Here is a 115,343-nt window from a genome sequence, read left to right as displayed (position 1 = left end):
CATGAAGTAGGGCGTCAGCACCGACAGTGCCGAGACGCCGCCGACGGCCTGCACCATGCGAGCCGTCTTGATGCAGTCGCGGGTGGTGATTTCGCTGGCGCCGGCGTAGATCGGTACGCGAGAGTCGACGTGCTCGACGGTGACCTCGACGACGCGCTGCTTCTGGGCGTCGCTCAGGCCGTAGATCTCTCCGCTGCTGCCGAGGACGAAGATTCCGTGCACGCCGTTGTTGATGGTGAAGTCGAGAACGTCGCGCAGCGCCTGCTCGAGCAGGTCACCGTTTTCGTCGAGCGGGGTGACGAGCGCTGGGATGACTCCATGGGGTCTAAACATCATTGTTAATCCTCTCGAGGACATATCCCTCGTCTTGGTTGGCTACAGATGTAGACACTAGCTGCATCTGTGAACAAAGTCTACGATGGGGCCGTGCGGGGGCACCGGGTCTAAAGTCCCAAAGCCGGTCAAACCGCCCGGGCAGTGCGGCAGGATGGGAGCGGGTGTTCAATCCGAGTTTCTGCAGGAGTTGGTTATGGATAGCGAACTGGTCGTCGACATGGATGACGCTGACGCGCTCGGTATTCGGGAGGTCAAATCGGCTGCCCGCACCACCGACCTGCTCGACTACCTGGCCACCAAGGGCGGCGAGCCGACCCGGCTGAGGGAGATCGCCACCGCGCTGGGGGCTCCGCGCAGCAGCACATACGCGCTCCTGCGCACGCTGGTCAACCGGCAGTGGGTGAAAACGGATATCTCCGGCAACTTCTACAGCCTGGGCATCCGGGCGCTGCTGGTCGGCACGTCGTTCCTCGACGCCGACCCCTACGTGCGCGTGGTCGTTCCCGAACTCGCCCGCCTGGCCGAGCAGTTGGACGAGACCGTGCACATGGCGCGACTGGACGGCACCAATGTGGTGTACCTCGCGACCCAGGAGTCCCATCAGTACCTCAGGGTCAACTCCAGGGTGGGCCGCCGCCTGCCGGCCCACGCAACGTCTCTGGGCAAGGCGATCCTGGCCGAACAACCGGATCCGGTCCTTCCCCCGGCGCTGACGGCGCTGACCCCGCGCACCATCGTCGACCGCGCTCAGTTGCTCACGGAGTTGGGAACCGTGCGCGAGCGCGGCTTCGCCATCGACGACGAGGAGAACACCCTGGGCCTGCGCTGCTTCGGGGTTGCGCTGCGCTACAGCACCCCTGTGACCGACGCGATCAGCTGCTCGGTGCCGCTGGCCCGGTTGACCCCGGCCAGGGCGGAGGAGATCACCCAGGCGCTCACGCTGGCGCGACGCCACATCGAGGCGTCGGCGCCCGCCCAGGCCGGCTACTGAGCCCGTCCGCGTGACGGGGCCACTGCGGCCGGGCTTTTATTGGCGGGCTCCCCGCCGGGAGCGTGCAGGTGCCGTCGGTGTTCCGGCGGGGCGCTGCCCACCGGGGTGCCGGCCGCGCTGAACCTGAAGGGCGAACGCCGCCTCGGGCAGCTCGCCGTCGTTGGCGAGGTCGATGACGTGTTGCCTGAACAGCTCCGCCGAGGCCAGGAGGGTCCGGTCCGCGGGCCAGGCCAACCCGATCTCCCGCGTGGCGAGAGCGTCGTCAATCTCGATGTAGCGCACCGGCCCGGATTCTGCGTCGGCGAAGCCCTGGCCGGACGAGGGCAGAATCGCCACGCCCAGGCCCGCCGCCACGAATCCGCGCAGGGACGGCAGGTCGTCGCCCTCGAACCCGATGGACGGTTCGAATCCGGCGGCGCGGCAGAGTTGCTCGGACTGCTGGCGCAGCAGCGAGCTGGACCGCAGCATCAGGAACGACTCCTCCGCGAGTTCGCTTAAGCAGATGTGGGTGCGCTCGTTCAGCGGATGGTCGGCGGCGACGGCCAGGCGGAGGGGCTCATCCATCAGCCGCTGCCGATGGGCGCGGGTTCCGAGCGGGCGCGCCGCGGACACGACGAGGTCGGCCTCGCCGGTGGCGAGGATGGTCGCGACGACGTCGTCCTGTACCTGGAGGAGCGTGAAGGTGACGCCGGGGTGCTTCGCCCGGAAGCTGCTGACCAGGCGCGGCACCAGCCAGGTCGCCAGCGAACGCTGGAAGGCGAGCTGCACGGTGCCGGTCTCGGGGTCGACGGCCTGGGCCGCCGCGGCCAGGGCGTCGTCGAGTCTGTGCAGCATGTCGTCGACGTGTCGCTTGAATGCCGCGCCGGCCGCGGTGAGGCGCAAGGCCCGCCCGCTCTTGTGCAGCAGGGGAACACCGACCTGTTCCTCCAGCCGCGCGAGCGCCCGGGAAATACCCGGCTGGCTGACCCCCTCGAGCAGGCTGACCTCCGTCAGAGTGACTCCATCGCCGACGAGCTGGAACCATCTGAGGGTGCGTGTATTCACACCTATGACGATATTGCATGGGAAATGCGTCTTTTTGATATTGGACGCATGAGTGCGGTTGTGAAAGATTGGGGACATGACAACTTCAGCGATCACCACCCGCCTGGCTTTCTCCCCCCAGCCGCGCTTTCGGCGTGCGCTGGTTCGTGCCCTGAGCGCCTACGCGGCGCGCTGGGAAGAACACTTCATCATCATCGAAGACACCGAGCCGATGAACCGCATCGTGCCGACAGTGCGTCCCACCATCTGGTAGCTGCGCAGCACGGATGCCCGGATTCGGCAGGAGTACTGCTCCCGTCGCGTCGTGCCGAGGGGCAAAAAGCGCAATTCTGGTTTAATTTCTGACCTAGTTGCTGCATTTTGCCCCCGTTCTGGGGTAACTTGACGTACCGGGGGTCGGGCGGCGTCGTCAACGCACCATCAGCGCCCCTCGATCGCAGGCAGGCACCCGATGGTTCAGACTCCTCTCCACCGCTCACTGTTCAGGGTCTCGGCCGGAATCGGCCTCACCTCGGTGCTCGTCTTCGGTGCGACCTCGTCGGCCATGGCCGCCGTCACCACCGACGGGCCGATCAACCTCGGCACCGCCACCAGCTACGGAGTGTTGGGCGCCAGCGCCGTGACCAACACCGGCCCGACTGTCGTCGACGGCGACCTCGGGGTGTCTCCTGGCACCTCGATCACCGGATTCGGGGCCGCGCCCAACGGCACCGTGACCGGCACCGTGCACCAGACGGATGCCGCGGCGGGCGAGGCGCAGCGCGACACCACGACCGCGTACAACGTGGCCGCGGCGCTCGAGCCTACTCAGACCGGCATCACCGAGCTGGCCGGGCTGTCGCTCAGCCCGGGGGTCTACAACGGTGGCGCGCTCATCCTCTCCAACAACGGCGCCCTCACCCTCGCCGGCAGTGCCGACTCAGTGTGGGTGTTCCAGGCCGCTTCCACCCTGACCATCGGGTCGGCCACCCGCATCACCATCACCGGCGGCGCGAGCTCGTGCAACGTGTTCTGGCAGGTCGGCAGCTCCGCCACCATCGGCACCGGCGCCCAGTTCGAAGGCACAGTGCTGGCGCAGGCGTCGATCACCGCGACCACCGGCGCCACCGTCGCCGGCCGGCTCCTGGCCCGCACCGCCGCGGTCACTCTCGACACCAACCGCATCACCGCTCCCACCGGATGCGCCGCCCCCGGCACGCCGGTCGGGACGACGGCCCCGACCATCACGTCCGGAGCTGCGCCCACCGCGACCGTCGGCACCCCGTACTCGCACACCGTGACCGCGGACGGCACCCCCAAGCCGGCCTTCACCGTGACCACGGGCGCACTGCCCGCCGGACTCGCCCTCGACGAGACCACCGGCGTCATCTCCGGCACCCCCACCACCGCCGGCTCCAGCAGCTTCACGATCTCGGCGCGGAACGGCACCGCCCCCGACGCGACGGCCGACTATACGGTAGCCACCGAGCCGCAGGCTGTGGCACCGACGCCAACGACCCCCACTGTCCCGGTCGTCCCTGCCGGGGACGGCGGAACCGGTGGTGGCGGAACCGGCGGCGGCGGCGGTGCCGGCGGCGGCGGTGCCGGCGGCGGCACCGGCGCAGCGGGTGAGTTGGCCGCCACCGGCGCGCCCGGCGCACCGATGGTCGGGCTGGCCGCCCTGCTGGTCGCGGCCGGGGCCGCACTGGTGACGATGGTCGGCATCCGTCGCCGGGCCGGCGTGCAGCGGTAGCACCACGAACGGTGGGCCTCGCGAGGCCCGCCGTGCCCGCCGCCGGGCGATCGAGCACGCAACCGTGATCTCCGCCGGGCGACGGGGAGAGCCGCAGTGTGCTTCGATGGGTACCTGCGGATGTTCACCGTTCATTTCGGATGCTCGCGGACCCACTCGAAAGGTCCCCATGAGCATCAGAGATCCCGACCTCGCCGACGACGGCCCGGTCGCCGCTGTCGCCGCCGTCGCGACGGTCGCCGCCGTATCCAACGGCGTCGTCGATGCGTTCTACCTGCTGCAGAACGCCGAGGCGCTCTACCAGACCCGGTTGCGCGACCGACTGCGGCTGCGCTCCAACGAGCTCTGCGCCATGCAGTACATCTACCGACTCGAGACTCTCGGGCAGGACGTGCGGGCGCTGGATGTGACCCGCAACCTCGGCGTGACAAGCGGCGCCACGTCGGTGATCCTCTCTCACCTGGTGGAGCGCGGCTACCTCACCCGAACGATCAATCCCAAAGACGGCCGCGGCAAGCTCCTGCACCTCAGCGACGAGGCCGCGACCGCGGTCAGCCACGCCCTGGACGACAGCCGGTCCGACCTCAGCCAGATTGTGTCCGGACTGACCATCCGGGACTCGGAACGCGTCGTCGACCTGCTCGCCGCGGTGACCAAGTCGATCGAGAGCAGCGGTCACCCCGAGCCGTAGGCGCTCGGTACCCGCTGCCGGCCGCCGACGGGCGTTGGCGGCGGGTCGGCCCGGCGTACTAGCCTCGCAGGATGATCTCCCTCGACCCCCGGCCCGCCGGCGCTCTGGCGCTCCCGCTCTCCCCGCTCACCCTCGGCACCTCCGGCTGGTCGCCGCGGAGCACGGTCGACAACGACGCCACGGCAGCGCTCGCCGCCGACTGGGCTGCCGGTCGGCTCGGCACCAACGTCATCGACTCATCCAACATCTACGGCGATTCGCACTCCGAAGAGGTGATCGGGCGAGCCCTGGCCGGCACCGTCGGTGCGGGCCTGATCGTGCAGACCAAGCTCGACCGTGACCTGGCCACCAACGACTTCTCGGCAAGCCAGATGGAGCGATCCCTCCAGCAGTCCCTGGACCGGCTGGGCCTTCCCCGCGTCGACGTGCTCTTTCTGCACGATCCGGAGAACGTCGGCTTCGAGAGTGTGATGCGGCCGGGCGGCGCCGTGGACGCCCTCGTCGCGATGCGGGATCGCGGTGTGGCGGGGGCCATCGGCATCTCGGGCGGGCCGGTCTCGATGATGCGCCAATTCGTGGACACCGGCATCTTCGACGTGCTGATCAACCACAACCGCTTCACGCTGGTCGACCGGTCCGCGACGAGCCTCTACCAGGCGGCCCGTGACCGACGGATGATCGTGCAGAACGCAGCCCCGTTCGGCGCCGGCATCCTCACCGGCGACCCGCGTTTCGCCGGAACCTACGCCTACGGGCCGATCCGGCCGCAAACCCAGACCGCCGTCGACGCCGCCAGCCGGATCGCGGCAGAGGCCGGGATCCCGCTCGCCGCGCTGGCCCTGCAATTCAGCCTGCGGCATCCACTCATCGACACCACAGTGGTGGGGCTGCGCACCCGGGAGCGCTTCGATGAGACCGTCGCGCACGCCCAGATCCACGTGCCGGATGCCGTCTGGGCCGAGCTGGACGCGATCGCGCCGTCATCCGACATCGGCGTCGACGCCGCCTGAGCTCGGCGCGCGGGTCAGGCGCCGGTGGGCGTGTGGCGCGCCACCCGCAGAGCGGCGTGTGCCCCGCATAGCTCCGCCGGACCCGCATGGCGGCGTGTGCCCCGCATAGCGGCGTGTGCCCCGCATAGCTCGGCGCGCGGGTCAGGCGCCGGTGGGCGTGTGGCGCGCCACCCGCAGAGCGGCGCCGCACCCGCATAGCTCCGCCGCACTCGCGCAGCTCCGCCTCGAGCACACCACCCGATGCCACCCGCCCGGATGCCATCCGACCGGATGCCATCCGACCGGATGCCACCCGGCCGGATGCCACCCCACCGGACGCCACCCCACCGGGCGCACAAAACCCCGGCCAGGAGGACCTGGCCGGGGCGGATGGTGCTGGTGGAGCGGGTTGAGGCTGTGGTGCCTAGCGGGCGCCGAGCAGGTGCTCGAGGGCCAGCTGCTGCAGGCGAACGAAGCCGAAGCCCTTGCCGCCGAAGTACTCCTCGGGGGCGAAGTCCTCGTAGGCGCTCTTGTCGGCGAGGAAGTCGTCGTAGCTCTCGCCGGCGGCCAGGGTGGTCTCGCTCAGTTCCGGCACGCGCGACGCGGCCAGCTGCTCCTGCACCTCGGGGTCGGCGCGGAAGGCCGCGGCACGCTCCTTGAGCAGCAGGTAGGTGCGCATGTTCGCGGCTGCGGAGTCCCAGACACCCGTGATGTCCTCGGTGCGGCTCGGCTTGTAGTCGAAGTGACGGGGGCCGTCGTAGGACGGGCCGCCGTTCGGGCCGCCGTTTTCGAGCAGGTCCACGAGCGAGAACGCGTTCTGCAGGTCGCCGTGCCCGAAGACCAGGTCCTGGTCGTACTTGATGCCGCGCTGGCCGTTGAGGTCGATGTGGAACAGCTTGCCCTGGTAGAGCGCCTGGGCGATGCCGGCGGTGAAGTTGAGCCCGGCCATCTGCTCGTGGCCCACCTCGGGGTTGACGCCGACCAGTTCGGGGCGCTCGAGGGTGGTGATGAACGCCATGGCGTGACCGACCGTGGGCAGCAGGATGTCGCCGCGCGGTTCGTTGGGCTTGGGCTCGATGGCGAAGCGGATGTCGTAGCCCTTGTCGGTGACGTAGTCGCCGAGCAGGTTGACGGCCTCGCGGTAGCGGTCGAGGGCCGAGCGGATGTCCTTGGCGGCGTCGTACTCGGCGCCCTCGCGGCCGCCCCACATCACGAAGGTCTTGGCACCGAGCTCGGCGGCGAGGTCGAGGTTGCGCATCACCTTGCGGAGGGCGAACCGGCGTACGGCGCGGTCGTTCGAGGTGAAGCCGCCGTCCTTGAACACCGGGGCACTGAAGAGGTTGGTGGTGATCATCGGCACGATGACGCCGGTGTCGGCGAGAACCTGCTTGAGGCGGTCGATCTCCGTCTGGCGGGCGGCATCCGTGGAGCCGAAGGCGAAGAGGTCGTCGTCATGGAAGGTCAGGCCGTATGCGCCGAGTTCGGCGAGCTTGGTGACGGCTTCGACGGTGTCGAGGTGCGGACGGGTCGGTCCGCCGAACGGGTCGGACCCGTTGTAGCCGATGGTCCAGAGGCCGAACGAGAACTTGTCGGCGGGGGTGGGGATAAGGGACATGAATAGTGCTCCGATTCAGCTTCGTTGGCGATTTGTTGCAATTACCAACATATTACACGAGACGACCCGGTTCGTACAGTTGGGGATTGGCGGCGGTGCAAAACACCCGGCCACAACTTATTGCCGCAACCGTCGTCCTGGCCGCTCCGCACGGCGTCGGCGGCGGGAGCGGTTTCGACGTTTTGCCCCACAAATTCGTTGAATTCACCGGTTTGCCGAGATGACGACCCCCCGAACGCGGCCATTTCGGAATTGCCACTTGCGAAACCGTTCCAGGCTGAGATAAGTTCTGTCCGTCAACAAAGGCCGCATTTGTGCGGTGGGTCAATCACAGCGATGTCCCGTTACAAGGAGGTAACCCTGACGCGCGCTCGCCCACTGCGGGGAGAGCGGGTGACAAGTTTTCCTCCTCTGGCAGTCCACCGGCTTACCGGGGACTGCGGTGACTGGCAGCTCTCAGAGAGGAAAGCTCCAAAAATGTCCAAGACCAAGAAAATTCTCGCCCTCGCGGCCGCAGGCGTCTTCGCCCTGTCGCTCGCGTCCTGCGCCAGCGACAGCGGATCGACCGGAGGCGGCGAGGCAGCCGCCGGCGGCGACTGCAACGTCGGTGTGTCCATGCCCACCCGTTCCCTGGAACGCTGGATCAACGACGGCGAGCAGCTCAAGTCGCTGCTCGAGGAGGCCGGCTGCACCGTCGACCTGCAGTACGCCGACAACAAGACCGACCAGCAGATCAGCCAGATCCAGAACCAGGTCGCCGGCGGATCGAACATCCTCGTCGTGGCCGCAGTCGACGGACAGGTGCTCGCACCGGTTCTCGCCGAGGCCAAGAAGCAGGACGCCACCGTCATCGCCTACGACCGCCTGATCAACGGCACCCCGGATGTCGACTACTACGCGACGTTCGACAACTACAAGGTGGGCCAGCTCCAGGGCGAGTTCATCGAGACCCAGCTCGACCTGGCCAACGCGACCGGGCCGATCTCGATCGAACCGTTCGCCGGCAGCCCCGACGACAACAACGCCAAGTTCTTCTTCTCCGGCGCCTGGGACGTTCTGCTTCCCTACGTGGAGAGCGGCGTCCTCGTTGTTCCGAGTGGCCAGTCGCCCGCGTCCAACGACGACTGGGCCTCGATCGGCATCCAGGGCTGGGCCAGCGACAAGGCGCAGTCCGAAATGGACAACCGCCTGTCGTCCTTCTACACCGGCGGCGACAAGGTCGACGTGGTGCTCTCCCCGAACGACAGCCTGGCCATCGGCATCGAGGCCTCGCTGAAGTCAGCCGGATACGCACCCGGCGCCGACTACCCGCTGATCACCGGACAGGACGCCGACAAGGCCAACGTCAAGGCGATCCTCGACGGCGAGCAGTCCATGACGGTCTGGAAGGACACCCGCACGCTCGGCAAGCAGGTATTCGACATGATCCAGGAGATCGTTGCCGGCGACGAGGTCACCGTGAACGACACGAAGACCTACGACAACGGCGAGAAGGTCGTCCCGTCGTTCCTGCTCGACCCCGAGGTCGTTGTCAAGGACGATGTGCAGACCAAGCTCATCGACTCCGGCTTCATCAAGGCAGCGGACGTCGGACTCTAACGAGCCGTTCTCAGTCGGCCTGCTCGTCCGGAGCAGGCCGGTCGCTTAGACGGGCACCCGGGAAACCGGGTGCCCGGTCCACCCAGCAAAACAGGAGAGCGCAGTGGAGCATTCGATCATCCTCAGGATGAACAACATCGTGAAGGACTTCAACGGGGTGAAGGCCCTCGACGGGGTATCCCTCGAGGTCACGAGGGGGCAGGTGCACGGCATCTGCGGGGAGAACGGCGCGGGCAAGTCCACGCTGATGAAGGTTCTCAGCGGGGTCTACCCGGTCGGCAGTTTCGACGGCAGCATCGAGTTCGAGAACCACGAGGTGGCCTACAAGACCATCAACGACAGCGAGCACGACGGCATCGTCATCATCCACCAGGAACTCGCGCTGAGCCCGTACCTGTCGATCGCCGAGAACATCTTCCTCGGCAATGAGAACGCCACCCGCGGGGTGATCGACTGGAACAAGACCAACCGCGACGCCGCACTGCTCCTGGCCAGGGTCGGCCTCGACGAGAACCCGGCCACGAAGATCCTCGAACTCGGTGTGGGCAAGCAGCAGCTCGTCGAGATCGCCAAGGCGCTGTCCAAGCGGGTCAAGTTGCTCATCCTGGACGAGCCCACCGCCGCCCTGAACGATGAGGACTCCACCCACCTGCTGGGCCTGATCGACCATCTGCGCACGCAGGGCATCACCTGCATCATCATCTCCCACAAGCTCAAGGAGATTAAGCGCATCGCCGACACCGTCACGGTGATCCGGGACGGCAAGACCATCGAGACCATCGACATGAACGGTCCGGATGCCACCGAGGCGCACATCATCCGCGCCATGGTCGGCCGCGACCTGAACAACCTCTTCCCGCCGCGGGAGCCCGCAATCGGCAAGGAGGTGCTGCGCGTGGAGAACTGGACGGTGCACCACCCCGTCGACGTGGCCCGCAAGGTCGTCGACGGCGCATCCTTCACCGTCAAGGCCGGCGAGATCGTCGGTTTCGCCGGGCTCATGGGCGCCGGCCGCACCGAACTGGCGATGAGCCTGTTCGGCCACTCCTATGGCACCAACATCTCCGGCACCGTCTTCAAAGACGACAAAGAGATCCAGATGCGCACCGTGGGGGAGGCGATCGAGCACGGCTTCGCCTACGCCACCGAGGACCGCAAACGCTACGGCCTCAACCTGATCGGCGACATCACGGTGAACGTCTCGGCCGCGGCGTTGGCCAAGCTGGCCAAGTACGGCGTGATCGACAAGCACCGGGAGTACAAGGTCGCCGACTCCTACCGGCAGAAGATGAACATCAAGGCCCCGTCGGTCGCGTCGATCACCGGCAAGCTCTCCGGCGGCAACCAGCAGAAGGTCGTGCTGTCGAAGTGGATCTTCTCCGGCCCCGACGTGCTCATCCTCGACGAACCCACCCGCGGCATCGACGTGGGCGCCAAGTATGAAATCTACGGAATCATCAACGAACTCGCGGCTCAGGGCAAGGCGGTCATCGTGATCTCCTCCGAACTGCCCGAGCTGATCGGCATCTGCGATCGCATCTACGCGATCTCGGAAGGAAAACTCACCGGTGAGGTCGCCAAGGCCGACGCCTCGCAGGAAACCCTCATGCACTACATGACCGCAGGAAAGGACTGAGCGCGATGACCATCACCACGCCAGCGAGCAAAGCGCCCACCGAACCCCCCGTGAGGCGTCGCATCCCCAAGCTCTCGATCAACCTTCGCCAGTACGGCATCGTGGCGGCCCTCGCCGTGATCGTCATCCTGTTCCAGATCCTCACCGACGGGCGTCTCCTGCTGCCCGGCAACGTGAACAACCTCATCCAGCAGAACGCGTACGTGCTGATCCTCGCGATCGGCATGGTCATCGTGATCATCGCCGGTCACATCGACCTGTCGGTGGGATCGGTCGTGGCCATGGTGGGCGCCGTCGCGGCGATCAGCATGAACAACTGGGGCCTGCCCTGGTGGGGCGCGGTCATCGTGTCACTGCTGGTCGGCGCCCTGGTCGGCGCCTGGCAGGGCTACTGGGTGGCCTTCGTGGGCATCCCGGCGTTCATCGTCACCCTGGCCGGCATGCTCATCTTCCGCGGCCTCACCCTGGTGCTGCTCACCGGCGGCACCATCAGCGGCCTGCCGGCCGAGTTCACCGCCATCGGCGCCGGTTGGCTGCCCTCGTACCTGGGCGAACTGGGCGGGCGCGACGTGCTCACCCTGGCCCTGGGCGTGCTGACCGCCGTGGCCCTGATCGTCTTCCAGCTGCGCACCCGGGCCACCCTGTCCAGGCTCGACCTGCCGCGCGAGCCGATCGCGTCGATGTGGACCAAGAACGGCATCGCCGCGATCGCGATCATCTGGTTCGCCTGGCTGCTCAGCGACTACAGCGGCACCCCGATCATCCTGATCGTGCTCGCCGCGCTCATCCTGATCTACAACTTCGTGCTCAACCGCACGGTGTTCGGCCGCCACGTCTACGCCATGGGTGGCAACCTCTTCGCCGCCGTGATGAGCGGCGTGAAGACCAAGTGGGTCAACTTCTACATCTTTGTGAACATGGGTGTGCTGGCCGGTCTGGCCGGTGTGGTCTCGACCGCTCGCGCCGGTGGTGCTGTGGCCTCGGCCGGGCAGAACTACGAGCTCGACGCGATCGCGGCCGTCTTCATCGGTGGCGCGGCCGTGCAGGGTGGCGTCGGCACCGTCGTCGGCGCCGTGGTCGGTGGCCTGGTGATGGGCGTGCTCAACATGGGCCTGTCGATCCTCTCGGTGGATGCCGCCTGGCAGATGACGATCAAGGGGCTGGTGCTCCTGCTCGCCGTGGCGTTTGATATCTTCAACAAGCGGCGCGCTGGAGGACGATAACACTGACGCCCCCGACGAATCGTCGGGCACCGCACCCGAGAGGACCGTGACCCACCCGTGAGCCAAGCGCCACCCACCCTGGGGGTTCGGGGCGGCACCAGCAATGACCAGCTGCGCAGGTACAACCTGTCGATGGTCATGACGATGCTGCACCACGCCGGCGGCTGTTCCCGGGCCGACCTCACCAAGCAGACCGGGCTGAACCGGTCGACGATCGCGGCCCTCGTGGCCGAGCTCGTCGACCTGGGGATGGCCTTCGAGGTGGAGCCGGAGAACGTGGTGGGCCGAGTGGGCCGGCCCAGCCCCCAGGTGGTGCCCAACCCGGGGTTGGCCGCGATCGCGGTGAACCCCGACGTCGACGCCATCACCGTGGGGCTCGTGGGCCTGGGTGGCGAGGTGATTCGGCGCATCCGGTTCGACACCACCCGGGTGCCCACGGTGGCGGAGGCCATCAATGCGATCAAGGCCATCGTCGACGGCATGCGCGGTGAGATCGACCAGAGCTACAGCATCACCGGCGTGGGCCTGGCGGTGCCGGCCCTGGTGAACTCGGAGGACGGCAGGGTGCTGCTGGCCCCGCACCTGGGCTGGCGCGACGCCGACCTGGCCCGCGACCTGGCCCGGGTGCTGGAGTACCCGGTCTTCGCCGGCAACGACGCCAGCCTCGGCGCGATCGCCGAGAGCATGTTCGGCGCCGCCCGCGGCATCGACGACCTCGTCTACCTCAATGGCAGCGCCAGCGGCATCGGCGGCGGCCTGATCATCGGCGGCTCGCCGTTACGCGGCACCAGCGGTTATGCGGGGGAGCTGGGCCACACCCTGGTGAACAGCGCCGGGGTGCGCTGCCACTGCGGCCGGATCGGCTGTCTCGAGACCGAGGTGAGCATGGCCCGCCTGCTGGCGGTGCTGAAGCTGCCCCGCGCCGACCAGGACGATCTCGACATTGCGCTCGGCGTCTCCCGCGATCCGGCCGTACTGGCCGAGGTGCGCCGCCAGATCGAGCTGCTCTCCGAGGCCATCTCCAACTTCGTGAACCTGTTCGACCCCGAGATGGTGGTGCTCGGCGGGTTCCTCGGTTCACTGCTGTCGGTGGGCCGGGAGCAGCTCACCGCCGCGATGATCGTGCGCTCGATGAGCAGCATCGGCCACACCGTGGCCATCGAACGGGCGAGCCTCGGCTCGCGCCTGCTGATGGTGGGCGCCGCCGAGCTGGCCTTCGCCGACATGCTGGATGACCCGGCCGGTTTCGTGCGCGGCCGCGCCGCCCACCGCTAGCCGCCCGCCCCCACCCTGCCCCTGCCCACAACTGTTCCCGACACGGAGACCTGCGGCCGGCGCACCGGCGCAAGTGTGCGATTCGGCACCAGCTGGTGGGCACGCCGCCCGGACGCCCAGCCGATTTGTCGTCAATCACCACAAATCAGTTGCGGAAGTGAGGATACCTGTCGTAAGCTCCCTGCAGGCCAGTCGAAACGTTTAGCTTCGACGGCACCCGGGGGACATGCCCGAGAGCCAGGCCCCGACACCGACCGACGCACCAACCGACAATCCCGACCGACGATGGAGTCCCGATGGCCAACATTCACGACGTGGCACGCGTCGCTGGAGTGTCGATCAGCACGGTCTCCTATGCCCTCAGCGGCAAGCGCTCGATCGCGGCATCCACCAAGCAACGCATCGACAAGGCCGTTCTCGAACTCGACTACCGGGCCAACGCCGGAGCGCGGATGCTCAAGGGCGCCCGCACCCAGATCCTGGCGCTGAGCGCCCCGCTGCACGCCGGCACCCACGCCCCCGCGCACATGGCCTTCGTGCTCGCGGTGGTCACGGCCGCCCGCACGTACGACTACGACGTGCTCCTGCTCACCCAGGACGAGGCCACCAGCGGCCTCCGCAGGGTCGCGCGCAGCTCGCTCGTCGATGGCATCGTGCTGCTGGACGTCTCCACCGCAGACCCTCGCACCGACCTGGTGCGGGTGCTCGGCCTGCCCGCCACGGTGATCGGCATCCCCAACGACACCGACGGGCTCACCTGCGTCGACCTCGACTTCGAAGAGGCCGCTGTGCTGGCGGTGCGCCGCCTGGTCGACCTCGGTCACCGCGAGATCGGCCTGATCGGTCAGGCGCCGCTGGTGTACGAGCGCGGCTCGAACTTCCCGCCCCGCTTCCGGGACGCGTTCCTGGCCGAGGCCGCCCGCCTGGGCGCAACCGTGGCGTTCACCCCCGCGCCCGAGGAATCGGCCGGCGTCAGGGCCGCCTTCGAGGGCCTGACCGCCTCCCTCCCCGCCATGACCGGTCTGGTGCTGCACTGCAACGAGCCCGTCCAGTCCATGGTGCTCGAGCTGCTCAGCCAGCGCGGCATCAGCGTGCCGAACGACCTCTCGGTCATTTCGGCCTGCTCCAGTTTCGCCACCGACCACCTCAACCCGCCGCTCGACGTGATCCCGCTGCCCGCTGACCAATCCTGCACTCGCGCAATCGAGCTCACGATGGCCCAGCTGGCCGGCGGCGCCGAGCCCCACGTCGAGTTCATCGAACCGACGTACGTCGAGCTCGGCTCGACCTCCGCCCGCCCCCGCCCCTAGTCGCCCCCGAAAGGTCAGTTTTTTCGCATCCGCACCATCGAAACGTTTCGATTCTGACTCGCTTCACCCCCCCCCGCAGTACACAGCCCGATCAATCCCTACAAGGAAGTAGAACAGTGAAGAAAACCAAGAGAACCCTCGCCGGTGTCGCCGTCCTCGGTGTCAGCGCCCTCCTGCTCAGCGGATGCTCGGCCGGCGCCTCCGAGGCCGACGCCAACACCCTCAAGCTCTGGCACTTCGAGAGCGAGACCAGCGCGATGGGTATCGCCTGGGAGGAAGCCATCAAGGTCTTCGAAGAAGAGACCGGAGCCACCGTGGAATTCGAAGAGAAGAGCTTCGAGCAGATCCGCTCCACCGCCAGCCAGGTGCTCAACTCCGACGAAGCCCCCGACATCCTCGAATACAACAAGGGCAACGCCACCGCCGGCCTGCTCGCCAGCCAGGGCCTGCTCACCGACCTCGACGAGGCCGTGGACGAATTCGGCTGGGACGACGCCCTCGCCCCGTCGCTGCAGACCACCGCGCGTTACGACGAAGACGGCATCATGGGCTCCGGGCCGTTCTACGGTGTGCCCAACTACGGCGAGTTCGTGGAGATGTACTACAACAAGGACATGTTCGCGGCCGCAGGCCTCGAGGTGCCCACCACGGTTGCCGAGCTGGAGACCGTCATGAAGGCGTTCACCGACCAGGGCATCACCCCGCTGGCCGAATCGGCCGCGGAGTACCCGCTCGGCCAGCTCTGGTACCAGCTCGCCCTCACCAAGGCTGACCGCAGCTTCGTCGACGACTACCAGCTCTACACCGGCGACGTCGACTGGAGCGGCCCCGAGCTGAGCTACGCGACCGAGACCGTGAAGGACTGGACCGACGCCGGCTACATCTCCACCGACGCCACCGGCTTCAAGGCAGAGGATGCCGGCACCGCGTTCATCAACGGCACTTACCCGATCTTCTACTCGGGTTCCTGGTGGCACAACCGCTTCACCACCGAGGCCACCGGCTTCGAGTGGGGCACCTTCCTCTTCCCCGAGGCCGAGATGTCGCCAGGCTCGGCCGGCAACATGTGGGTCGTTCCGGAGAAGGCCGCCAACAAGGAGCTCGCCTACGAGTTCATCGACATCACGATGCGCCCCGAGATCCAGGCCCTGATCGGCAACAACGGCGGCATCCCCGTCGCCGCCGAGACCGCCGACATCACCGACCCGAAGAGCCAGGAACTGATCGGCAACTTCAACATCCTCACCGAACGGGACGGCATCGCGTTCTACCCGGACTGGCCCACCGCCACGTTCTACGACGAACTGAACGCCGGCCTGCAGGAACTCATCAACGGCACCAAGTCACCCGCTGACGTCAACGAACAGCTGGGCGGTCAGTACCAGTCCGGCGTCGACGACATCGTCGGCTAACACCGCCGGATTCACCCAGCACGACTCGCAGTATCCGGCCAGGGGCCCTCTGCGGCCCCTGGCCCCCACTCGCAGAGAAGGAAATCGCATGACGAAAGCATCTGTAGCCGATGCGCCCGTTGTCGCTCGGAAGACCGGCGGCACACCGCCCGCCAGGCTGAGCCTCATCCCGGGAAGCAACCCCAGAACCTTCTGGATCTACCTCGTGCCCGGCCTCGCGCTGCTCACGCTCATCATCGTCGTTCCGCTGATCTGGAACATCTATCTCACCTTCACCGACTACCGGGGCATCAAGCCGCCGGAGTGGGTGGGCCTGGAGAACTGGGTCAAGCTGGCCGGCGACACCACCTTCTGGACCTCGTTCAGCAACTCGATCGCCATGATCGTCGCCATGGTGGTTGTGCCCACCCTGCTCGGTCTCGTGCTCGCCGCCATGCTGTTCGACCTGATCGGCAAGAAGTTCGGCGGCAAGATCGCCAGCTTCCTGCGCGCCACCTACTACCTGCCGCAGATCCTGCCCGGCGTGGTCGCCGCCATCGTGATCGGCTGGATCCTGCGCCCGCAGAACGGCGCCCTCAACCAGGTGCTCGAAGGCGTCGGCCTGGGCGGCCTCGCCCAGAACTGGCTCGGCAACCCCGACACCGCCCTGCCCAGCATCATGGTCATCATGATCTGGGTGCAGCTCGGCTACCCGATCGTGATCTTCATGGCCGCGCTGCAACGCGTGGACCCCGAACTCTACGAGGCCGCCGAACTCGACGGCGCCAACTGGATCCAGCGCTTCCGCGCCATCACGGTTAGCATCATCCGGCCCGAGATCTTCGTGGTCACCCTCACCTGCACGATCGCCGCCCTCAAGGTCTTCGGCCCGATCTACACGCTCACCGGCGGCGGCCCCGGCACCTCCACCATCGTGCCGGCCTACTACGCGTACAGCGAGTTCTTCCAGTCCCAGCAGGTGGGCTACGGCGCCACCATCGCCACCGCACTCACCATCGTCATCGCCGCCGTCTCTGTCGTCTTCCTCATGGCCCAGACCCGACTCGAGCGCCAGGAAGAGGAACGCTAATGACCACCACCATCCTCGACGAGGCAGCCCAGGCTCCCGTCACCGGCGCTCCGGCCCGCCAGCCCAGAAAGCGACGCAGCAGCACCACCCGCAAGACCCTCGGCGACTGGATGATCCTCGTGGTCGCCATCCTGATCGGCCTGCTCATCGCCGTGCCGTTCTTCCTCATCCTGATCAACTCGTTCAAGTCGCCCGCCGACTACAACACGGCCGGCCCGCTGACCCTGCCCACCGACCTGTACTTCGATGGCATGATCAACTTCTGGCAGCGCGTGGACTTCCCGGAGAAGCTGTGGAACAGCTTCTTCATCTCCAGCGTCGTCGCCGTCCTGGCCGTGCTGATCTCGCTGCTGAACGCGTTCGCGCTCGGCATCGGCCGGGTGCGCGGACGCACCTGGATCGTGCTGCTGATCCTGCTGGCCAACATGCTGCCGCAGGAAGTGCTGCTCTACCCGCTCTACTTCATGTTCAAGAGCGTGGGGCTGTACGACAACCAGTGGGCCGTGATCATCATCTTCGTGGTCATCCAGAGCGCCTTCGGCACCTACCTGCTCGCCAGCGTGCTCGGCACCTTCCCCAAGGAGATCCTCGAGGCGGCGTCGCTGGACGGCGCGAACAAGTGGACGATGCTCTGGCGCGTGGTGTACCCGATCACCAAACCCACCCTGAGCGTGCTGGTGATCTTCTTCTTCATCTGGACCTGGAACGAGTTCCTCATCCCGCTGACCTTCCTGGTCAGCAACGCGAGCCAGACCGTCCCGGTCTCCATCGCGGTGCTGCAGGGCGACCGGCTGATGGACGTCACCACCACGAGCGCCTCGGCGCTGCTGGGCCTTCTGCCCACCCTGATCTTCTTCCTCATCTTCCAACGCACCCTCACCAGGGGCATCACCGCAGGAGCAGTCAAGTAGATATGAAATTCACCGATGGTTTCTGGCACACCCGTCCCGGCGTCACCGCGTTCTACGCGCAAGAGGCCTACGACGTCGAACAGGTGGGCACCGCCCTGCGGGTCTCCGCCCCGACGAAGGTGATCGAACGCCGCGGCGACGTGCTCAACCGGGCGATGCTCACCGTCACCCTCACCTCCCCGCTGGAGGGCATCATCAAGGTGCGCGTCGAACAGCACACCGGCACCGCCACCGGCCCGGGCTTCGAGCTCGTCGGCGCAGAACCGGATGCCGGCGACATCGTGATCGACGCCACCGGCGGCACCCTCACGTCCGGCCCGCTCACCGCCCGCGTGGCGCTGGGCGCCCCGTTCAACCTGAGCTTCGAGGCAGACGGCACGACCCTCACCGAGAGCGGCCACAAGTCGATCGGGCACATGCAGCTCGCGCCGGGCGCGCCGATCTCGGCCGAACCGACCGGGGTGTCCGGCGTCACCAGCACCGGCCTCGCCCCGGCTGCCAGCTACACGCACGCCCAGCTCTCCCTCGGCGTCGGCGAACTGGTCTACGGCCTCGGCGAGCGCTTCGGCCCGCTGATCAAGAACGGCCAGACCATCGACATCTGGAACGCCGACGGCGGCACCTCCAGCGAGCAGTCCTACAAGAATGTGCCGTTCTACCTCACCAACCGCGGCTACGGCGTGCTGGTCAACCACCCGGAGCACGTCTCCTACGAGGTCGGCACCGAATCCGTCGAACGGGTGCAGTTCTCCGTGGCCGGCCCGGCCATCGAATACCTCGTGATCTACGGCCCCACCCCCAAGGACGTGCTCGAGCGCTACACCCGGCTCACCGGCCGCCCCGCCCGGGTGCCGGCCTGGTCCTACGGGCTGTGGCTGTCGACCTCCTTCACCACCCAGTACGACGAGGCCACCGTCAACAGCTTCATCGACGGTATGGCCGAGCGCGACCTGCCGCTCTCCGTCTTCCACTTCGACTGCTTCTGGATGCGCGAATTCAACTGGACCGACTTCGAGTGGGACCCCCGGGTGTTCCCGGACCCCGAGGGCATGCTCGCCAGGCTGCACGAGAAGAACCTGCACGTGAGCGCCTGGATCAACCCGTACATCGCCCAGCGCGCCGGCATCTTCGCCGAGGCCGCCGCCGCCGGCTACCTGGTGAAGAAGGCCAACGGCGACGTCTGGCAGTGGGACTTCTGGCAGGCCGGCATGGCCCTGGTCGACTTCACCAACCCCGCCGCCGTCACCTGGTTCCAAGACAAGCTGCGCGGCCTCTTCGCGCAGGGCGTCGACGCCATCAAGACCGACTTCGGCGAGCGCATCCCCACGGACGTGGTGTGGCACGACGGTTCGTCGCCCGAGGTCATGCACAACCTGTACACCCAGCTCTACAACAAGGCCGTCTTCGAGGTGCTGCAGGAACACCGCGGCGAGGGCGACGCGGTGCTGTTCGCCCGTTCCGCCACCGTCGGCGGGCAGATGCAGCCGGTGCACTGGGGCGGAGACAACTCCTCCAGCTACGAGTCGATGGCCGAGACCCTGCGCGGCGGGCTCTCGCTGGCGTTTTCCGGCTTCGGCTACTGGAGCCACGACATCGGCGGCTTCGAGGGCATGCCGGACCCGGCCGTCTTCAAACGCTGGTTGGCCTTTGGGTTGCTCTCCAGCCACTCCAGGCTGCACGGCTCCACCAGCTACCGGGTGCCGTGGCTCTTCGACGACGGCCGGGAAGAGCCCGGCCAGAGCGCCGTCGACGTCACGCGGGTGTTCACCAAGCTCAAGCTCACGCTGATGCCCTACCTCTACCAGGTGGGCCTCGAGGCGCACGAGGTGGGCGCCCCGTTCATGCGGCCCATGCAGCTCGAGTTCCCGCAGGACCCCGCCGTGGACTACCTCGACCGGCAGTACATGCTCGGCGCCGACCTGCTCGTTGCCCCGGTGTTCAGCGAATCCGGCGACGTGCAGTACTACCTGCCGACCGGCACCTGGACGAACTACCTGACCGACGAGGTCGTCACGGGGCCCGTCTGGCGCCGGGAGACCCACGCCTTCGACAGCATCCCGCTGTGGGTGCGCGGGGGAGCGGTGCTGGCCACCGGAGCCAGGGACGACAGGCCCGACTACGACTACACCGACCAGCCCCTCATCACGGTCTACCCCGGCGAGCGCACCGGCACCCGCACCGTTACGGTGGCCAATCCCCTCGACGGCAGCCACATCACCGTCACCATCACAGTCTCGAACGACGACACCGTGCTCACCAGCGATTCGGATGCCCCCTTCCGGGCCCGCCTCGCCGGCGGCGAGATCGTCGCCTCCACCGACCGAAAGGCCACAGTCTGATGACTTCCAGCTCCACCGTTCCCCCCACCACCGCACCCAACGCAGCCACCGCCGGTTCGCCCGACTACCGCGACGCCGGGCTCGTCTTCCCGGAGTCGTTCCTGTTCGGCTCCGCCACTGCCAGCTACCAGATCGAGGGCGCCTTCGACGAGGACGGCCGCGGCCCCTCGATCTGGGACACCTTCAGCCACACCCCCGGCAAGGTCTGGAACGGCGACACCGGCGACGTGGCCTCCGGTCACTATCACCGACTCGAGCAGGACCTGGACATGATGGTGTCGCTGGGCCTGCAGGCGTACAGGTTCTCCATCGCCTGGTCGCGCATCCAGCCCACCGGCCGGGGACCGGCCAACCCGAAGGGGCTCGAGTTCTACGGGCGCCTGATCGACGGGTTGATCGCCCGCGGCATCCGCCCCATCGTCACGCTCTACCACTGGGACCTGCCGCAGGCGCTCGAGGACGAGGGCGGCTGGACCAACCGGGCCACCGCCTACGCGTTCGCGGACTACGCGACGATCCTGGGCGCCGCGTTCGGCGACCGGGTCGACACCTGGACCACGCTGAACGAACCCTGGTGCTCCGCCTACCTCGGCTACGGCTCCGGCGCCCACGCGCCCGGCCGCACCGACGGCGCCGAGGCGCTCACCGCCGTGCACCACCTCAACCTGGCCCACGGCCTGGCCATCCTGGCGCTGAAGCCCCTGGTCACCAACGACCCCGATTTCTCGATCACCCTCAACCTGCACGTGCTGCGCGGCGAGGGTGAGAGCGGTCCGGAGGCCGTGCGGCAGATCGACGCGCTGGCCAACCGGGCGTTCCTCGGCCCGCTGCTCACCGGCGCCTACCCGGCCGACCTGCTGGAGGACACCGCGGGCATCACGGACTGGGCGTTCATCCTGCCCGGCGACACCGCGATCATCAACCAGCCCCTGGACGTGCTCGGGGTCAACTACTACTCCACCACCCTGGTGCGGATGTGGGACGGCGAGACGCCCAGGCAGAACGACGACGGCCACAAGGACGTCGGCGGTTCGCCCTGGCCAGGTGCCGACAGGGTGGAGTTCCTCGGCCAGCCCGGCCCGTACACCGAGATGGGTTGGAACATCGACCCGTCCGGTCTGGAAGACCTGCTCGTCGCCCTGCACGAGGAGTACCCGGACCAGCCGCTCATGGTCACCGAGAACGGGGCGGCGTTCGCCGACACCGTGGTGCAGACCGAGGACGGCCCCCGGGTGCACGACACCGAGCGCACCGACTACCTGCGCCGGCACTTCACCGCCGCGCACCGGGCGATGGCCCGCGGGGTGGACCTCCGCGGCTACCAGGTGTGGTCGCTGATGGACAACTTCGAGTGGGGCTACGGCTACTCCAAGCGCTTCGGCATCGTGCACGTGGACTACGACACCCTGGTGCGCACCCCCAAGGACAGCGCCCGCTGGTACGCAGAGCTCGTGGCCACCCGCACCCTCCCGGCCGCCTAGCGCCGGCCCCTCCGAAACCGCAGTACAGGAACAGGAACACCTTGCAGCAGCAGCAGCAGCACAGTTTTGTCTACGGCGGCGACTACAACCCCGAGCAGTGGCCCGAAGCGGTCTGGGCGGAGGACGTGCGCCTCATGCGGGAGGCGCACGTCAACCGGGTCACCGTGGGGGTGTTCTCCTGGTCGTCGCTCGAACCCGAGGAGGGCCGGTACGACTTCGGCTGGCTCGACCGGGTGATGGACCTGATGCACGCCAACGGGATCGGGGTGGTGCTCGCCACCCCCACCGCGTCGCCGCCGCCGTGGTTCACCTTCGCCCACCCCGAGGCGCTGCCGGTGACGGCGGACGGCGTGCGCCTCGTGCACGGCAGCCGGGACACCTACAGCCCGGCCGCCCCGGCCTACCGGGACGCCGCCCGGCGGATCGCCGGCGCGCTCGCCGAACGGTACGGCCGGCATCCGGCGCTCACCATGTGGCACGTGCACAACGAATACGGCACGGTGTCCTACGGACCGGAAACCGACCGGGCATTCAGGGTGTGGCTGGCCGATCGTTACGGCGACGTGGCCACCCTCAACAACACCTGGAACAGCGCCTTCTGGTCGCAGAGCTACTCCACCTTCGAGCACATCCTCGCCCCGCAGGCCACCCAGTACCTGCCGAACCCCGCCCACCTGCTCGACTTCAAGAGGTTCAGCGCCGACACCCTCCGCGACGCCCTGCGCGAGCAGGTGCAGGTGGTGCGGGCGGCCAGCCCGGGCGTACCGGTCACGACCAACTTCATGCTGCCCAGCTGGAACCACTACGACCAGTGGGACTTCGCGGCCGAGATCGACGAGGTGTCGATCGACCACTATCCCAGTGCCCGCGACATCGAGGGGGAGACCCACGTGGCGTTCGGCGCCGACCTGGCCCGCTCGTTCAACCAGGGTCGCCCCTGGGTGCTGATGGAGCAGGCCACCAGCCTCATCTACGACTACGCCGCCGCGCGCCTGTTCGCCAAGGAGCCCGGCCGGCTCGCCCGCAACACCCTGCAGTACCTCGCGCGCGGCTCCACCGGCTCCCTGTTCTTCCAGTGGCGGTCGCCGCGGGTCGGCGCCGAGTTCTTCCACTCGCCGATGGTGCCGCACGTGGGGGAGGACTCCAGGGTCTTCCGCGAGATCGTGGCCCTCGGCCACACCCTCACCTCGTTGGCCGAGATCGCCGAGCCGCCCGCCGGCGGCCGCAGGGTCAACGACACCAGGGTGGCGATCGTCTGGGACGCCACGGCCTGGTGGGCCTCCGAGACCCGCGCGATGCCCTCCAACGACCTCGCCTTCCTGCCCGCCGTGCGCGCTGTGCACCGAGCGCTCTGGTGGCAGGGCATCAATGCCGACGTTGTCAGCCTGGAACAGGACCTTTCCGGCTACGACCTCGTGCTGGTGCCGAACAAGATCGCCGCCTCCGACGCCGAGGCCGCGGCCCTGCGCGCCTTCGTCGACGCCGGCGGGCACGCGGCGATCTGGTTCTTCTCCGGCAGCACCGACGAGAACCTCAACGTGCGCCCCGGCGGGTTCAGCGGCGCCTTCGCCCCGCTGGCCGGCATCCGGGTCGAAGAACACCACCCGCTGGCCGCAGACGAGAGCATCGAGCTCTCCGACGGCTCGAGGGCGGATGCCTGGGCCGAAGACCTGCAGGTCACCGGCGCCGAGGTGCTGGCCACCTTCACCCATGCCCCGCTGGCCGGACGACCCGCGATCACCCGCAACCGGGTCGGCGCCGGCACCGTGCACTACCTGGCCACCCGGCTCGATGCCGCGGCTCTCGGCGGGCACCTCGCCCGCATCGTCGCCGCGGCCGGGGTCACGCCCGACCATCCGCAGGCCGGTGACGGCGTCGAAATCGTGCGCCGTTATTCGGGCCCCCGCAGCTACCTCTTCGTCTTCAACCACGGCGAGCGTCCCCGCACGGTCAGCCTGAACGGCTACGACCTGCTCACCGACGAGCACCTCTCCGGCGACATCGAGCTGGCCCCGGCCGCCTCAATGGTGCTCCGTGAGAGTGCCCTGCCGGCTTCCCCGCCTCGCCCCTGATTCGCCCCCGGCCGAGCCGGTTCGCAGCTGAACCGCATCGGCGCCAGCCACACCCCCGTGGCGCACCCAGAAAGGATGCCAACGATGGCACTCACCCGCTCACTGCGAAGCTTCGGCTCCGCCGTCGCCCTCACGGCAGCGTCCGCGCTGCTGCTGGCCGGCTGCTCCACCTCCGCCGGCACCGATTCCGGCCCCGTCACCCTCGAGTTCTGGGGCTGGGCACCCGGCCTGGAAACCGCCGTGGACACCTGGAACGACGCCAACCCCGACATCCAGGTCGAGTTCTTCCGGATGACCGGCGACGACGGCGCCAAGATCCCGCCGGCCATCGACGCCGGCACCGCCCCGGATGCCGTGCAGATGTCGGTGCACTCGCTGCCCGGCCACATCATCAACAACCGGCTGATCGACATCGCCGACTACACCGATGACCTCGGCGACAAGTTCACCGAGAGCTCCTGGAGCGGCGTGGAGTTCAACGACGGCGTCTACGCCATCCCGCAGGACTCCGGGCCCACCGGACTGATGTACCGCTCCGACCTTTTCGCCCAGTACAACCTCACCGTGCCCACCACCTGGGACGAGTACCTCGAAACCGCCCGCGCCCTCAAGGCCGCCAACCCCGACGTCTACATCGGCCAGTTCTCGCCGAACGAGATCGGCCTCTGGACCGAGCAGGTCTGGCAGAACGAGGGCACCTTCAACACCATCGACGACGACGCCTGGACCGTGGAGGTCAACAACGACCAGAGCCAGGACGTCGCCGCGATCTGGCAGACCCTCGTCGACGAGCAGCTCGTCAAGGTTGTCGACATGTGGACCCCGGAGTACTGGGCCGAGGTGAACGCGGGCACCATCGCGAGCATCAACTACGCCGCCTGGTTCCCGGCCCTGCTAGCCGAGAACGCCGCCGACCTGACCGGCAAGTGGTCCGTCGCACCGTCGCCCACCTTCGCGGGCAGCGACGCCGCCGGTGAAACCGGTGGCAGCGTCGACGTGGTTCCCACCGGAACCGAGAACGTTCAGCAGGCCGTGGAGTTCCTGACCTGGCTGAACAGCTCGGATGAATCCCTCGACATCCTGATCAAGGAGGGCGGCTTGTTCCCGACCGCGGTGGCCGGTCTCGACAATCCCGCCATGCTGACCGAGCAGGAATTCTTCGGTGGCCAGGTCATCAACGAGGTGTTCATCGCCGCGGCCAAGAACGTGCCGAGCAGCTGGGTCGACGGTCCCAACTACGACATCACCCAGGACGCCCTGAAAGACGAGTTCGCCAAGGTGGGCACCGGCGCGCAGACGTTCGCCGAGGCCCTGGACGCGGTGCAGGCGCTGACCGTGGCCAACCTCGAGGACAGCGGTCTGAGCGTCAAATGACCTCCCCGACCCTGGCGCCCCAGCGCGCCACCCCAGCAGCTCCCCACCGGCGCGGCATCCGCGCCGGCGGGGGGATGCGGGTGGCCCCGTACGTCTTCCTCGCCCCGTTCATGCTCTCGTTCGTCGTCTTCATGATCCTGCCGATCGTGGTGGCGCTGTACACGAGCTTCTTCCAGGTCAAGCGCAGCGGGCTCGGCTTCGGCGGTGACAACGAGTCGATGTTCGTCGGCTTCGACAACTACGTGCAGGCCTTCGCCAACTCGGCCTTCATGGACAGCTTCGGCCGGGTGCTGCTCTTCGGCATCGTGCAGGTGCCGATCATGCTGGCGCTGTCGCTGCTGCTCGCGCTCCTGTTCGACTCCGCCGTGGTCAAGGCCAAGCGGTTCTTCCAGCTCGCGGTGTTCCTGCCGTACGCGGTGCCCTCCGTGGTGGCCGCCCTGATCTGGGGTTTCCTCTACCAGCCCAGGGTCAGCCCGATCGTGGAGGGTCTGGCAGACCTCGGCGTCTCGGTGGACTTCCTCGGTCCGGGCACCGTGCTCTGGTCGATCGCCAACGTGGCGGTCTGGTCGGTCACCGGCGTCAACATGATCATCCTGTTCTCCGCCCTGCAGACTGTTCCGCGCGAAATGTACGAGGCCGCCCGCCTCGACGGCGCCAGCGAATTGCGGATGGCGCTGCAGATCAAGCTCCCGATGATCTACCCGGCCCTGCTGCTCACCACGCTGTTCTCCATCATCGGCACCCTGCAGCTGTTCAACGAGCCGATGACCATGCGCTCGGTCACCTCGAACATCTCGGGCAGCTACACCCCGAACATGGCGATCTTCTCGGCCACCACCCTCGGCGGCAACATCAACCTCGGCTCGGCGATGGCCATCATCCTGGGCCTGGCAACCTTCGTGCTCTCGATCGTGGTGTCGGTCATGACCAACCGAAAGAAAGGGAAGGCATGATGACCCAGGCCACAGTCCCACCAGCCGGCACAGTCCCACCAGCTGGCACAGTCCCGTCCCCGCCGCCGCCCGTTCGGGAGACCCGGTCCCGGCGGGCCGCCCAAAAGGCCGGCTCCTCCCGGCCCTCGGTGCTGGCCGAGGGTGAACGCCCCAGCCGCGGCGCGCGTATCGCCGCCTGGATCTTCATGGGCGCCATCACCCTGTACTTCCTGGTGCCGGTGTACTGGCTGATCGTGGCCTCCACCAAGAGCACCGCCGAACTCTTCAGCACGCCGGGGTTCACCTTCGCCAACATCAACCTGGTCGCGAACCTGGTGGACCTCAGTAGCTACAACGGCGGGATCTTCTGGCGGTGGATGGGCAACTCGATGATCTACTCGGGGCTCGGCTCGATCGCGATGACCTTCATCTGCCTGATCTCCGGGTACGCGCTCGCCATGTACAGGTTCAAGGGCCGCACCCTGGTGCTCGGCGCGGTGCTCGGCAGCATGCTGATCCCGCAGACCGTGCTGGCCCAGCCCACCTACCTGCTGCTGGTCGAGCTCGGACTGAACAACACCATCTGGGGCATCCTGCTGCCCAGCCTGGCCTACCCGTTCGGTGTGCTGCTCGCCTTCGTGTTCGCCCAGTCAGCGGTTCCGATGGAACTGCTGGAGGCGGCCAGGCTCGACGGGGCCAGCGAGTGGCGGGCGTTCTTCTCGATCGCCCTCAAGCTGCTCAGCCCCGGCGGGGTCACCATCCTGCTGTTCGCGTTCATCGGCAGCTGGAACAACTTCATGCTGCCGCTGCTGGTGCTCAGCGACGCCAGGCTGCAACCGGTCACCGTGGGGTTGTCCGGCTGGAGCCAGGCATCCATCACCATCCCCGGCCTGCAGACCCTCGTGGTCATCGGTTCCCTGGTGTCGATCATCCCGATCATCGTGGTGTTCGTCTCGCTGCAGCGCTACTGGAAGACCGGCCTGGCCGCCGGCGGGGTGCGGTTCTAGGAAATGAGCAGACTGCACTACGTCACGGCGAGCGACGGCTGGCTCGACGCGTTGCCGCTCGGCAACGGGCGCATCGGGGCCATGGTCGAAGCCACCGACCGGAGCACCGTGGTGCACCTGAACGACGAGACCGCCTGGTCGGGGTCGGTCGCGAGCGAACACCACGCCGGTCGGGTGGATGCGGCCACCGCCGCATCCGCCCTGGCCGCGGCGCGCGACCTGATCGAGCGCGGCCGCCCGGTCGACGCGGAACGGGAACTGACCGCGCTCAGCGCTGACTACAGCCAGGCCTACCTGCCCTTCGGCCGGCTGCAGATCAGCCTGCCGGCCGGCCACACCGTCACCGAGCGCTGGCTGGACCTGGCCCGCGCCACCCACCACATCCGCGGCGCCGGCGTCGAACAGACCAGCTTTGTGAGCGCCGCCGACGGGGTGCTCGTGCACAGGCTGGCGGCCACCGGGGCCGCGCGCCTGGACGTCACGGTCGGCCTGAGCACGCCGTTGCGCGAACTGTCCAGAACTTTCGACGACAACGGCCTGACGCTGCGGCTGCGACTGCCGGCGGATGTTGCGCCAGGCCATCGCCCCGACCGGGCCGCCGTGCTGTGGGAAGCCGACGGCATCGACCCGGTCGAGGGCGCGCTGACGGTGTCGCTCCGGCACGACGGACGGCTGGAGCAGACCCCCGACGGTGCGCTGCGGGTGGTCGACGCGAGCGAGGTCGTCGTGCTCGTGGCCACCGACACCACCTTCGCGGGCGTGGGCCGGGCACCGGCGGGAACCGCCGCTGCCGCCGCCGCGCGCTGCCGCGCCCGGATCGACGGCCTCGCGCCGCTGTCGGTGACCGAACTGGCCGCCAGGCACGAGCGTGACTACGGCGCCCTCTACGACAGGGTGACCCTGCACCTGCCCGGGCCGCCCGACCGGGCCGGTCTGCCCACGCCCGAACGCCTGAGGCAGGCCGCCGCAGCCGGGGTCCCCGCCGCCGGGTTCGACCCCGGGCTGGTGGGGGTGCTCTTCGACTACGGCCGGTACCTGCTCATCGCCTCGTCCAGGCCCGGCGGCCTGCCGGCCACCCTGCAGGGACTCTGGAACGAGTCGATGCGGCCGCCGTGGAGCAGCAACTACACCCTGAACATCAACACCGAGATGAACTACTGGGCGGCCCAGCCCGTGCAACTCGGCGAAACCGCGCTGCCGCTGCTAAACCTCGTCGAGGGCCTGGCCGCCCGCGGCGCCGAGACCGCGGGCCGGCTCTACGGCTGCCGCGGCTGGGTCGCCCACCACAACACCGACGCCTGGGCGTTCAGCTCGCCCGTGACCGGTGACGCCTCCTGGGCCCAGTGGCCGATGGCCGGCCCGTGGTTGGTGCGGCAACTCGACGAGCCCCGCCGCTTCGGCACCGCCGACGCCGACTACCTGGCCCGGCTGTGGCCAATCGCGGCCGGATGCGCGCGCTTCTGCCTCGACTTCGCCATCGACCTGCCGGGCGGTCGGCTGGGCACCCGCCCCTCGACGTCGCCGGAGAACCTGTACCGCCGGGGCGACGCCAGCGTCGCCGTCGGCACCGCCTCGGGCATGGACCGCACCCTGTTGCGCGAGCTGTTCAATCTGTTGCCCGCGCTCGCCGCCGAGTCCGGGCACCCGCACGACCCGATCCTGGCCGAGGCGGCAGCCGCCCTCGCCCGGATCGACGGCGTGCGCGTCGACACCACCGGCCGGGTCGCCGAATGGGGCCTCGACGAGGTGGAGGACGACCCGCAGCATCGGCACCTCTCCCACCTCGTCGGCCTGTATCCCGGCGACGGGCTGCCCGAGCACCAGCACGACGCGGTCCGGGCCACCCTCGACCGGCGCGGCGACGATTCCACGGGCTGGTCCCTGGTCTGGAAGCTCTGCCTGCGCGCCAGGCTCGGCCAGGCCGACAAGGTGGGCGACCTGCTCGGCTACGTGCTTCGGCCGGCCAACGCCGAGTCCGGCCCGCACGCCGGCGGCCTCTATCCCAACTTCTTCGCGGCGCATCCGCCGTTTCAGATCGACGGGAACCTGGGCTTCGTCGCGGCGCTCGCCGAGTGCCTCGTGCAATCCCACACCGACGTCATCGACCTGCTGCCGGCGCTGCCGCCGGGGCTGGAGCGCGGCGGGGTGACCGGCCTGGCGGTGCGCGGCGGTCTGCTGGTCGACCTCGACTGGGCCGACGGTGCGCTCGTGACCGCGGTGTTCACCGCGCGGCCCGGTGTGAACGCCGGCACCCGCCTGGTGCGCGTGGCGCGGCCGGGCCAGGCGGCGACCATCGTCGAGATCCGCGTGGAGCCGGGCCGGCCCACCCGCGTGGACCAGCCCGGCCACTGACCATCCCGCGAGAGCGGCCGTGTGGTTGCTTCAGCGCTGCCGAAGCGACCGTTTGACCACTTTCGCGAGATGGCGGCCGGGAAATGGTGGCAGGGACGTGGTGGCCGGGACGTGGTGGTCGGGAAATGGTGGTGGGGACGTGGTGCCGGCCGCGTCGCCGTGACATCTCGCGAAAGCGGTCGCGTGGTTGCTTCAGCGCTGCTGAGGTGACCGTTTGGCCGCTTTCGCGAGATGGTGGCCGCTAAAGGGTGCTCGTGAAAGGGCGCTCGTGAAGGGGTGCTCGTGAAAGGGTGGCGCAGATGGTGGCCGCGGAATGCTGGCGGTAGGTGGTGCCCAGGGCGTCGCCCTCCCATCTCGCGAAAGCGGTCGCGTGGTTGCTTCAGCGGTGCCGAAGTGACCGTTTGGCCGCTTTCGCGAGATGGTGACCGCGGATGGTTGCCGCGGGTGGTGGTCGGGAGGTTAGGCCGGCGGGGTCGCAGCCGTCGTGACCTGCTGGGCGACCGCGTTGGCCGGCGCTGCGTGCGCCGGCGCTGCGGAGGCCGGCGCTACGTTGGCCGGCGCTGCGGATGCCGGCGCTGCGGATGCGGGGGCGACGGATGCGGGGGCGGCAGTCGTGGCCGCGGGGGTGGCGGGCGGGTCGACCGGGGCGTCGCCGGAGGGCGACAGCTCGGTCTTCAGGATCTTCATCGATTGCCCCAGGCTGCGCGCCAGGGTGGGCAGCTTGGGTGCGCCGAAGAGGAGGAGAACGACGAAGAGGATGATGAGGAAATGCCATCCGGTCAAGTTGCTGAGCATGGTGTCCTGTCTGGTCGGTGCTGCCGGGGGATGGGAAAGAACTTAGGCGGTGCCGCCGAGGAAGGCCAGCTGCACGTTCCGGGACAGCGTCACCCGGAGGTCGGTGGGGAGACGTGGGCCATCGGTCGCGGCCAGCGGAACGGCCGTGCTGGTCCAGTCCGAGGCGATGACCTCGGCTGAGCCGAGCGGCGACCAGACGCCGTCGAGGCGCCCCTCGACACTGACCCGTCCGGTGCCGCGGGCCTCAACCCGAAGCTCGTCGGCCAGGCCGGCGACGTCCAGGTAGACCAGTCGGGCCGTGCGGGCGACGGCGGCCACGGCCACGGCGGTGCCGCTGCGCGGAGTATGCGCCACCAGCTCGCTCTGCACGGTGGCGCTCTGCTCGGTGCCGTCGAAGCTGTCGGCGGTAAAGCCCGCGCGAGCATCCCGCGGGGCCACGGTGACCCCGTCGATGTGCACGAGCAGCCGGTGGTCGATGGCTTCGGCCGAGCGGCCTACCAGAATCTCGTAGTCGCCGGTCTCCACGACCAGGCGACCGGTGGTCACGTCCCACACGGCGAACGCCGCGGGGTCGACGGTCAGCGTCAGCTCCCTGGTCGCACCGGAGGCCACGGTGACCCGATCGAAGCCGGCCAGCCGGCGGCGCGGAAACTGCAGCCGGTGCGTGGGCGCCGCCACGTACAGCTGCACGGTCTGCACCGCGGCGCCGGCACCGGCCGGACCGACCCCGGCCGCGACGGTGACCGTGACGGTGACGGGCGCCGCCAGGCCGGCCTCGACCGACCAGTCCGCGTGCGCCGCGGACAGCACGGCGACCGGGAGGGTGCTCGGCGTGTAGCCCAGCCCGTGCCCGAACGCGAAGTCGGGCCGCGCCGGCGAGTAGAGGTAGGTGCTGCGGCTGGTGATGATGTCGTAGTCCAGCACGTCGGCGAGGTCGGCCTCGCCGGCCCACCAGGTCTGGGCGAGCCGCCCGCTGGGTTCCATAGCGCCGGTGAGCACATCCGCCAGACCGTGGCCCAGCTGTTCTCCGGCGTGCGAGGACCACACGATGGCGGGCGCCGACTCGAGCGCCGCTCCGAGGGCGAACGGATACGACGAGACGACCAGCAGCACGATGTCGGCGTTGGCGTCGGCGGCGGCGCTGACCAGTTCGGCCTGGTGGGCAGGCAGGGCCAGCGCCGGGCGGTCCTCGGTCTCGCGACCACCCAGGTGCGGGTCGTTGCCCACGGTCACGATGACGGTGTCGGCCGCTGCCGCGACGGTGGCCGCGTGGGCGAGCCCGGAGCGCAGGACCCGCAGGCCGAACCTGTCGGCGGTGGCCTCGGTGGCCGGCGCGGCCAGGATCGATCCGTTGCCGAGATCCGCGTGCAACCACAGGCCGGAGCCTCGGTGCTGCAGGGAGACGCTGCCGTCGTCGTGGCGCACGAGGCGCAGGGCTTCCTGCGCCACCCAGCCGCCCACCCGGGTGGCCGTGTCTTCGAGGTAGCCCTGCGCGCCGCGGGTCACCAGCCGGTCGCTGGCGACGCTGCGCAGGGTGACATGGCCGTGGCCCCACTCGGTGAGTTCGAAACTCTGCGCGTCGCCGACGGTGTCGCTCGCGGCGTGCAGACGCCCGCCGTGCGGCCCGCCCGAGGTGAGGTAGCGCCCGGTGCGGGGGTCGCGGAGGGCGATGATGTCGGAGCCGCTGGCGGTACTGACGGATCCGCCGGTGGCCCCCAACGCGGCGGCGAGGCCGTCGGTGAGGCTCACCGGGGCGATCAGGCTGCCGCTGTACCAGTCGGTGAGCACCCGGTCGGCGAGCGGGCCGAGCACAGCCACCCGGGTCGCCGGCGGCAGGGGGAGCAGCGGCCGGGCCCCGGTGTTCTTCAGCAGCACGGTGCCCGCGGCGGCGGCTTCCCTGGCCAGGTCGATGTGAGCGGGCGACCCGATCACGTCGGCCGTGATCGCGGCGTACGGATGCGGTTCGGTGTCGAACTCGCCGGTACGCGCGCGGGCCGTGAGCAGGCGCAGCACCGCGCCATCCACCTGGTCGATGGTGATGAGCCCCTCGGCGAGGGCCTGTCGCATGGCGGAGATCGTGGGCTCGGCGTTGGTGTCGTTGTCGGTGAAGCTGTCGACGCCGGCGGCCAGGGCGGCCGCGTGGGCGGGCACCGGTCCGTCGAAGTACTCCTCGGAGCCGAACAGGTTGGTGGGTGCGGCCGCGTCGCTCACGATGAGCAGCTGGGCACTGTCGGCGACCCAGGTGCGCAGGTGCGCCTCGACGAGGTCGGAGACGTGGGCCGGGCGGCCGTTCACCAGGTTGTAGGAGAGCATGGCGGCGCCGGCGGCGCCCTCTTCGATGGCCGGGCGGTAGGCCGGCAGCTCGTACTCGTGCAGCACCCGCTGACGCAGCTGCGAATTGGTCGTGGAGCGGTCGACCTCGTTGTTGTAGCCGAGGAAGTGCTTGAGGGTGGGCACCGTGCGCCAGCGCACCGGGTCGTTCCCGCGCAGACCCCAGGAGTAGGCGCAGCCCATCCGGCCGGTCAGCCAGGAGTCCTCTGAGTAGCCCTCCTCGTTGCGGCCCCAGAGCGGATGGCGCAGCGGGTTGACCACGGGCGCCCACACGTTCAGGCTCACCTCGGGGGAGACGGCGTGCTTGCCGCGCACCTCGATGCCCACGGCCTCGCCGACCCGGCGGATCAGGTCGAGGTCCCAGCTGGCGGCGAGCCCGACGGTCTGCGGGAACTGGGTGGCCTCACCCAGCCAGGACAAACCGTGCAGGGCCTCGGTGCCGGTGTGGAAGGCGGCGAGCCCCAACCGCTCGATGGCGGGGTTGGCCTGATGCAGCAGGCTGAGCTTCTCCTCGACCGTGAGCTGGTCGAGCAGGCGGAGTGCCGTTGCGGCGTCGGTGCCGTGCGTCATCAAGATCTTCCTGGTTGAGTGCCCTCGAAGCGTTTCGATAGTTATCGCGAAAACATGTCGATGGGCCGAGTCTAGGTCACAATGTGCCATTTGTGGTTGCCTCCGCGTAATTCAGCCCTGTACACTCCCGATTGTCGAAGCGCTTCCGCAGGGAGCCGGACTCGGGGGCGCATCTTGCTGCTCTCGGCCTCGGCAAGAGTCGCAACTTACGAAGAAGTGAGGCAGCAATGAGCATCCAAACGGCCAGTTCTGATCTGAGAGCATTCGCCAAGAAGCCGCTGAACCGGAGGTCCTTCCTGGGCTTCGTAGGTGCGGGAGCGGCCACAGCCGCCCTGGCCGGGTGCAGCACGGGAACAGCCAGCACCTCGGGCGGACTGTTCAGCGCCGAAGACATCGCCGGCGTCATCCCGAACTACTACCCGGTGGACTTCGCCGTCCCCGACCTGGTCAGCGTGGAAGGCTCCACCGCCGGCTACCTCAAGCTCCCGACGGTGCTGCGCAAGTCCGTCGCGAAGGTGCCGGGTTCCGGCGGGTCGTACACGGCCCTCACCCCGGCCTGGTGGACCATTCCCAGCTCGGACAACTCCTACTTCAAGGCCGTGAACAAGGAACTGGGCACGACGATCAAATTCCAGGTCTCCGACGGCAACACCTACGGAGAAAAGATCCAGGCGGTGCTCGCCTCGCCGAACAACGTGCCGGACATGGTCGTCATCCCGTCCTGGAACCTGCCGCCCAAGTTCGACCAGGCGGTCACCTCGCTGTTCGCCGACCTCAGCCCGTACCTCGCCGGCGACAAGGTGAAGGACTACCCGAACCTGGCCAACATCCCCACGGACTCGTGGAAGTTCTCGGTCTTCCAGGGCAAGCTCTTCGGACTCCCGTACCCGGGTGAGGTCATCCAGAACGCGTTCTTCTACCGCAAGGACATCTTCGACGAACTCGGCCTGCCGCTGCCCACCGACGCGGAGAGCTTCATCGAGATCCTCACCGAGGCCACCGACACCTCCAAGAACCGTTGGGGCTCCGACGACCTGTGGAACGCCGGCCAGATCATGTTCGGTGTGCCGGACAAGTGGACCGTTATCGACGGCAAGCTGGTGCACAAGTTCGAGACCGACCAGTACCGCGAGGCGCTGGACTGGCTGACCCGCCTGTTCAAGTCCGGTGCGGTGCATCCGGATGCCATGGCCGGCAACGACCAGCAGGCCAACAGCCGTTACGAGGCCGGGAACACCCTGGTCAAGAGCGACGGCGTGGGCGGCTGGGCCGAATCGCTCGCCAGGGTGCTGCCGTCCAACCCGGCCTACAACACCCAGGCCATGGACTTCTTCGCCGCCGACGGCGGAGACCCCACCCTGTACAAGGGCAGTCCCACCAACATCTTCAGCTTCATCAACAAGAAGGCCGACGAGAAGGCCATCAAGGAGATGCTGGCCGTGGCCGACTTCATCGCGGCGCCGTTCGGCACCGCGGAGTACCAGCTGCTCAACTCAGGCGTGGAGGGCACCCACTACGACCTCGACGCCAACGGCGCCCCGGTGCTGAACGCCAAGGGCCAGGCCGAGGTCACCTCCACCTACTCGTTCCTGGTGCACCCGCCGGTGGTGCAGGCTCACGTGGAGTACCCGCAGTTCGTCACCGACTACTGCAACTGGAGCGCCCGGATGAGCGCCTTCGCGGCCGACCCCGTGCTCTACGGTGTGCAGATTCAGGAACCGGCCAAGTTCGGGTCGTTGTCCAAGCCGTTCGACGACCTCAAGGCCGACGTGGCCAACGGGCGCAAGGACCTTTCCGCCCTGGACGACGCCATCGCCACCTGGAAGTCCTCCGGCGGCAACGACCTGCGCAAGTTCTACCAGAAGTACCTGGACGCGTAGGCCGGACCGATGACCGTACTGGACGAGCGGCGCCCCACCCCGGAGGCGCCGCCCGCAGACCCCGCCACCCTGAAAGCCGCCGCGGTGCGCAAGCGCCAGAAACGGCGTGCCCTGTTCCGCCGCGACCGCACCCTCCTGCTCATGGTGCTGCCGGCGCTCCTGCTCACGGCGCTGTTCGCCTACGTACCCATCGTGGGCAACGCGATCGCCTTTCAGGACTACTCGCCCTACGTGGGAGCGTTCGAGAACCCCTGGGTCGGCTTCGCCAACTTCGAGCGGGTGCTGGCCGACGAGGCCTTCTGGTCGGCGGTGCGCAACACGCTCACCATCACCGCGTTCCAGCTGGTGTTCTTCTTCCCGGTGCCGATCATGCTGGCGATCCTGCTGCAGGGGCTGCTCAGCCCGCGCGTGCGGTCGCTGTTCCAGTCGATCGTCTACCTGCCGCACTTCCTGTCCTGGGTGATCGTGATCTCGATCTTCCAGCAGATCCTCGGCGGGGCGGGGCTGCTCAACCAGTTCCTGCGCGACAACGGCATCGAAGCGGTCAACCTGATGACCCAGCCGGACACCTTCCTGATCCTGGTCACCTCCCAGGCGCTCTGGAAGGACGCCGGCTGGGGGATCATCGTGTTCCTCGCCGCGCTCAGCGCCATCGACCCGAGCCAGTACGAGGCCGCGGCGATGGATGGTGCCGGCCGACGCAAGCGGATGTGGCACATCACGCTGCCGGCCCTGCGGCCGATCATCATCCTGCTGCTCATCCTGCGCCTCGGTGACTCCCTCACCGTGGGCTTCGAGCAGTTGCTGCTGCAACGCGACGCGGTCGGAGCCGGTGCCGCCGAGGTGCTGGACACCTTCGTGTACTACTCGGGGATCCAAAACGGGGACTGGAGTTACGCCGCCGCCGCGGGACTGATCAAGGGCGTGATCAGCGTGATCCTTGTGCTCGGCGCCAATAAGCTCGCGCACCTATTCGGAGAAGCCGGGGTCTACCAGAAATCATGACAATCACCACCAGACCACGCGCCCTCGCGCGCTCCCGCCCGCACCGGGTCACCCGGCCCACCTGGGAGGAGCCCCGCGCTCCCCTCGAGGCCGGCGCCCGCGCCATCGTGCTCTTCGTCATGGCGGCCCTGATCGTCGTTCCGCTCTACATCGTCGTTCTCACCAGCTTCTCCACTCAGGCCACCATCACGGCGGCCGGCGGCATGGTGATCGTGCCGGGCGAGCTCACCTTCTCCGCCTACGAGCAGATCCTCTCCGGCGGCGTGGTCACCCGCGCCGTGCTGGTCAGTGTCGGCATCACCGGCGTGGGCACCGCCATCAGCCTGGTGGTGTCGGTGATGGCCGCCTACGGTCTCTCCAGGCCCGGCTCATTCGCCCACCGGCCGATCCTGTTCTTCCTGCTGATCACCATGTTCTTCGGTGCCGGCATGATCCCCAGCTACCTGCTGGTGAGCAACCTCGGCCTGATCAACTCCTACTGGTCGCTCATTTTGCCCAGTTGCATCAGCGTGTTCAACATCTTCCTGATGCGGGGCTTCTTCATGGGGATCGACCAGTCGATTCTCGACAGCGCCCGCATCGACGGGGCCGGCGACTGGCGCATCCTCACCAAGATGGTGCTGCCGATGTCGCGCTCGGTGATCACGGTGATCGGCCTGTTCTACGGGGTCGGCTACTGGAACGCGTTCTTCAACGCCACCCTGTACATCAACGACAGCGAGAAGCTGCCGCTGCAGGTGATCCTGCGCTCCTACGTTCTGCAGGGGGTGTCGGTGCCCGGCCAGGTGAGTGTGGGCAGCGGTGAGGTGGCCACGCTGGCCGTGCAGATGGCCGTCGTGATCATCGCACTCGTTCCGGTGCTGATCATCTACCCGTTCCTGCAGAAGCACATCAGTTCGGGGGTCATGATCGGCGCCGTCAAGGGCTGAGCGGCGACCCGGGAGCGCCCGGAGCTGGCAGGTCCGGGCGCTGGGTATTCTTAGCTCATCACGTACCGACGGCTCCACCTTAGGCATCAGAGGACGCATGGCAACTATTAACGACGTGGCACGTCTTGCCGGCGTCTCGATCAGTACGGTCTCCTATACCCTCAGCGGCAACCGTTCGATTGCTGAATCCACCCGGAACCGGGTGGTCAGCGCCATCCAGGAGCTCGGCTACCGGCCCAATGCGGGGGCCAGGATGCTCGCCGGCACCCGCACCCGCATCTTCGCGCTGACCGCTCCGGTGCGGGCAGACACCCAATCCGGCGTGCTGATGTCATTCGTGCTCGCGGTGGCCACGGCCGCACGCAAGATCGACTACGACGTGCTGCTGCTCACGGCCGACGAGGCCTCCACCGGGCTCGAACGGGTCACCTCGAGCAGGCTCGCCGACGGCATCATCGCCCTCGACGTGTCACTCGACGACGAGCGGATGCCGCTGCTGCGCGCGCTGAACATCCCCGCCACCGTCATCGGAGTGCCGGCCGACACCGACGGACTGGTCTGCGTCGACCTGGACTTCGAGGGCGCCGCGAGCCTGGCCGTCTCCAGGCTCGCCGACCTCGGCCACCGTTCGATCGGGCTGCTCGGACTGCCGCGCAGCACCTACGCCTGGGGCGCGAACTACCCGCTCCGGTTCCGTGACGGTTTTCTGGCGGCGGCGGCGGAACGCAACGTCGCCACCGCGTTCGTGATGCCGGCCACCGACATGGACAGCATCCGGCGCAGCATCGACGAACTCTTCGCCAGCCTGCCGAACATGACGGCGCTGGTCATGCACGCCGGCGAATCGGTGCAGACCACAGTGCTGGAAATCCTCGCCTCCCGGGGCCTCTCGATTCCCGGTCAGCTGTCGGTGATCTCGGCCTGCGCGGTCTTCGACACCTCGGAGTTCAGCCCGCCGCTCGATGAGATCCCCCTGTCTGCGGAGGACTCCGGAGTGCGCGCGGTGGAGCTGACCATCCGCCAGATCAACGGCGACCGCACCCCACACATCGACCTGCTGCCGGCGCGTTATGTCGAGCGGGGTTCGACCGGCCCCGCCCCCGTCCGCGGGGTCTTAGCGGGGGTCTAGCCAGGAGTGCTCGGGGGAGTAGCCGAGCAGACGGCGGGCCTTGTCGATGGCGAGCAACGTGTCGGTTCCGTCGACCGCGCGGGTGAGCTGCACGCCGGGGAACACCTCGGCGGCCAGCTCGGCGCTGTCCCGGCGCATCACGGTGTCGGCGGCGGCGATGATGTACCGCTCGAACCCGGGCGGCGCGGTCTGCAGCGCCTTGAGCACGGCCTGGGCGCCGTCGCGGCCGTCGATGTAGCCCCAGAGGTTCCACTTGCGCAGCGTCGCATCCGCCTGGAACGCCTCGAACCCGTCGTAATCCTCGGGATCCATCACGTTCGAGAATCGCAACGCGGTGATCGAGAGCAGCGGATCCCAGCGCACCAGCTCGATCGCCATCGTCTCCTCGAGGTGCTTCACCAGCGAATAGGTGCTCTCCGGCCGGGCCGGGTACTCCTCGTCGACGGGGATGTATGGCGGGTCGGTGTCGAAGGGCAGGCCGAGCACGGTCTCGCTCGACGCGTAGACGATACGGCGGATGCCCGTGCGCCGGGCCGCCTGGAACACGTTGTAGCTGGCGAGCATGTTGTTGTGGAAGGTGGCCACATCGGGCACGATTCCCGGCGCCGGGATCGCGCCCAGGTGCACCACCGCGTCGAAGCCGCTGGTCTGGTCGTCGACGCCGGCGAAGGCGTCGATCACCTGGCCGTAGTCGGTGAGGTCGATGCGCAGGAAGCCGGGGCCGCGAGCGCCGTCGCGGTCGAGGTTGAGCACCTCGTGGCCCTCGGCGCGCAGCCGGGCGAGCACTGTCTTGCCGAGCTTGCCGCTGCCGCCGGTGAGCGCGATTCTCAGGGTGGGGGATTCCATGGACATCCTTGTCTGCGTGGTTCGGGTCGATTTGTGGCGTTGAGCAACGTATCACGGCCGGTCTGCGGCCCAGCCGGGTACTCTGGGGAGAAATCATCGGATTGCCAGGCGTCAGCCGGTCAGTGGGCAGCCAGACCCAGGGCATCAGCCAGACGGAGGAACCGTGCAGGGCAGTAGCCATGACGACGTGCGCAGACACAACCTGTCTGTGGTGTTGCGACTCGTGCACCGCAGCGGGGCGGCATCGCGCTCGCAGCTCACCAGGCTCACCGGGCTGAACCGCTCCACCATCGCCGCCCTCGTCTCCGAGCTGGTCGAGCGGGGACTGGTCGTGGAGAGCGAACCGAGCTCCACCAATCAGGTCGGCCGGCCCAGCCCCATCGTCAGCGTCAGCGAGCAGGTCGTGGCGCTCGCCGTGAACCCTGAGATCGACGCGGTCACCATCGGCATCGTCGGCCTCGACGGCCAGGTGCACCGCCGGGTGCGGTACCCCACCGATCAGTCGCCGAGTGTGCTCGAGGCCGTCAACATCGCCGGCGCCGTGATCGGCGGCATGCGCGGAGAACTCGAGTCCAAGTTCAAGGTCGTGGGCATCGGCGTGGCCGTGCCGGGACTGGTGCGCGCCCACGATGGGCTCGTGCGCCACGCGCCGCACCTGGGCTGGATCGACGAACCTCTCGCCGAGATGCTCGAGGCTGCCACCGGCTACCCGGTGCTCGCCGCCAACGACGCCAGCCTCGGCGCGATGGCCGAGCGGTTCTTCGGTGCGGGCAAGGGCATCACCGACCTCATCTACCTCAATGGCGGCGCGAGCGGCATCGGTGGCGGCATGATCGTGGGCGGGGCGCCGGCCGGTGGCATCGGCGGGTACGCGGGCGAGTTCGGGCACATGCGGGTCAGCGACAGCGACAGGGTCGACTCCGCGGGCCTCCGCGGCACCCTCGAGGCCGAGGTCACCCGGCGCGAGCTACTCGAGGCGCTCGGCCTGGCCGGTGCGGATGCCGACGAGCTCGAACAGGCGTTGCTGGCGTCCACGTCAGATCAGGTGCGCGCCGAGGTCAACCGGCAGATCGACCACCTCGCGGTGGCGCTGGCCGGGGCGATCAACATCCTCAATCCGCAGCTGGTGGTGCTCGGCGGGTTCCTCGCCGCGCTGCTCGCGGTGGATGCCGACAGGTTGCGGTCAGCGGTCGCGTCACACTCGTTGGGCGCCGCGTTCGGCACCGTGCGGCTGAGCGCCGCCGAACTCGGCTCCAACCTGCTCATGATCGGCGCCGCGGAGCTGGCCTTCGAGGGCCTGCTCGACGACCCGGCCGGGCTGCCGGCCCTGTCGGAGGCGGCTCCCGCCGGGTCGGGAACAACTCAGCCCTGAGCGGAGCCCGGCACCGGCTCCGCCCCCGGGGTCAGGGTGGGCGTGAGTGAGCCCGGCACCCGCAGGAAGTTCGTGATGATCGCTCGGGCGTCGTTGGCGCGCTGCACGAGCTGCACCTCGCTCCGCGGATGCACTCCGGCCAGCGGCACCGTGCGTACCCCGGCCGGCAGGTTCAGGGCGGCGCTGGCCGGGGCGATGCTCACGCCGAGGCCCGCTCCCACCAGGTGCAGGATCGTCACCCAGGAGGAGGCCTCCTGCACCACCCGGGGCTCGTAGCCGGCCTGGCGGCACGGCTCGAGATTGCGCAGGTACGCCTGCTCGCCCGCGGCGCGGGGATAGAAGACGAAATCGTCGTCGCGCAGCATCCCGGCCTCGAGGACCGTGAGGCCGGCCGCCGGGTGATCGTTCGGCACGACAGCGACGAAGGGCTCGGTGGCGAGCGTGGTCAGCGTGATCGCCGGGTGCGGCTCGGAGTCGCGCACCACCCCCATGTCGATCTCCCTGGCGAGCAGCCTGTCCAGAATCAGCGACGTGTAACCCTCGTGCAGCTGCACGTGCACCGCCGGGTACAGCGCCCGGAAGGCGCGGATGCGCTCCGTGATGCCCAGCGGAATCGCCGAGGTGATGAAGCCGATGTCGAACCGGCCCTGTTCTCCGCGCCCGATGCGGGCGGCCTCGTCGACGTCGGACGCGGCCTGGTCCAGCAGCCGGCGGCTGCGCTCGAGGAACGCCGTGCCGGCCTCGGTGAGCAGCACCCGGCGCGACGTGCGGTCGAACAGCGGCGTGCCGATGAGCTCCTCGAGCCGTCGGATCTGCTGCGAGAGCGGCGGCTGGGCCATGTGCAGGCGTTCGGCCGCCCGGCCGAAGTGCAGCTCCTCCGCCACGGCGACGAAGTAGCGCAGGTGCCTCAGTTCCAGGTGTGCGGCCATACCCCAAGGTTACCAAGACCTATCGGGTCTTGATCCAGTACCAACGGATATTGGACGTCTGAATCAGACGCTCGCAGAATGGGAGCACAGCACGAAGGAGCCCGCCATGTCCCACACCCCCGCCGCCCCGACGAACACCGCCCCAACGAACACCGCCCCGACCAACCCCGCCCTGGTCATCGAGGAGATGAGCTCCGCCGAGGACGCCCGGGCGTTCCGGGAGCTCAATGAGGAGTGGATCAGCCTGCTCTTCACGCTGGAGGACGCCGACCGGGTGTTGCTCAACGACCCCGCCGGCCGCATCCAGGGCCGCGGCGGCGTCGTGCTGATCGCCCGGCTGGGCGAGGAGCGGGTGGGCTGCGTCGCGGTGGTGCCGGCGGGCGACGGCGTCTTCGAGCTGTCCAAGATGGCGGTCAGTCCGGCCCTCCGCGGCCACGGGATGGGCCGGCGCATCATCGGGGCAGCCATCGACGCGGCCCGGCGGCTTGGTGCGGCCTCGCTGTTCCTGGGCAGCAGCACCAAACTGCCCGCTGCCGTGCACCTCTACGAATCGGTGGGCTTCACGCATGTGCCGGCCGAGCGGATCGGCCCGATGCCCTACGAGCGGGCCGACGTCTTCATGGAGCTCGTGCTCTAGCGCGGCCGACGGGTCGACCGGCCGGTCGACTACCGGGGCGGAAAATGCAGAAATCCCCGGATCCGCGCAATCTTTGCCGCGATGCCACGGCGGGGGAATAGAACCGACCGTCGCACGCTTTTTGCAGATGGGTATTCACCCACACTCCACACCGCACGACCCCGACCGAGGACTCTTTCACGTGACTACTGCCGTCATCCCCGTCATTACCGAGGCGCAACTGCACTCGACCGCCCGGCACCCCGGTGACGCCCTGTCCCGCGGGCAGCGCGTGGTCTACATCATCATCCTCGGCGCGCTGACGGCCCTCGGACCGTTCACCATCGACCTGTACCTGCCGGCGTTCCCCACCCTCGAGAGTGAACTCGGAGTCTCGGCCGCCGCCATCCAGCTCACCCTCACCGGCACCATGATCGGCTTCGGCTTCGGCCAGCTGATCGTGGGTCCGTGGAGCGACAAGGTGGGCCGCCGGCTGCCGCTGCTGCTCGCCACCGGCTTCCACGTGCTGGCCTGTGTGGGCGCGGCACTGTCCAGTGACATCGTCACGCTCGGTATCTTCCGGGTGCTGCAGGGCTTCGGCGCCGCAGCCGGCGCCGTCGTGGCCATGGCCATGGTGCGCGACCTGTTCGGTGGCAAGCCGCTGGTGAAGATGCTCTCCCGCCTGGCCCTGGTCAGCGGCCTCGCGCCGGTGCTGGCGCCGGTCATCGGCTCGCAGCTGCTGCTCGTGATGCCGTGGCGCGGCATCTTCTGGGTGCTCGCCGGTTACGGCGTGGTCGTCATGGTGGCCGTCGCCATCTGGATCGTCGAGACCCTGCCCAAGGAACGCCGCACCGTGCCCGGCCACTCCAGCCTGGCCCAGCGCTACAAGGCCGTGCTCAGCGACCGCACCTTCGTGGGCGTGCTCATCATCGGCGCGATGACCTTCACCGGCCTGTTCTCCTACCTCTCCTCGTCGCCGTTCCTGTTCCAGCAGGTCTACGAATTCAGCGCCCAGCAGTACGGCGTGCTCTTCGCGGTCAACTCCCTCGGCATCGTCGTGGGCGTGCAGGCCAGCTCCCGCCTGATGCACCGCTACAACGTGGGCCCGCAGAACATCCTGATCGTGGCCACAGCGGTACTCGTGGTCATGTCGGCGGCCATCTTCACCCTCGACCTGCTCGGCGCCGGGCTGTGGGGCACCCTGATTCCGCTCTGGTTCTTCATCGCAGGCTGCGGCTTCACCTTCCCCACCGTGCAGGTCATCGCCCTGAACGCGCACGGCAGCGAGGCCGGTACCGCCGCCTCGCTCCTCGGCGCGGCCAACTTCGGCATCGCCGGCCTGATCTCCCCGATCGTGGGCGTGCTCGGCGTCGGCACCGCCGTGCCGATGGCCTCGGTGATGGGCGTCGCCGCGATCGTCTCCATCCTCAGCCTCTGGCTGATCGTGCGGCCGCGCACGGTTGAGGCGCTCACGCACTGACCGAACCGGCGCCGACCGTCGCATCCGTGCGCGTCTCTATGGAAGAATCTCGAACGTGACCGATACTGCGCCGACCGGCCTGACCGCTCCCTCGGCCGGGGCGGTGGACGTTCTCGTGCGCAACTGCGTTACCGTCGCCGGAGATCCAAGCCTGCCCCCGATCATCTTCGGCCCCGGCTACGGCACCAGCCAGAACATGTGGCGTCTGGTGGCACCGCAGTTCGTCGACGCGCGGCGCGTGGTGATGTTCGACCACGTCGGCTCCGGCGACTCGGATGTGTCGGCGTACGACCGGCGCAAGTACGACACGCTGCGCGGCTACGCGGCCGACCTGCTCGAGATCGTGCGCTCCCTCGACCTGCACGATGTGGTGTTCGTGGGCCACTCGGTCAGTGCCATGATCGGGGCGCTGGCCGCGATCGAGGAGCCGGAACGGTTCGCCAAGCTGATCATGCTGAGCCCGTCCCCGCGGTACCTGAACGATGACGGCTATGTGGGCGGGTTCGAGCGCGCCGACGTGGATGCGCTGCTGGACGCCCTCGAGGTGGACCACGTGAGCTGGGCCGCCCAGATGGCGCCGGCGCTGATGCAGAACGCGGAACGCCCAGAGCTGGCCGTCGAACTGGCCGAGAGCATGGCGCGCACCACCACCAAGGTCGCCCAGCACTTCGCCAGGGTCACCTTCCTCTCCGACATGCGCCGGTACCTCAAGCACATCAGCACGCCCACGCTGATCCTGCAGACCTCCGACGACCTGATCGCCCCGCTCGAGGTGGGCGAATACCTGCACGAGCACATCGCGGGCAGCGAACTCGTGGTGCTCGGTGCGGCCGGGCACTACGCGCACCTCTCTGACCCGGCCGAAATCGAGCAGCAGATCCGGCGCTGCCTGTGACGCTGGAGGACGTCTCCCGAGCGCTCTTCCAGCACGCACCGGCCGGGTTGCTCGCGATGTCGACCGACGGCGTCATCCGCTCCGCGAACGACACCTTCTGCGACTGGGCGGGCTACCCGCACGACGACGTCGTCGGTCGCTACTTCCCGTCGCTGCTGTCGCGGGGCAGCAAGCTGATCTTCTCCACCCGGTTCATGCCGCTGCTGCAGACGCAGCGCACCCTCAACGAGATGATGCTCACCCTCTCGACCAGCACCGGCGGCACCCGGGACGTGCTGGTCAGTTCTGTGCTGCACGACGCCGGTGCCGAGCCCGTGATCTACGCGGCAGTTCTGGACGCCGGTGTGCGGCTCAAGTACGAGCGCGACCTGCTCGACGCCCGCCGCACGGCCGAGACCGCTGTGGCGCGGGTGCGCATCCTGCAGGAGGCCGCGGCCGGCCTGGCCCCGGCCACCACCCTGGCGGCGTTCGGGCGGGCGCTGCGGGTGTCGGCCGAGACGGCCACGGATGCCGCGTTCGTGTCGGTCATCGTCGTCAACCCCGGCGGCCGACTGGACCTGGTCTCGGGCACCCGGCCTCTCGCCGACACTGTGGCGCTGGCCGACCTGCTGCCCGTTCAGCAGTGCCTGGCCGAGGGCCGTCCGGTCCTCTGCCGCACCGCCGCCGACATCGTGGCCGCCTTCCCGGCCCTGGCCGCCGGGTTCGACCTGGAGGGCATCGAGGCGCTCTGCATCATCCCGGTGATCGAAGACGGCACCGTCTCCGGAGCCATCGCCTGTTGGTTCCAGCGAGAGCGGGAACTCGACGAGAACCTGCTCGACCTGCTCGCGGCTCTGGCCACGCAGGCGGCGCCGGTGCTGGAACGCATCCACCTACAACGCCAGATCGAACACCAGTCGCTGCACGATTCGCTCACCGGGCTGCCCAACCGGATATCGATGCAGCAGCGGCTGCGGCAGTTGCTCGCCGAGGCGGACCGGCACGGCGGGACCGTGGCGGTGCTGTTCCTCGACCTGGACGGGTTCAAGGCGATCAACGACACCTTCGGTCACGAGGCCGGCGACCAGGTGCTGCAGCAGGTGGCCGGCCGGCTGGCGCACACCCTGCGTGTGGGCGACACCGCGAGCCGGTTCGGCGGTGACGAGTTCGTAATCACCTGTGACGGTGTCGACGAAGAAACTGTGCTGGAGGTGGCCCGGCGCATCCGGGAGGCGGTGAAGCAACCGCTCGAGGGCCTCGCCCGGGGATCGAGTGTGTCGGCCAGCATCGGCATCAGCGTGTTCACCCCCAGCGGCGGTCGCATCACCCCGGAGGCGCTCGTGGCCCTGGCCGATGAAGCGATGCTCGCCTCGAAACGTGCCGGCAAGGGCCGCGACACCCTCGTCGTAGCCTGACCGCGCCCCGCGCCCCGCCCCACCAACTCGAGCGCCCCCGCCCCGCCCCCGCCCCGCCCCTCATGACTGGCCCACTTTTGCTAGTGGCGGGGGCTGTCGCACTAGCAAAAATGGGCCAGTCTTCCCTGGCCGGCAGCCGGTCGGTGTCGCTCGTTCTTGGGTGGCCCACTTTTGCTAGTGGCGGGGGCTGTCGCACTAGCAAAAATGGGCCAGTCAGGTGGGCGGCGGGATTGTTGGCTCGGATGCGGTGGGACGGGGCCCGCGGGTCAACTCCCGGTGCCTGGCGGAGCGATCTAGCATGGGTTGATGGACCCATCGCGCCAGCCCGACAGTGAGCCCACCGAAACCGTGCGGCCGCAGACCGCACCCGACCATGCCGAGACCGCGGCGGATGCGCCCTCCCGCCGCATCGCCCGCCGTTGGCCGTTGATCAGCGGCGCGGTCGCCGTCGTCCTCGCCTTCCTGCTCGGCGCCCTGATCCTCACCCGCGGTGCCGGCCGCCCGATCGAGGCCGACGCGGAGTGGATGGAGGAGATCCTCGAGCACCGCTCCCCGGTCTGGGAGGTCCCAGCGCTTGTGATGAACTTCCTGGGGGCCGGCATCGCCGGTGTCATCGTGATCCCGCTCGTGATCGTGGTGACCCTGCTCGTGCTCAGGCGCCCGTGGGCGGCGCTGTACTTCGTGATCGCCACCGTCGTCAGCGCCGGTCTGGTGCAGCTGCTCAAGACCCTGTTCGGCCGGGCGCGCCCCGAAGACATGCTGATCACGTCGGACTTTGGCTCATTCCCTTCGGGGCATGTAGCGAATGCGGCCACCATGGCCGTTGCCCTCGGAATCATCTTCCCGTGGGTGTGGGTGTGGATCGCCGGCGCCGTGTACACGGTGGCGATGATGGTCAGCCGCACCTATCTCGGTGCGCACTGGCTCACCGACACCATCGGCGGTCTGATGCTTGGAGCAGGCGTCGCCGTCGTGCTGTGGGCGCCGCTGGCGGCCAAGCTCGACGGGGAGAACACCATCGCCAGACGGCGGGCGGCCAGGCCTCGCCCGCCGACACGCGGCTAGTTCCGACGACCTACCGGGCGCGGCGGAACAGGACCCACGTGTGGCCGCGTCGCCATGCCCGTCCACTCGACGTTCCAGTGACCGTACCCACCCGGTGCGGATGTTGCCTACGGTACTGACATTCGCGGCGGCCGCACGCTAGCGTCAGGTCATGAGAATTCTCCTCGTAGGTGCCGGCGGCGTCGGAGACGCGTTCGCGAAGATCATTGCCCGCCGTTCGTTCTATGAGCACGTGGTGGTGAGCGACTACGACCTGGGACGGGCCCAACGCACCATCGCGGCGATCGAGGCCCGGCACGGCGCCGAGACCGCGGAGAGGTTCACGGCGGCGCAGATCGACGCATCCGACCCGGATGTCGTGGCGCGCGTGGCGCGCGAGCACGGGGTCAGCCATGTGATGAACGCCGTGGAGCCCAAGTTCGTGCAGAGCATCTTCGCCGGGGCGCTCGCCGCGGACGCGGACTATTTGGACATGGCGATGAGCCTGAGCGAGCCGCATCCGACGGACCCGCACACCGAGACCGGCATCAAGCTCGGCGACGACCAGTTCGAGCAGGCCGCCGACTGGGAGACCAGTGGGCGCCTCGCCCTGGTGGGCATGGGTGTGGAGCCCGGGCTCAGCGACGTGTTCGCCCGGTATGCCTCCGATCACCTGTTCAGCGAGATCGACGAGCTCGGCACCCGGGATGGCGCCAACCTGGTTGTGCGCGACGAGGCCGGCAACGAGATCTTCGCGCCGTCATTCAGCATCTGGACCACCATCGAGGAGTGCCTGAACCCGCCGGTGATTTTCGAGAAGGACCGCGGCTGGTACACGACGCCGCCGTTCAGCGAGCCCGAGGTCTTCGACTTTCCCGAGGGCATCGGCCCGGTGGAGTGCGTGAACGTGGAGCACGAAGAGGTTCTGCTGATGCCGCGCTGGCTGGATGCGAAGCGGGTCACCTTCAAGTACGGGCTCGGCGAGGAGTTCATCGGTGTGCTGCGTACTCTGCACCTGCTCGGCCTCGACAGTGTGAACCCCGTGCGGGTGCGCACCGCGGACGGCCCCGCGATGGTGGCTCCGCGCGATGTGGTCGCCGCGAGCCTGCCCGACCCGGCCACCATCGGCCCCCGCATGACCGGCAAGACCTGCGCCGGGGTCTGGGTGACCGGCACCGGCACGGATGGCGCGCCGCGGGAGGTCTACCTCTATCACGTGAGCGACAACGAGTGGACGATGGCCGAGTACGACGCCCAGTGCGTGGTCTGGCAGACCGCGCTCAACCCCGCGATCGCCCTCGAGCTGCTCGCGACCGGCGTGTGGACCGGCACCGGCGTGCTCGGCCCGGAGGCCTTCGATGCGAAGCCCTACCTCGACCTGATGAGCGCCCCCGAACCGGCCGGCTACGGCCAGCCCTGGGGCCTGGACGAACGCACTCCCACCGTCTGACCGCCTGGACCGACCGACCGACCGACCGACCGACCGGCCCGACTCGACGGGCATGCGCCGACGGGCCCGACCCAACAGAGGAGTACCCGTAACCCTCAGACCCTCAGATCGAACGAGGCCCGGGTGGCTGCCGGCGCTGCTCGAGCGCGGCGGGACTCTTGCCGCGCAGCTCGATGAGGGTCTGGCCCGGGTTGACGGATGCCGGTGGCCGCAGCCAGTAGCGGCCACGGTTCTCGAAGATCTGCCAGCCCTGATTGTGCAGCATCCGGTGGTGCGCGCTGCAGAGCAGAATGCCCAGCCGGATATCGGTCGCCCCCTGGTCGCGCAGCCACTCTTCCAAGTGATGGGCTTCGGTGCGGGAGGGAGGCTTGTCACAATCGCCCCACCGGCACCCTCCGTCGCGGGCGGCCAGAGCAGTGCGTTGCGCCGGGGTGAACAACCGCTCCTCCCGGCCGAGGTTCAGCGGTTGACCGTGGGCATCGAAGGTGACCTCCACGGTGCCGGAGGTGCAGATCACCCGATCGATGGTCTCGCGGGAGACCGGTGCGGGGTTGCCTTCGATGTAGCCGTGCCCGGTGCCGTCCGGCACCGGCACCAGAATGTCGGTGGGCGCGGGTTCCGATGTCACGGAATCGGCGGTGGAGCCGGGTGCGGTGGCCAACAGTCGCACGGCCGGGATGCGTCCGCCGAGCAAATGGTTCGGGTTCACCTCGGAGCCTGCCTTGATCAGGTCGACGAAGGTGTCGGCCGCGATCTGCTCGGTGGTGCGCGGGTCGTCCCGCATGGCCCGGGCCCAAGCGGCGCGGTCCGGGTCGACGAAACGCACTCCGCCGCGGCGAGGCCCGGTGAGGCTGTCGTAGACGGCCTGAATGAACTCGCCCTGTTCCGGCGGAAACAGCCCGTGGACGTGCACCTGTCCGGAGCCGGTCTTCCAGACCCGGAGGTACCTGTCGTCCCGGGCCTTCTTCTCGCGCCTGGCGATGCCGGCCTCGTCGAGGCTGTCGCGCATGCGGCGCGACCGCTTGAGTAGTTGGTCGACGTTCATCGTGCGCGCTTCGCCCAGAAGCGTGGCCACGGCGTCGGTGAGGACATCGCCGGTCACGACGGAATCGACATCCCCGAGGCCGGTGCGAATCGCGTGTGCCGCAGCCACCGACAGCGTGCCGCTGTTCACGGCCGCGGATACCGGGGAGTGCCAGGGCACCTCGACGGGGAGCTCGAAGGCACAGCCGCCGAGTGCTACCCCACCGAACAAGCCGGTGTCCGGCCCGTCCTCACCCTCCGCGCCGCCGCTCCCGTCGAGGAGCCGTTCGGCGGCCTCCGCTTCGGCGTCTGCTTTCGCGGTCTCCGCGGCCTCGGCCTCGCCGAGCATCCGGCCCACGTCAACGAGCTTGAGGGCGTCGGTGCGGGTCGACCCGGTCATGGTCTGGATCAGTTCGTCGGGCGAGGTGAATCCCTGCTGCGCGGCCAGTCCCTGCTGGCCCAGCTCCGGCCGGGAACGGTGCGCGAGCGTCTTCGCCATCCACACTGATCGGGTTTCGACCAGGCCCCGCAGGCGGGCGAGATCGCGCTGTCCGGCGAGAAGTGCGGCGTCGGTGAGGGCGTCGTAGTCGGCGCTGCACGCGCCCAGATTCTCCACTGCCTCGACCGCGGCGGTGAGGGAACCAGCCGACCGAGCGCGCTCGGGCGAGCCGCCGGGAGTGGATACGTCTACGAAGGTGGACATGCAGTGAGAGTATCCCGATTTCGAAGTCTTGTGTGAGTGAATCTCAGGTTGTGGATTACTTCCTTGCCGGCCCTCGTCGATGCTCCCGGCGCCGGCTGCCCGATCGGTGGCGCTGCTAGGGTGAACGCCTGCGGTCGTCCTCCCGGCGGCCCATCAAATGGGGGATTTGAGAACACTATGTTGACTCCGCAAGCGGCCATCAAGTCGGTCTTTCGCAACTACGCCACCCTGGCGGGGCGGGCACCGCGCAGCGAGTTCTGGTGGTTCGCCCTGGCCCAAGTCGTGCTCTTCTTCGCGATTTCCCTGCTCGGCGCTGCCGGCGCCGGCAGCTCGCCTGAACCCGACACGGTGCCCGTGTCGGTGGGCGTCGCCACCGGTCTCCTTCTCGCCCTGGGACTCGGCCTGGCGATCCCGAACATCACCCTCTACGTGCGTCGCCTGCACGACGCCGACTTCTCCGGCTGGATGTACTTCCTCGCCTGCATCCCGTACGCCGGCATCCTCGTCGTCATCGTCTTCGCGCTGCTGCCCAGCCAGCCTGCCGGCGCTCGCTTCGATGCTGCCCCCAATCCCGGCCCCGGCACGCCGGCCTACACGCCGACCCAGACTCTCTCCTGACGCCGGCCGACAGCACCGAAGGCACCCAAATGACAATCCTGCAGAAGGCCGTCACCCCGCAGTTGAGCCACGCCTATCTCACCGCCGGGTGGGACCGGGTCTCCGGTTTCGTGGTCACGGCCGCCGACGCCGCATTCGCCACCACGCCCGCCCATCTCTTCGACGTGCACGCCCTGGGCTTTCCGGGGTCGCCGTTCTCACCTGACGACCCCTACGTCGACGTGATCCGCTTTCCGGCCCGGGCCACGATGCGGTTGGAGAACGCGATCGGCGGCATCGACCAGGCCACGCGAGAGCGCACCGGCGGGCCGTTCGTGGACCGGCCGCCGTTCACCGGCACGGGCTTCGCTGCGGTGGCCGGGCACATCGTGCCGGTCTGGTGGATGCGGCACACCCGGCTCGCCCCCGGCACCCGACTCGTGAGGATGTTCGCCGACGGCACCTCCACCGAGCTCGCCGTGTTCGCCAACATCGCCGACGGCTGGATGGTGGACGGCGCCTCCGTGGGTCGCTCGACCCCGTTTTCGCGCTACATCGGCACCCTGGCCGAGTTCAACGGTGTGCACCTCACCGCCGACGTGATCGACCAGGGCCGCCGGATCGTGCTGGCGACGCACTCCCAGCCCACCGACGAGCGGTTCGTGCGCACGGGTCGGGGTATGTGGAAATACGAGATCCCGTTCGACGAGGCGCAGGGCGTGATCGAGCTGGACATGGAGGGCAACTGGAACGGTCTGAACCTGCGGATCGTAGACGAGTTCCTCGACAAGGACGGCACCAAACTGTTCCGCGGCTCCTACCTCGACCACAACGCCGACCTCGCCGAGGGGCTGCGTCTGGCCAAGGTGGATGCCGGGGTCTACGAAATCACGGTGCCCGCCGCCAGCGTGCTCGACATCCGCACCTCCACGCTCACCCAGTCGAACTGGGCCGAGTAGCGGCGCCTTCAGTTCGCGAGTTGTGCCGAAATGCCCCTTGCGGGACCCCGATGGGGGAGTCCGCAGCAAGTCGGCGCAGGCGCCCGCACCGAGATGCCGCAAAGTGCCCCTTCGGGGGTGTCGAAGGGGCATCTTGCGGCAAGTCGTCCGCACCCACCGCGGCCTGCGCCGGAAGCGCCGGTGCGGCGGGTGAGCTCGCCTTAGAATCGCTGGCCTAGCGGCCCGCACAGCTCGCACCCGACCGGCGACGCTAGAGTCGCCCCATGGATGACTACGACGACTACGACGGCCGCCCGGTGGGGTTCATGGGCAAGATGCGCGGCGGCCTCAAGGGCATCACCTGGGTGCTGATCCTGTCGCTGATCGCCATCACCGTCGGTGCCACGTCGCTCTTGTTTCTCTTCCAGTAGGCCGGCGCAAGCTGCGCCCGGTACCCTGAACGAGGGGGTGCAAGGCCTCTGTCGGCCTGCGCCGACTCATTGGAGCCGACGAAAGAGACCCCATGTTGACACCCGCCGCCGCAATCGCGTCCGTCTTCCGCAAGTACACCGATTTCACCGGCCGGGCGCCGCGCAGCGAATACTGGTGGTTCGCCCTGCTGATCTGGATTATCGTCGTGATGCTCAGCGTGCTGCCGTTGATCCCCACCGGAACCAATATGTACGGCGACCCCGCGCACAACCTTGAGATCGTTCCGATGCTGCTCGGACCCATCGTGTTCATCGGCGTGCTGCTGCCCAGCCTGGCGGTACTCGTGCGCCGGCTGCACGACGCCAACTTCTCCGGCTGGTTCGCCTTCCTGGGCCTGATCCCATTCGTGGGGGCCGTCATCCTGCTGGTCTTCACGCTGATGCCCAGCAACCCCGCCGGCGCCCGGTTCGACGTGACCCGGCAGGCGAAGGCGCCCGGCCTCTCCTTCCAGGGGTCCGGCCTGCGCTGACCGCGACGCTCGACTGCGGCCGCGGGCGCCGCGATTCGCGGCCAATGCCGGCGGTGTTCGCCACTGTCCCCGGTCCGATGCGCGATGATCGCAGTATCGAAGTCGACACGAAAGTGGTGCGCGCATGATCAACGGGGACGTCTCCTTCTGGTGGAACCAGATCGGCCGGCCCACCCCGCGCCCGCCGCTGCCCGGCTCCACTCGCGCCGACGTGTGCATCGTCGGCGCCGGCTACACGGGCCTGTGGGCGGCCTACTACCTCAAGAAGGCCGCCCCGCAGCTGCGCGTCGTGATCCTCGAGCAACGGTTCGCCGGATACGGCGCCTCCGGCCGGAACGGCGGCTGGCTCACCAACTCGGTCACCGGCGGGCGGGAGCAGTACCTGCGAAGCCACGGCAGGGAGTCGGCCGCAGGCTTCCAGGCCGCGATGAACCACACGGTCGACGAGGTGATCAGGGTCGCCGCGCTCGAGGGCATCGACGCCGACATCGTCAAGGGCGGCGAGTTCACCGTGGCCTACGACCGGCCGCAGCAGCAGCGCCTCGAGGCCGCGGTGCGGGCCGAGAACGAGTGGCCGCACACGGATGTCGAGTTCCTCTCCGCCGCCGACGCCACCGCGCGCATCAACGTGGCCGGCTCGACCGGCGCCATGTGGCACCCGCATTGCGCGCGCATCCAGCCGGCCAAGCTCGTGGCGGGCCTCACCCGCGCGGTGCTGGAGCTGGGTGTGGAGATCTACGACGACACCAGGGTGACCGAGATCACCCCGCACGCCGCGCTCACGCCGCACGGCACCGTGGAGGCCGAGTTCATCGTGCGGGCCACCGAGGGCTTCACCGCCGGGCTGGTCGGGTTGCACAGGGCCTGGCTGCCGATGAACTCGTCGCTGATCGTGACCGAGCCGCTCGACGCCGCAACCTGGGCCGGCATCGGCTGGGCGGACCGGGCCACCCTGGGCGACATGGCGCACGCCTACATGTACGCCCAGCGCACCGCGGATGACCGCATCGCGATCGGCGGCCGCGGGGTGCCGTACAGGTTCGGCTCGCGCACCGACTCCGACGGCCACACCCCGGCCGGCACGGTTCAGGCCCTCGCGGGCATCCTGCACAGGTTCTTCCCCGGCACCGCGGATGCGCCACTCGAGCACGCCTGGAGCGGCGTGCTGGGTGTGCCCCGCGACTGGGCCGCCACCGTGGGCCTCGACCCGCGCACCGGTCTGGCCTGGGCGGGCGGCTACGTGGGCACCGGCGTGGCCACCACCAACCTGGCCGGCCGCACGCTCACCGACCTCATCCTGGGCCGGCAGAGTGCGCTGACCGTGCTGCCCTGGGTGAACCACCGGGTGCGCAACTGGGAGCCGGAGCCGCTGCGCTGGCTGGCCGTGACCGCGCTGTACCAGGCCTACACGCGCGCCGACCGGGCCGAGCTCAGCCGCCGCAGCGGCACCTCACCCCTGGCCACCTTCGCCGACAAGGTCTCCGGCCGCGGCCACTAGACGGGCCCGCGCATCCGCCTGCGCGCCCGTCGGCACCGGCCTCTCGATTCGCATGCCGTCCTGTGGTGTACTCGTGGCATGGGTGTTGACGAGCAGGTCGTGGCCGAGGCGTACCGCCTTGCCGCTCTCGCCGCGGCATCGGCCGCGGTGTCGGTGCGCACGGCCGAACCGCGCGACCTTGCCCACGTCATCGGGCTCTTCGAACGCACCTGGGGCCTGGGGCGCAGCCCCGACCGGGCGATGCTGCTGGCGCTCGATTTCGCGGGCAACACCGTGCTGCTGGCCACCCAGAACGGCAAGCCGGTCGGGGCGACGCTGGGGTTCCTGGGCTGGACCGGCGGAATCCACCTGCATTCCCACATGGCCGCGGTGGTGCCCTGGCACCGGGGTGGCGGGGTGGGCTACGCCCTCAAGCTGTTTCAGCGGGCGCTCTGCCTCGAGCAGGGCATCACCGAGATGCGCTGGACCTTCGATCCCCTGATCCGCCGCAACGCGCACTTCAACCTGCTCAAGCTCGGCGCCGAGATCACCGGTTTCCTGCCCGACTTCTACGGCCGGCTCGACGACGTGATCTCGGGCAGCGACCGCAGCGACAGGTTCGAGGTGCGCTGGAGCCTGACCTCCCCGCGAGTGCTGCGGGCGCTCGCCGGGCAACCGGCCCCGGCCTGGCACGCGCTGGAGCTCTGGCCGCTCGACGTGGACTTCGAGCAGCTCCGGGCCGACGATCCGGTCGGGGCCGCTCGCCGCCGGGAGGAATCCAGGCTGGTCTTCACCAAGGCGTTCGGGCGTGCTCTGCGGCCGGAGTTGAACGCGGACAACGACTACGTCTTCACCGACGAACCGATCGAGCGCGCTGCCGGCCTCGCGGATGCTGCCGGGCCCGCGGATGCTGCCCGCCCCGCGGATGCTGCCGGGCCCGCCGATGCGGCCGGCCCGGCGGCCGGCTGATCGGCGCTATCGGCCCAGATCGGCGCCGGGCTCGGGGTTTTGCGGTGCCCGGCCGGTGATCCGGCGTTCGAACCAGTACAGCAGCTCGGGCCGTAGCCGGTTGAGCTCGGTGAGGGTCATCGGATCCGGCACCCGCACCACGGGGGCGCCCAGCTCGTCTGCGACGGTATCCATCGCGCCGCGCGAGTAGAACTGTCCGCGCATCCGCACCAGGAGACCACCGTCTGCGCCGGTCACGAACAACTGCGGATGCGTGTCGATGGCACCGCTCTGGTACAGCTCGAGCACCACGACGCTGGCGACCTGATCGACCGAGAAGCTGGTCACCTGGCCGAAGAAGCCCCGCTCCGAGATGCCGGTGTCGTCGACCCAGACGCAGGTGCGCAGAAACCCGACGATGCCCACCGTGGCCGCGAGAATCACCAGCAGCATCACCACGAGCACCGGAACCCACTCGCCGCGGGGAATGGTGAGCCAAAAGAGCACAGCGAAAACCGGCGCAAAGAAGGCCAGAATCGACAGGGTCGACTGGCGCAGCAAATGCCCGTGCGGTCGCAACACCTGCGCACGCAGAGCAGTGCCCGTGATTTTGCCCACCCTCATGTCCCCCTGACCCGGTGTACTACAGAGTATGCCCCATGCCGGTACCCCCCAGTAGACACCGTTTGGGGGGTATGGCCCGATAGAACAGGCCGAGGAAATTCGCACGCTCGGGGCCATCCGGGCGTCGTAGAGTGACTAGGTGAACTCGCGGGCGACGACAGGACCGGGCCTGGTCCGGCCGAAATTCCGCCTGCACCCCGCTCAGGCGGTAGCCCTGGGCTTTGCCATCACCATCCTGATCGGTACCGGACTACTCTCGTTTCCGATCGCCAAGGTCGGCCCCGGGGGCGCGTCGTTCGCCGAAGCCATCTTCACCGCCACCTCCGCGGTCTGCGTGACCGGGCTCACCGTGGTCGACACGGCCACCTATTGGACCCCGTTCGGCCAGGTTGTGATTCTGCTCCTCATTCAGGTCGGCGGTTTCGGCGTGATGACCTTCGCGTCGGTGATCGGGCTGGCCGTGGTGCGACGGTTGTCGCTGCGCTCCCGCGTCACAGCCGCATCCGAAGTGCGCAGTGTGGGCCTGGAAGACGTGAAGGGTCTGGTGCTCGGGGTCGTCACCATCTCGTTGGTGGTGGAGGGCGTCGTGGCAGTGCTGCTCAGCCTGCGTTTTCTGTTCGGATACGGCGAGCCGCTCGGCCGGGCGATCTGGTTCGGGGTGTTCCACTCGGTGTCGTCGTTCAACAATGCCGGCTTCGCGCTGTTCAGCGACAACCTGATCACCTACGCGGTCGACCCGTTCATCTGCCTGCCGATCGCGGCCGCGGTGATCCTCGGCGGGCTGGGCTTCCCGGTGATCGTGCAGTTGCGGAAGCACTTGCGCTCGCCGCTGCTGTGGAGCATGAACACCCGCATCGTGCTCGCCGGCACGATCACCCTGCTGGTGGCCGGCACCGTGTACATCACCGCCGTCGAGTGGTCCAACCCGGCCACGCTGGGCCCGCTGGACTGGCCGGCGAAGGTCCTGGTCGGCTTCTTCCAGTCGGTGCAGACCCGCACCGCCGGGTTCAACAGTGTCGACATCGGGGCGATGGACTCCGCGAGCCTGCTCGGGATGGACGTGCTGATGTTCATCGGAGGCGGCCCGGCCGGCACCGCCGGCGGTATCAAGATCACCACCTTCGCGGTGCTCTACTTCATCCTCCTCGCCGAGATCCGCGGCGACGGGGTGGTGAACGTGTTCGGCAAAAGGCTCTCGCGGGCGGTGCACCGGCAGGCAATCTCGGTGGTGCTGCTGGCCGTGTTCGTCGTCATGGCATCCACGGCCATCCTGATGGTGCTCACCGACCTCACCCTTGATGTGCTGCTGTTCGAGACGATCTCCGCATTCGGCACCGTCGGGCTGTCCACGGGCATCACGGCCGGGCTGCCGCCGGCCGGGCAGGTCATCCTGATTCTGCTGATGTTCATCGGCAGGCTTGGACCGATCACCTTCGCATCCGCCCTCGCCTTGCGGGAGCACCCGGTAGCCTACGAACTCCCGAAGGAAAGGCCCATCATTGGCTAAGTTCAGGTCGTCGTCGTATTCGCTGTTCGGCCAGCGCCAACCCGCCAGGATGGCCGAGGAGGCCTCCGTGGTGGTCATCGGCCTCGGCCGGTTCGGCAGCGCCCTCGCCCTGGAACTCATGGAGAGCGGCACCGAGGTGCTCGGCATCGACGGCGACGAGGAAATCGTGCAGGCGCACAACCGGCTGCTCACCCACGTGGTGCGGGCCGACTCCACAAAGGAGGAGACCCTTCGGCAACTGTCTGTGCCGGAGTTCAGCAGCGTTGTGGTCGCCATCGGCGGCGACATCCAGGCCAATATCCTCACGGCGTCGTTACTGATCAAACTGGGGATCCCCAATATCTGGGCCAAGGCTGTGAGCGAACCGCACGGCGAAATCCTGCGCCAGTTGGGCGTCAAGCACGTGATCTATCCCGAGAAGGACATGGGCCGGCGCGTCGCGCACCTGGTGCGCGGGGTGATGCAGGACTACATCGACATCGGCGAGAACTTCGCGCTGGTGAAGACCGCCCCGCCCAGGGAGATCCTGGACAAGCCGTTGAGCCTGACCAAGGTGCGAACGGTGCACGGGGTCACGGTCACCGCATTCCACCGGGCCGGCCAGGGCTGGAGCTACGCCACCATGGAGACCGTGATTCTCGAGGGTGACATCATCCTGGTCGCCGGCCAGACCGAGCGCGTCGAATCGTTCAGCCGGTTGCCGTGAATGGCGCTGTCGAGTTCCTTGCCGGCGCAGAGCTGGGCACGCGCGTCGTGGTGCGCACGCGCATTCCCGGCGGCTACACGGATGCGCTCGGCTACCTGCGCTCCTGCGACACCACGCACTGCACGGTGGAAACCAAGCGCGGCACGCTGCAGCTCGCGCTCGCCGAGGTCGTCGCCGCCAAAGAGGTGCCGCCGCCTCCGCCGCCCCGCCCCCGCCGCCACGTCGGCGACGAGCCCCGCCCGTAACTGTTCCCCGAGCAAACATCTGCGGCCGGTGTGCCGGACGCCAAAGTCCGCTCGGGTAACACTTGGCTGCGGATGCGCCGCGCGTCGAAACCGTCGGGACCCCGCGACGTGCCCGCGGTACGTTCCCACTCGGTGGTCGGGCTTGTCGAGACCCCGCGGCGTGCCCGTGCCAGTCCACCGCCCCACCTCGCCAGCCCGTCGCGCGGCTCAGCCGGGCGGCAGGGACTCGGCCCGGTGCCGCAACGCCGCGCGCAGCCTCTCGTCGCCGGCCAGGTCTACGGCGCGGGCGAACGCGGCACGGGCATCCGTCAGCCGGCCGGCCTCGGCCGCCAGATGCGCCCGCGTGGCCCAGAACGGCTGGAACCCGGCGGCGTTGGGCTGCTCCCGGGCCACCTCATCGAGCGCGCCGAGCCCGGCACCCGGCCCGTCGACCTCGCCGATCACCGCGGCCAACGCCACCCGGGCGCCCACGGTGGGGGAGTACCGCACCAGGGCGGTGTGCAGGGTCTTCAGCGCCGCCCAGTTCGTCACCCCCGACCGCGCGCGGTCGCAGTGCACCGACTGGATGGCCGCCTCGAGCTGAAACCTGCCGAGCCGGCCCAGCGGCTGGGCGCGGCGCAGGTAGCGCTCCCCGCGCCCGATGAGTGCGGCGTCCCAGAGCGCCGGATCCTGGTCGTAGAGGGCGACGAGCTCGCCGTCGGCCGTCGTGCGCGCACGCAGCCGGGCGATCGAGAGGGCCAGCAGCGCGGCGAGGCCGAGCACCTCCGGCTCGTCGGGCAGCAGGGAGGCGAGAGTCTCGGCCAGGTACAGCGCCTCGCCGGCCAGCGAGTCCGGCGTGTGCCGGGCATCCGGGTCTGCGGTCGACCAGTCGATCGCGTAGGCGCCGTAGACGGCCTCGAGCACGGCGGGCAGCCGCAGCGGCAGATCGCGCAGCGACGGCAGCACGAACGGGATGCGTGTGGTGCGGATACGCCGCTTGGCCCGCACCAGCCGTTGCGCCATGACCTGCTCGGGCACCGCGTAGGCGGCCGCGATGGCTGCCGCAGACAGGCCGAGCACGGTCTGCAGCATCAGCGGGGTGCGGATGCCCGCATCGATCGCCGGGTGCGCGCACACGCACAGCAGCTCGATCCGCTTGTCGGGGATCGCATCGGCGTCGAGGGCCTCGAGCGCGTCGAGTCCCACAGTGCGGGTGTCTCGGGGCGCCCGGTCGTCGGCGGCCGCGTCCGTCCGCCCGCTCTCCGCCGCGCTGTCGCCTGCACTGTCGCCGAGGGGTGCGCGCAGCCGCACTGCGGCCGACTTCCACAGGTCCTTCAGCCGATTGCGCGCCACGGTGAGCAACCATCCTTCCGGGTTGGCCGGCACGCCGTCACGCGGCCAGGTGGTGAGGGCGCGTTCGAACGCATCCGCGAGCGCATCCTCGGCGGCGGGGATGTCGCCGGTGGGCGCGGCGAGCACGGCGAGCAGGCGCCCGTACGAGGCGCGGGCGGTGAGCTCCGCCCGCGCCCGCGCGGTCAGGCTGTCTGGAGGCGCCATTCGCCGTCGGTGAAGACGATCGCCGACGGTCGCACCTCGATCGCGCCGTACTGGGCGGCGGGGCACTTGCCGGCCCAGTCGATGGCGGCGTCGAGGTCGGGCACCTCGATCACGAAGGTGCCGTTGAGGCGCTCCTTGGTGTCGGCGAACGGGCCATCCTGAATCTGGAGGGCGCCATCGCGCAGCGACACCGTTGTCGACGCGGCGACGGGCTGCAGAATGTCGGCCGATACCAGCACTCCGGCCGCATCCAGCGCCTTGCCGTAGGCGTCGAAGGCCGCCCGGCCCCATTCCATGTCTTCTTCGGAGATCCCGGCGTCGCCGGACTCCTGGCTGATGACGAGTAGTGAATATTGCATGAGCTGTCCTTTCACGCGTGATTGATACTGACACTCCTATGACGACCGGGCCAGCCCGAAATCGACACCGCGGCCCCACAACTGTTGCCGGTGCGGACAATTGCACCCGGCGCACCGGCACCAATAGTCCGCTTCGGCAACAGTTGGAGCCGGCTCGGCGTGCACGAGCGAGACCGCGGCGGTACTGCGGATGCCCAGGGTCGCGGCGCGGATGCGCCTCGCGTTGGGCCGTGCGAGCCATCCGGCCGCGCAACTGTTGCCGGTGCGGACAATTGCACCCGGCGCACCGGCACCATTAGTCCGCTTCGGCAACAGTTGCTGCCGGGGACCGTGGCGGGCGACTCAGGCGGGCGGCCCCGCCGCGGGCGACGCAGCAGCAGCCGCAGCAGCCGACGCAGCCGCCGGCGGCGCGTCGTGCCCGACCCGGCCCACCAGCAGCAGCCCGCCGACAGTGAGCAGCGCCGAGAGCGCGAACGAGGCCGTGTAGGTGGCCGTGCCGCCCAGCGGGGCGAAGGCCACGAACACCACGGCCGTGGCCGCGAGGGCCAGCGCGGAGCCGATGGAGTCGGCGATCAGCAGCGCCGAGGAGTTGAAGCCGGTCTGTTCCGGGGCCGACAAGCGCAGCACCCGGCCGCTCTGCCGGGGCACCAGGGTGCCCATGCCGGCTCCGGCGACCGCCCAGCCGAGAATGGCGATCAGCGGCGACAGCGCCAGCGCGCTGGTGAGGGCGGATGCGGCGATCGCGATCAACAGCAACACGGTGCCGAGCAGCATGCTGCCGCGGTCGCTGAGCGCCGTGGCATAGCGCCCCTGAAGCCACGAGGCCAGCGCCCAGGTGATGCCGGCGCCGGTGAGCGCCAGCCCCGACAGCGCGGGGGAGAGCCCGTACTCGCCGGTCAGCAGCGCCGGCAGGTACACCTCGGTGGAGAGAAACGCCCCCGACACCAGACCGCGGATGCTCATCACCACCGGCAGGCCCCGGCGCCCACTGAGCGTGCCGACGGGCAGCAGCGGCCGCAGCGCCACCCCGGCCAGCACGAACGCGGCCGCGGTGCCGACCCACAGCAGCGCGCCGGGCAACTGCGCGGCCAGCGACGCGCAGAGCACCGCAGCCGCCGCGCCTAGCGACCACAGCGTGCGCGAGATGCGCCACGGCTCCCGAGCCCCAGCCACCCGTTCGGCCTCGGAGGCCGCGATCATCGCCAGCCCGGGCCGCAGCATCCCCATCGCGGCCACCACCAGCACCACGACACCGAGGAACACCCACCGCCAACTGGTGTACTCGGCCACCACACCGGCGATGAACGGCCCGATCAGCGACGGCACCACCCAGGCGCCGGCGAAGGCGCCGAAGATCGCCGGATGCATCCGCTGCGGGTAGACCCGGGCAACGACCACATACAGCGACACGCTCAGCGCACCGCCGCCGAGCCCGTGCACCAGCCGGCCCACGATCAACGCGGGCATGGATGCGGCGGTGCCGGCGATCACCAGGCCCACCACGAAAAGCACCACGGCGGTGAGCACAACGGGCACCGGCCCCGAGCGGTCTGCCCAGTTGCCCGCGGCCACCATGCCCACCACGCCCACGGCCAGCGGACCGGAGAACGCCAGCGCGTACAGCGCGTCGCCGTCGAGCGCGGCGCTGATGGTGGGCATCACTGTGGTCACGGCCAGCGCCTCGAAGGCGGCGAGGAAGATCAGCGCGAGGATGCCGACGGTCACCCAGATGTACTCGCGGCCGAAGATGGAGGCCGGGCGGGGTAGGGTCGCGGGGGCAGAGGGCACGAGAGTGATCGTAGAACCTCTACCGCCCTTGAGGTCAACCCGCCCGGCCCGCAACAACTGTTGCCCGTGCGGACAATTGCACCCGGCGCACCGGGACCATTTGTCCGCTTCGGCAACAGTTGGGCGTTAAAGACGAAACGCCCGCTGAAAAGGCGGGCGTTTCACTTGCGGAGAATGGGGGATTCGAACCCCCGAGGGCTTTCACCCAACACGCTTTCCAAGCGTGCGCCATAGGCCACTAGGCGAATTCTCCTGAGCCGGTCGATTCGTGAAGACAACGACCAGGGAAAATCTTACCTGCTTCTGAGGCACCCGAGTGACACGTCTCGTCACAGCCGGGTTTGGGCACGGGGCCTGGACGCCCTAAACTGGCAACGGCTCCTCGCGTGGCGCTATCTCAGCCAACTCCCCCAGGACGGAAACGTAGCAAGGGTAACTGGGCTCTGGTGGGTGCGCGAGGAGTTTTACTTTGCCCGAAAGCGCGCGAGCACACTCACAAAAACGCGCGCAAACACGCACGCGCAAACACAAGCGCACAAGAGTCATTGCACAAGAGTTCTTGTGTATCTACACTCGGAGCATGCCCCCTCCTGACGCCCGGCCCGCACACCCCGCCACCGTCTCGGTCACCAGCGCCAAGCAGATGCGCGCCCTCGCGCACCCGCTGCGCCTGCGCATCCTCGGCGAGCTGCGCATCGACGGCCCCCGCACCGTGGGGGCTCTGGCCGACCTCGTCGACGAGGCCCCTGGCACCCTCAGCTACCACCTGGGCAAACTCGCCGAATTCGGTTTTGTTCAGGAGGCGCCCGAGCTGGCCGCCGACCGCCGTGAGCACTGGTGGCGGGCCGCGCACGACGCCACCCGCATCACACCGAGCCCCGCGGATGCCCCCGCCGACGAGCGCCTGGCATCCGCGGCCATGCTGCACCAGGTGGCCGATGTCTACGCGGCCGCGCTGCACGCCTCGGTCGACGCCCAGCAGGTGCAGCCCCGCGAGTGGGTCGACGCGGCGACCGGCGGCGACACCGTGGCCTATCTCACCGTGGCCCAGCTCTCCGAGGCCAGCGCCGAACTCGACGCCGTGCTGCAGAAATGGCACGCCGCAGGCGATCGCGGCCGGCCGGGAGCCGAGGCCGTGCAGTTCATCGTGCACGCGAGCCGGCGCGCGTGAGCGGCGGGGAGGGTCTCCGGGTCTCGACAAGCCCGACCAACGAGGGGGCCACAACGACGCGCTCGACCACCGGGATCTCGACGAGCCCGACCAACGGGATGGTCCCGACGGGGCCGTCCGCCTCCGTGCCGCAGCCAACTGCTCCCCGCCACCCGATGCTGGCCCTGATCACCCTGCTCGCCGGCCACGGCCTCTCCCTGCTCGGCAACGCGATCACCGTCGTCGTCGTTCCGCTCTACGTGCTGCACGAGACCGGCTCGGTGCTCGCCACCGGGGTTGCCGGCGTCTTCGCGACCGTGCCGGTGATCGTCGGGGGAGCCCTCGGCGGCGTCCTGGTCGACCGCATCGGTTTCCGCACCGCAGCCATCGTGGCCGACCTCGCCAGCGGCCTGACCATGCTTCTCATCCCGGTGCTCGCCGCCACCACCGGCCTGCCGTTCCCGGTGCTGCTCGCCCTGGTCTTCCTCAGCGGCCTGCTCGACACCCCCGGCAGCACCGCCAAGTCGGCGCTCGTGCCCGACCTGGCCGACACCGCCGGCATCAGCGTCGCCAGGGCCAGCGGCATCCACTCTGCGGTGTCGCGCAGCGCCGCCATGATCGGCGCCTCGGTCGCCGCCGTCTGCGTGATCTGGCTCGGACCGCTGAACGCTCTGCTCATCGACGCGGCCACCTTCGCCGCGTCCGCCCTGCTGCTCTGGCTGGGTGTGCCCAGGCACGCGGATGCCGGCCCCGCGGCCGCGCAGACCGCCGCCGACGCCGTGCTGCCCACCGGGTGGCGCGGCTATGGGGCCGACTTCGCCGCCGGCATCCGGTTTCTCGCCGAGCGCCCGCTGTTGCGCAACCTGGTGCTGATGATCGTGGTCACCAACTGCTTCGACGCTGCGGGCATCACGGTGCTGATGCCCGCATACGCCAGCACCGTCGGCGCGGACGGCGCGGTCTTCGGCCTCATGGTGGCCGTCTTCTCGCTCGGCGCGCTCACCGGCGCCGCGCTGTTCACCTGGCTGGGCCAGCGGCTGCCCCGCCGCCCGGTGCTCGTGGTCTCGTTCCTGCTCGCCGGCGCCCCGCCCTACCTCGCCATGGCCGCCGCGGTGCCGGTGCCGGTGCTGCTGGGGGTGCTGGCCCTCGCCGGCCTGGCCGCCGGGTCGATCAACCCGCTGATCACCACGGTGCTCTACGAGCGGGTGCCGCGGGCGCTGCGGGCCCGGGTGCTCGGCGCGATGACCACCGGGGTCTCTCTGGGTCTGCCGTTGGGCGCCCTCGGTGCGGGCATCGCCGTGTCGGCGGCCGGTCTGGTGCCTGTTCTGCTGGTTGTCGGGGCCGTCTACGCCCTCGTCACGCTCGCCCCGCTCACGGGGGGATCGTGGCGAAACCTCGAACCGGAAAGCCTAGCCCTGTCGCCGGCTGGGCACAGGGACTAACGTCCCTCTTCCCCCCGAAATGGCGCTCCTAGACTTGAACGGCGCAACTGCCGCCCCCAAACCCTGGAGATAGTCATGGCTGACTCGTCCGTACTCACCGCCTCATTCACCTGGCCCAGCCGCCTTCCGCACGCGTTGAGCGCCGAAGCTCTCGCCAGCGTCGACGCGTGGTGGCGGGCCGCCAACTATCTCTCGGTCGGGCAGATCTATCTGCTCGACAACCCGCTGCTGCGGGAGCCTCTGGAGAAGGCGCACATCAAGCCGCGCCTGCTCGGCCACTGGGGCACCACGCCAGGGCTCAACTTCCTCTACGCGCACCTGAACCGGGTCATCCGCGAACGCGAGATCAGCACCCTCTACATCACCGGCCCCGGCCACGGCGGGCCCGGCATGGTCGCCAACGCCTACCTCGACGGCACCTACTCCGAGATCTACTCGGGCATCGACCAGTCCGAAGACGGCATCAAGGGCCTGTTCCGCCAGTTCTCCTTCCCCGGCGGCATCCCCAGCCACGCCTCGCCCGAGACCCCCGGTTCCATCCACGAGGGCGGCGAGCTCGGCTACGCGCTCAGCCACGCCTACGGCGCCGCGTTCGACAACCCCAACCTGCTCGTGGCCGCCGTCGTCGGCGACGGCGAGGCCGAGACCGGCCCGCTGGCCACCAGCTGGCACTCCAACAAGTTCGTCGACCCGCTGCAGGATGGCGTCGTGCTGCCGATCCTGCACCTCAACGGGTACAAGATCGCCAACCCCACCATCCTCGCCCGCATCCCCGAGAGCGAACTGCTCGAACTGATGCGCGGCTACGGCCACAACCCGCACATCGTCTCCGGCGGCTTCGACGGCGAAGACCCCCTCGCCGTGCACCAGCGCATGGCGCAGACCATGGACGAGGTGCTCAACGAGATCGCCGCGATCAAGCGCGCCGCCCTGGCCGGCGACACCAACCGGCCGCGCTGGCCGATGATCATCCTGCGCACCCCCAAGGGCTGGACCTGCCCGCCCGTCATCGACGGCGTGCAGGTGGAAGACTCCTGGCGTTCGCACCAGGTGCCGCTCGTCAACGCCCGCGACACCCAGTCGCACACCGACGTACTCGAGTCCTGGCTCAAGTCCTACCGGCCGGAGGAGCTCTTCGACGAGGCCGGCGCCCCCGCCGCCAACATCACCGCCCTCGCCCCGCACGGCGACCTGCGCATGAGCGCCAACCCGGTCGCCAACGGCGGGCTGCTCCGCCGCGACCTCAAGCTGCCCAACTTCCGCGAGTACGCGGTGGATGTGCCCAGTCCCGGCGCCACCGTCGATGAGGCCACCAAGGTGCTCGGCATCTGGATGGCCGACGTCATCCGCGAGAACCCCGACAACTTCCGCATCTTCGGGCCCGACGAGACAGCATCCAACCGGCTCGCCCCCTCGGTCTACGCCGCCACCGACAAGCAGTGGAACGCCGAGTTCGTTCCCGGCGACACCAACCTCGCCCGTGCCGGCCGGGTGATGGAGATGCTCAGCGAGCACCAGTGCCAGGGCTGGCTCGAGGGCTACCTGCTCACCGGCCGCCACGGCGTCTTCAACTGCTACGAAGCGTTCATCCACATCATCGACTCGATGTTCAACCAGCACGCCAAGTGGCTCAAGGTCACCCGCGAGATCCCGTGGCGCCGCTCCATCTCCAGCCTGAACTACCTGCTCTCCTCACACGTCTGGCGTCAGGACCACAACGGTTTCAGCCACCAGGACCCCGGCTTCATCGACCACGTCGTGAACAAGAGCGCCGACGTCGTGCGGGTCTACCTGCCGTTCGACGCCAACACGCTGCTGTCGATCTACGACCACTGCCTGCGCAGCGTCGACTACGTCAACGTCGTCGTCGCCGGCAAGCAGCCCGCACCGAACTGGCTCACCATGGACCAGGCCGTCGCGCACTGCGAGCGGGGCCTGGGCATCTTCGAGTGGGCCGGCACCGAGGTGCCCGGCACCGAACCCGACGTGGTGCTCGCCGCCGCCGGCGAGGTGCCCACCCTCGAGGTGCTCGCCGCCGCCGCCATCCTGCGTGAGGCCATGCCCGACCTCAGCGTGCGCGTGGTCAACGTGGTCGACCTGATGCGCCTGCAGAGCGAAGACGACCACCCGCACGGTCTCAGCGACCGGGAGTTCGACGCCTACTTCACCGCCAACAAGCCGATTGTCTTCGCCTACCACGGGTACCCGTGGCTCATCCACCGCCTCACTTACAAGCGCCATGGCCACGGCAACCTGCACGCTCGCGGGTATAAGGAGAACGGAACGACGACGACGCCGTTCGATATGGTCATGCTCAACGACCTCGACCGGTACCACCTGGTGATGGATGTCATCGACCGGGTGCCCGGACTCGGAGCCCGTGCCGGACTGCTTCGCCAGCAGATGCAGGATGCCCGCCTGCGTGCCCGGCAGTACACCCGCGATCACGGGGAAGACATTCCCGAGGTGACCGACTGGGTATGGGCTGGGAACGATGCCGCAGCAGCCGCTGTGCGCGCGCTAGACACTACCGGCGGGGATAACGTATAACCGTGGCTCGAAGCATTTACATCACCTCCGCCGAGGGAAATACCGGCAAATCTACTATCGCACTCGGCGTTCTCGACACCCTGTTGCACTCCATCGAGCGGGTGGGCGTCTTCCGTCCCATCGCTCGGTCCAAGCACAAGCCCGACTATGTGCTCGAACTCCTGCTCAATCACCTGCAGGCGCGCAAGCCCGTCGGCGACCACCCGGTCGCGCAGCCGGCGCTCAGCTACGACGAGTGCGTCGGCGTCACCTACGACGACGTGCACGCCGACCCGGATGCCGCGCTCGCGCGCATCGTGGCCCGCTACAAGGCCGTCGAAGCGCAGTGCGACGCCGTCGTGGTCATCGGCAGCGACTTCACCGACGTGGGCAGCCCCACCGAACTGGCGTACAACGCCCGCATCGCCGCGAACCTCGGCGTTCCGGTGCTGCTCGTGCTCGCCGGCCGGGTGGCGTTCGGCCAGGGCGAGGGGCTCAACCAGAGCGACCAGCTCGGCCAGAGCCAGCCGCGCACCAGCGACGACATCCGCCAGCTCACCGATGTGGCCCTCACCGAGCTCGCCTCCGAGCACGTGTCGCTGCTCGGTGTCGTGGTCAACCGCGCCGACCCCGCCAACCTCAACGGCCTCATCGCCGCGGTGCGCGAGGGTGTCGACAACACTCCCGAGGCGTCGGATGCCCTGCACGCCGCCGTTGTGCCCGTCTGGGCCATCCCCGAAGACGCGTTCCTCGTGGCCCCGAGCATGAAGACCATCCTCGAAGCCACCCACGGCACCCTGGTGCAGGGTGACCCCGAGCTGCTCTCCCGCGAGGCGCTCAGCGTGGTCGTGGCCGCCATGTCGATGGTCAACGTGCTGCCGCACCTCACCGAGGGCTCAGTCGTCGTCATCCCCAGCGACCGCCCCGAGGTGCTGCTCGCCGCCCTGATGGCCAACTCCTCGGCCACCTTCCCGTCGCTGGCCGGCATCGTGCTCGTCGGCGGGTTCGACCTGCCCGAGTCGATCGCCCAGCTCATGCAGGGCCTGGCCCCGTCGGTGCCGATCATCCGCACCAGCCTGGCCTCGTACGAAGCGGCCCTGCGCATCACCCACACCCGCGGCCGCCTGGCCGCGGACTCGCAGCGCAAGCACGACACCGCCCTGGCGCTGTTCGAGCAGCACGTTGACGGTGCCGCGCTGCTCGACCGGCTCAAGGTGAGCCGCGCCGACGTGGTGACCCCGCTGATGTTCGAGTACACCCTGCTCGAGCGTGCCCGCCAGAACCGCATGCGCATCGTGCTGCCCGAGGGCGACGACGACCGGGTCCTCCGCGCCGCCGCCACCCTGCTGGCCCGCGACGTGGCCGACCTGATCATCCTCGGCGAAGAGTTCGAGGTGCGCTCGCGCGCCATCGGCCTGGGCCTGGACATCGCCCGCGCCACCGTGGTCAGCCCGTTCGACGACGTGCTGCGCATGCAGTTCGCCGAGGAATACGCACGCCTGCGCGCCCACAAGGGTGTCACCATCGACCAGGCCCGCGACGTCGTCACCGACGTCTCGTACTTCGGCACGATGATGGTGCAGCTGGGCCTGGCCGACGGCATGGTCTCCGGCGCCTCGCACACCACCGCGCACACCATCCGCCCGAGCTTCGAGATCATCAAGACCCGCCCCGGCGTGTCCGTGGTCTCCAGCGTGTTCCTGATGGCCCTGGCCGACCGGGTGCTCGTCTACGGCGACTGTGCGGTCAACCCCGACCCCACCGCCGCGCAGCTCGCCGACATCGCCATCTCGGCGTCGGAGACGGCCATCGAGTTCGGCATCGAGCCGCGCATCGCCATGCTGTCGTACTCCACCGGTGTCTCCGGCAACGGCGCGGATGTCGAGAAGGTGCGGGAGGCCACCGCGATCGTTCGCGAACGCCGCCCCGACCTCGCCGTCGAAGGTCCGATCCAGTACGACGCCGCAGCGGATGCCGCCGTGGCCGCCGCCAAGATGCCGGACTCCGCCGTCGCGGGCAAGGCGAACGTGTTCATCTTCCCCGACCTCAACACCGGCAACAACACCTACAAGGCGGTGCAGCGCAGCGCTGGCGCCGTGGCGATCGGCCCCGTCCTGCAGGGCCTGCGCAAACCCATCAACGACCTTTCCAGAGGAGCACTCGTGCAGGACATCGTGAACACCGTGGCGATCACCGCCATCCAGGCCGCATCGCTCGCAGCGGTGGTGGCAGCCGTATGACCGCCATCCTCGTCATCAACTCAGGTTCGTCGTCGTTCAAGTACCAGCTGATCGACATCGACACCGAAACCGAACTGGCCGGCGGACTCGTCGAGCGCATCGGTGACGGCGTGGGTCACGCCCGCCACACCAACGCGGCAGCCGGCACGGGCAAGCAGGAGCAGAACCTGCCGATCCCCGACCACACCGCTGGCTTCGAGGTGATGATCGCGGCGTTCGCCGAGCACGGTCCGCAGCTCTCCGACGCCAACCTCATCGCCGTGGGCCACCGCGTCGTGCAGGGTGGAGCCATCTTCACCGGCCCCACCGTGATCGACGACGCCGTGCAGCAGCAGATCAGCGACCTCGCCGACCTCGCCCCGCTGCACAACCCGGCACACGTGCAGGCCATCGTCGCGGCCCGCATGAACTTCCCCGACGTGCCGCACGTGGCCGTCTTCGACACCTCGTTCCACCTCACCATGCCGCCGGCCGCGTACACCTACGCGATCGACCCGGCCCTCGCCGCGGAGCACAGCATCCGTCGCTACGGCTTCCACGGCACCTCGCACAAGTTCGTCTCAGAGGCCGCAGCCGAGTTCCTCGGTCGCCCGCTGGAAGAGCTGAAGACCATCGTGCTGCACCTCGGCAACGGGGCGTCCGCGACCGCCGTCGACGGCGGCAAGTCCATCGACACCTCGATGGGCCTCACCCCGCTGCAGGGCCTCGTCATGGGCACCCGCTCTGGCGACATCGACCCCGCGGTGCTGTTCCACCTGCACCGCAAGGCCGGCCTGTCGATCGACGACCTCGACACCCTGCTCAACAAGAAGAGCGGCATGCTCGCCCTCACCGGCAACGGTGACATGCGCGACGTCGAAGATGCCGCCGTGGCCGGCGACGCCGTGGCCCAGGCCGCGCTCGACGTCTACTACCACCGCATCCGGGGCTACGTGGGCAACTACATCGCCCAGCTCGGCGGCCTCGACGTCATCGTCTTCACCGCCGGTGTCGGCGAGAACTCCGGCATCATCCGCGAGGGCGCCCTGCGCGGCCTCGAGGGCCTCGGCATCGAGATCGACCCGGCCAGGAACGACCCGTTCTCCCGCGTCGCTCGCGTCGTGTCGACGGATGCCTCGCGCGTCACCGTGCTCGTCATCCCCACCAACGAGGAGCTCGAGATCGCCCGCGAAACCCGCGCCGTCATCTAACTCCCCGCATCACCGACCCGCCTTCGATCCCGGTCGAAGGCGGGTCTTGTGCACCCCCGCCGCCCCGCCCTGCCCCGCCGACTGCCCGCCCCCCTGACGGCCCGCCCCGCCGTGACTGGCCCGAATTTGCTAGTGCGGAGGCTCGCCCGACTAGCAAAAATGGGCCACTCATCGCCGGCGCTTGGGTGACTGGCCCGAATTTGCTAGTGCGGAGGCTCGCCCGACTAGCAAAAGTGGGCCACCCATCGGGGTGGTGTCTGCGGCTTTGCGGCGGGTGGATGGCGCGCCCCGCGACCGCCGCCCCGCCCCGCCCCCGTGACTGCCCGCCCCGCCGTGACTGGCCCGTATTTGCTAGTGCGGAGGCGCGCCCGACTAGCAAAAATGGGCCACTCATCGCAGGCGCTTGGGTGACTGGCCCGAATTTGCTAGTGCGGAGGCTCGCCCGACTAGCAAAAATGGGCCACCCATCGGGGTGGTGTCTGCGGCTGTGCAGCGAGTGGATGGCGCGCCCCGCGACCGCCCATCACTCTGCGGTAGTCTTCCCGCGTGCGCACTATCCTCAACCTGATCTGGCTCGTTCTCTCCGGCTTCTGGCTCTTCCTGGGCTATGTCGCCGCCGGCGTGGTGCTCTGCATCCTGATCATCACGATCCCGTGGGGCATCGCGTCGTTCCGCATCGGCCTCTACGCGCTCTGGCCGTTCGGTCGCACGGTCGTCGACAAGCCCTCCAGCGGAGCGTTCTCGTTCCTCGGCAACGTCATCTGGGTGATCCTCGCCGGCTGGTGGCTGGCCCTCGCCCACATCGTCTCGGGCATCGCCCTGTGCATCACCATCATCGGCATCCCGCTGGGCATCGCCGACTTCAAGATGGTGCCCATCTCCCTCGCCCCGCTGGGCAAGGAGATCGTGCCCACCGGCGGCGAATTCGACCAAGCCGTGGCCCGCGGCTGACCGCACCCCCGTAGCGAGCGGCGTTAGGCGCAACGCCGGTTGCCCAAATCGATCCATCGACCTACCATCGCGGAGTCAGCCTGTCGGGGCCGGTAAGCGTTCCGGTCGCAGCACTTCGCACCGGCTACGCGCCGCGCTCCGTCAGAAACCGTCCCAGTCATATCTGACCAACCATGATGAGGAGTACGCACATGTCGTCACGAAACACTTTGGTTCGAAGCCTGCACGATGTCGGTTTGGCCACCTGGTTCGGCGGGTCGCTCATGGGCGCGGTGGGGCTCAACGGTGCCGCCGCCTCCGTCAGATCCGCCCGCGAACGGCTCACTGTGTCCAGCGTGGGGTGGAAGCGCTGGGCTCCCGTGCAGTGGGTTGCCATCGCCGCGCACGGCGTCGGCGGCGTGGGCCTGATCGTCGGCAATGCAGGGAGGCTGGCCACTCAGCCCGAAGGGCGAGTGAATACCGGGGTCAAGCTGGGCCTCACCCTGGTCGCCGTCGGGGCCACCGTGTACTCGGGAGTGCTGGGCATGAAGATGGCAGCGCGCGCCGAAGAAGCCGTCGAGGGCACTACAGAGCCCGCGGACGAAACCTCCGACGAGTTGGCGTCAGCGCAGACCCAACAACGCGTCCTGCAGTGGGTCACCCCAGCCGTCACGCTGATTCTGATCGTGCTCGGCGCCCAGCAGGGCGAACAGCAACGGCCCGTCCACGACACCTGGCTCCGACGGATCACCCACCGCTGACCGATTCACCACCCTACGAAGGAGAACCACGTGAGCAACCCAAGCAACTCTCCAGCCGCAACCCCGGGTTCCGACCCGGTCAAGCCCGACGAAGTCGATCCGGAAACTGGCACCGACCCCGACGGAAACCCCGTCGAGAACCCGTCGGGCTGACCAGCCTCCTCGTTGGCCGTGCCCGACAGCGCGGCCAACGAGCAGACAGTGGAACCGGTTCCGGCTACATTGCAGATCTAACCCGTCATATCGAGTCCAGCAGGAGGACGCATGAGCGACGAGGCAGCCCTGCGCCGGGCAAAGCGCCCGCGATCGATCCTGGCCGGCCCATACGGCCACCCCATCCACGCGATCATGGTCACCATTCCTATCGGGACCTGGACCGCAGCCCTGGTCTTCGACATCGTCGGATTCTTCGCGGATGACCGCGCAACGTTCACCCGAGGGGCACTGTGGCTAATCGGTATCGGCGTTGTCGGCGCGCTGCTGGCAGCGACAGTCGGACTGTTCGACCTGAGCACGCTCGAGAAGGGCACTCGCGCACGGCGGCTCGCCTGTTCCATCTGGCTTGCAACGCCGGCGCGATCGTGTTGTTCGCCGTCAGCCTCGTGGTGCGCGTGGGCGCAGACCGCTCAGAAGTCAGCGTGCCCGGTTTCGTCCTGGCTGTTCTCGCATACCTGCTCATCGGCGTCTCCGGCATTCTGGGCGGAGAGCTGGTCTACCGTTACGGGGTGCGCGTGGCGGATGAGAGCACCCAGATCACCGCGTTCCGACAGTGAGCGGGCGCACAACAGCGAAGCGGATGGCGCGCAACGCCAACTGACCCGACGCGGCGGCCGGACCGGTTCAGTCCGGTGGTTCGGTATCGCCGAACGGAGGCAGGTTGATGTCTTCCTTGTTGACCTCAACGTCTCCCGGATCGTCTGGGCCTCCCGTGCCCGGAGCCACCTTGACCTGGTCAGCGGCGTCAGAGTCGATCGTGGATGGTACCGGGTCACCCTGCTTGGCTTGGGTCTCAGCTTCGCTAGCCGGACTGTAACTCGTGTCCTTGCGAGTCTGATCGTTGTCGTTGGACGACTTCATTTCGGCTACTCCTCACGCAGTGTCGATCAATGGCGGATACGTTACGCCGAGGCGGTCACTTTTGCACCCCTTGACGCGTACCCGGAGCATCGATTGACGCCACAGTCTGAGTGCGCGGGCTCAGCAGAAGCGTGCCGCACCGGTAGGTACCGGCCCCTGTGCACAACGCGGCCGGTTGAGTACGCTTGGCGCATGAATCGCGACCTTGACGCCGAAATCCAACCGGCCGAATCCGCGGCGACCGGCAACCTGAAGCGCGATATCACCGGAAAGATGCTCTTCCTCTTCATTCTGGGAGACGTGCTCGGGGCCGGAATCTACGCGCTGGTGGGGCAGATTGCGGGAGAGGTGGGCGGCGTCACCTGGGTGCCGATGCTCGTGGCTCTGGGACTTGCCCTGCTGACGGCGGCGTCCTACGCCGAACTTGTCACCAAATACCCTCTGGCCGGTGGTTCGGCGGTGTTTGCGGAACGTGCCTACAAACGGCCGATGGTGTCGTTTCTGGTCGGATTCTGCATGCTCTCGGCTGGAGTCGTCAGCGCCGCCGGACTCTCCCTCGCTTTCGCGGGAGAGTACCTGCGCACCTTCATCGACATTCCCCCGGTGCTGGGTGCGGTGATTTTTCTCGCGCTCATCGGAGCCCTGAACGCTCGCGGCATCAAGGAGTCAGTGCGCGCAAACCTCGTGATGACCATGATCGAGACAACCGGGCTTCTCATCGTCGTCGTAGCGGTCGGCGTGCTGCTCACGAACGGCGGCGGCGACGTCAGCCGGGCTGCCCAGTTCGACCAGGGCGGCAGTCCCGTCGTCGCAATTTTCGGGGCGGCCCTGCTCGCGTTCTATTCGTTTGTCGGATTCGAGACCAGTGCCAACGTGATCGAAGAGGTGAGGCATCCGTCACGGGTGTATCCGAGGGCACTGTTCGCCGCGTTGATCACGGCGGGCGTGCTGTACGTCCTGGTGGGCACGGCCGCGTCCATCGCGGTGCCGGCCGACGAACTCGCGGAATCAAGCGGACCGCTGCTGACCGTCATCCAGGCCACAGGCGTGGCCGTGCCCGATTGGCTGTTCAGTGCCATCGCGCTCATTGCAGTGGCTAACGGGGCCCTGCTGACCATGATCATGTCCAGCCGTCTGACCTATGGAATGGGGACCCAGGGTCTGCTGCCCCCGGTGTTCAGCCGAGTGCTCCCCGGCAGGGGCACCCCCTGGGTCGCAATCCTTGCCACAACACTCCTTGCCATGCTGCTCACCGTCACGGGCTCGATCGCCACATTGGCCGAGACAGTGGTCCTGTTGCTGTTGATCGTGTTCCTCAGCACGAACATCGCCGTCTTGGTGCTCCGCAGCGAACGGGTACAGCATCGCCACTTCCGCGCGTGGACAGCGCTGCCCGTACTCGGGGCCCTCTCCTGTGTCGTGCTGTTCACCCAGCTCAGCGCGGAGGTATGGCTGCGCGGCGGGATCATCATCGCCGCCGGTGCAGCGATCTACGCGCTCGACACACTGGCCCGGCGCCGCACGCGGACATCAGCCTGATGTGGGAGAACAGGCGGGAGGAACTGGAAGCTCAGATAGCCGAGCTGGCCCGACGGATCGGGCAGCTTGCCTCTGCGGACCGTCTGACCGTCGTCGTGGCGGAGTCCCTCACCTCCGGTCGGATCGCGCAGGCGCTGGGGGCAGCACCGGCCTCCTCCGGCTGGTTCGGCGGGGGCGTGATCGCGTACCAGAACAACACGAAATTCCGTCTGCTTGGCGTTCACCCCGGGCCGGTCATCTCGGGCGAATGCGCAGAGCAGATGGCCAAGGGAGTGCTGGAGAGGGTCGGAGCGGACGTGAGCGTGTCGGTGACCGGTGTCGGTGGTCCGGGACCCGAAGAGGGGTTTCCGGCCGGTTCGGTCTTCATCAGCGTCGGTTCGCGGTGCACCGTGCGCACCTTTCCCCACACGTTTTCAGGTTCGCCCGAGGAGGTCGTCTCTCTCACCACCCTGCAGGCGCTGACTCACCTCAAGGATGTTCTCCTGGAGAAGGACGCCTGACCCCGCGTTGATCCCCGCCGGAACCGGATGGTTGACGAGCCGGCCCACGCACCACGTGGAGCCTGTCCGGCGTGGCTCACCTGCGTGACTTCCCGCCTCTCACGGAGTCAGGACCACCTTGATGCACCCCTTCTCCTTCTTCTGGAAGAGCTCGTACATCTCCGGGGCCCGCTCCAGCGGCACCCGGTGGGTCACCAGGTCTTCGACGCCCAACGGATCGGCCGGGTCCTCGACCAGCGGCACCAGGTCGTCGAGCCAGTGCTGCACATTGCACTGACCCATCCGGATGCTGACCTGCTTGTCGAAGAGCGACTTCATCGGGGTGGGGTCGGCCTCGCCGGCGTAGACACCGCTCAACGACACCGTGCCCCCACGGCGCACCGCGTCGAAGGCGAGATGCATGGCGTTCAGCCGATCAATGCCCCCGGTGTTCATCACCTTCTGGGCCACGGCATCGGGCAGCAACCCCACCGCGGCCTGGGCGAAACTGGCGCCGGGGGAGCCATGAGCCTCCAGCCCCACGGCGTCCACGATGGAGTCCGGACCGCGGCCGTCGGTGCGGGCACGCAACTGTTCGAGCACATCCTCGGTGAGGTCCAGGGCTTCCACGCCGTAGCGTTCGGCCATCAGCCGGCGCTCGGGAACGGGGTCGACCGCGACCACCCGGTAGCCCAAGTGCCGACCGATCCGGCTCGTGAACTGGCCGACCGGACCGAGCCCGAGCACTCCCAGCACCCCGTCCTCCGGCAGGTTCGCGTAGGCGACGCCCTGCCACGCGGTGGGCAGGATGTCACTGAGGAACAGGTACCGCTCGTCGGGCAGGTCGTGACCCACCTTGCGGGCGTTGAAGTCGGCCAGCGGCACGCGCAGGCGTTCAGCCTGACCACCCGGCACCGAGCCGTAGAGCTCGGTGTACCCGTAGAGCGACGCCCCGCTGTCGTGCGCACGGTTCTGCGTGGTTTCGCACTGGGTCGTCAGCCCGCGCACGCACATGAAACACTCGCCGCACGCGATCACGAAGGGGATCACCACCCGGTCACCGGGCCGCAGGTACTGCACCGCGGCGCCCACCTCCTCGACGACGCCCATCGATTCGTGGCCGAGAATGTCGCCGGGCTTCAGAAACGGCCCGAAGACCTCATACAGGTGCAGATCGGAACCGCAGATGGCCGTCGAGGTGATGCGGATGACGATGTCGGTCGGTTTCTCGATGACCGGGTCGGGTACCTCGTCCACGGAGACGTGCCGTTTGCCCTGCCAGGTGAGCGCTTTCACTTGGCCGCCACCGGGCCGTAGGAGACGTCGACCTCGGCCATTTCCATGGCGGCGGTGGCCTGGATCAGCTCGATCAGCGCCTTGTCGAGGCCGGGGGAGAACTCCTCCATCCGCTCGGGCGCGATCACCGACGGCACCCCCTCGGGCGCCTGTTCGTCGGCGACCAGGTTCGTGCCGTCTTTCGATGGGGACATGCCCTGGAAGATCTTGCCTGCTTCCGACTGCCCGGCCAGGTCGAAGGTGTATTGCTTGCTGTGCAGACCCAGGTCGAGCAGCTTCTTCACCTCGGGAAACTTCTCGGCGTTGGTCTTGGGGATCGGCAGCAGGGTGTTCCAGTGCACACCGAGGGTCTCCAGAGCCTTGGCGTAAGCGTTCTCGTGGGCCTGGTCTCGCACGATCAGGTAGGAGATCGTTGACCGGGCGGTCTTGTTCTGGGTCATCTCGTAGATGCGGCACTTCTGCAGCCGACCGGTGGACTCCAACATCAGGTTGTAGAGCAGGTCGAGCACGAGGTTGCCGGAGTTGTACACGTAGCTGCCGCTCCACGGGTTGCCCACGGCGTCCACCGGCAGCGCGCCCTGCGCTCCGACCAGGTAGTGGTGGATGTTGCTGTGGTCGAGGGCGATCTCCAGCGGAATGGCCCCGCCGGAGCCCGCCTTGTCGAGCGGGTCGGTGACCTTGCCGTTGTATCGCGGCGAGCCATCCAGCAGCCGGGAGATGGTGGTGCCGATGAGTTCGACGTGGCTGATCTCCTCGGTGCCGATGCCCTGAATGAGGTCGCGGTAGGGCTTGGCCGCCGGCCCGCGGAAGTTCATCGACTGGAACAGGTACTGCATCATGGTGCGCATCTCACCGAACTGGCCGCCGAGGCCCTCCTGGAGCGCGTTGGCCGCGGCCGGATCCGGTTCGTCCTGAGCAATGTCGTGGATGAGTCGCTGCACGTGGAAGTACATGGGCAATTCCCTTCGTTGATGGGCAAACCAGCGCAGACCGGTGCGGTCGCGCGGTGACAATACGGTGGTGCGGTGCGTCAGCGCTTTGTGTCGAGGCGGTCGGCGGCGTCAGTGCGAATCCGCCGGCCGTCGGCGATGTCCGCCCGTTCCTTGTCGGCGGCCTTGTCGCTCTTGCGGGTGTCCCGCGGCGGCAGCTGGATGTCTTCCTCTGCCGCGATGCCGGCCTGCAGCTGGCGGCCGCGCTCCAGCTCGGCGTCGAACTCGGCACCGAACAGCAGCGCGAGGTTCGCGATCCAGAGCCAGAGCAGGAACACCACCACACCGGCCAGCGACCCGTAGGTGCGGTCGTAGTTGGAGAAGTTGGTGATGTAGAGCCCGAACAGGAACGAGGCAATCACCAGGGTGATCAGCGCGAGCAGCGCGCCCAGGCTGATCCAGCGAAACTTGGGCTGCTTGGCGTTCGGGGTGGCGTAGTAGAGGATCGCGATGATCAGCACCGCGGCCAGGGCCAGGATCGGCCACTTCGCGATGGACCAGACGACCTGCACGGTCTCGCCGAGGCCGAGGGCGCTACCCACGGCATCCGTGACGGGGCCGGACACGATCAGGATCACGAGCATGATCATGATCAGGAGGATGGTGACGATCGTCACGAACAGCTGCATCGGGCGCAGCTTCCAGAACGGCCGGCCCTCTTCGATTTCGTAGATCCGGTTCATGGCCCGGCTGAACGCGCCGACGTAGCCGGATGCCGACCAGATGGCAAGCACGATACCGAAAATCAGGGCGAACCCGGCGGACGGCGACGAGCTGAACTGCTCGAGCGGTTCGCGCAGCACATCGGCCGTGCCGCCGGGAGCCACCTGGTTGACGAGGTTGAGAATGGTGTCGACGGACCGCTCGCCCTGGCCGAAAACGCCCAGCAGCGAGATCAACGCGATCAGCGCCGGGAACAGCGCCAGCACGGCGTAGTAGGTCAGCGCCGCCGCGATATCGGTGCACTGGTCGGCGGTGAACTCGCGCAGAGTCTTCTTCAGCGCGTACTTCCACGACGGTTTGCTCACCTCGCCCGGCGAATCCGGCTTGCGGGGATCGTCGGGCGAGGGCGCGGTGGCGTCCTTCTCACTGGTGTCGTTGCGGGCCACCGGAACATCTCCTCGTTCTCGTTGTGTGGATGGTGCAGGCGCCGCAGCTAGACGGTGCCCTGGCCGGCGTGCTTGGCCGTGTCACGCACCTCGTCGGCGGACGACGTGGTTTCGGACTTCACGGTGTCGGCGGCATCCGTCGCGGTGCCCTTGACGGCGTCGGCGGCGTCGGCGAGGGGCTGCTTGAGGTTCTCGCCCACGTCCTTGGCGGCGTCCTTCACCTCGCTCAGCAGCGGTTCCGCGGCCTCCTTCACGTTGGCCGCAACCTTCTTCTCGACAGTGCTGGCGGGCAGCAGCGACGACGCCAGCCAGCCGACACCGAACGCGATCAGGCCCACCGCAAGCGGGTTGCCCTTGACCTGGGAGGCCGCGTTGTGAGCGCTGCCCGACACGCCGCCGGCCGCGCCGCCGATGGAGTCGCCGACGTCTGAAGCTGTGCCCATGACCTTGTCCTTCGCAGAGTTGAAAACGCCTTTGACCTTGTCTTTCTGGCGGTCCATGATCTTGCCTGGCGTGACCTTGTCGGCCAGTGCATCCACGTCGGCGCCGAGACCCCGACGGGTCTCTTCGATTTGGCTCCGCAGAACCTCGGGATCAGTGCTTGATGCGTCATAGGTGCTCATCGGTTTTCCTCGTTTCGTTTCAATGCGTCAGGAATCTGCTTCAGGGTGTCGACGGTCTCGGGCGCGCCCTTGATGGCCTTCATTTCCTTGCGGCCGAGCACAAAGAGCACGGCGGCAACAATGCCCCAGACAACGGCGACGATCACGGCCGCCCAGGCGATGTCGATGACGTGTCCGAGTCCCCACCACGCGGCGAAGGACAGGAAGAGCACGGTGAGGTGGCCGGCATAGCCGGCCCCGCCGAGCATCCCCGCTCCCTTGCCGGCGCGGGTGGCAGACTGCCTGACCTCGGCCTTGGCCAGTTCGACCTCCTGGCGCATCAGCACCGAGACATCGCGGGTGACCTCGCTCAGCAGGTCGCCGAGTGAGGTGTCTGCCGCCTTGCGTTCGGACGGAGTGGGCACGTCACTCATTGCGGTTCTCCGTGTACTGCGGGTACTCCGCCGCCAGCGGAGTGCCGACGCCGGAGGTGGTGGTCGGCGTGGTGGGGGTCTCGAAGGGGGTGTCGATTCCGGTGGTGGCCCCCACGCCGTAGTCGGTGCCGACGCCGGTGGGCGCGGCGGGGGTGCCGGTTCCGTTCGAGCCGGTGTCGGAGGAGTCCTTGGCCTCGGCGATGACCGAGCGGGTCAGCCGGCCGGCGACCACGCCCGCGACGGCGGCGATTGCGATGAACATGCCGGGCCTGCGGCGGGCGTAACCTTTGACCTCGTTGAGGAGGGCACCCGGGTCGCGCTGGTCCAGCCAATCGGCGATCCCAGCGGCGCGCGATGCGGCCTGGTGTGCGAGGTCGCTGGCCACGCCCTGGGTGTCAGACTTGTCGGCCATTGAACCGAGTTCGTCGCCGAGGGTGCGGATGCCCGAAGCGACCCGCTTCTGCTGCGCGGCCGCTTGGTCGGCGAGTTCGCCCTGCGTCTGGCGGTAGAGGTCCTTGGCTTGCTGCCTGGTCTCGCTCCCGACCTTGCGCAGCTCGTCCTTGGCGACGCCGGCGACGTGCTGGCCGGCGGCGACCGAAGTGTCCTTCACTTCGGCGGCGCGTTCCTTGGCATCGGGACCGCTGTCGGACGCCGCGTTGGTGCCGAGATTGGGCGTTCCCGGTGTGGATGCTGGATAGGTGTTCGACATGACTCTCCTTGAGAAATCGATGTGGGTGAGACGCCGGCTCTCGACGTCTGTGCCGTGATGCCAATATTTTGTGATGGCCACAGCCCGATTTCAAGCAGTCTGAGAGAACCCGCGCAGATTGTTTTTTTCCGTGACGATTCAGGATTTTCGCCGTCTATTAAGACCAGGCAGGTGTTGCTCCGGTGCCGCTGGAGGGGGTAGCGGTGGTCCCAAATGGGGGGTATTTTGCGGCGCCGGTTGTGAGCAGAAAAGTTCACCGAACGGCGTGACATCGTGTCGGTTTCCTTCGTCTACGAGGTAGGCCCGGATATGAATCCGACGTGCAGCCCGGCTGCACCGCGGTCGTTCCCGGCACCATAGTTCGAAGGAGAACCTCATGACGTCAGCGCAGAACGAACCAGTGCAGAACCCGCGCGTGCAGAGCCCGAACCCCACTCCCGGCGGCACCGAACCCGTCGCCCGTGCGGCCACCAGCGGCAACACCGTGCGCGAAGATGTCGTCGCGAGGGAGAAGAACCAGTTCGGCGGAATGCAGTTTTTCACCGCGTTCTTCGGCTGGCTCACCGCCACAGGGGCGGCGGTGCTGCTCACCGCGCTTGTCGCCGGCGCCGGCGCTGCCGTCGGGCTCGGCAGCCAGGCCGACCCGGAACAGACCACTCAAGCCGCGGCCGAGAACGCGGCGACGGTCGGCCTGATCGGCGCGATCGCCCTGGGCGTGGTCGTGTTCGTCGCGTATTTCTGCGGCGGCTATGTGGCCGGCCGGATGGCCCGGTTCAGCGGTGCCAAGCAGGGCATCGCCGTGTGGCTCTGGGCATTGATCGTCGCCGTGGTGCTGGCTATCGTGGGCGCCATAGCGGGCAGCCAGTTCAACGTCCTCGCCGACCTGAACAGCTTCCCCCGCATTCCCATCAACGAGGGCGACCTCGCCCTGGGAAGCATTATCACGGCCATCGCGATTGCCGTCGTCAGCCTCGGCGGCGCGATCTTGGGCGGTCTCGCGGGAATGCGCTACCACCGCAAGGTCGACAAGGCCGGGCTCGGCCGTTAGCACAAAGATTGCCGAGCACCCTCGCAACAGCATCATCTTCAATTCGATCCACCGTGCCACCATCGCCGGGCAGCTCGTCCGGCGTGCGAAGTAGGAAGAGAGAAATGACAATGATCAACACCAACAACATCGATTCCCTCATCGGTGCCAACGTCGTCGACACCGAAGGCCGCAAGGTCGGCACCGTCGGCCAGGTGTACCTGGACTCGTCCACCAACCAGCCCAGCTGGGTCACGGTCAAGACCGGGCTGTTCGGAACCAGCGAGTCCTTTGCGCCGCTCGACAACGCCGATTGGACCGGAGGCGAACTCCGCATCGGCTTCGCGAAGGATCACGTGAAGGATGCCCCCCGCATCGACACCGACGGCTCGCTGGACAGCGCCGATGAAGACGCGCTCTACAGGTATTACGGCCTCAGCGGATCCACCGTCGGCCAGGGCACCGGCAACACCGGAACCTACGACGACACCCGCACGGATGCCACCGTGGGCGACCGCCGCACCGAGGGATACGACACCTCAGGGCCCACCACCGACGACGCGATGACCCGCTCCGAGGAGCAGCTGCGCGTTGGTAAGGAGCAGGTGTCCGCCGGTCGTGCCCGACTGCGCAAGCACGTGGTGACAGAAAACCAGACCGTCACCGTGCCGGTGAGCCGTGAGGAGGTCACCCTCGAGCGTGAACCCATCACCGACGCCAACCGCGCGGCCGCCACCTCCGGCCCCGACCTCAGCGACGAGGAGCACGAAGTGCAGCTCACCGAGGAGCGCGTGGTGGTGGACAAGGAAACGGTCCCGGTGGAACGGGTTCGCCTGGGCACCGAAACCGTGACCGAAGACCAGCGGGTCTCCGAAGACGTGCGCAAGGAAGAGATCGACTACGACGAGTCGGAGATCGACCGCAAGCGCCGCCGCGACCGCGACGACACCGTCTAAGACCGACACCACCCGCCGGGCCCCGGGGACGCACGACCCCGGGGCCCGGCGTCGGTCGGGTCACGGCACGAAATCCGTGGTCAGCACGACCGAGTCAAGCCCGAGGCGTCTCACCGCCGACCGCCACCACCCCGAGGAGAACCCTATGAGCACCCAGAGCGAAGACCCCACGACCAAGTACCACTCCGAGGGCTTTCCCAAGCAGGAGCAGAACCAGCCCGGTCTCACCGGCGCCACCGACCCCCGCCCCGACCACGGCGAAGACACCTACCAGGGCAGCGGCAAGCTCACCGGCAAGCGCGCCCTGATCACCGGCGGCGACTCGGGCATTGGTCGCGCGGTCGCGATCGCCTACGCCAGGGAGGGCGCCGATGTCGCCATCTCCTATCTGCCGGAGGAGCAGGAAGACGCCGAAGACACCGCAGCGCTGGTGCGCGCCGCGGGCCGCACCGCGCTGTTGCTGCCCGGCGACATCAGCGAGGAGGGGCACTGCATCTCCCTGGTGAACCAGACCGTCACCGAGCTGGGCGGGCTGGACATCCTGGTGTTGAACGCGGCCTACCAGGAGAACCGCGACGGCCTGGAGAACCTCTCCACCCGGGAGTTCGACAGGGTCTTCAAGACCAACCTCTACGCCACGCTCTGGATCGCGCGGGCGGCAATTCCGCACCTGGCTCCCGGCTCGTCGATCATCTCCACCTCGTCGATCCAGGCGTCGAGCCCGTCGCCGCAGCTCATCGACTACGCGATGACCAAGGCCGCCCTGGTGGCGTTCACCCAGGCGCTTGCACAGCAACTCGGTTCCACCGGGGTGCGGGTCAACGCCGTGGCGCCGGGCCCGATCTGGACCCCGCTGATCCCGGCGACGTCGTGGCCCGACAAGCTGCCCACCTTCGGCCAGGACACCCCGTTGGGCCGCGCCGGCCAGCCCGCCGAGCTGGCGTCGGCCTACGTGTTCCTCGCCTCGCCAGAGGCGTCGTACATCTCGGGCGCTGTCGTGCCCGTCACCGGCGGCCGTGGCTTCTGACCCGCAGCCCCCGCAGAGAGAGCGCACCGGCGGGGGCGCCACCTCGGTGCTGCTGGTGCGGCACGGGGAGAGCGCGGCGAACGTGGCGGCGACGGCGGCGGAGGTCGCCGGTGCCGAGATGATCGACATGCCGCTGCGCGACGCGGACGTTCCCCTCACCGACACCGGAACCGACCAGGCTCTCGCGATCCGGCACTGGCTGGATGCGCGCCCGGCCGCGGAGTACCCGGACTCGGTGTGGGTGTCGCCCTACCTGCGGGCGGCGGAGACCGCCCGCATCGCCCTCGGCGGCAGGCCGAACGGCATCCGTCGGGTGCACGACGAACGGCTGCGCGACCGCGAACTCGGCGTGCTCGACCTGCTCACCACCCGCGGTGTGCAGGCGCGGTTGCCGGGCGAAGCGGCCCGCCGCGAGCGACTGGGCAGGTTCTATTACCGGCCGCCTGGTGGCGAATCCTGGGCGGATGTGGCCCTGCGGCTGCGCTCCTTCCTCACCGAGCTCGACGCCGACAGCGTCGGTCCGTCGGCCCTGGTGGTGTCGCACGACGCGGTGATCCTGCTGCTCCGCATGGTGGGGGAGGGGCTCACCGAATCCGAGACCCTGCACCTGGCCCAGACCGAGCCCCTGCTGAACGCGTCGATCACCACGCTGGTGCGTGAGGGCCGGGGTTCGCCCTGGCGGGTGCGCACCTACAACGACGTCTCGCACCTGGTCGTGGCCGGTGCCACGGTCACCGCGCACACCTCGGCGGAGGATGCCGATGTCTCGCCGGACTGACCAGCCGACCACCCTGACGCCCGCCGTGCTGCGGGATTGGCCGTTGCCCGCCGGTGCCCAGTCCAAGTACGCCAGAGGCCAGATCCTGGTGATCGGCGGCGCCCGCAAGGCGCCTGGCGGGGCCCTGCTCGCCGGAACCGCGGCGTTGCGGGTGGGCGCCGGTCGGCTCACCCTGGGCGTGGGCGAGTCGGTGGCCGTGCCCTTGGCGGTGGCGGTGCCGGAGGCCGGCGTGGTGGGCCTGTCCGAAACCCCCGCCGGCGCCGTGCGGGGCGGTGACCTGGGCAGGGTGGCCGGCGAACTCGACGCCGCCGACGCCGTGGTGCTGGGCAGCGGGCTCGACGACGCCGACGAGGCCCGCGGCATGGTGGCGCTGCTGCCCCACGTGCTGGGCAGCTCCACGGCGCTGCTGCTCGACGCGTTCGCGCTCGGTGCGCTGGCGGGGCTGGGCGCTGATTTTCGCCCCGCCACCGAGCTCGTTCTCACGCCCAACCTGACCGAGGCCGGCCTGCTTCTCGGTCACGACATCGAGAACCACGAAGCCGACATCGAGCGCATCGCCGTGCGGTTCCGAGCCACGGTGAGCTGCCAGGGCGTCATTGCGGCGCCGACCGGACAGCGCTGGCTGGTGGGCACCGGTCAGGGCGGCCTGGGCATGTCGGGCAGCGGAGATGTGCTGGCCGGAGCCATCGGCGGCCTGCTCGCCAGGGGCGCCCCGCCGGAGCAGGCCGCGTGTTGGGGCACCTACCTGCACGCCGCCGCGGGAGACCGGCTGAACGCCCGGGTGGGGCCGACCGGGTATCTCGCCCGGGAACTGCTGCCGGAGCTGCCCGCCCTGCTGGCCGAGCTCGGGCAGCAGGCCTGAGCGGCCGGGACCCGGCACGGCAGCCGGCCCTGGTTAGCTCGGTGGCGGCGCGGTGCTGGCGCGCAGCACCAGGTGCGTGGGCACGATGGTGGTGCCGGGCACGGATGCGCCGGGGGAGTCGATCTGGCGCAGCAGCTTCTCGATGCAGAGCCGCCCCACCTGGCCGAAGTCCTGGTGCACGGTGGTCAGCGGAGGCCAGAAGGCATCCGCCTCGCGCATGTCGTCGAAGCCCACCACGCTGCAGGAGGCGGGCACCGACCGGCCGGCTTCGTGCATGGCGCGCATCACGCCGAGGGCCATCTGGTCGTTCGAGGCGAAGATCGCCGTCACGGCCGGGTCCGCGGCGAGCCGTCTGCCGTGCTCGTAGCCGCTCTGCGCGTTCCAGTCGCCTTCCAGCACCGGCGGCACGAGCGCGCCGGCCGCCTTGAGGGTCGCGCGCCACGAGGCGGTGCGGCGTCCGGCCGAAAACGACGACTCCGGCCCGGCGATGTGCCAGACCGTCTTGTGGCCGAGGTCGAGCAGGTGCTGGGTGGCCAGCCGGGCGCCCTCGGTCTGGTCGGTGTCCACCACGGTGTAGCGGGCGCCGGCGTCGGAGTCGACGATCACCACGGGCAACCCGGTCGGCACCGTCACATCGATCCGGTCCAGGATGTGCGCTTCCATGATGATCACGATGCCGTCGACGGCCTGCTCGGCCAACCGGTTCACCGCGCCGGCCACGGCGCCCTGGGTGGGCAGCGCCACCGGAATCAGGGTGATCGAGTAGCCGGCCTCGGCCGCGGCGGTGGCCACGGCGTCGAGAGTGCGCATGTTGCCGAAGCTCGACAGGGTGAACATGATCACGCCGATGGTGCTGAACCGGCCCGACTTCAGCGCGCGGGCGGCGCTGTTGGGCCGGTAGCCGATCTCGTCCATGGCGGCGAGCACGCGGTCGCGGGTGTCGGTGTCCACGTTGCTGCGCCCGTTCACCACCCGCGAAACGGTCTGGGAAGAGACGCCGGCCAGCGCGGCGACATCCGCCATCGAGGGCAGCCGCTGCACGACGCGGGTCGAAACTGCACCGGACGTGCCGGGTGCCGTGGCGGATGCGCCGGGAACGGCCGTCTCGCCGCCTGCCGGGCTGATCGTTGCCACGTGCCCTCCCGGGTCAAAAAAAGTTTCAGGATGTTTACGTAAACATGCTAGCGTGCTTACACGTCATGTTTACGTAAACATGATCGGCGGGTTCCACCATCCGTCGCACCACCCTATCGAGCCAGAGAAGCAGGCATGACGACGCTGTCAACACTCCCCCCTAGTGGCCAGACACGGAGAGGTGCGGTTGTGCGCCCCCGCAAGCCGCAGACGCAGAAGCGCGACTGGACCGGCTGGAAGTTCGTGGGCCCGTTCATGATCGTTTTCGCCCTCGTGCTCATCGCCCCGGTGCTCTACTCGATCTACCTCTCCTTCTTCAAGGACCAGCTGGTCGGCGGCAACTCCTTCGTCGGGTTCGAGAACTACGGCCAGGCGCTCACCGATCCCAAGTTCTGGGAATCCATGGGCCGGGTCACCCTGTTCTTCGTCGTGCAGGTGCCCATCATGCTCGGCATCGCCCTCTTCGCCGCGCTCGCGATCGACAGCGCCCGCCTGCACCTGTCCAGCTTCTTCCGCATCGCGATCTTCCTGCCATACGCGGTTCCCGCCGTGGTCGCCACCCTCATGTGGGGCTTCATGTACGGCACCAAGTTCGGCCTGGTCGGCAACCTCAACGAGTTCTTCGCCATCGCCATCCCCAACCCGCTGGGCAGCACCTGGGTGCTCGCCGCGATCGGCAACATCGTCACCTGGGAATTCATCGGCTACAACATGATCCTGTTCTATGCCGCCCTGCGGGTGATCCCCACCGACCTCTACGAGGCCGCGTCGCTCGACGGCGCCGGCGCGTTCCGCATCATCCGCAGCATCAAGATGCCCGCGCTGCGCCCGGCCATCGTGATCGGCGGCATCTTCAGCGTGATCGGCAGCTTCCAGCTGTTCAACGAGCCGAGCATCCTGCAGTCGCTGGCGCCCAACACCATCTCCACCTACTTCTCGCCGAACATGTACGCCTACAACCTGTCGTTCTCGGGTCAGCAGTACAACTACTCGGCCACCATCGCGATCATCGTCGGCCTCATCACCGCCGTCATCGCCTACATCGTGCAGAACTCCGGATCCAGGAAGGAGGCCTGAGATGTCGACCACTGACCAGACCCAAGTGAGCAACAAGGCCGACAAGGCGCCGCGGATGTCCCGCTACACCAGCGAGAAGAAGGCCGGCAAGTCCAACCAGGGCCTGCACACCAAGAAGTCCATCATCCTCACCGTGATCATGGGCGCCCTGCTGATCTACAGCCTGCTGCCCCTGTTCTGGCTGTTCGTGAACTCCACCAAGACCCAGGCCGAGCTGCTCAACTCGTTCGGCCTCTGGTTCTCGGGCGACTTCGCCCTCTGGGACAACATCGTCGCCACGCTCAGCTACAACGACGGCGTCTTCGTGCGCTGGTTCGCCAACACGGTGCTCTACGTGGTCGTCGGCGCCGGCGGCGCCACCTTCCTCGCGGCGCTCGGCGGCTACGGCCTGGCCAAGTTCAACTTCCCCGGCAAGAAGGCCGTCTTCGCCGTCGTCCTCGGCGCCGTCGCCATCCCCGGCACGGCCCTCGCGGTGCCGACCTTCCTCATGTTCAGTCAGATGGGCCTCACCAACACCCCGTGGGCGGTCATCCTGCCCTCCCTGATCAGCCCGTTCGGCCTGTACCTGATCTGGACCTACGCCATGGACGCGGTGCCCACCGAGGTGCTCGAGGCCGCGCGAATGGATGGTTCGGGCGAGTTCCGCACCTTCTTCACCATCTCGCTCAAGCTGCTGGCCCCCGGCCTCGTCACGGTGCTCCTGTTCACGCTCGTGGCCACCTGGAACAACTACTTCCTGCCCCTGATCATGCTCAGCGAACCCACCTGGTACCCGCTGACCGTGGGCCTGAAGCAGTGGAACATGCAGGCCCAGACCGTGGGCGGCGACGTCATCTACAACCTCGTCATCACCGGGTCGCTGCTCACGATCGTTCCGATCGTCGTCGCGTTCCTCTTCCTGCAGCGCTACTGGCAGTCCGGCCTCGCCGCCGGCTCCGTCAAGGCGTAGCCCCTCGAACCGATCCATCCAGCCTTACCCGCACGACCGCACGACCCGCACGACAACCCGCACCATCCTTCATTCGCAGCACCGAACATCCGTTTACAAGGAAGTGAAAGGCACATCATGAAAGCAGCACACAGCCCCAAGCGCCTGCGCCGCACCGCGCTCGTCGTAGCCAGCGGACTGGCCCTCGGCCTGTCCCTGGCCGCCTGCTCGTCGACCGGCGGAGGCGGAGCCGAGAGCGGCACCGCCGACGACATCGAGGCCGCCCTGCAGGAAGAAACCACCCTCACCGTCTGGGCCTGGGCCCCGGCCGTTGAAGAGATCGCCACCGCGTTCGAGAAGAAGTACCCCAAGGTCACGGTCGACGTGGTCAACGCCGGCACCGGCAACGACCAGTACATCAAGCTGCAGAACGCGATCAAGGCCAAATCCGGCGCCCCCGACGTGGCCCAGATCGAGTACTACGCGCTGCCCCAGTTCGCCCTCTCCGACGCCCTCGTCGACCTCACCGACTTCGGCCTGGACTCGCTCGAAGACCAGTACACCGCCAGCACCTGGGGTTCGGTGAACCTCGACGGCGGCGTCTACGCCCTCCCGCAGGACTCCGGCCCCATGGCCATGTTCTACAACAAGGCCGTCTTCGACCAGTACGGCCTCACCGTGCCCACCACCTGGGACGAGTACATCGCCACGGCCGAGCAGCTGCACGCGGCCAACCCGAACGCGTACATCACCAACGACACCGGCGACGCCGGCTTCGCCACCAGCATGATCTGGCAGGCCGGCGGCCAGCCGTTCACCACCACCGACTCCACCGACGTGAAGATCAACCTGCAGGACGAGGGCTCGAAGAAGTTCGCCGACACCTGGAACCAGCTCGTTGAGAAGGACCTCATTGCCCCGACCTCCAGCTGGAGCGACGAGTGGTACCGCGGCCTGGGCGACGGCACCATCGCCACGCTCAACATCGGCGCCTGGATGCCCGGCAACCTCGAGTCCGGCGTGCCGGAAGCATCCGGCGACTGGCGGGTAGCCCCGCTGCCCGTCTACGAGGCCGGCGACACCGCCAGCGCCGAGAACGGCGGCGGCGGCGACGCCGTGCTCGCCCAGAGCAAGAACAAGCTCGCCGCGGCAGGCTTCGTCGAGTTCATGAACGCCGGTGAAGGCGCCCAGATCTCCATCGACGCCGGCGGCTTCCCGTCCACCGTCGCCGACCTCGAGTCCGACGAATTCCTCGGCTACGAGAGCGAGTACTTCGGCGGCCAGAAGATCAACGAGGTTCTCGTGCAGTCCGCCAGCGACGTCGTCAAGGGCTGGAGCTACCTGCCGTTCCAGGTCTACTCGAACAGCATCTTCTCCGACACCGTCGGCCAGTCCTACGCCAACAAGTCCGACCTGAACGCGGGCCTGACCGACTGGCAGAAGGCCATCGCTGCCTACGGCAACGAGCAGGGCTTCACGGTCACCGAGTAACCCACGCAGTCAGCGGAGGGTGGGCCAGTCCAACCGGGTGGCCCACCCTTCGCGCATCATCAGCCTTCAACCAGAGGACCTCTTCGTGTTCCACGCCCGGCTCAGCATCACCCGCGACGACGTGATCGCCCCCGTCTCGGCGCGTCTCTTCGGCTCCTTCGTCGAGCACATGGGCCGCTCCGTCTACACAGGCATCTACGAGCCCGGCCACCCCACCGCCACAGCGGATGGCTTCCGCCAAGACGTGCTCGACCTCGTGCGTGAACTGAACCCCAGCCTGATCCGCTACCCGGGCGGCAACTTCGTGTCGGGTTTCCGCTGGGAAGACAGCGTCGGGCCCCGCTCGGAGCGCCCCACCCGCCTGGACCTGGCCTGGCATTCCGTGGAGACCAACGAGGTGGGCCTGCACGAATTCGCCGACTGGGCGGATGCGGCCCAGGTCGAGGTCATGCAGGCCGTCAACCTCGGCACCCGCGGCATCGCCGCCGCCGCTGCCCTGCTCGAATACTCCAACCACCCCGGCGGCACCGCGCTCAGCGACCAGCGCCAGGCCAACGGGCGCACCGAACCGTTCGGCATCCGCGTCTGGTGCCTCGGCAACGAGATGGACGGCCCCTGGCAGATCGGCCACAAGACCGCCGACGAGTACGGCCGCCTCGCCGCCGAGACCGCCCGGGTGATGAAGTGGGTCGACCCCACCATCGAACTCGTCGTGGCCGGCAGCTCCAACGCCGAGATGCCCACCTTCGGCAGCTGGGAACGCACGGTGCTCGAGCACACGATTGAGCTCGTCGACCACATCTCGTTGCACGCCTACTACGAAGAGAAGCCCGGCGACCTGGGCAGCTTCCTCGCCTCGGGTGTGGCCCTGGACCGGTTCATCGGCGACGTGGCGCAGATCATCGACGAGGTCACCGTGGACCTCGGCCTCGACAAGCAGATCGGCATCAGCGTCGACGAGTGGAACGTCTGGTACCAGACCCGGTTCAACGAGGCCGGCAAAGAGCCGCTGTTCACCGGCGACTGGAACAGCCGTCCGCGCCTGATCGAAGACGAGTACAACGTGAGCGACGCCGTCGTCGTCGGCTCCCTGCTGATCTCCCTGCTCCGCAACAGCGACAGGGTCACCATGGCCAACCTCGCCCAGCTCGTGAACGTGATCGCGCCGATCCGCTCCGAACCGGGCGGCCCCGCCTGGCGCCAGACCACCTTCTTCCCCTTCGCCCGCACCGCCACCGCCGCCCGCGGCGAGGTGTTGGCCGCCACCATCCACTCAGACACCTACGAGACGGCAGCCCACGGCACCGTCGACCTCGTGGATGCCGCCGTCACCGCTACCGACGAGGAGATCGTCTTGTTCCTGGTCAACCGCTCCACTTCCGACCCGCTCACCCTCGAGGTGGACCTGGCCGGCGCCCCCGCCGGCTCCGTGCTCTCGGCCGAGAGCCTGCACGCGCCCCAGGGCGGTGACAGGTTCTCGACCAACGCCGTCGACCATCAGCACACGGTGCAGCCGGCGCCGCTCACGGAGGTGACGCTGACCGACGACGGCACCGCCGCCACCATCGTGCTGCCCGCCCTGTCCTGGTCCATCGTTCGCCTCTCCGCCCGGGCCGCAGCATGAGCGCCCCTGCGTCCACCGTTACGAGCACGACCGACGCGACCACCGAACCGCGCTGGGTGCGCTGGCCCGAGGCGCACACCCTCGCCGACGGCACCGAGAGCCTGCCCGCCGGCGCCGCCCGCATCGGCTACGGCGCCGACTACAACCCCGAACAGTGGCCCGAAGAGGTCTGGGCCGACGACATGCGGCTCATGCGCGAGGCCGGCGTCAACATCGTCAGCATCGGCATCTTCTCCTGGGCGCTGCTGCAGCCCACCCCCGACAGCTGGGACTTCGGCTGGCTGGACCGCGCCATCGACCTGCTGCACGCCAACGGCATCGCCGTGGACCTCGCCACCGCCACCGCCAGCCCGCCGCCGTGGCTCACCGAGGCGCACCCCGAGGTACTGCCGGTGAACCGGCAGGGTGAGACCATCTGGCCCGGCGGCCGCCAGCAGTGGCGCCCCACCTCACCCATCTTCCGCCGCTACGCCCTGGCGCTGGTGGAGAAGATGGCCACGCGCTACGCCGACCACCCCGCGCTGTCGATGTGGCACATCAGCAACGAGCTCGGCTGCCACAACGTCTACGACTTCTCCGACGACGCCGGGCGCGCCTTCCGCGACTGGCTCGAGGCCCGCTACGGCTCGCTCACCGAACTCAACCGGGCCTGGGGCACCGCGTTCTGGTCGCAGAACTACTCCACCTGGAACCAGATCCTGCCGCCGCGGCTGGCCGCGACGCATCCCAACCCCACCCAGCAGCTGGACTTCGCCAGGTTCTCCAGCGACGCCCTCAAGAACTACCTCGTCGCCGAGCGGGAGATCCTGCGCCAGGCGACCCCCGACGTGCCGATCACCACCAACTTCATGGTGATGGGCGAGACCCGCGGCATGGACTACGCCGACTGGGCCGGCGAGATCGACCTGGTCTCCAACGACCACTACCTGCTCGTGGCCGACCCGCAGGCCTTCGAGGAACTCTCCTTCTCCGCCAACCTCACCGGCCAGATCGCCGGCCGGGCGCCGTGGTTCCTGATGGAGCACTCCACCAGCGCCGTCAACTGGCAGCCGGTGAACCAGGCCAAGAGCCCCGGTCAGCTGCGCCGCGACAGCCTCACTCACCTCGCCCACGGCGCCGACGCGATCTGCTTCTTCCAGTGGCGCCAGTCCTTGGCCGGCGCCGAGAAGTTCCACTCCGCGATGCTCCCGCACGCCGGAGAGGACAGCACGGTGTTCCGGAGCGTCGCCAGATTCGGCCGCGAACTCGGCACCCTCGCCGAGGTCGCCGGCAGCCGCACCGCACAGGCCCGCATCGGCATCCTCTTCGACTGGGACTCCTGGTGGGCCTCCGAGCTCGACTCGCACCCCACCGAACTGCTGCGCTACAAGGCCGAGGCCATGGCCTGGTACACCGCCGCGCTCGCGAACGGCCTGCAGGCCGACATCGTGCCCGCCCGTTCGGTGCTGTCCGGGCCCGGCCTGGCCGGCTACGACGTGGTCATCGCGCCGATGCTCTACGTGGTGCCGCAGCCGTTGGCGGATGCCCTGGCCGACTTCGCCCGCACCGGCGGCCACCTGGTGGTCGGCGTGTTCTCCGGCATCGCCGACGCCGACGACCACATCCACCCCGGTGGCTACCCCGGTGCCTTCCGCGAGCTGCTCGGGGTGCGCGCCCAGGAGTTCGGCGGTCTGCTGGCCGGCCAGCGGGTGAAGCTCTCCGGCGACCTGCCGGCCGGCTCCACCGGCACGCTGCTCACCCACGACGTCACCGTGGCCGCCGACGTCGAGGTGCTCGCCCGCTTCGTGGACGGCCCGTTCCCCGGCGTGCCCGCCGTCACCAGCCGCATCGTGTCGGCCGACGCCGGTACTGCTGCCGACTCCGGTCGTGCGGGCCGGGCCAGCTTCGTGGCCACCGTGCTCGACCCCGACGCCCTCACGGCGCTGGTGGGCCGGTTCGCCGCGGCCGCCGAAATCGTCTCCCCGCTGCCGGATGCCGTGCACGGCATCGTGCAGCTCGCCGTGCGCCACACCGACACCACGGAGTACCTCTTCTATATCAACCACTCCGGCCACGCGGTCACGGTGGACCTCGGCAAGGCCGACGGCACCCTCGTGGCCGTCGACCTCGGCGGCAGCACCCTCGCCGCCGACTCCCTCACCCTGCCGGCCACCGGCGTCGCCGTGCTCAGCCGCACCCGAACGGAGGCCTGATCATGGGCGACGTCACGACCGGCCACGAGACGCCCGGCACCTTCGCGATCGGCGACGAGGACTTTCTCCTGAATGGTGAGCCGTTCCGGGTGCTCGCCGGGGCCATCCACTACTTCAGGGTGCACCCGGATCACTGGGCCGACCGCATCCACAAGGCCAGGCTGATGGGCCTGAACACCATCGAAACCTACGTGGCCTGGAACGCGCACTCGCCCAAGCGCGGCTCGTTCGACACCGCGGGGCAGCTCGACCTGGCCCGGTTTCTCGACCTGATCGCCGCCGAGGGCATGTACGCCATCGTGCGGCCCGGGCCGTACATCTGCGCCGAGTGGGACAACGGGGGACTGCCCGGGTGGCTGTTCGCCGACCCCGCCGTGGGGGTGCGGCGCAACGAACCGCTCTACATGGCGGCGGTCATCGAGTACTTCGAGCAGCTGCTGCCGATCGTGGCGTCCAGGCAGATCGACCGCGGCGGCCCGGTCATCCTGGTGCAGATCGAGAACGAATACGGCGCATACAGCGACGACAAGGAGTACCTGCGCGAGCTCGTGCGGCTCAACCGGGCCGGCGGCATCACGGTGCCGCTCACCACCATCGACCAGCCCACCGACCAGATGCTCGAAGACGGCAGCCTGCCCGAGCTGCACAAGACCGGCTCGTTCGGCTCCCGCGCCACCGACCGCCTGGCGGTGCTCCGCCGGCACCAGCCCACGGGGCCGCTGATGTGCGCCGAGTTCTGGAACGGCTGGTTCGACCACTGGGGCGCGCACCACCACACCACCTCCGCCGCAGACAGCGCCCGCGAGCTCGACGATCTGCTCGCCACCGGCGCCAGCGTGTCGCTGTACATGTTCACCGGCGGCACCAACTTCGGCTTCACCAACGGCGCCAACGACAAGGGCGTCTACCAGCCCACCGTCACCTCCTACGACTACGACGCCCCGCTCTCCGAGAGCGGCGAGGTCACGGCCAAGTACCTCGCCTTCCGCGAGGTGCTCGCCCGCTACGCGCCGGCGACCGCCGCGCTGGTTTCCGGCTCGGTGGTGCCCGCCGCGGTCGTGAAGCCTGCCGCGCTCCCGGCCCTGCCCGCGGCCGCCGAGCCCGCCCCGGTCTTCGAGGTCGCGCTCGACGAATCGGTGTCGCTCTGGCACGCGCTGCCCGAACTGGCCGACGTCACCGCGGCCGCCACCGACCACCTGCCCAGCATGGATGCCCTCGGCCAGTACACCGGGTTCGCCCTGTACCGCAGCCGGCTCGCCCCGGGCGCCCGGGTGCTCTCCGTCGGCGAGGTGCGCGACCGCGCCCAGGTCTTCGTCGACGGCACCCCGGTGGGTGTGCTGCAGCGCGATCATCACGACCGCTCGATCAGCCTGCCGCCGGGGGAGCGCCTCGACCTGCTCGTGGAGGACCAGGGCCGCGTCAACTACGGCCCCCGCATCGGTGAGGACAAGGGCCTGATCGGCCCGGCCACCCTCGACGGCGCAAACCTCGCCGGCTGGCAGGTGCTCACCCTCGACGTGGATGCCTTCGCGCGCTCGGGCAGCGCGCTATACACCCGGAACCAGGCCCACCACGCGGCCGACGTGCTGGCGCTGAGCCCCAACGAGCCGCGTACCGGTGTGGACCTCGACCTCGACGTGGATCTCGACCTCGCCCGGAACCTCACGACCACGCCCACCCTCACCGCCACGGCGGTCGGCGCCCGGTACCCGATCTCGGAAACGACATCCAACGGAAGCTCGGGTGCCCGCGCGCCGTATCTTGCGCCAGCCCCGCTGGACCTGGCCGCGGCGGTCAGCGAGTCGCTCAGCGGTCCGGCGTTCGCGCGCGGCAGCTTCACCGCCGAGCCCGGGGTGGACCTGTTCCTCAGCACCGCCGGGTGGGGCAAGGGGCAGGCCTGGATCAACGGGTTCAACCTCGGCCGGTTCTGGGACCGCGGCCCGCAGACCACCCTTTACGTGCCCGGCCCCGTGCTCGGCGCGGTCAACGAGCTGGTCATCCTCTGCCTGCACGGCACCGAGGCCACCCGCGCCCACTTCGTGGCCCGCCCCGACCTGGGCCACACCGACTTCTAGCAGTCCCATCCCGTCCCGTCCCGTCCCGTCCCGTCCCGTCCCGTCCCATCCCGCGAGAGCGGGGAAGCGGTTGCTTCGCGAGGGTTGAGGCGACCACATGACCGCTTTCGTGGCCGTGTGGTTCGTGGCGCCGTGACCTCCATTCCGCGAAAGCGGGGAAGTGGTTGCATCGCGAGGGTTGAGGCAACCACATGACCGCTTTCGTGGCCGGTGACTGCCCGCGCGCCTCGGCAACTGTAAAGGTTGCTTTCCACACGGGTGGAAAGTAACCTTTACTGGTTCCTAACCAGGTCAGGAGTTCGCTATGAAGGTCCGGTTCCCCTACGTCGCCTACATCGTCGTGTTCGTCGTCATCAGCGGAGCGGTGGGCCGGCTCGGCGGCGTGGCGCGAGAGGCGGATGCGGCGCCCTGGGTGAGCTTTGGGCTCACGGTTCTGCAGTTCCTCCTGATCGTGGGCGGCGGCCTGGGTATCAACTTGCTCCGCAGGCGCATCGAGCGGCGGGAGCGCACCGCGGCCCCCGACAGCCTCGAGCGCCAGGCGGCTGTTCAGGCCCAGGCCAAAGCCTTCATCGACCTGCTGATCCTCACCCTCGCGGTGGGATGCCTGCTCGTCGTCTTTCCGACCCAGACCAATCCCGGCTGGGTGCTGATCGGCCTGGTCGTGGTGCTCGTCGCCGACTTCTGGGTGCGCTACGCGGTAATCACGAGGTCCGCCGCGAAGGCCACAGTGTGAGGAACGACGTCGAGGTGCTTCGGCGCGAACGGAGCTGGTCGCAGGAGGCCCTGGCCATCCGCGTCGGGGTATCCAGGCAAACCGTCAATGCCATCGAGGCGGGCCGGTTCAATCCCAGCCTTCCGCTGGCGCTCCGGCTGGCCCGACTCTTCGAGAAGCCCGTGGAGGCGATCTTCTTCGACGACGACTCCAGCCGCGTCGATCCCTGACCGACGCCGGCAATTGTTCCCCAAACGGACTTCTGCACCCGGTGTGCCGGGTGCAAATGTCCGATTCGGGCACAGTTGCACCGCGGCACCCGTCGCACCCGCGGCACCCGCCGCACCCGCCGCACCCGTCGCACCCGTCGCACCCGTCGCGCCCGCGGCACCCGCCGCACCGGCGCGCAGCGGCGCGACTCGGCACGGACGCGCAGAAGGGGCAGGCCGCGCATCGCGCGACCTGCCCCCGTGGCTTCCTCTGCCGGTGTGAGCCCTAGCTGCGACGCACCCGTCGCGTGACCAGAACCGCGCCGCCGAGCATCAGCGCCACCGCCAGCGAGAGCAGCAGCCCCAGCGGGAGATCGACACCGGTGTTCGAGAGCTGCCCGGTTGTCGACCCGGCCGCATCGGGGTCGGCCACCACGGTGACCGCGATGCTCGCGAGCTCGGTGCCGCCCATCGACAGCACCAGGTGGTGGGCGCCGAGCGCCGCATCCCTGGGGATGCTACCGGCCAGGGCCAGCGCGCCGGCCCCTGACACCACGCCGGAGTCGAGCACCGTCACGGTCGACTGCAGCTCGAAGGTGATCGTGGCGCCCGCCGAGGCTCCGGTCAGCGCCGCCGCCACCTTCTGGCCGCGGGTGAGCACGGCGCCGTCGGAGTAGACGGCACCATCACCGTTGGCGAAGACGAACCCGGCCGACGGGGTGCCAGCCGTGCCCGGCGTGCCCGGCGTGCCCGGCGTGCCAGGGTCGGTACCCGGATCAGTGCCCGGGTCGGTACCAGGGTCAGTACCCGGGTCAGTCCCCGGATCGGTACCCGGGTCAGTGCCCGGATCCGCAGCCTTCACCACGAGCACGGCGGCCGAGTCGGCCGACGCCGACCTGTAGCCGGCCGCGCTGGGGGTCGTCCGGGTTCCAGGCCGCGGCGTAGCGGTCGCGGTCTGCGTAGTTCGAGGTGATCGCACCGTCTGTGTCCCTGGCCGCCAGGTCGGGGTTCCACCAGCCGTCCACGGCGCCGCCGGCGCGCAGGTAGGCCGGCACATCGCTGGCGTTGCCGCCGCCGATGTTGTAGCGGGCGATGTTGAGGTTCAGGCCGTCTTCGCCGAAGACCTTGTCGAAGAGGTCCTGACGCACGTCTGCGGGGTAGTCCCCGGTGGCATTGGCGAACCAGACCAGGCTGGTGCCCCAGCCCTCGAACTCCTCGTTCTGGTAAGCGGGGTTGGGGGTGATGGTGAGAGGGGTGGCCGCCGGGGCTGCTGCGAGGGCCGGTGACGCCGTCACCACACCCGCCCCGAGGCCGGTGGCGCTGAGCGCCAGTACTACGGTCGTGGCAAGTGCGCGTCTGCGCCCTGACGACTTTGTCATGGGTGGACCTTTCCTCCATTGGAAACGCGGTCAGCAAAAACAGCCGCCCGCAGGGGCTGTTTACGCAAACAACGGTGTGACACGCTCATGTTTACGCAAACATGTTTGCGAGTATGGCGACTAGATCGGCATCCTGTCAACAGTCTGTGACCTTTCTGTGTTCGCCACCGCTGCCCGATGTCCCTCCAAAACTGGGTCACCAGCCGCTGCCGGCTGGGCCCGCCGCCGGCTGCCCGGGGTCCCCGCGTCCCGCGCCCTAACTGTTCCCCGTGCGGACAATTGCACCCGGTGTGCCGGGTGCACATGTCCGCAGCGGGCACAGTTGTGCCTGCGCCGCGCGCCGCCGCTCGTTCTGCGCCGCGCCGCCGCTCGTCCTGCACTGCGCCCCGCCGCCCGTCCTGTGCCGCACGCCGCCGCCCGCACGCCGCGCGACCCCGCCGCATCCACACCGGATGCCGCGCCCCCTGTGTAGGAGCCATCCGGCCTGTCGGTGGCAGCAAGTACGATTGACCTCGTGGTTACCGCCCTGTATCGCCGTTACCGGCCAGAGACTTTTGCCGAAATGATCGGTCAGTCCCAGGTGACCGATCCGCTCATGACCGCCCTGCGCACCAACAGGGTCAATCATGCCTATCTCTTCAGCGGACCCCGCGGCTGTGGCAAGACCACGTCCGCGCGCATCCTGGCCCGCTGCCTCAACTGCGCCGAGGGCCCCACCGACACCCCGTGCGGCGTCTGCCCCAGCTGCGTCGAGCTCTCCCGCGACGGCAGCGGCTCCCTCGACGTTGTCGAAATCGACGCAGCCAGCCACAACGGTGTCGACGACGCCCGCGACATCCGTGAACGCGCCATCTTCGCGCCGGCCCGTGACCGCTACAAGATCTTCATCCTCGACGAGGCGCACATGGTCACCCCGCAGGGTTTCAACGCGCTGCTCAAGATCGTCGAAGAGCCGCCGGAACACGTGAAGTTCATCTTCGCCACCACCGAGCCCGAGAAGGTCATCGGCACCATCCGCTCGCGCACCCACCACTACCCGTTCCGGCTGGTGCCGCCCGCGCCCATGCTCGACTACGTGCAGCAGCTCTGCGACAGCGAACACATGACCGTGGCGCCGGGCGTGCTGCCCCTCGTGGTGCGCGCCGGCGGCGGCTCGCCTCGCGACACCCTCTCGCTGCTCGACCAGCTCATGGCCGGCTCCGAGACCGAGGCCATCGAGTACGAACGCGCCGTGGCCCTGCTCGGCTACACCCACGCCACCCTGCTCGACGACGCCATCGACGCCATCGCCGCCCGCAATTCCTCGGCCGCGTTCGACGCCGTCGACCGCGTCATCCAGACCGGGCAAGACCCGCGCCGCTTCGTCGAAGACCTGCTCGAGCGCATGCGCGACCTCATCATCGTGGCCGCCACCAGCGCCGCCGGTGCGGCCGCCGTGCTCCGCGGCGTGCCGCAGGACGAACTCGACCGCATGCAGGTGCAGGCCTCCAAGTTCGGTCCGGCCGAGCTCTCCCGCACCGCCGACATCCTCAACGCCGCCCTCACCGAGATGACCGGCGCCACCTCACCGCGCCTGCACCTCGAACTCATGATCGCGCGCGTGCTCATCCCCGCCACCGACGACTCGACCCGTGGCGCCCTCGCCCGCGTCGAGCGGCTCGAGCGCCGCATCGGTGTCGACGGCGGCACCGCGGATGCGTCCGCACCCGCCGCCGCCGCCCCGCCCGCGCGCACCTCAGCGCCCGCCCCCGCGGCCATCCCGGCCGTCGCCCCTGCCGCCGGCTCGCGCGCAGCAACGCCGCCCGCAGCCAACGCGCCCGCCGCCCCGTCGGCTGCGCCCGCTGCGCTCGCTTCGACCGCTCCGGCCGGCGGAGGCTGGGCCACCCGCGTGCCCGGTTCCCCGGCCGCGGAGCCCGCGCCGGTTCCAGCCGCCGCGTCCGCCGGCACCTCGTCCGCCGGCACGTCGCCGGCCTCCTCATCCGATGACACCGCTGCGGCAGCCGCTTCGACGGCCGGATCCCGCTCGCCCGTCGACGCCGGCGCATCCGCTGGCTCTGCTGCATCGGGCGCAACCGACGGCACCGCCGGCGCTGCGTCTGGTGCCGGCGCGAGCGCGTCCGCGCCCGATACCGTCGAACCCGTCGCGGAGGCGCCAGCAGCGCCCGTGCAGGTCGGCCCGGTCACACTGGCGCAGATCAAGGATGCCTGGCCGCAGATTCTCGAGGCTGTCAAGGAGGTCAAGCTCAGCGCCTGGCTCGTGGTCTACACCGCGCGCGTGCTCGACCTGCGCGGCGAAGACGTGCTCGTGCTCTCCTTCCCGAGCGAGCAGGACATGCAGGGCTTCAAGGCTCAGCAGGCCCCCGGCCAAGGTGTAAGCGAGTTCCTCCGCGGCGCGATCGTGCGGGTGCTCGGCCTGCGCGTGAAGTTCATCGCCAGAGCCGACTCCGAGACCTTCGCCGCCGCCGGCGCCGGTTCGGCACCCTCCGGCGCGCCCGTGGCCCCCGCCGCGGCCTCGGCCCCCGCCACGGCCTCGGCGACCGTCGCCCCGGCGTCCACGACGCCTGCCGGTTCGCCGAAGGGCAACGCGGCGCCGTTCAACGCGGCGTCCTCTGGTTCGACGCCGGCCCCGGCTAGTTCGACGCCGGCCCCGGCGAGCTCGACCCCGGCTTCGGCTGGCTCGACGCCGGCCTCGGCTGGCTCGACGCCGGCCTCGGCGGGCTCGACCTCGGCTTCGGCGGGCTCGACGCCAGCTGGCTCGGCCTCGGCTGGCTCGACCCCGGCTGGCTCTGGCTCGACCCCGGCTGGCTCAGCCGCGGCCTCGGCCGCCTCAACGCCAGCGAGCTCTTCAACCTTCGGAACCCCGTCCGGCGACGCTCCCGCGAGTTCCGGCCCGGCCACCGTGCCGTCGGCCGCCTCAACCTCCTCGCCCACCGGCGCCTCCTCGGCCGCAAGCACCGCGACGGCCACGGGCACCGCCACCGCCACGCTCGCCCCGCCGACCAGCTCCACCGGCTGGGCCACCGTGGTCATCCCCGGATCCGCGGCCGCCCTGGCCGCCGCCGAGACCCTCGCCGGCGAACCCGTCGTAGTCGCGCCCGCGCTCGGCGCACCCGCCAGCGCCGGTGCGACTGCCAGCGCCGGTGCCGCCACCGGTGCGCCCGCCAGCGCAGGTGCACCCGCGCGCGGTGCAGCCGCCGGCGCTCCCGTCGGCGCTCGTGCGAACACCGCCCTCGGAGCCCCGGCCGGCACCCCATCGTCGTCAGCGCCATCCGCCGCCCAGTCTGCTCAGGCCGAGTCGGCGTACGACTACGCACCAGAGCCCGACTTCGAGCCGCCGTTCGACGAGGAGCCACCGCCCTACGATGACCTGCCGCCCGACCCGCAGCAGTACGCCGCACCCCCGGAAGCCCCCCGCGGTACCCGGCCGGCCACGCAGCAGCCTCCCCGCCAGCAGTCCGGCCAGCAGAACGCTCCCGGCCAGCAGGCTCCCGGCCAGGCGCCGGCCGCCGGCGCCACCGCATCCGCTCCCACCCCGCCCACCGCATCCGCCCCGGCCAGCCAGCGCGGCGCCCCCGCCCGCCGCTCGCCGGCCTTCGCGGAGAAGCAGCGTTACGGCGAGGCCGTGGTGCGCGAGATTCTCGGCGCCACCTTCATCGAGGAACAGCCGCACGACCCGATCTCGCGACAGAGGAACGATAACTAAATGTACGAAGGCATCGTTCAGGAACTCATCGACGAGCTCGGTCGCCTGCCCGGCATCGGCCCCAAGTCGGCGCAACGCATCGCGTTCCACATTCTGCAGACCAAGAACTTCGACGTGACCCACCTGGCGAACGTGCTGCTCGAGGTGCGCGACAAGGTGAAGTTCTGCGAGATCTGCGGCAACGTCTCCGAGCAGGACACCTGCATGATCTGCCGTGACCCGCGCCGCAACCCCACCTCCATTTGCGTGGTCGAAGAGGCCAAGGACGTCGTCGCGATCGAGCGCACCCGCGAGTTCAAGGGCCTGTACCACGTGCTCGGCGGGGCGATCAGCCCCATCGACGGCATCGGACCCGACGACCTGCGTATCCGCCAGCTGATGACGCGGCTCGCCGACAACACCGTGCAAGAGGTGATTATCGCCACCGACCCCAACCTCGAGGGCGAGGCCACCGCCACGTATCTCTCCCGCCTGCTCACCACCCTCGACATCAAGGTCAGCCGCCTCGCGTCCGGCCTTCCCGTGGGTGGCGACCTCGAGTACGCCGACGAGGTCACCCTGGGCCGCGCCTTCGAGGGCCGCCGCACCGTCACCAGCTAACCCGACGGCGCGAGCCAACCCGCCGGCGCGCACACCGCGCCTGCACGCGAAGCTCGACGCGCGCATCCCGCACCCCACCCGGTCACGTTTGCCACGCCCAGATTCTCGCAACTGTTGCCCAAACGGACATCTGCACCTGGTGCGCCGGCAACATTTGTCCGCTCTGGCACCAGTTGCGGTCGCGAGAGCCGTGGTCGAGCCCTGCCGACCACCCGGCCGAACCCACAGTCCAGGACTGGCCCAGATTTGCTAGTGCAGAGGGTGCCTCAACTAGCAAAAACGGGCCAGTCATGTCCTGTGCGCGCGCATCTATGTATTTACGTAGATTAACTTCAGTAAATCCGTAATACTTGTTTTATGACCACGTTGGATGACCACGCGCACGAACTCGCACGGCTGCGCGAACGCGTCGACGCGCTGGAACGTGCCGTCAGCATGTCTCCCGCCCCGACCGCCGTCCCCGCGGCCCCGACCGCCGTCCCCGCCGCCCCAACCGCCGTCCCCGCGGCCCCAACCGCCGTCCCCGCGGCCCCGACCGACAGCTCCGACGTCTTCTGGGCCCTCAACGCCCTCAAGGCCCAGGTAGCCGCTCCCGGCGCGGTGCTCTACACCGGCAGTGTCACCCTGCCCGGCGGGGGAGCGGCCGACTGGCAATACGCCCTCACCACCGAAGACCTGCTCGCCCGCGACTGGGGCCGGCCCGGCACCACATCCGCCCTGACCGCCCTCGGTCACCCGGTGCGACTGCGGCTGCTGCAGGCCATTGCCACCGGCACCGTCGCGGTAGCCGAGCTCGCCGCGCTCGAAGGCCTGGGCACCACCGGGCAGGTCTATCACCACGTCAACCAGCTGATCGCTGCCGGCTGGGTGTACTCCACCGCCCGCGGCCACTACGGCATCCCGCCCGAACGCGTGGTGCCGCTGCTCGTCGTCATTCTCGCCGCAGGAGGTATCTGATGAATCATTCCACCCGCATCCGCTGGATCGCCGCCGGCGCGGCCGCCCTGGTTCTCGCCGCCGGCGTGCTCGCCGCCCCGCGCCCACCCAGCCTGTCGACCGCCGGCACCGGAGACGCGGCTCTGAGTGCCAGCCTCGCCGAGGCCGCCACGCTCGAGCCCGGCGCCCGCGATACCCTCGCCGCCGTGCTCATCGACGAGAACGGCGCCACCTACGCCGGCCTCGGCGCCGACCAGCACACCGAGTTCGAGATCGGCTCGATCACCAAGACCTTCACCGCCCTGCTGCTGGCCCAGGCGGTGGAGCGCGGCGAGGTCACCCTCGATGCCCCGGTCGGCGACTACCTCGACCTGGGCGACAGCGCCGCGGCCGACGTCACCCTCGCCGAGCTGAGCAGCCACCGTTCCGGCCTGCCGCGCATCGCGACCACGGTGCCCGCGCTGGTCACCAGTCTGTGGAGCGGCTACCGCGGCAGCGACCCCTACCCCTACGACCTCGCCGCGCTCACCGAGCACGCCAAGGCCTCCGCACTCACCGACCGCGGCACCGTCGCCTACTCCAACCTCGGCGTCGCCCTGCTCGGCCAGGCCCTCGCCGCCGCGGCCGGCAGCGACTACGCCGAGCTGCTGCAGAGCCGCATCTTCGAGCCGCTCGGCATGGATGCCACGTCGCTGCCCGTCACCACCGACGGCCTCGCCCACAACGCGCGCACCGGCTTCACCGCCGCCGGTCGACCCGCGGATGCCTGGACCCTGAACGCGTACGCCCCCGCCGGCGGCATCCGCTCCACCACCGCGGACATGGCGCTCTACGCCCAAGCGTTGCTTTCCGCTGACCCCGCCCTGGGTGTGGACCCGGCCACGGTGCTCGATCCGCAGGGCGGCTCCGGCGATGGCCCGCTCATCGGCCTGGCCTGGTTCACCCAGGCGCCCGAAGACGGCACCGCTACCTGGCACAACGGCGGCACCGGAGGGTTCGCCAGCATGATGGCGCTCGACCGTGACGCGAACCGGGCGGTTGTCGTGCTGGGCAACACCGCCACCAGCGCCGATGCCGTGGCCATGACGATTCTGGAGGAGACCAAATGATCGCCTGGATCCCGCTGATCCTGCTCGTCGGCTTCGTCGGCGGGTTCGCCATCTCGGCCTGGTCGCCGCGGATCGGCAAGGCCAAGGACCGGCTGGCGCTGGTGCTGGACGGCCTCATGGCCGCCGGGCTCCTGCTTGCCGGCCGCATGATCGTGGACTGGTCGAGCGTCAGCATCCTCACCTGGTACACCCTCGTGCTGGTTCTGGCCGCCGCCACCGTCGGCGCCGTGCTGCGCTGGCCCACGCTGCCGCCGCTGAAAGACCCGGCCAAGCGCACCAGCCGCACCTGGGGCTCCGGCTTCACCCTCGCCATCCTGGCCCTGCTCGTGGGCGTCACCACCTTCTAACCCGCCCCACCCACGTGACTGGCCCATTTTCGCTAGTGCGCAGGTGCTGCCAACTAGCAAAAGTGGGCCAGTCATCACCCCCCCTGCCGAGGACTGGCCCATTTTTGCTAGTGCGCAGGTGCTCCCGACTAGCAAAAGTGGGCCAGTCATGGGCGGGCGGGCGAGGTGGGGCGGGCGATGTGGGGCGGCCGGCGGATGCGGCGGGATGCCGGCCGGCCCGGGCAACGGGCCGGCGCGATGCCGGCAGGTCGGGCATCCGCCCGAACCACAACGTCACATGAACGCCCGAGAATACGAACGCATTTAGGATGGGACTGCGGGATGTCTCCGCGTACCCGGAAGCCAGGAGTGCCCACGTGAGCCTGATCGTGCAGAAGTTCGGCGGATCATCCGTTGCCGACGCCGAGAGCATCAAACGCGTCGCCAAGCGCATTGTCGACACCAAAAAGGCCGGCAACGACATCGTCGTAGCCGTCTCCGCGATGGGTGACTCCACCGACGAGCTGCTCGACCTCGCCCACGAGGTCACCCCGATCCCGGCGCCCCGCGAGCTCGACATGCTCCTCACCGCCGGTGAGCGCATCTCCATGGCCCTGCTCGCCATGGCCATCAAGAGCATGGGCTACGACGCCCGCTCGTTCACCGGCAGCCAGGCCGGCATGATCACGGATGCCCAGCACGGCGCCGCCCGCATCGTCGACGTCACCCCCGGCCGGCTCCGCGACGCGCTCGACGAGGGCGCCATCGCCATCGTCGCCGGCTTCCAGGGCTTCAACCGCGACACCAAAGACATCACCACCCTCGGCCGCGGCGGCTCCGACACCACGGCCGTGGCCCTGGCCGCCGCCCTCGGCGCCGACATCTGCGAGATCTACACGGATGTCGATGGCATCTTCACCGCCGACCCCCGCGTCGTGCCCCGCGCCCACAAGCTCGAACGGGTCTCCAGCGAAGAGATGCTCGAGCTCGCCGCCGCCGGCGCCAAGGTGCTCTACATACGCGCCGTGGAATACGCCCGCCGGCACGGGGTCACCCTGCACGTGCGGTCGTCGTTCAACAACAACACGGGCACCATCGTCTACAACCCGGGCACCACCAGCCCGTATGCCGCCGCACTATTGAATGGAGAGACAGTGGAAGAGCCCATCATCGCGGGGGTCGCCGCCGACCTCAGCGAGGCCAAGGTCACCGTCGTCGGCGTTCCCGACATCCCCGGCAAGGCCGCGCAGATCTTCAAGATCGTCGCCAAGACCAACGCCAACGTCGACATGATCGTGCAGAACGTGTCGGCGGCATCCACCGGGCTCACCGACATCTCGTTCACCCTGCCCAAGTCCGAGGGCCAGCAGGTGCTCACCGCGCTCACCAACGAGCAGCAGCACGTGGGCTTCGCCGGCCTGCAGTACGACGACCAGATCGGCAAGCTCGCCCTGGTCGGCGCCGGCATGCGCACCAACACCGGCGTCTCCGCCAAGCTGTTCGAGGCGCTGTTCGAGGCCGGCATCAACATCGAGATGATCTCCACCAGCGAGATCCGCATCTCGGTGGTCACCCGCGCCGACACCATCAACCAGGCGCTGCGCGTGGTGCACACGGCCTTCGGCCTCGACGGCGACGACCCCGCCGTCGTGCACGGCGGCACCGGCCGCTAACCCGCGCACCCCAGCCCAGCCCAACCCGGACGGGCCCGGCCCCGCGCCATCCGCGAGGCGGCCAACTGTTACCCGTGCGGACATCTGCACCCGGTGTGCCGGGACCATTTGTCCGCATTGGTACCACTTGCTCCGGGCGAGCACCGGCCGGGCGAGCACCCTCCGGCCGAGCACCGGCACCGCCCCCCACCACCCCCCAAACCCCGCTCCGGCGGCATAACTCCTGCACTTTCTGCCAAAACCGGATGTTTCGGCCCGCTGAGGCCGCGAACGGGCAGAATTACAGGAGTTATGCGCAACACCCGGCCTGAGTTCGACTGAGTACTGAGTTAGGAACACCACGTGAGCAGCACCGCAGGAATCCACATCGGCGTCGTCGGTGCCACCGGCCAGGTGGGCGCCGTTGTGCGTCGCCTGCTCGAGGAGCGCGACTTCCCGGTCGCCAGCATCCGTTTCTTCGCCTCCGCGCGCTCCGCGGGCACCGTGCTGCCGTTCAAGGGCGAGCGGATCGTCGTCGAAGACGCCTCAACGGCCGACCCGTCCGGCCTGGACGTGGCCATCTTCTCCGCCGGCGCCACGCTCTCCAAGACCCAGGCGCCGCGCTTCGCCGCCGCCGGCGTCACCGTGGTCGACAACTCGTCGGGCTGGCGGATGGACCCCGAGGTGCCTTTGGTGGTCAGCGAGGTCAACCCGGAGGCCATCGACCAGGCCGTCAAGGGCATCATCGCCAACCCGAACTGCACCACCATGGCCGCCATGCCCGTGCTCAAGGTGCTGCACGACGAGGCCGGCCTCGAGCGCCTCATCGTGAGCACCTACCAGGCGGTGTCCGGCAGCGGCCTGGCCGGCGCCCAGGAGCTGGCCAGCCAGATCCGCGCCGCGGCCAGCGACGACAACCTGTTCCAGCTCGTGCACGACGGCTCGAGTGTGAGCATGCCCGAGCCCACCATCTACAAGCGCCCGATCGCGTTCGACGTGATCCCGCTGGCCGGCGCGATCGTCGACGACGGCTCGTTCGAGACCGACGAAGAGAAGAAGCTCCGCAACGAGAGCCGCAAGATCCTCGAACTGCCCGACCTGCTGGTGAGCGGCACCTGCGTGCGCGTGCCCGTGTTCACCGGCCACTCGCTGTCGATCAACGTCGAATTCGCCCGGCCGATCTCGGTGGCCCGCGCCACCGAACTGCTCAGTGACGCTCCCGGCGTGCAGCTGAGCGACATCCCCACCCCGCTGCAGGCCGCCGGCGCCGACCCCAGCTTCGTGGGCCGCATCCGCCAAGACCCCGGCGTGCCGAACGGTCGCGGCCTCGCGCTGTTCATCAGCAGCGACAACCTGCGCAAGGGCGCCGCGCTGAACGCGGTGCAGATCGCCGAGCTCATCGCCGCGAAGCGCGCCGTCGCCTGACCCCGCCTGGCCGGCGGGTCAGCTGCCCCGCCGGCCGGCGCATCGGCTAATCAGCCGGTCAACCCGACAACCAACCCCACAACCGACCCGCCGGATAGTCGCCAGCGGCCACTAAGCCGCGGTCCGCTCCAGTAGTGTCAGACCTTGTGGAGACGATCAAAGCAGCAACGGCCCTGAGCCGGTTGGCTTTCGGCGTGTTCGCGGCGACCGCGCTGTTTTTCATCGGCGCCGCCCTCAGCCACCTGGTGCTCAGCGGCAACGTCGAGCACGTGTTGATCGCCCTGCTCGCCGTGGTCGTCGCCGGCGTCCTCGACGTGCCCCGCGTGCGCTTGGGCCCGGTGCCGCACCTCAGCCCCATGATCAGCCTGCCCATCGTGGTCGTGCTCGCCCTCAAACCGGTTTTCGAGACGGTGCCGGCGGTGGGCCTGGTCGCCCTGGGCGTTCTGATCGTGGTGTGGATGCGCGCCCACCGCCCCGAAGTCGCCGTCTACGCGGCCGGTCTCACGAGTGTCGGCGGGGCCGCCTTCCTGGCGGCGCACGACGGCCTGCACGCCTTCGCCCCGGAGCCGGTGGCCGCGGCCGCCGGGGCTATCGCGTATCTCCTGGCGATCATCGCGGTGGAGGCCCTCCGGCACCGCTACGACATGCCCCGCGCCGGTCGCGGCGACGAACGGCACTACTCCGTCGTGCGCCTGGTGCTCACCGTCGGCGGTTTCGCCGGCCTCTGCGCCTTCATCGCCGCGTGGACGCATCCGTTCTTCGACCAGCGCACCGACACCCTGGCCGTGGCGGTCACCCTGGTGCCGCTCGCCGTGATCGGCGCCGGCGCGATCCTGGTCGTGCGAGCCGTGGCAATGCGGCGGCGCCTGGCCGGCGTCGTCGACGGGGTCATCGACCTCAACGCCACCAACCATTTCGTGAAGACCGGCGGCCAGGCCAGCCCCATCACCATCGCCCCGGCCGGCACCAGCACCGACCTCGCCGCCGTGCTGCTGCGCTCCGTCGCCGCCACCGTGGGCGTCGAATCCGCCAGCGTGCGCCACGAGCCGGCCGGGCTCGGCGAGATCGACGCCCCGCTGGCCATCAGCGTGCTCGGCGGCCAGTTCCTGGTGGCCCGCCGCGACGTGATGGACTACCCGTTCACCCGCGACGACCACCGCGCCCTCGCGGCCCTCGCGCACACCGCCGACGTGGTCTTCACCGCCAGGGAGAGCATCGGCGGCCTCACCATCCGCGCCAACACCGACCCGCTCACCGGGTTGCCCAACTACGGCGCCTTCCAAGACGCCCTGGCGAACATCAACGATCACCGGGACTACTCCGAGGCGCTGGCCGTGCTGTTCATCGACCTCGACGACTTCAAGCGGATGAACGACCGCTACGGCCACCAGGCCGGCGACGAGATCCTCAGCGAACTCGGCCGCCGGCTCAGCGCCGTGATCCGGCCCTACGACGTGGTCGCCAGGGTCGGCGGCGACGAATTCGTCGTCATCCTCACCCGGTTGTCCACCCTCGCCGAGGCCAAGCTGCTCGCCGAACGCATCATGGAGGCCACCAGCGAACCGCTGCCCGTCAGCGGCACCGTGATCAACCCGGTGCTCAGCATCGGCCTGGCCTACTCCGCGCACCGCGAGACCGACGTCAACCAGCTGCTCCGCGACGCCGACCGCAGCATGCTCGCCATCAAGAAGTCCCGCCGCCGGGGTGGCCCGGCCAACGAGAGCAGCATCAACATCTCCGGGCACCGGTCGTCGCAGATGAACGACATCGTGGCCCGCGCCATCGACGAAGACCTGCTCGAGCTGGCCTTTCAGCCCATCGTGAGCCTGGTCACCGGGCAGATCTGGGCGTTCGAAGCCCTCGTGCGCTACTCCGACCCGGAGCTCGGCCCGCTGTCGCCGCCGTCGCTGGTGGAGAAGGCCAAGAGCCTCGGCCGGCTCGACGCGCTCACCCGCCAGGTGGCGTTGAAGGCCATGGCCGCGGCCGCGGACTTCAGGCTGATCGAACCGCGCATCGTCTGCATGACCATCAACGTGGAGGCCGGCCAGATCCTGCCGCAGCGGGTGGGCTCCTTCGTCGAAGACCTGGCCGACCGCTACCCGGGCATCTCGCTCTGCCTCGAACTGAACGAACGTTCCGTGGCCCGGGTGTCCACCGCGGTGCGGGCGCAGGCCGAGCACCTCCGCGACATCGGCATCATGATCGCCCTCGACGACTACGGCTCCCAAGACTCCTCGGTCGACGCCCTGGTGCGGATGCCGATGGACATCCTTAAAATCGACAAGAGCCTCGTCGACGACCTCGACGACGTGCGCCAGCGCGAGGTGCTCACCGCCCTGCAGGGGTTCGGCGACAACCTCGAGTACTCGATGATCGTGGAGGGTGTCGAGAACGAGGCCATGGCCACGCACCTCTCCGCACTGGGCATCCGCAGCGCCCAGGGATTCCACTACGGGGTGCCGCGCAGTTTCGAGAAAACCCTCTCCAGGCTCGAAGAATTCGGAGCCGCCGCCGTGTTGCCCTCGCCGGCCGTGACCGAGCTCGCGCTCTAAACGTTAGGGTCGCAGTATGGTCGAGCAGAGTCTGAGATTGCCGCGAGTCGGCGTGCGTGAGCGCGTCGAGCGCAGCGTCTTCCTCTCCCAGCTCCTGCTGGCCGCCGCCACCCTGCTGCTGGTAGCCGTCACGGTGGCCAACGACCCGGCCATGTTCCTGGAACCGCTGTACTTCCTGGGCGTCATGATCATCTTCGGCACCACCGGTCTGGCCGCCGCGGTGCCGTGGCGCCGGCTGCCCAAGGTCTACATCGTCACGCTGCCGCTGCTCGACATTGTCGGGCTGGCCATGGCCCGCGAGGCGCAGCCACTGCTCGGCGTGAGCTTCCTGCTGGTGTTCCCGGTGATCTGGATGTCCACCCACTTCGGTCAGGCCGGCGCCACCGGCAGCGTCATCTTCGCGAGCCTGCTGCTCTGGGCCGGGCTGCCGGTGAAGTTCTTCAACGACCCGCACAACGCCACCGGGTACGCCAGCTCGCAGGCGCCCCTGCTGGCCGTGGTCACGATCATGCTGGCCTTCGTCGCCTCGGTCACCTACACCTCCAACCGGCGGGCGGTGGCGCAGCGGGTGCTGCTCACCCAGCAGGCCGGCCTGTTCGAAGCCGCCCTGCAGCGCTCCCGGCGCCAGGAACAGACCCTCGACGAGATCTTCAACACCGTGGACTTCGGCGTGGTCGGCTACGACCGTGACGGCCGGGTCAACTTCGTGAACCGGGCCCAGCGCGCCCTGCTCACCCGGTTCGGGGTGAGTGACGGCGTGGGCCTGCAGAGCATCGTGTACAAAGAAGACGGCGTCACCCCGTTCAACGGCCCCGAACGGCCCACCCAGCGCGCCATCCGCGGCGAGACCGTCGACAGGGTCACGGTATGGCTGGGTTCGCCCGATCAGCAGCAGGCCGCGGTGCTGGTGTCGGCCCGCCCCATCCACGACCACAACGGCCGTTACGACGGCGGCGTGATGGTGACCCGTGAGGTCACCGCCGAGGTGCGTGCCGTGCAGGCCAGGGACGACCTCGTGGCCTCGGTGTCGCACGAGCTGCGCACCCCGCTCACCTCCATCCTCGGCTACCTCGAACTCGCCCTCGACGACGAGCGGGTCGAACCCGACACCCGGCACATGCTCGAGATCGCGTCGAAGAACTCCGACCGGCTGCTCGAGATCGTCTCCGGCCTGCTCACCGCGGCCAGCGAGTCGAAGGAGGGCCTCGCCCTCACGGTGGAGCCCTGCGACCTGTCCGCGATCCTCACCGAGGCCGTGGAGTCGGCCACGCCCCTCGCCGCACAGCGCAACATCCGTTTCGAACTCGCCGAACTGGCCCCGATCACCGTCGTCGCCGACGCGTTCAGGATGCGCCAGGTGATCGACAACATCTTCTCCAACGCGATCAAGTACAACGTGGAGTCCGGCAAGATCCGCGTCACCGTGCTGGAGGTGCCCTGCGGCATCGAGGTGCGGGTCGCCGACACAGGCCGGGGCATGAGCGAAGACGAACAGGGCAACCTGTTCGACAGGTTCTACCGGGCCGACTCGGTGCGGGGCTCCAGCGTGCACGGCACCGGACTCGGGTTGAGCATCAGCAGGGACATCATGCGCGAACACGGCGGCGATCTGCGTCTAGAGTCGACCAAGGGCAAAGGAACGACGGCAATCGCCTCGCTCCCGGTGAACAGAGGTTGATCGTGGTAGGTCACGCTCAACGAGGGACAGCATGCAACTAGACGGACCCACCCTGCAGATGATCAGCGGGTTGATCACGATTCTCTGCGGGGTCTCATTCATCTTTAATACCGCGCTCAATCGCAACGACCCTCCGGGCCGGTTGTGGAGCCTCGCGTTCGTGGCGGGCATCATGGTGGCCGTGGGCTACGGCGTGTACCTGGTCAGCGCCGAGGCGTGGTGGTCGATCACCTTCGCCAATGCGGCTCTGGTCGTGGCCGTCGGCGCGCTCTGGTCGGGCAGCCGGGTCTACAACGGCCGCAGCTCGGGCTTCGCCGTGGTGGGCGGCCTCGCGGCCGTCGTGGCCGTGATTTCGATCCTGCCCGGCGCCGACGGCGGCGAGTGGGCCGGCGCCGGACCGCTCTGGGTGAGCGTGGCGTTGATGGGGGCCATGGGCGGCGTCGAGGCGTTGCGGGGCCGGATGCGGCGCAACGTGAACGGGCGCATCTTCGCGATCGTGCTCTTCGTCGTGGCCATTTTCTACTCGGGCCGCGCCATCGCCTTCTTCCTGGACGGTGTCGACAGCGCCACCTTCGTCACCTACTTCAGCTCAGGCACCACCTCGATCCTCAACATGGCGCTCATCATCACCGCCTGCATCGCGGCGTCGATCCTGCGCGCCGAGCGGGTGGGCAGCAACGCCGTCGGCGACATCGCCGTGGGCATCCACTCCGCCGCCGGCGTGCTCTCCGGGGCGTCCTTCCGGCAGGCGGCCACCGACCACCTGCAGCGGGGCGAACGGGCCGCGCTCGGCCTGGCCGTGATCGGCGCCGACATCGACAACCTCCCGGAGATCAACACGGCGTTCGGCCGGGTCGCCGGCGACGAGGCCATCGCCCGGTTCGCCGACACCCTGCGCGGCAGTGCCCCGATGATGTCGCTGATCGGGCACCCGGCCGCCGGCCGCTTCTTCATCCTCGCCGCCGTCGGCTCGGCCACCGAGGCGATGGCCATCGCCGAACGGATGCAGAACGCCCTCGTCGACGGGCCGCTGGGGGAGTCCTTCCAGGTGCGCCTCACCGCGAGCTTCGGCATCGCCGACACCTTCGACCACGGCTTCGACCTCACCGCGCTCAGCGAGGCGGCGGGGCGGGCGATCGACGTCGTCAAGCACCGCGGCGGCAACGACATCGAGGTCGCCACCGAGTCTGCTCCCACCCTGCCGCGCACCGCGGGCTGACTCCGCAAGGGGCGCCGTTTGCGGCTCGGCCCGCGCGTTGCGCCCTAGGGCGCGATCGCGATGGTGAGCTGATCGCTCGCGGTCTGCTTGGAGTAGGCCGCCGAGGTGGGCGTGGTCTGGATGAGCAGTTCGTAGGTGAACGACAGCGTCACGCTGGTGGCGCTCGGGTCGACCGCCGACATCACGTAGGTCTGGCCGTAGCTCCACGGCGCCTTCATGAAGTACCCCGTGGGCACGGCGGACTGGTCGACGAACGGCTCGGGCGGGTCCAGCGGCCCGGTGGGCCCGGTGACGGCCGTATTCACGGTCACCTTGGCCAGGTAGACCCCCTGGCCGTCGTCGGTGCCCAGCGCGGCGCTGAGGGCGAAGCTCACCGGCTTGTTCGCGCCGGCGGTCCACTCGCCCATGTTCAGGGTCGAGGAGTAGTTCACGGTGAGGGTGGCGTCCCCGGCGGTGAGCGTGCGCTGAGCCGACCCGGTCGACAGGTCGTTGGTGATCGCCGTGATGGTGGGCTTCGACGTGGGGGTGGCGGATGCGCTCGAATCGAGCCCGGCCCACGGGGCCTGCCCGCAGGCCGAGAGGCCCAGCGTGAGGGCGGCGGCACAGGCGAGTGCCGTGACGCGGGCGCGAGTTGTCGACGGCATGGGTCCCCCCGGGGTGTTCACAGTGGCGAGCGTCTGCTGCGCTGTTCTTGAGCATATCTTGTGAAAACCTTGACCCCGAATGGGGCACAAACGGGTATTTGCCTGACAGAGTTGCAACTGTGACCGAGACAAGCAAAAACCTGAAGCCCACACCGGCCGTCGACCCGGTGCAGGCGGCGTACGCCAACGAGTTCAACGAGATGGTCGAAGGCCTGCCGACGTTCCGTCCCACCATCGGTTGCATCGTTCCCGCCTACAACGAGGCGGACTCCATCGCCGGCGTGCTCGACTCGCTGCTGGCCCAGACCCGGCTGCCCGACGTCATCCACGTGGTGGTCAACAACACCACCGACGACACCGTGAAGATCGCCAGCGAGTACGCCGGCCCGCACGAGGTGGTCACCGACGGTGTCATGCAGTTCACCGAGGTGTTCGTGCACGACATCGGCGTGAACCCCGACAAGAAGGTCGGCGCGCTCAACTACGGTTACTCCCTCATCGAGGGCTGCGACTTCCTCCTCGGCGTCGACGGCGACACCACCGCGGCCACCAACGCCGTGGAGCAGCTCGAGGCCGAGATCGCCTCGGACACCCGCGTCGGCGGCATCTCGGCGATCTACAGCATCGACGACACCGTCATCCAGGGCCTGATGCCCAGCTTCCTCATCGCCGGCCAGCGCGCCCAGTTCGCCGCGTTCAACATGCAGAACATGCTCCGCGGCCGCAACATGGCCGTTCTCGGCGGGCAGTTCTCCATCTTCTCCACTAAGGCGCTGCGCGAGGTCATGGTCGACAGCCACCAGGCCACCCCGTGGGTGAAAGACAGCGAGGTGGAGGACTCCCTGCTCTCGCTGCAGATCAAGAGCGCCGGCTACCTCACCAAGATCAGCGCCCAGGCCCGCGCCAACGTGGGCGGCATGACCACCCTGCGCGGCCTGGATGCCCAGCAGGTCAAGTGGAACTTCGGCGCCATCGAACTGATGTGGCCCGGTCAGCGCGGCGACACGAAGGGGCAGCCCTTCCACCCCAACCTGCGCCTGCGCTGGCTGGAGAACTTCTCCATGGTCGTCAACGTGCTCACCCGGGTGATGTTCTTCATCCTGCTGTTCGCCTCCCTGTCCATCAACGCGTTCGTGTTCAGCCCGATCTGGCTGATCCCACCGGTCATCGCCATCCTGCTGAACTTCCGCACCGCCTGGTCGATGAAGAGCCGCACCTGGAAAGACATCGTCTTCGCCATCGGGTTCCTGCCCGCCGAGATCTACATGTGGGTGCGCATCGGCCACTTCGTGCGCGCCTGGACCAAGTTCGCCAGCAACAAGCAGGTCGACAACTGGGCCGAGCAAGCCAAGGCGGAACGTGGCTCAGGCAACGCCTACCTCGTGCCCCTCTTAGTGGGACTCGCCGCCGCGGCCGCGCTGGTGTTCATTTGGTTGCAGTTGCCAATTGTTGTCCAGTCCACCATTCTCTGGATCGGCTGGCCGATCCTGGGAGTGACCACCGTGCTGCAGACCCTCACCATGTTCTTCACCCTGATCAAGCGCCACCGCGGTTACAAGGTTTGAGCGCCCACATCGAAGCCACTGCGCTGCGCGCGCTGCTGACCCAGATGGGCGGCGACCGCGACATGCAACGACGGTTTGTGCACGACTTCGTGCACCTCTGGCACAGCCGGTCGCAGCGGTTGTCCGCGGCGCTGGGGGCCCAGTTCCCGGATGCCGAGGAGGCGCACGTGGTGTTGCTGAGCATCCGCTCGAGCAGCACAATGGTGGGCGCGGTCACGGTGGAGGCCACCGCCGCGATGATGCACGACGCCCTGCGCGACGGCGATATCCCCGGCTCCCTCCGCCACATCCAGCGCCTCAACCAGGTGGGCGAGCTGGCCTGCAACGACCTCGCCACCATGTTCGCCCTGCAGCCCTGACGCCGCTCGGCCCGGCCCCGCCCGGCCCCACTCGGCCCCGCTCGCCCGGCCCCGCTCGCCCGGCCGCGGCTCGTTGGTCGAGCGTGTCGAGGCCTCGCGACGTGCCCCGAGCTATGCGGGTCAGGCGCCGCTGTGCGGGTGGTGCGCCACCCGAATAGCGG

97 protein-coding genes, 1 tRNA gene and 1 other RNA gene (1 of these 99 running past the window's edge) are annotated in these 115,343 nt (G+C 68.8%); 76 read left to right on the top strand and 23 right to left on the bottom strand.

The window, feature by feature from the left end; genetic code table 11:
* A protein-coding gene (gene dapA, locus ACEN2M_RS05155; RefSeq protein ID WP_441647065.1) for a 4-hydroxy-tetrahydrodipicolinate synthase crosses the window boundary here: on the bottom strand, positions 1–336 show its 5' portion. Its footprint begins 576 nt before the window's first position; only the first 336 of its 912 coding nucleotides appear in the window; its start codon is at positions 334–336; the stop codon falls past the left edge of the window.
* Between the two features lie 193 nt (positions 337–529).
* Between dapA and ACEN2M_RS05150 the strand changes: the two genes are divergently transcribed.
* Positions 530–1,327, top strand: coding sequence for an IclR family transcriptional regulator (locus ACEN2M_RS05150; protein WP_441647064.1), 798 nt, complete (start codon positions 530–532; stop codon positions 1,325–1,327).
* Between the two features lie 36 nt (positions 1,328–1,363).
* On the opposite strand, the gene ACEN2M_RS05145 is transcribed toward ACEN2M_RS05150, so the two are convergent.
* Positions 1,364–2,371 carry a LysR family transcriptional regulator gene (locus ACEN2M_RS05145; RefSeq protein WP_441647063.1) on the bottom strand — a complete coding sequence of 336 codons (1,008 nt, stop codon included), beginning with the start codon at positions 2,369–2,371 and terminating at the stop codon, positions 1,364–1,366.
* A 76-nt stretch (positions 2,372–2,447) separates the two neighbouring features.
* Between ACEN2M_RS05145 and ACEN2M_RS05140 the strand changes: the two genes are divergently transcribed.
* The 4 genes from ACEN2M_RS05140 (at position 2,448) to ACEN2M_RS05125 (ending at position 5,804) form a co-directional block, all read left to right on the top strand.
* Complete coding sequence (locus ACEN2M_RS05140) at positions 2,448–2,624, top strand: hypothetical protein (protein ID WP_441647062.1); 177 nt, start codon at positions 2,448–2,450, stop codon at positions 2,622–2,624.
* 198 nt (positions 2,625–2,822) lie between these two features.
* Positions 2,823–4,103, top strand: a complete 1,281-nt coding sequence (locus tag ACEN2M_RS05135) for an ice-binding family protein (RefSeq protein WP_441647061.1) — start codon at positions 2,823–2,825, stop codon at positions 4,101–4,103.
* Between the two features lie 169 nt (positions 4,104–4,272).
* Positions 4,273–4,794, top strand: coding sequence for a MarR family winged helix-turn-helix transcriptional regulator (locus ACEN2M_RS05130; RefSeq protein ID WP_441647060.1), 522 nt, complete (start codon positions 4,273–4,275; stop codon positions 4,792–4,794).
* A 71-nt stretch (positions 4,795–4,865) separates the two neighbouring features.
* Entirely contained in the window at positions 4,866–5,804 is a 939-nt protein-coding gene (locus ACEN2M_RS05125) for an aldo/keto reductase (protein WP_441647059.1), read from the top strand.
* 403 nt (positions 5,805–6,207) lie between these two features.
* On the opposite strand, the gene xylA is transcribed toward ACEN2M_RS05125, so the two are convergent.
* Positions 6,208–7,398, bottom strand: coding sequence for a xylose isomerase (gene xylA, locus ACEN2M_RS05120; RefSeq protein ID WP_441647058.1), 1,191 nt, complete (start codon positions 7,396–7,398; stop codon positions 6,208–6,210).
* 477 nt (positions 7,399–7,875) lie between these two features.
* Here xylA and chvE point away from each other — a divergent pair, with 477 nt between their 5' ends.
* The 15 genes from chvE (at position 7,876) to ACEN2M_RS05045 (ending at position 29,390) form a co-directional block, all read left to right on the top strand.
* Entirely contained in the window at positions 7,876–8,997 is a 1,122-nt protein-coding gene (chvE, locus tag ACEN2M_RS05115) for a multiple monosaccharide ABC transporter substrate-binding protein (RefSeq protein ID WP_441647057.1), read from the top strand.
* Positions 8,998–9,124: 127 nt separating this feature from the next.
* Complete coding sequence (gene mmsA / locus ACEN2M_RS05110) at positions 9,125–10,633, top strand: multiple monosaccharide ABC transporter ATP-binding protein (RefSeq protein ID WP_441647195.1); 1,509 nt, start codon at positions 9,125–9,127, stop codon at positions 10,631–10,633.
* Complete coding sequence (mmsB, locus tag ACEN2M_RS05105) at positions 10,630–11,856, top strand: multiple monosaccharide ABC transporter permease (protein WP_441647194.1); 1,227 nt, start codon at positions 10,630–10,632, stop codon at positions 11,854–11,856. Before mmsA ends, mmsB begins: the two co-directional genes overlap by 4 nt.
* Positions 11,857–11,913: 57 nt before the next feature.
* Entirely contained in the window at positions 11,914–13,131 is a 1,218-nt protein-coding gene (locus tag ACEN2M_RS05100; protein WP_441647056.1) for an ROK family protein, read from the top strand.
* A 296-nt stretch (positions 13,132–13,427) separates the two neighbouring features.
* On the top strand, positions 13,428–14,441 hold the full coding sequence (locus tag ACEN2M_RS05095) for a LacI family DNA-binding transcriptional regulator (protein WP_441647055.1): 1,014 nt from the start codon (positions 13,428–13,430) through the stop codon (positions 14,439–14,441).
* Positions 14,442–14,557: 116 nt separating this feature from the next.
* Positions 14,558–15,853 (top strand): ABC transporter substrate-binding protein, encoded by a 1,296-nt coding sequence (locus tag ACEN2M_RS05090; protein WP_441647054.1) that lies wholly within the window; start codon positions 14,558–14,560, stop codon positions 15,851–15,853.
* Positions 15,854–15,941: 88 nt separating this feature from the next.
* Entirely contained in the window at positions 15,942–16,922 is a 981-nt protein-coding gene (locus ACEN2M_RS05085; protein WP_441647053.1) for a carbohydrate ABC transporter permease, read from the top strand.
* Positions 16,922–17,833: a carbohydrate ABC transporter permease gene (locus tag ACEN2M_RS05080; RefSeq protein WP_441647052.1), complete on the top strand. Its 912-nt coding sequence runs from the start codon at positions 16,922–16,924 to the stop codon at positions 17,831–17,833. The genes ACEN2M_RS05085 and ACEN2M_RS05080 overlap by 1 nt, the downstream gene beginning before the upstream one ends.
* 2 nt (positions 17,834–17,835) lie before the next feature.
* Positions 17,836–20,172 (top strand): alpha-xylosidase, encoded by a 2,337-nt coding sequence (gene yicI / locus ACEN2M_RS05075; protein ID WP_441647051.1) that lies wholly within the window; start codon positions 17,836–17,838, stop codon positions 20,170–20,172.
* The gene (locus ACEN2M_RS05070; protein ID WP_441647050.1) at positions 20,172–21,653 is read left to right on the top strand and encodes a GH1 family beta-glucosidase; all 1,482 of its coding nucleotides are present in this window, start codon (positions 20,172–20,174) and stop codon (positions 21,651–21,653) included. Before yicI ends, ACEN2M_RS05070 begins: the two co-directional genes overlap by 1 nt.
* A gap of 41 nt (positions 21,654–21,694) precedes the next feature.
* Positions 21,695–23,725: a beta-galactosidase gene (locus tag ACEN2M_RS05065; protein ID WP_441647049.1), complete on the top strand. Its 2,031-nt coding sequence runs from the start codon at positions 21,695–21,697 to the stop codon at positions 23,723–23,725.
* Positions 23,726–23,809: 84 nt separating this feature from the next.
* Positions 23,810–25,099, top strand: a complete 1,290-nt coding sequence (locus ACEN2M_RS05060) for an extracellular solute-binding protein (RefSeq protein ID WP_441647048.1) — start codon at positions 23,810–23,812, stop codon at positions 25,097–25,099.
* Positions 25,096–26,052 (top strand): carbohydrate ABC transporter permease, encoded by a 957-nt coding sequence (locus ACEN2M_RS05055; protein WP_441647047.1) that lies wholly within the window; start codon positions 25,096–25,098, stop codon positions 26,050–26,052. The genes ACEN2M_RS05060 and ACEN2M_RS05055 overlap by 4 nt, the downstream gene beginning before the upstream one ends.
* A gap of 185 nt (positions 26,053–26,237) precedes the next feature.
* Positions 26,238–27,038 (top strand): carbohydrate ABC transporter permease, encoded by an 801-nt coding sequence (locus tag ACEN2M_RS05050; protein WP_441647046.1) that lies wholly within the window; start codon positions 26,238–26,240, stop codon positions 27,036–27,038.
* Between the two features lie 3 nt (positions 27,039–27,041).
* Positions 27,042–29,390, top strand: a complete 2,349-nt coding sequence (locus ACEN2M_RS05045) for a glycosyl hydrolase family 95 catalytic domain-containing protein (protein ID WP_441647045.1) — start codon at positions 27,042–27,044, stop codon at positions 29,388–29,390.
* 459 nt (positions 29,391–29,849) lie between these two features.
* Here the strand turns inward: ACEN2M_RS05045 and ACEN2M_RS05040 are convergent, their stop codons facing one another.
* On the bottom strand, positions 29,850–30,185 hold the full coding sequence (locus ACEN2M_RS05040) for a twin-arginine translocase TatA/TatE family subunit (RefSeq protein WP_441647044.1): 336 nt from the start codon (positions 30,183–30,185) through the stop codon (positions 29,850–29,852).
* 42 nt (positions 30,186–30,227) lie between these two features.
* On the bottom strand, positions 30,228–33,086 hold the full coding sequence (locus ACEN2M_RS05035; RefSeq protein ID WP_441647043.1) for a glycoside hydrolase family 3 C-terminal domain-containing protein: 2,859 nt from the start codon (positions 33,084–33,086) through the stop codon (positions 30,228–30,230).
* A 227-nt stretch (positions 33,087–33,313) separates the two neighbouring features.
* Between ACEN2M_RS05035 and ACEN2M_RS05030 the strand changes: the two genes are divergently transcribed.
* The 4 genes from ACEN2M_RS05030 (at position 33,314) to ACEN2M_RS05015 (ending at position 38,029) form a co-directional block, all read left to right on the top strand.
* The gene (locus ACEN2M_RS05030; protein WP_441647042.1) at positions 33,314–34,966 is read left to right on the top strand and encodes an extracellular solute-binding protein; all 1,653 of its coding nucleotides are present in this window, start codon (positions 33,314–33,316) and stop codon (positions 34,964–34,966) included.
* 9 nt (positions 34,967–34,975) lie between these two features.
* On the top strand, positions 34,976–35,971 hold the full coding sequence (locus tag ACEN2M_RS05025) for an ABC transporter permease (RefSeq protein ID WP_441647041.1): 996 nt from the start codon (positions 34,976–34,978) through the stop codon (positions 35,969–35,971).
* A complete protein-coding gene (locus ACEN2M_RS05020; RefSeq protein ID WP_441647040.1) occupies positions 35,968–36,900 on the top strand; it encodes a carbohydrate ABC transporter permease in 933 nt (310 codons plus the stop codon). The genes ACEN2M_RS05025 and ACEN2M_RS05020 overlap by 4 nt, the downstream gene beginning before the upstream one ends.
* A 97-nt stretch (positions 36,901–36,997) precedes the next feature.
* Positions 36,998–38,029: a LacI family DNA-binding transcriptional regulator gene (locus ACEN2M_RS05015; RefSeq protein WP_441647039.1), complete on the top strand. Its 1,032-nt coding sequence runs from the start codon at positions 36,998–37,000 to the stop codon at positions 38,027–38,029.
* Here the strand turns inward: ACEN2M_RS05015 and ACEN2M_RS05010 are convergent.
* Positions 38,015–38,860 (bottom strand): NAD-dependent epimerase/dehydratase family protein, encoded by an 846-nt coding sequence (locus ACEN2M_RS05010; protein ID WP_441647193.1) that lies wholly within the window; start codon positions 38,858–38,860, stop codon positions 38,015–38,017. The genes ACEN2M_RS05015 and ACEN2M_RS05010 overlap by 15 nt on opposite strands.
* A gap of 202 nt (positions 38,861–39,062) precedes the next feature.
* On the opposite strand from ACEN2M_RS05010, the gene ACEN2M_RS05005 reads away from it, so the two are divergent.
* Positions 39,063–40,247: an ROK family transcriptional regulator gene (locus ACEN2M_RS05005; protein WP_441647038.1), complete on the top strand. Its 1,185-nt coding sequence runs from the start codon at positions 39,063–39,065 to the stop codon at positions 40,245–40,247.
* Here the strand turns inward: ACEN2M_RS05005 and ACEN2M_RS05000 are convergent.
* Positions 40,238–41,176: a LysR substrate-binding domain-containing protein gene (locus tag ACEN2M_RS05000; protein ID WP_441647037.1), complete on the bottom strand. Its 939-nt coding sequence runs from the start codon at positions 41,174–41,176 to the stop codon at positions 40,238–40,240. The two genes, ACEN2M_RS05005 and ACEN2M_RS05000, sit on opposite strands and share 10 nt — an antisense overlap.
* A gap of 106 nt (positions 41,177–41,282) precedes the next feature.
* Here ACEN2M_RS05000 and ACEN2M_RS04995 point away from each other — a divergent pair, with 106 nt between their 5' ends.
* The 6 genes from ACEN2M_RS04995 (at position 41,283) to ACEN2M_RS04970 (ending at position 48,055) form a co-directional block, all read left to right on the top strand.
* Entirely contained in the window at positions 41,283–41,813 is a 531-nt protein-coding gene (locus ACEN2M_RS04995) for a GNAT family N-acetyltransferase (RefSeq protein ID WP_441647036.1), read from the top strand.
* Between the two features lie 181 nt (positions 41,814–41,994).
* Positions 41,995–43,272, top strand: coding sequence for a multidrug effflux MFS transporter (locus ACEN2M_RS04990; protein WP_441647035.1), 1,278 nt, complete (start codon positions 41,995–41,997; stop codon positions 43,270–43,272).
* Between the two features lie 55 nt (positions 43,273–43,327).
* Complete coding sequence (locus ACEN2M_RS04985; RefSeq protein ID WP_441647034.1) at positions 43,328–44,167, top strand: alpha/beta fold hydrolase; 840 nt, start codon at positions 43,328–43,330, stop codon at positions 44,165–44,167.
* On the top strand, positions 44,164–45,561 hold the full coding sequence (locus ACEN2M_RS04980; protein WP_441647033.1) for a GTP cyclohydrolase IIa: 1,398 nt from the start codon (positions 44,164–44,166) through the stop codon (positions 45,559–45,561). The genes ACEN2M_RS04985 and ACEN2M_RS04980 overlap by 4 nt, the downstream gene beginning before the upstream one ends.
* 306 nt (positions 45,562–45,867) lie before the next feature.
* Positions 45,868–46,626, top strand: coding sequence for a phosphatase PAP2 family protein (locus ACEN2M_RS04975; RefSeq protein ID WP_441647032.1), 759 nt, complete (start codon positions 45,868–45,870; stop codon positions 46,624–46,626).
* Between the two features lie 151 nt (positions 46,627–46,777).
* Complete coding sequence (locus ACEN2M_RS04970; RefSeq protein ID WP_441647031.1) at positions 46,778–48,055, top strand: saccharopine dehydrogenase family protein; 1,278 nt, start codon at positions 46,778–46,780, stop codon at positions 48,053–48,055.
* A 103-nt stretch (positions 48,056–48,158) separates the two neighbouring features.
* On the opposite strand, the gene ACEN2M_RS04965 is transcribed toward ACEN2M_RS04970, so the two are convergent.
* On the bottom strand, positions 48,159–49,781 hold the full coding sequence (locus ACEN2M_RS04965; RefSeq protein ID WP_441647030.1) for a DUF222 domain-containing protein: 1,623 nt from the start codon (positions 49,779–49,781) through the stop codon (positions 48,159–48,161).
* 177 nt (positions 49,782–49,958) lie between these two features.
* On the opposite strand from ACEN2M_RS04965, the gene ACEN2M_RS04960 reads away from it, so the two are divergent.
* The 6 genes from ACEN2M_RS04960 to ACEN2M_RS04935 all read left to right on the top strand — a co-directional run bounded on the left by ACEN2M_RS04960 (position 49,959) and on the right by ACEN2M_RS04935 (position 54,723).
* Positions 49,959–50,399 (top strand): DUF805 domain-containing protein, encoded by a 441-nt coding sequence (locus ACEN2M_RS04960; RefSeq protein WP_441647029.1) that lies wholly within the window; start codon positions 49,959–49,961, stop codon positions 50,397–50,399.
* A 29-nt stretch (positions 50,400–50,428) separates the two neighbouring features.
* A complete protein-coding gene (locus ACEN2M_RS04955) occupies positions 50,429–51,337 on the top strand; it encodes a hypothetical protein (protein ID WP_441647028.1) in 909 nt (302 codons plus the stop codon).
* Between the two features lie 263 nt (positions 51,338–51,600).
* A complete protein-coding gene (locus ACEN2M_RS04950) occupies positions 51,601–51,747 on the top strand; it encodes a hypothetical protein (RefSeq protein WP_441647027.1) in 147 nt (48 codons plus the stop codon).
* 92 nt (positions 51,748–51,839) lie between these two features.
* A complete protein-coding gene (locus ACEN2M_RS04945) occupies positions 51,840–52,277 on the top strand; it encodes a DUF805 domain-containing protein (protein WP_441647026.1) in 438 nt (145 codons plus the stop codon).
* A gap of 124 nt (positions 52,278–52,401) precedes the next feature.
* Positions 52,402–53,775 carry an NAD(P)/FAD-dependent oxidoreductase gene (locus ACEN2M_RS04940; RefSeq protein WP_441647025.1) on the top strand — a complete coding sequence of 458 codons (1,374 nt, stop codon included), beginning with the start codon at positions 52,402–52,404 and terminating at the stop codon, positions 53,773–53,775.
* A gap of 78 nt (positions 53,776–53,853) precedes the next feature.
* Positions 53,854–54,723, top strand: a complete 870-nt coding sequence (locus ACEN2M_RS04935; RefSeq protein ID WP_441647024.1) for a GNAT family N-acetyltransferase — start codon at positions 53,854–53,856, stop codon at positions 54,721–54,723.
* Positions 54,724–54,729: 6 nt separating this feature from the next.
* Here ACEN2M_RS04935 and ACEN2M_RS04930 read toward each other — a convergent pair whose 3' ends face one another.
* On the bottom strand, positions 54,730–55,320 hold the full coding sequence (locus tag ACEN2M_RS04930) for a hypothetical protein (RefSeq protein ID WP_441647023.1): 591 nt from the start codon (positions 55,318–55,320) through the stop codon (positions 54,730–54,732).
* Positions 55,321–55,465: 145 nt separating this feature from the next.
* Here ACEN2M_RS04930 and ACEN2M_RS04925 point away from each other — a divergent pair, with 145 nt between their 5' ends.
* Genes ACEN2M_RS04925 through ACEN2M_RS04915 form a run of 3 tightly spaced genes read left to right on the top strand, consistent with a single transcriptional unit; the run spans position 55,466 to position 57,784 of the window.
* On the top strand, positions 55,466–56,833 hold the full coding sequence (locus ACEN2M_RS04925; RefSeq protein WP_441647022.1) for a TrkH family potassium uptake protein: 1,368 nt from the start codon (positions 55,466–55,468) through the stop codon (positions 56,831–56,833).
* The gene (locus ACEN2M_RS04920; RefSeq protein ID WP_441647021.1) at positions 56,826–57,539 is read left to right on the top strand and encodes a potassium channel family protein; all 714 of its coding nucleotides are present in this window, start codon (positions 56,826–56,828) and stop codon (positions 57,537–57,539) included. Before ACEN2M_RS04925 ends, ACEN2M_RS04920 begins: the two co-directional genes overlap by 8 nt.
* Positions 57,536–57,784 (top strand): putative acetyltransferase, encoded by a 249-nt coding sequence (locus tag ACEN2M_RS04915; protein WP_441647020.1) that lies wholly within the window; start codon positions 57,536–57,538, stop codon positions 57,782–57,784. The genes ACEN2M_RS04920 and ACEN2M_RS04915 overlap by 4 nt, the downstream gene beginning before the upstream one ends.
* Before the next feature lie 207 nt (positions 57,785–57,991).
* Here the strand turns inward: ACEN2M_RS04915 and ACEN2M_RS04910 are convergent, their stop codons facing one another.
* The 4 genes from ACEN2M_RS04910 to ACEN2M_RS04895 all read right to left on the bottom strand — a co-directional run bounded on the left by ACEN2M_RS04910 (position 57,992) and on the right by ACEN2M_RS04895 (position 61,720).
* A complete protein-coding gene (locus ACEN2M_RS04910) occupies positions 57,992–59,320 on the bottom strand; it encodes an RNA polymerase sigma factor (protein ID WP_441647019.1) in 1,329 nt (442 codons plus the stop codon).
* Positions 59,299–59,679 carry a YciI family protein gene (locus tag ACEN2M_RS04905; protein WP_441647018.1) on the bottom strand — a complete coding sequence of 127 codons (381 nt, stop codon included), beginning with the start codon at positions 59,677–59,679 and terminating at the stop codon, positions 59,299–59,301. Before ACEN2M_RS04905 ends, ACEN2M_RS04910 begins: the two co-directional genes overlap by 22 nt.
* 342 nt (positions 59,680–60,021) lie before the next feature.
* Positions 60,022–61,467: an MFS transporter gene (locus ACEN2M_RS04900; protein WP_441647017.1), complete on the bottom strand. Its 1,446-nt coding sequence runs from the start codon at positions 61,465–61,467 to the stop codon at positions 60,022–60,024.
* A gap of 168 nt (positions 61,468–61,635) precedes the next feature.
* A tRNA-Ser gene (locus tag ACEN2M_RS04895) sits at positions 61,636–61,720 on the bottom strand.
* Positions 61,721–61,840: 120 nt separating this feature from the next.
* Here ACEN2M_RS04895 and ffs point away from each other — a divergent pair.
* The 11 genes from ffs to ACEN2M_RS04840 all read left to right on the top strand — a co-directional run bounded on the left by ffs (position 61,841) and on the right by ACEN2M_RS04840 (position 74,825).
* Positions 61,841–61,937: signal recognition particle sRNA small type (gene ffs / locus ACEN2M_RS04890), an RNA gene on the top strand.
* Between the two features lie 110 nt (positions 61,938–62,047).
* Positions 62,048–62,638: an ArsR/SmtB family transcription factor gene (locus tag ACEN2M_RS04885; protein ID WP_441647016.1), complete on the top strand. Its 591-nt coding sequence runs from the start codon at positions 62,048–62,050 to the stop codon at positions 62,636–62,638.
* 125 nt (positions 62,639–62,763) lie between these two features.
* Positions 62,764–64,059: an MFS transporter gene (locus ACEN2M_RS04880; RefSeq protein ID WP_441647015.1), complete on the top strand. Its 1,296-nt coding sequence runs from the start codon at positions 62,764–62,766 to the stop codon at positions 64,057–64,059.
* 75 nt (positions 64,060–64,134) lie between these two features.
* Positions 64,135–66,609 carry a phosphoketolase family protein gene (locus tag ACEN2M_RS04875; RefSeq protein ID WP_441647014.1) on the top strand — a complete coding sequence of 825 codons (2,475 nt, stop codon included), beginning with the start codon at positions 64,135–64,137 and terminating at the stop codon, positions 66,607–66,609.
* 2 nt (positions 66,610–66,611) lie between these two features.
* The gene (pta, locus tag ACEN2M_RS04870; protein WP_441647013.1) at positions 66,612–68,828 is read left to right on the top strand and encodes a phosphate acetyltransferase; all 2,217 of its coding nucleotides are present in this window, start codon (positions 66,612–66,614) and stop codon (positions 68,826–68,828) included.
* Positions 68,825–70,018, top strand: coding sequence for an acetate/propionate family kinase (locus tag ACEN2M_RS04865; RefSeq protein ID WP_441647012.1), 1,194 nt, complete (start codon positions 68,825–68,827; stop codon positions 70,016–70,018). The genes pta and ACEN2M_RS04865 overlap by 4 nt, the downstream gene beginning before the upstream one ends.
* A gap of 546 nt (positions 70,019–70,564) precedes the next feature.
* On the top strand, positions 70,565–70,969 hold the full coding sequence (locus ACEN2M_RS04860) for a YccF domain-containing protein (RefSeq protein ID WP_441647011.1): 405 nt from the start codon (positions 70,565–70,567) through the stop codon (positions 70,967–70,969).
* Between the two features lie 191 nt (positions 70,970–71,160).
* The gene (locus ACEN2M_RS04855; protein ID WP_441647010.1) at positions 71,161–71,709 is read left to right on the top strand and encodes a hypothetical protein; all 549 of its coding nucleotides are present in this window, start codon (positions 71,161–71,163) and stop codon (positions 71,707–71,709) included.
* Positions 71,710–71,739: 30 nt separating this feature from the next.
* Complete coding sequence (locus tag ACEN2M_RS04850) at positions 71,740–71,862, top strand: hypothetical protein (protein ID WP_441647009.1); 123 nt, start codon at positions 71,740–71,742, stop codon at positions 71,860–71,862.
* A gap of 111 nt (positions 71,863–71,973) precedes the next feature.
* Complete coding sequence (locus ACEN2M_RS04845) at positions 71,974–74,325, top strand: amino acid permease (protein WP_441647008.1); 2,352 nt, start codon at positions 71,974–71,976, stop codon at positions 74,323–74,325.
* Entirely contained in the window at positions 74,235–74,825 is a 591-nt protein-coding gene (locus tag ACEN2M_RS04840; RefSeq protein WP_441647007.1) for a CinA family protein, read from the top strand. The genes ACEN2M_RS04845 and ACEN2M_RS04840 overlap by 91 nt, the downstream gene beginning before the upstream one ends.
* Before the next feature lie 99 nt (positions 74,826–74,924).
* Here ACEN2M_RS04840 and ACEN2M_RS04835 read toward each other — a convergent pair whose 3' ends face one another.
* The 6 genes from ACEN2M_RS04835 to ACEN2M_RS04810 form a co-directional block, all read right to left on the bottom strand.
* The gene (locus ACEN2M_RS04835; RefSeq protein WP_441647006.1) at positions 74,925–76,100 is read right to left on the bottom strand and encodes an alcohol dehydrogenase catalytic domain-containing protein; all 1,176 of its coding nucleotides are present in this window, start codon (positions 76,098–76,100) and stop codon (positions 74,925–74,927) included.
* Positions 76,097–77,053, bottom strand: a complete 957-nt coding sequence (locus ACEN2M_RS04830) for a manganese catalase family protein (RefSeq protein ID WP_441647005.1) — start codon at positions 77,051–77,053, stop codon at positions 76,097–76,099. Before ACEN2M_RS04830 ends, ACEN2M_RS04835 begins: the two co-directional genes overlap by 4 nt.
* A 77-nt stretch (positions 77,054–77,130) precedes the next feature.
* Positions 77,131–78,198, bottom strand: a complete 1,068-nt coding sequence (locus ACEN2M_RS04825; RefSeq protein WP_441647004.1) for a YihY/virulence factor BrkB family protein — start codon at positions 78,196–78,198, stop codon at positions 77,131–77,133.
* Positions 78,199–78,245: 47 nt separating this feature from the next.
* Positions 78,246–78,821 carry a DUF3618 domain-containing protein gene (locus ACEN2M_RS04820; RefSeq protein ID WP_441647003.1) on the bottom strand — a complete coding sequence of 192 codons (576 nt, stop codon included), beginning with the start codon at positions 78,819–78,821 and terminating at the stop codon, positions 78,246–78,248.
* Entirely contained in the window at positions 78,818–79,234 is a 417-nt protein-coding gene (locus ACEN2M_RS04815) for a phage holin family protein (protein WP_441647002.1), read from the bottom strand. Before ACEN2M_RS04815 ends, ACEN2M_RS04820 begins: the two co-directional genes overlap by 4 nt.
* Complete coding sequence (locus ACEN2M_RS04810; protein ID WP_441647001.1) at positions 79,227–79,943, bottom strand: hypothetical protein; 717 nt, start codon at positions 79,941–79,943, stop codon at positions 79,227–79,229. Before ACEN2M_RS04810 ends, ACEN2M_RS04815 begins: the two co-directional genes overlap by 8 nt.
* A gap of 376 nt (positions 79,944–80,319) precedes the next feature.
* Here ACEN2M_RS04810 and ACEN2M_RS04805 point away from each other — a divergent pair, with 376 nt between their 5' ends.
* From ACEN2M_RS04805 to ACEN2M_RS04785, 5 genes are all read left to right on the top strand, one after another.
* Positions 80,320–80,991: a hypothetical protein gene (locus tag ACEN2M_RS04805; protein ID WP_441647000.1), complete on the top strand. Its 672-nt coding sequence runs from the start codon at positions 80,320–80,322 to the stop codon at positions 80,989–80,991.
* A gap of 104 nt (positions 80,992–81,095) precedes the next feature.
* Entirely contained in the window at positions 81,096–81,926 is an 831-nt protein-coding gene (locus ACEN2M_RS04800) for a DUF2382 domain-containing protein (protein ID WP_441646999.1), read from the top strand.
* Positions 81,927–82,071: 145 nt separating this feature from the next.
* Positions 82,072–82,953, top strand: coding sequence for an SDR family oxidoreductase (locus ACEN2M_RS04795; protein ID WP_441646998.1), 882 nt, complete (start codon positions 82,072–82,074; stop codon positions 82,951–82,953).
* Positions 82,943–83,731 carry a histidine phosphatase family protein gene (locus ACEN2M_RS04790; RefSeq protein WP_441646997.1) on the top strand — a complete coding sequence of 263 codons (789 nt, stop codon included), beginning with the start codon at positions 82,943–82,945 and terminating at the stop codon, positions 83,729–83,731. Before ACEN2M_RS04795 ends, ACEN2M_RS04790 begins: the two co-directional genes overlap by 11 nt.
* Complete coding sequence (locus ACEN2M_RS04785; protein WP_441646996.1) at positions 83,715–84,593, top strand: NAD(P)H-hydrate dehydratase; 879 nt, start codon at positions 83,715–83,717, stop codon at positions 84,591–84,593. Before ACEN2M_RS04790 ends, ACEN2M_RS04785 begins: the two co-directional genes overlap by 17 nt.
* A 33-nt stretch (positions 84,594–84,626) precedes the next feature.
* Here ACEN2M_RS04785 and ACEN2M_RS04780 read toward each other — a convergent pair whose 3' ends face one another.
* Complete coding sequence (locus tag ACEN2M_RS04780; protein ID WP_441647192.1) at positions 84,627–85,616, bottom strand: LacI family DNA-binding transcriptional regulator; 990 nt, start codon at positions 85,614–85,616, stop codon at positions 84,627–84,629.
* Positions 85,617–85,862: 246 nt separating this feature from the next.
* Here ACEN2M_RS04780 and ACEN2M_RS04775 point away from each other — a divergent pair, with 246 nt between their 5' ends.
* The 8 genes from ACEN2M_RS04775 (at position 85,863) to ACEN2M_RS04740 (ending at position 96,056) form a co-directional block, all read left to right on the top strand.
* Complete coding sequence (locus ACEN2M_RS04775; RefSeq protein WP_441646995.1) at positions 85,863–86,804, top strand: carbohydrate ABC transporter permease; 942 nt, start codon at positions 85,863–85,865, stop codon at positions 86,802–86,804.
* A 1-nt stretch (position 86,805) separates the two neighbouring features.
* Positions 86,806–87,753, top strand: a complete 948-nt coding sequence (locus tag ACEN2M_RS04770) for a carbohydrate ABC transporter permease (RefSeq protein ID WP_441646994.1) — start codon at positions 86,806–86,808, stop codon at positions 87,751–87,753.
* Positions 87,754–87,870: 117 nt separating this feature from the next.
* Positions 87,871–89,223: an ABC transporter substrate-binding protein gene (locus tag ACEN2M_RS04765; RefSeq protein ID WP_441646993.1), complete on the top strand. Its 1,353-nt coding sequence runs from the start codon at positions 87,871–87,873 to the stop codon at positions 89,221–89,223.
* An 85-nt stretch (positions 89,224–89,308) separates the two neighbouring features.
* On the top strand, positions 89,309–90,847 hold the full coding sequence (gene arfA, locus ACEN2M_RS04760) for an arabinosylfuranosidase ArfA (protein ID WP_441647191.1): 1,539 nt from the start codon (positions 89,309–89,311) through the stop codon (positions 90,845–90,847).
* The gene (locus ACEN2M_RS04755; protein WP_441646992.1) at positions 90,844–93,039 is read left to right on the top strand and encodes a beta-galactosidase; all 2,196 of its coding nucleotides are present in this window, start codon (positions 90,844–90,846) and stop codon (positions 93,037–93,039) included. Before arfA ends, ACEN2M_RS04755 begins: the two co-directional genes overlap by 4 nt.
* Before the next feature lie 2 nt (positions 93,040–93,041).
* Positions 93,042–95,114 (top strand): beta-galactosidase, encoded by a 2,073-nt coding sequence (locus ACEN2M_RS04750; protein WP_441646991.1) that lies wholly within the window; start codon positions 93,042–93,044, stop codon positions 95,112–95,114.
* A gap of 304 nt (positions 95,115–95,418) precedes the next feature.
* Positions 95,419–95,847 carry a hypothetical protein gene (locus tag ACEN2M_RS04745; protein ID WP_441646990.1) on the top strand — a complete coding sequence of 143 codons (429 nt, stop codon included), beginning with the start codon at positions 95,419–95,421 and terminating at the stop codon, positions 95,845–95,847.
* Positions 95,844–96,056: a helix-turn-helix transcriptional regulator gene (locus ACEN2M_RS04740; protein ID WP_441646989.1), complete on the top strand. Its 213-nt coding sequence runs from the start codon at positions 95,844–95,846 to the stop codon at positions 96,054–96,056. Before ACEN2M_RS04745 ends, ACEN2M_RS04740 begins: the two co-directional genes overlap by 4 nt.
* Positions 96,057–96,321: 265 nt before the next feature.
* Here the strand turns inward: ACEN2M_RS04740 and ACEN2M_RS04735 are convergent, their stop codons facing one another.
* A complete protein-coding gene (locus tag ACEN2M_RS04735) occupies positions 96,322–96,906 on the bottom strand; it encodes a hypothetical protein (protein ID WP_441646988.1) in 585 nt (194 codons plus the stop codon).
* Positions 96,872–97,414 carry a hypothetical protein gene (locus ACEN2M_RS04730; protein WP_441646987.1) on the bottom strand — a complete coding sequence of 181 codons (543 nt, stop codon included), beginning with the start codon at positions 97,412–97,414 and terminating at the stop codon, positions 96,872–96,874. Before ACEN2M_RS04730 ends, ACEN2M_RS04735 begins: the two co-directional genes overlap by 35 nt.
* Before the next feature lie 514 nt (positions 97,415–97,928).
* On the opposite strand from ACEN2M_RS04730, the gene ACEN2M_RS04725 reads away from it, so the two are divergent.
* The 10 genes from ACEN2M_RS04725 to ACEN2M_RS04680 all read left to right on the top strand — a co-directional run bounded on the left by ACEN2M_RS04725 (position 97,929) and on the right by ACEN2M_RS04680 (position 112,614).
* The gene (locus ACEN2M_RS04725; RefSeq protein ID WP_441646986.1) at positions 97,929–101,117 is read left to right on the top strand and encodes a DNA polymerase III subunit gamma and tau; all 3,189 of its coding nucleotides are present in this window, start codon (positions 97,929–97,931) and stop codon (positions 101,115–101,117) included.
* A complete protein-coding gene (recR, locus tag ACEN2M_RS04720) occupies positions 101,118–101,717 on the top strand; it encodes a recombination mediator RecR (RefSeq protein WP_088455142.1) in 600 nt (199 codons plus the stop codon). It abuts the gene before it with no gap.
* Positions 101,718–102,074: 357 nt separating this feature from the next.
* A complete protein-coding gene (locus tag ACEN2M_RS04715) occupies positions 102,075–102,674 on the top strand; it encodes an ArsR/SmtB family transcription factor (protein ID WP_441646985.1) in 600 nt (199 codons plus the stop codon).
* Entirely contained in the window at positions 102,674–103,762 is a 1,089-nt protein-coding gene (locus ACEN2M_RS04710) for a serine hydrolase domain-containing protein (RefSeq protein ID WP_441646984.1), read from the top strand. Before ACEN2M_RS04715 ends, ACEN2M_RS04710 begins: the two co-directional genes overlap by 1 nt.
* The gene (locus ACEN2M_RS04705) at positions 103,759–104,109 is read left to right on the top strand and encodes a hypothetical protein (protein ID WP_441646983.1); all 351 of its coding nucleotides are present in this window, start codon (positions 103,759–103,761) and stop codon (positions 104,107–104,109) included. Before ACEN2M_RS04710 ends, ACEN2M_RS04705 begins: the two co-directional genes overlap by 4 nt.
* Before the next feature lie 356 nt (positions 104,110–104,465).
* A complete protein-coding gene (locus ACEN2M_RS04700) occupies positions 104,466–105,761 on the top strand; it encodes an aspartate kinase (RefSeq protein ID WP_441646982.1) in 1,296 nt (431 codons plus the stop codon).
* Between the two features lie 342 nt (positions 105,762–106,103).
* Positions 106,104–107,165 carry an aspartate-semialdehyde dehydrogenase gene (locus tag ACEN2M_RS04695; protein WP_441646981.1) on the top strand — a complete coding sequence of 354 codons (1,062 nt, stop codon included), beginning with the start codon at positions 106,104–106,106 and terminating at the stop codon, positions 107,163–107,165.
* Positions 107,166–107,299: 134 nt separating this feature from the next.
* The gene (locus ACEN2M_RS04690; RefSeq protein ID WP_441646980.1) at positions 107,300–109,717 is read left to right on the top strand and encodes a putative bifunctional diguanylate cyclase/phosphodiesterase; all 2,418 of its coding nucleotides are present in this window, start codon (positions 107,300–107,302) and stop codon (positions 109,715–109,717) included.
* A gap of 16 nt (positions 109,718–109,733) precedes the next feature.
* Positions 109,734–111,395, top strand: a complete 1,662-nt coding sequence (locus tag ACEN2M_RS04685; protein ID WP_441646979.1) for a sensor histidine kinase — start codon at positions 109,734–109,736, stop codon at positions 111,393–111,395.
* A 31-nt stretch (positions 111,396–111,426) separates the two neighbouring features.
* Positions 111,427–112,614 (top strand): GGDEF domain-containing protein, encoded by a 1,188-nt coding sequence (locus tag ACEN2M_RS04680; protein ID WP_441646978.1) that lies wholly within the window; start codon positions 111,427–111,429, stop codon positions 112,612–112,614.
* A gap of 44 nt (positions 112,615–112,658) precedes the next feature.
* On the opposite strand, the gene ACEN2M_RS04675 is transcribed toward ACEN2M_RS04680, so the two are convergent.
* A complete protein-coding gene (locus tag ACEN2M_RS04675) occupies positions 112,659–113,258 on the bottom strand; it encodes a hypothetical protein (RefSeq protein ID WP_441646977.1) in 600 nt (199 codons plus the stop codon).
* 119 nt (positions 113,259–113,377) lie between these two features.
* Here ACEN2M_RS04675 and ACEN2M_RS04670 point away from each other — a divergent pair, with 119 nt between their 5' ends.
* Positions 113,378–114,823 (top strand): glycosyltransferase family 2 protein, encoded by a 1,446-nt coding sequence (locus ACEN2M_RS04670; RefSeq protein WP_441646976.1) that lies wholly within the window; start codon positions 113,378–113,380, stop codon positions 114,821–114,823.
* Positions 114,820–115,182: a hypothetical protein gene (locus tag ACEN2M_RS04665; RefSeq protein WP_441646975.1), complete on the top strand. Its 363-nt coding sequence runs from the start codon at positions 114,820–114,822 to the stop codon at positions 115,180–115,182. Before ACEN2M_RS04670 ends, ACEN2M_RS04665 begins: the two co-directional genes overlap by 4 nt.
* Positions 115,183–115,343: the final 161 nt, after the last annotated feature.

Source organism: Cryobacterium sp. W22_MBD10_FK3, from assembly GCF_052113745.1.
Lineage (GTDB): Bacteria > Actinomycetota > Actinomycetes > Actinomycetales > Microbacteriaceae > Cryobacterium.
The sequence above is the reverse complement of the archived record's forward strand: the minus strand, read 5'-3'. Positions and strand labels throughout refer to the sequence as shown.

Bases quoted from the DNA above. Each gene is read 5' to 3' on its own strand.
- ACEN2M_RS05150 (WP_441647064.1), top strand. From the start codon at position 530: ATGGATAGCGAACTGGTCGTCGACATGGATGACGCTGACGCGCTCGGT.
- ACEN2M_RS05140 (WP_441647062.1), top strand. From the start codon at position 2,448: ATGACAACTTCAGCGATCACCACCCGCCTGGCTTTCTCCCCCCAGCCG.
- ACEN2M_RS05135 (WP_441647061.1), top strand. From the start codon at position 2,823: ATGGTTCAGACTCCTCTCCACCGCTCACTGTTCAGGGTCTCGGCCGGA.
- ACEN2M_RS05130 (WP_441647060.1), top strand. From the start codon at position 4,273: ATGAGCATCAGAGATCCCGACCTCGCCGACGACGGCCCGGTCGCCGCT.
- ACEN2M_RS05125 (WP_441647059.1), top strand. From the start codon at position 4,866: ATGATCTCCCTCGACCCCCGGCCCGCCGGCGCTCTGGCGCTCCCGCTC.
- xylA (WP_441647058.1), bottom strand. From the start codon at position 7,398: ATGTCCCTTATCCCCACCCCCGCCGACAAGTTCTCGTTCGGCCTCTGG.
- chvE (WP_441647057.1), top strand. From the start codon at position 7,876: ATGTCCAAGACCAAGAAAATTCTCGCCCTCGCGGCCGCAGGCGTCTTC.
- mmsA (WP_441647195.1), top strand. From the start codon at position 9,125: ATGAACAACATCGTGAAGGACTTCAACGGGGTGAAGGCCCTCGACGGG.
- ACEN2M_RS05095 (WP_441647055.1), top strand. From the start codon at position 13,428: ATGGCCAACATTCACGACGTGGCACGCGTCGCTGGAGTGTCGATCAGC.
- ACEN2M_RS05085 (WP_441647053.1), top strand. From the start codon at position 15,942: ATGACGAAAGCATCTGTAGCCGATGCGCCCGTTGTCGCTCGGAAGACC.
- ACEN2M_RS05080 (WP_441647052.1), top strand. From the start codon at position 16,922: ATGACCACCACCATCCTCGACGAGGCAGCCCAGGCTCCCGTCACCGGC.
- yicI (WP_441647051.1), top strand. From the start codon at position 17,836: ATGAAATTCACCGATGGTTTCTGGCACACCCGTCCCGGCGTCACCGCG.
- ACEN2M_RS05070 (WP_441647050.1), top strand. From the start codon at position 20,172: ATGACTTCCAGCTCCACCGTTCCCCCCACCACCGCACCCAACGCAGCC.
- ACEN2M_RS05060 (WP_441647048.1), top strand. From the start codon at position 23,810: ATGGCACTCACCCGCTCACTGCGAAGCTTCGGCTCCGCCGTCGCCCTC.
- ACEN2M_RS05055 (WP_441647047.1), top strand. From the start codon at position 25,096: ATGACCTCCCCGACCCTGGCGCCCCAGCGCGCCACCCCAGCAGCTCCC.
- ACEN2M_RS05050 (WP_441647046.1), top strand. From the start codon at position 26,238: ATGGGCGCCATCACCCTGTACTTCCTGGTGCCGGTGTACTGGCTGATC.
- ACEN2M_RS05045 (WP_441647045.1), top strand. From the start codon at position 27,042: ATGAGCAGACTGCACTACGTCACGGCGAGCGACGGCTGGCTCGACGCG.
- ACEN2M_RS05040 (WP_441647044.1), bottom strand. From the start codon at position 30,185: ATGCTCAGCAACTTGACCGGATGGCATTTCCTCATCATCCTCTTCGTC.
- ACEN2M_RS05035 (WP_441647043.1), bottom strand. From the start codon at position 33,086: ATGACGCACGGCACCGACGCCGCAACGGCACTCCGCCTGCTCGACCAG.
- ACEN2M_RS05030 (WP_441647042.1), top strand. From the start codon at position 33,314: ATGAGCATCCAAACGGCCAGTTCTGATCTGAGAGCATTCGCCAAGAAG.
- ACEN2M_RS05025 (WP_441647041.1), top strand. From the start codon at position 34,976: ATGACCGTACTGGACGAGCGGCGCCCCACCCCGGAGGCGCCGCCCGCA.
- ACEN2M_RS05020 (WP_441647040.1), top strand. From the start codon at position 35,968: ATGACAATCACCACCAGACCACGCGCCCTCGCGCGCTCCCGCCCGCAC.
- ACEN2M_RS05015 (WP_441647039.1), top strand. From the start codon at position 36,998: ATGGCAACTATTAACGACGTGGCACGTCTTGCCGGCGTCTCGATCAGT.
- ACEN2M_RS05000 (WP_441647037.1), bottom strand. From the start codon at position 41,176: ATGGCCGCACACCTGGAACTGAGGCACCTGCGCTACTTCGTCGCCGTG.
- ACEN2M_RS04995 (WP_441647036.1), top strand. From the start codon at position 41,283: ATGTCCCACACCCCCGCCGCCCCGACGAACACCGCCCCAACGAACACC.
- ACEN2M_RS04975 (WP_441647032.1), top strand. From the start codon at position 45,868: ATGGACCCATCGCGCCAGCCCGACAGTGAGCCCACCGAAACCGTGCGG.
- ACEN2M_RS04970 (WP_441647031.1), top strand. From the start codon at position 46,778: ATGAGAATTCTCCTCGTAGGTGCCGGCGGCGTCGGAGACGCGTTCGCG.
- ACEN2M_RS04965 (WP_441647030.1), bottom strand. From the start codon at position 49,781: ATGTCCACCTTCGTAGACGTATCCACTCCCGGCGGCTCGCCCGAGCGC.
- ACEN2M_RS04960 (WP_441647029.1), top strand. From the start codon at position 49,959: ATGTTGACTCCGCAAGCGGCCATCAAGTCGGTCTTTCGCAACTACGCC.
- ACEN2M_RS04955 (WP_441647028.1), top strand. From the start codon at position 50,429: ATGACAATCCTGCAGAAGGCCGTCACCCCGCAGTTGAGCCACGCCTAT.
- ACEN2M_RS04950 (WP_441647027.1), top strand. From the start codon at position 51,601: ATGGATGACTACGACGACTACGACGGCCGCCCGGTGGGGTTCATGGGC.
- ACEN2M_RS04945 (WP_441647026.1), top strand. From the start codon at position 51,840: ATGTTGACACCCGCCGCCGCAATCGCGTCCGTCTTCCGCAAGTACACC.
- ACEN2M_RS04940 (WP_441647025.1), top strand. From the start codon at position 52,402: ATGATCAACGGGGACGTCTCCTTCTGGTGGAACCAGATCGGCCGGCCC.
- ACEN2M_RS04935 (WP_441647024.1), top strand. From the start codon at position 53,854: ATGGGTGTTGACGAGCAGGTCGTGGCCGAGGCGTACCGCCTTGCCGCT.
- ACEN2M_RS04910 (WP_441647019.1), bottom strand. From the start codon at position 59,320: ATGGCGCCTCCAGACAGCCTGACCGCGCGGGCGCGGGCGGAGCTCACC.
- ACEN2M_RS04905 (WP_441647018.1), bottom strand. From the start codon at position 59,679: ATGCAATATTCACTACTCGTCATCAGCCAGGAGTCCGGCGACGCCGGG.
- ACEN2M_RS04885 (WP_441647016.1), top strand. From the start codon at position 62,048: ATGCCCCCTCCTGACGCCCGGCCCGCACACCCCGCCACCGTCTCGGTC.
- ACEN2M_RS04875 (WP_441647014.1), top strand. From the start codon at position 64,135: ATGGCTGACTCGTCCGTACTCACCGCCTCATTCACCTGGCCCAGCCGC.
- ACEN2M_RS04865 (WP_441647012.1), top strand. From the start codon at position 68,825: ATGACCGCCATCCTCGTCATCAACTCAGGTTCGTCGTCGTTCAAGTAC.
- ACEN2M_RS04855 (WP_441647010.1), top strand. From the start codon at position 71,161: ATGTCGTCACGAAACACTTTGGTTCGAAGCCTGCACGATGTCGGTTTG.
- ACEN2M_RS04845 (WP_441647008.1), top strand. From the start codon at position 71,974: ATGAGCGACGAGGCAGCCCTGCGCCGGGCAAAGCGCCCGCGATCGATC.
- ACEN2M_RS04840 (WP_441647007.1), top strand. From the start codon at position 74,235: ATGGCTGCGCGGCGGGATCATCATCGCCGCCGGTGCAGCGATCTACGC.
- ACEN2M_RS04830 (WP_441647005.1), bottom strand. From the start codon at position 77,053: ATGTACTTCCACGTGCAGCGACTCATCCACGACATTGCTCAGGACGAA.
- ACEN2M_RS04820 (WP_441647003.1), bottom strand. From the start codon at position 78,821: ATGAGCACCTATGACGCATCAAGCACTGATCCCGAGGTTCTGCGGAGC.
- ACEN2M_RS04815 (WP_441647002.1), bottom strand. From the start codon at position 79,234: ATGAGTGACGTGCCCACTCCGTCCGAACGCAAGGCGGCAGACACCTCA.
- ACEN2M_RS04810 (WP_441647001.1), bottom strand. From the start codon at position 79,943: ATGTCGAACACCTATCCAGCATCCACACCGGGAACGCCCAATCTCGGC.
- ACEN2M_RS04805 (WP_441647000.1), top strand. From the start codon at position 80,320: ATGACGTCAGCGCAGAACGAACCAGTGCAGAACCCGCGCGTGCAGAGC.
- ACEN2M_RS04800 (WP_441646999.1), top strand. From the start codon at position 81,096: ATGACAATGATCAACACCAACAACATCGATTCCCTCATCGGTGCCAAC.
- ACEN2M_RS04795 (WP_441646998.1), top strand. From the start codon at position 82,072: ATGAGCACCCAGAGCGAAGACCCCACGACCAAGTACCACTCCGAGGGC.
- ACEN2M_RS04785 (WP_441646996.1), top strand. From the start codon at position 83,715: ATGTCTCGCCGGACTGACCAGCCGACCACCCTGACGCCCGCCGTGCTG.
- ACEN2M_RS04780 (WP_441647192.1), bottom strand. From the start codon at position 85,616: ATGGCGGATGTCGCCGCGCTGGCCGGCGTCTCTTCCCAGACCGTTTCG.
- ACEN2M_RS04775 (WP_441646995.1), top strand. From the start codon at position 85,863: ATGACGACGCTGTCAACACTCCCCCCTAGTGGCCAGACACGGAGAGGT.
- ACEN2M_RS04770 (WP_441646994.1), top strand. From the start codon at position 86,806: ATGTCGACCACTGACCAGACCCAAGTGAGCAACAAGGCCGACAAGGCG.
- ACEN2M_RS04765 (WP_441646993.1), top strand. From the start codon at position 87,871: ATGAAAGCAGCACACAGCCCCAAGCGCCTGCGCCGCACCGCGCTCGTC.
- ACEN2M_RS04755 (WP_441646992.1), top strand. From the start codon at position 90,844: ATGAGCGCCCCTGCGTCCACCGTTACGAGCACGACCGACGCGACCACC.
- ACEN2M_RS04750 (WP_441646991.1), top strand. From the start codon at position 93,042: ATGGGCGACGTCACGACCGGCCACGAGACGCCCGGCACCTTCGCGATC.
- ACEN2M_RS04745 (WP_441646990.1), top strand. From the start codon at position 95,419: ATGAAGGTCCGGTTCCCCTACGTCGCCTACATCGTCGTGTTCGTCGTC.
- ACEN2M_RS04730 (WP_441646987.1), bottom strand. From the start codon at position 97,414: ATGACAAAGTCGTCAGGGCGCAGACGCGCACTTGCCACGACCGTAGTA.
- recR (WP_088455142.1), top strand. From the start codon at position 101,118: ATGTACGAAGGCATCGTTCAGGAACTCATCGACGAGCTCGGTCGCCTG.
- ACEN2M_RS04715 (WP_441646985.1), top strand. From the start codon at position 102,075: ATGACCACGTTGGATGACCACGCGCACGAACTCGCACGGCTGCGCGAA.
- ACEN2M_RS04710 (WP_441646984.1), top strand. From the start codon at position 102,674: ATGAATCATTCCACCCGCATCCGCTGGATCGCCGCCGGCGCGGCCGCC.
- ACEN2M_RS04705 (WP_441646983.1), top strand. From the start codon at position 103,759: ATGATCGCCTGGATCCCGCTGATCCTGCTCGTCGGCTTCGTCGGCGGG.
- ACEN2M_RS04685 (WP_441646979.1), top strand. From the start codon at position 109,734: ATGGTCGAGCAGAGTCTGAGATTGCCGCGAGTCGGCGTGCGTGAGCGC.
- ACEN2M_RS04680 (WP_441646978.1), top strand. From the start codon at position 111,427: ATGCAACTAGACGGACCCACCCTGCAGATGATCAGCGGGTTGATCACG.
- ACEN2M_RS04675 (WP_441646977.1), bottom strand. From the start codon at position 113,258: ATGCCGTCGACAACTCGCGCCCGCGTCACGGCACTCGCCTGTGCCGCC.